The following is a 115343-nucleotide window of genomic DNA, read 5'->3' as shown; positions in this document are numbered from 1 at the left end:
ATGGCCAAGATTTTTATAAATTTTGCCAAGAGCAATCATACCCAATTGAGGAGTCATTCCCTCATGATCAAGCTGTTGTTAACAAAGTCACGAAATATTCAGGATACGGTAATGGTATCAGCTTAAGTTTTGAGCGCAGCCATTTGGGTCAAGATGTAGTTTATAACCAAGCTAACGAAAGTATTACTATATTTAAAGTACCACCAAACTTAAAAGCCCAGTTACTTGCCTTATTAGAAAACAACGCGAAACAAAATCAGCCAGCAACAATGGCAGTAGAGTCTAGTAACGAAGACTCAGAAAATGACTTTTAGCACTAAGCTAATATGCTAGCGCAGTAAAACACAAATATACGGCCTGAAAATGGCTGTAGAACGCAAAGAATTAATAGGAAATAAAATGACGACTATCACAATCACACGTCCAGACGATTGGCATGTACATTTGCGCGATGGCGCCGCTTTAACTAACACCGTAGCTGATATTAGCCGCTATTTTGGCCGTGCGATTGTCATGCCAAATTTAGTGCCGCCAGTAACCAATGCTGAACTTGCAATGCAATATCACCAACGCATTATGGCCGCTAAGCCAAGCGCTCAATTCCAGCCGTTAATGGTGTTGTACTTAACAGACCAAACAACAGCTGAAGATATTAAAGCGGCAAAAGCATCAGGTATAGTTTATGCCGCAAAGCTATATCCAGCAGGTGCAACAACCAATTCATCTTCTGGTGTTACCAATGTAGATAACATTGCCTCAGTATTAGCAGCAATGGAAGAAGTGAATATGCCACTGTTGGTACACGGTGAAGTCACTGATCACGATATCGACATATTCGATCGTGAAGCGGTGTTTATCGATAGTATATTACGTCCATTAGTTGCAAAGTATCCAACACTGAAAATAGTGTTAGAGCATATCACCACTAAAAATGCCGTTGATTTCGTTAAAGCAGCAGGTGATAACGTTGCAGCAACAATTACTGTTCATCATTTATTATTCAACCGTAACCACATGTTGGTTGGCGGTATACGCCCACATTTTTATTGCTTGCCAATACTCAAGCGTAATATTCATCAACATGCACTTATTGAAGCTGCTACAAGTGGTAGTGCTAAGTTTTTCTTAGGTACAGATTCCGCACCACATCCACAAAATGCCAAAGAATCAGCTTGTGGCTGCGCGGGTGCTTATACTGCACATGCGGCAATTGAACTCTATGCCGAAGCCTTTGAACAAGCCGGTGCGCTTGATAAATTAGAAGCATTTGCAAGCTTAAATGGTCCTAATTTTTATAACTTACCCATTAACGACGATAAAATTACTTTAGAAAAAGTGTCATGGCCTGTACCTGCTACTATGGCATTTGGTGACGATGTTGTTGTGCCTATTCGAGCAAGCGAAAGCATTGCTTGGCAAGTAAAGTTGTAGGAGATTATAAATGCAGTTATTTGTAAATGACTTGACCGTTATCGACTTTTCTTATTGTTGTACTGAGCGCGGTATTGTTGGTGAAAGCTGGATAGTTGATGTGTTGCTTGATGGTAGTTTAAATGAAATGAGCATGGTGCTTGATTTCGCTGTCGTTAAAAAGCAAATCAAGGCCATTATTGATGATGCCGTTGATCATAAGTTATTGCTACCTATGTTAGATAAAGCCATAACCGTTAGCGATTCAACTTATCGTGAAGGTCATGAATTTGTTGATTTTAAATCCAAGCAGGGCAGTTACAATTTACAGTCACCTCGCTGTGCATTTGCTAAAATTTCATCTGATAAAATTGATATAGCATCGGTAACAAGCTACTTAACCGAAATTATTCTTGAGCAATTACCAAAAAATGTTCAAGGGTTAACCTTAAATTTACGTGCTGAAAACATTGATGGCGCTTTTTATCATTACACGCATGGGTTAAAACTTCATGATGGTAATTGTCAACGTATAGCTCATGGTCATCGTTCAAAAATTCATATTTATCAAAATGGTCAACGCTCAGCAGATCTAGAGGCAGCATGGAGCTTACGTTGGAACGATATTTATTTAGCGAGCGAGGCTGATCGCATCGCTTTAGCTGATATTGAATTGTCTGCTAACGCCACTGAAAACTTAAGTGCTGATCAGCAATTGTTTTCTTATTTTGCGCCACAAGGTCGATTTGATATTGCCGTACCGAGTAATGTTTTAGATGTTGTTGATTGCGATTCTACGGTGGAATTATTAGCTGACTTCATTCTACGACAGCTAAAACAGCAATCACCAGATAACGAATTCAAAGTGGTTGCCTTTGAAGGTGTAGCAAAAGGAGCTATTGCTAATGGCTAAGTTACCTGCGCTATTCATTGTATTTACCTTGATGTTGGGGCTAACTAAAACGCATGTTGCCAGTGCAAAAACACAATTAACGGAGCAATTTTTTCAAGGTGCATTAATTGTTGGTAAAACAGCGCCTGAAAATAGAGTGATGTTAAATGGTAAAGCCATCAAAGTATCTGCTTCAGGTGACTATGCATTAGGTTTTAGCCGTGATGAAAAAAATAATAGCGTACTAACGATTACTAGCCCAAGCGGTGAAATTGAAAAGCGTACTTTAAAACCCTTAAAGCGTGAGTACAATATTCAACGAATTGAAGGCATTGCAAAGAAAATTATGAATCCCAACAAAAAAGCGAATATTCGTGTTGGCGAAGATAATAAAAAGATCAAAGCAGCGCGTACCATAGATAGTAACTTAACGGCTTTTGCACAAGGGTTTATTGCCCCCATTGAAGGCACTATTACTGGCGTTTATGGCAGTCAACGTTACTATAATGGCGTGCCTAAGTGGCCACATTACGGCTTAGATTATGCCGGTAATACCGGTGACCCTGTGAAAGCACCTGCTGATGGTGTTGTACTTATGTATGTGCCTGATATGTTTTATTCTGGTGGCACGATGATCATAGATCACGGCCATGGCGTCAGTTCAACATTTTTGCATTTGAGTGATGCTTATGTAAACGTTGGCGATAAAGTGGTCAAGGGACAACTTGTTGCTGCGGTTGGCTCAAGTGGTAGAGCCACAGGTCCACACTTAGATTGGCGGATAAATTGGTTTGATGTCAGATTAGATCCGGCATTGGTTTTAAAACTAACGCCTTTAAAATAAAAGTTATTTAAATTTACCAAGGCGATAAAAGGAAATGATGTAAACCATAGATGAAAAATATCCTCATCGCCTTTTGTTTAATGCTTAACTTCACCAGCCACGCGAAGGAAATATGACATTATTATTGTAGCGACACATTGATGGTTATCTTGTTGAAACTACATTGATTTTAGCGTGTATCTGACTACGCTTATTTGTTAATTTAAAGCTGAATGTATATTAAGTATTTAAATATTAAATTTTTTTGTGATAAATCAAGACGAATAATTAATTAATCTCAAACAGCTCCAAGCTGCTAAAAAATAAGAACAAGGATAGTTAAATGCAACCCGTAAAAGTTAATGGTTTTCAATTAACCGGTTACTCAGTTCGAACCTCCAACCTAGATGAAATGCAGCCGGAAACAGCTAAAATTGGTGATCTATGGGCACAGTTTTATAGTCAACAAGGTAGCAAGTTAACCGAGCGATCAAATGTTTATGGTGTGTACACTGATTACGACTCAGATTTTAGTGGCGATTATCGTGTTTTTGCCGCTACAGATACATCAATCAATGATGATCAATTAAGCTCGTTAAGCATAGCGGCTGGCTTATATTATGTCTTTTCAGCACAAGGCGAACTACCAAACGCTATCATCGAGTTGTGGGGACATATTTGGGAGTATTTCAGTAATGAAGATACTCATTACCAACGTGCTTATACCGCAGATTTTGAGCATTTTAAAAGCCCATCTTCATTTGATATCTATATCGCAGTAAAAGAAAAGTAGTACGGTAATTAACGTTATTCTTAGTGCTGATATTTTTCAACATATATTTACTATCACTAGAGCTGAGTAATAAAAAGACATTTATGGTAGGCCAATATTCAAATCAAATTAAAACTGGCCAGTGGTATCATGGGCCCAATAATGTCGAGCACAGCGCTAAGTTTGAACAAGCAACCGATGAAATTGAAATATGGTTTCATTGTGATGAATAACCTAATCGCATGTGTATTAAATCGAAATAAGTCATGAACATTACAGCACAAACTGCTTGGTAAGAAAGATAACGGTCATGATATTAATCCATCAAAAGTAACAGTAATGCTATGTTTTTATTTATTTTTACCTTATATTTCATTATCGAAAATAATATATTGTCGGTTTAGCGTTAATCACATGCAGACATATTTGACTAATAAAAAGGGCATAGCATGAGTACAACAGTTTTTTGCCGTTATTGTGGTGATCACATCATTGATAGCGCTAAAGATTGCCAACATTGTGGCGCAGAGCAACACTTACCCAGTGCTTTTGGCGGTGTTGCCAGTAAAAACGCACAAGGCTTGTTCGCCTTTATCTATTGTTTATTACTCGGTGTATTTGGCGTTCATCGTTTCGTTTATGGTAAAAAGCGGAGCGGGGTTTTTATGTTATTTACCTTGGGCGGTTTGGGGGTTTGGTGGGTTGCAGATTTAATTACCATACTCGCTGGACGCTTTGAAGATGCGGATGGCAACATCTTAAGTCCAATATTTTAATCTTATTGAAGCTATAACACATGATAAGCGTTAATGAATTTAACTAAACAAGCAGCAAAGACTGCGAAGGGAACATTATGAAAAAATTATCATTAGTACTATTCACCGTATTGTTAACAACAGCTTGTGCGCCAGAAGTAGGTAGTGACGATTGGTGCAAACAATTAAAAGACAAACCAAAAGGTGATTGGACAGCAACAGAAGCCAAAGATTTTACTAAACATTGTATTTTTTAATTTGCTGTCATCGGTTAAACCATACCTAACCGATATAAGCTTACTTAAACCGATAACATGCTAGCTGTGTTATCGGTTTTTTTGTAATTTGTGTAGCTAAATTTAGTGTCATAAATATAATATGTCGTTAAATATTGCTACTTTGTTGTCGAGACTTTCCGTGTACCCATTAAATTATATCGAACCTGTATTTCGCCCGCCCAGTGAGTGGAAAAGCTTAATATTACAAGTGACTAACGGTTGTTCGTGGAATCAATGCACCTTCTGTGACATGTATACCAACGACAATAAAAAATTTAAACCCAAGAAGCCCGAGATTATTGAGCAAGAATTATTAACCATAGTGGCATCTAAGTTGCCAGTGGGCAGGGTATTTTTGGCTGATGGTGATGCAATGATGCTACCCTTTAAGCGCTTAAAAGATATTCTTTTATTGATCAAAAAGCATTTACCTCAAGTAACCCGTGTATCGAGTTATTGTTTACCACGTAATTTAGGTAACAAAACGGTTGAACAATTAGCTGAGTTGAAATCTTTAGGCTTAACACTCATGTATATCGGTTGTGAAAGTGGCGACGATGAAGTGCTAACGTTAATTGAAAAGGGTGAGAGTTTTGACAGCTCTTTAGCCGCACTGACTAAAATAAAACAAGCCGGTATTAAATCATCGGTAATGATTTTAAACGGTCTGGGTGGCCCCGAACTTTTGCAACAACATGCGATAAATTCAGCCAAATTAATGAATGCTGCGCAGCCTGATTTTTTATCCACTTTAGTGGTATCTTTTCCCTTAGGTGAAGAGCGTTTTGCCAAAAATTTTAACGGCCGTTTCAGACAGTTAAATCAACAAGAATTATTTCAAGAAATGGCAACCTTATTAACGACTTTAACCTTAGATAAAACCATTTTCCGCTCTGATCACGCATCTAATTACTTGGTGCTAAAAGGTATTTTAGGTAAAGACAAGCAAGCCTTACTCGATAAAGTAAATATGGCAATTACTCAACCGCAAGCAATTCCGCTCAGACAAGAGTGGCAAAGGGGTTTGTAGAAATTAGTGACGCTGTCAGTACATAATAAAAACGATTACGCGTTACTTTTTGTAGTGATAATTTGCTGTATTTTAGGCTTAGATAACAATAAGAAAATCACCGTAGACAATATTGCAGAGCCAAATATCATACACATTACAATTATTTGATATCTGGCCGCAATTAATGGTGAAACACCAGATAAAATTTGCCCTGTCATCATGCCAGGAATTGACACTAAACCAACAGCAAATAAAGAATTTATAACCGGAATAGTTGCTGCATTTAGCGCATGTTTTCGGGCTAATGAATACGGGGTTTTATTGTCAATTTCAGAAAACATTCGCTCAGCACTTAAACTGATACTGTTCATCGCTGTAGCAAATATCATCCCCGCCAATGGAATAATTACTTGCGGTTGATACCAAGGCGTTATTGATAATGCTCCTTGGCTGATCACAACTAAAGTAAAGCCACCACCACATAAAATGGCAACAAATCCCTGTTTGAATAACAACATGCGGTATTCATTTAATGTTCGTAATGCTATCCAACATGAAATAGTCACCATCGCAAATAAAATAGCGACAATTAGCCCAGCATTATCAGAATAAAAAATATAGCTCAGCACATAACCTATCAGCAATAACTGCACTAGCATACGCGAAAGGGCATAACTGGCTTGTTTTACATCTAATGACCATAGATACAAAAAAATAATCGCGATCAGCACCGGGATAAAAGCAATAGAAAGATCAAGTAAACTGATCACTTGCAGTGTGTCATTCATCAGCAAAAGTAATAATTAGATAAGGGTAAACTATTATTTATTATTTTTATGACAGGAGATAGAGCTTCGCGCATCACTTTTGCTAAAAAAGGTAATTATATTCCCATTACAGCCAAGCATAGTGTATAAACGTTGGCTGAACAGCCTTGATAATTTGCTATTTCAAATAAGGACACATGCGTGTACAAAATCGTTAAAAACATACTGCCTTGGCTATTGCCGCTTATCGCTATGATGAGTTCCTTATCGGTATCGGCACATGGTGTAGATGAAGTAACTCGACAATTTTTAGAAGCAAATCAAGGTGTTGCCATCATACCATTTATGTATATTGGTGCTAAACATATGCTAACAGGCTATGATCACTTATTGTTTCTTGTTGGTGTGATATTTTTTCTGTTTCGCGGCCGAGATATTTTGCTTTATGTAAGCTTATTTACCCTTGGACACAGCTTAACTTTACTCTTTGGCGTACTTAGCCATATTAACATTAACCCTTATATCATCGACGCTATCATTGGCCTGTCAGTGGTTTATAAAGGTTTTGATAACTTAGGTGGCTTTCAGCGCGTATTTCACTACCAACCCAATACAAAAATTGCCGTGATTGTTTTCGGTTTGTTCCACGGCTTTGGCTTAGCCACTAAAATACAAGAGTTTCAATTACCGAGTAATGGTTTAGTCAGTAACATTATTTCATTCAATATAGGTGTTGAACTAGGCCAGTTTATAGCGCTAGCCATAGTGTTAATAATATTAAGTTTTTGGCGCAGGCATAAAAGCTATTTACACTTTGCAACGCTAACAAATACCGCATTAATGAGTGCCGGTTTTATGCTAATAGGCCTACAGCTTACTGGCTACTTAATCACTTAGCGCAGCAATAAGTAAAATAATTCTGATAAATTCGGCAAAACTAAAACTTGCCCCAACATATGAAGTAAATTTGGATAGAAAATGAATGAATTTAAAGTTCCTGTACATAGCACACGCACGTTAACCAAAGCAGGCATGATGGCAATTATTGTTGCTATTGTTTTACTTATTACCTGTATTTTACCGGCAGAATATAACATTGACCCAACAGGTATTGGCAAAGCGCTAGGCTTAACGGCTATTGCTCAAGCCTCTGAAAAGTCGCCAAGCTTAGTGGTTGATCACGGTCAGCAAATTCATGTATTACGTAACGACAGTATTGATATTGTGATCCCCGCAGATAAGGGCTTAGAATATAAATTCTATATGGAAAAATATGCTCATTTAGAATATGAGTGGAAAACCGATGGCGAAGTGCTTTATTTTGATTTTCACGGCGAGCCAGAAGGCGACACCACAGGCTATTTTGAAAGTTACTCCATTACAACTTCAAACAACATGAAAGGTTCATTAACCACACCTTTCAAAGGCGTGCATGGTTGGTATTGGAAAAACCGCAGCCAGCAACCAATAACCGTATCGTTAACAACGAAAGGTTACTACCTTATTAAAGGCTAATTGCCAAAATACTAGCAACAAAAAGCCGCTAACAGTATGTTTAGCGGCTTTGTTCATTCTGATGGTTAATTAGCTTTGCCTAGGTTGATAAATTATGGCGACAAACTATAGCTTTAGCTTTTATCATTTGTTGGTTTTTCAGGTTCTTGGTTAAAAACATTACGACAATCATTAGCTTCCTGGCAATCAACGCGCTCATTTAAGCTTGGATCATGTACTGGTACTTCTTCAGCATATACGCCTTTGCTGCGCCATTTACCGCTATTCCAACGTTTAAAAGCAATAATGCCGCGTATACATTCATCTAAACTTGTTGCTATCCAAATTCCTACCAGGCCATAAGCATAATGTAGCCCTAATAGCCAAGCTAACGGCAGGGCAATAAACCACATTAAAACAAAGCCAACAATTGACACGTAACGCGCATCACCTGAAGCACGTAAAGACGAACCAACAATTAAATTAAAACTTCTACCAAACTCGCCCATAATGGCCACTAGCAGTATTAACTTACCTAACGCCCAAATATCAACATTCTCGGTAAATAGCGCAAATAGCTGATCTGAGAAAGCTAATAAAGTGAAGACAAAAAAACATCGCGCCAACAACGCCAAGTTTTAACCCCAGTATTAGCTGCTTGTGCGCATCATCAAAACGTTTAGCGCCAATATAATGCGCCACTTTTATTTGCACACCCGCACTAACGGCAAAACCGTAAAGAATAGCGGTAAAAAGCAAGTTAAAGCTATAAATGCGCGTTGCTAATGCTAGCTCACCCATAGTGACGATCATCACAGTCATTAAAATTTGCGTTAATTGCCACGACATTGGCTCTAGCACTGACGGCATGGATATTTTTAAAATAGGCGCACTGTCTTTCTTAAATAAACTCCAGCTTTTAGGAAGCGCAACGTTGATTTTTAAATGCCTGATAATAATCACTAAGGTGAAACATAAGCTTACCGCCCACGCGATAACTGACGCATAAGCAACACCTTGTACACCTAAAGCAGGAAAACCAAACTTGCCATCAATTAATAAATAGTTAAAAACAATATTTACTACGGTCATAACGAACGTTGACCACATGTTCCAATGCGTTTTACCTTGCGACGTTAAAATGGCAGCGGCAGCGAACCTAATGGCTAATATCCATGTTCCCATACCAATGGTTTTTAAATAGATACTAGCCATATCAGCCATACTGTCATTTAACCCCATCCACTGTGCAAAAGTAGGGGCAAATGAAAACATCATTACGGTTAAGAACATACCGCCAAATAGAAGAATAACAAACAAAGCGCCATAGGTAGTGGCTAGCTTTTTATGATCACCAGCGCCAATTCGTTGCGAAGCAACACTACTGCCACCTTGATGCAATGTACTATAAAGTGCGAAGGCAATACCTAATATCGGCATAACAGCACCCACAGATGCGGCAGCCGAATCAGAAATACGACTTAAAAACCAAGCATCAGTAACATTGATCATGAAAATGAAAAATAAATCGATAAAAATAGGCCAAGTTAAACTCAGCAGACTACGATCAGCAACAGATTGGTTAGTTTTTGGCACAACACCTCCTAGTAAATATGCAGTAGCATAGTATACCAGTTGCCGTGATAAATACGGATCGTTACGATTGTTACAAATCGTACGTTTTAAAAATGAACAAATAAACATCGAAAGGGCAGTTAAAATCTGATATTTGATGAATTATTCAGCACTTGGCACAAAAAATTAAATAAAATGCAAAATAAGCGCAATTAGCACTTTACAAAAGCGCCTCAGGTATTTAATATTCGCCTCGTTCTGAAGCAGCAATGCTTTAGAGTTCAGGTGAGATGGCTGAGTGGTCGAAAGCACCGGTCTTGAAAACCGGCAAGGGTTTGTAGCCCTTCTAGAGTTCAAATCTCTATCTCACCGCCACATTAAGAGAAGCCCGTTAATCGCAAGATTGACGGGCTTTTTGCTATCTGAACGTTTATTTTAGTAATGGGTTTGTAGCGCTAGACCTTCGCGTAGAGTTCAAAGCTCTATCTCATCGCCAAATTAAGAGAAGGCGCTAATCGAAAGGTTAGCGCCTTTTTGCTATTTGAATGCAAATAAAGCTACGAGGGTTTGTAGCGCTAAACCTTCGAGAAGAGTTTAAAGCTCTATCTCATCGCCAGATTAAGAGAAGCCCTTTATTCGTAAGATTGACGGTCTTTTTATTGTGTAAAATCAAAGTAATTAGCATTAGGTCGCGTGTTGATTTACTTACGTTTTTTAAACTGATAACTTTGATAACAGGATTTACAAAGGACATTATCGTTAGGTTAAGGCTCTGCTGAGCAATCTGACAATTTATCAAATATAAGGGAAGGTATGATCCAGTCTGAATATCAACGTTTTCTTCAAACTTTACTATCATCTCCATCTAGTGAGTCAGTTCATAAATTCGCTAACTTGGTACTAAAGAACCTAGATAAAATTGTTCCTCTAGGTACGTATCAGGGACAAAGGGTTAAAAATGTCGCAAAGCTTGCTCAAAAATATTGGGCTAATTTAGATGCGGATATCCCAACTGATCTTGAAGATATAACATCAGATGTTGCATCTTTTACTCTACTCAAAGAATTGACTGTTGATTCATTTCGGGGATTTAGCCGTGAAGAAACTTTTGATCTAAAAAGTATATTAGTTCTTATCTTTGGGCCAAATGGTACAGGTAAGTCAAGTTTCTGTGAAGCATTGGAATATGCGTTATTAGGTTCTGTGGCAGAAGCTGAAAGTAAACGTTTTAGAGATGTTGAAGCTTATTTGAAAAATGCCCATACCAATAAATTCGTACCTCCCAAATTGATCGGAATTGATGCTCAAGGCAGTGATGTCAATATCAAACCTAATGATGCTCTTTATCGATTTTGCTTTGTTGAGAAAAATCGAATAGATAGCTTTTCGCGTATTGCTGCACAAGCTCCAGCCAAACAGTCAGAACTAATATCAACACTATTTGGCCTTGATGCGTTTAATGAGTTTGTTAAAAACTTCTCTCCTGAAATGGATGGAAAACACATTGATGTAGAAGGTGTCAAAGCAAAGAAGCTTTCTCAAAAACGGCTTCAACTCCAAGGCGCTGAACAGCAAATAAAGCTTAATAAAGGCATTGTTGAACAGGTGAAGGGTGAAGAAACTTCACTAGCAACACGCTATAGAGAAGGCTGTACTTTACTGAAAATGATGTTTGAGCTTAATGGGTCTGAGGAAAGGCAAGGGCAAATACCTTTATTAGAAGCAGAGCTGCAAAAGCCTGCTCCGCAAAAAAGTAACCTAACCGCTGCTAACTTAGCCTTAATCAAACAAACGTTAGCAAGTAGTCTAAATGACCATAAACAAAAAAAGAAGAATTAGCGAATGCAAGCCAACAAGTATCTTTCCAACGGCTATTTGAATCGGTAACTCAAGTTCAGCAAATTAGTCCTGATAAATGCCCAGCATGTTTAACCCCATTAACGGAAGTAACCGTTAATCCTTTCACTCATGCAGGAGAGGAGCTAGTCAAACTTCAACACTTAGCTGAATTGCAAACTAAAATAAAACAACTTGAGCAAACAGTGCTTCAAAAGCTTCAAGAATTGCATCAGATATTATCCACTTGCTTAAATTTTTATTCCATTGATAACAAGTTAGCACCATTCAAGCTAGCTGATATGTCTCAATTAAATGTGACATGGTGGAATAGTTTGAATGTTGTGTTAGGTGATGGCACATCAGCCATTCAGCATATTGATACACAAGTAAACTCCCTAGAAAAACAGGATACTGAAAGTGTTCAAATTGAACAGAATAAGAAAGCTCAGCAACTAGAATTAAACCGATTAAAAGTTTTTTTAAATGACGCTCAAAAGCTAGCTGCTTCGAAGAGTGCAGCAATCAAAGCAATTGAAGGTGCTCAAAAGCTAATTAGTGAATTTGACGAAGAAAATAAATCACTCATCGGTGAAGTCGAGCAGGAAAAGCCTATTGTGGAGCAGAATATTGAAATCAGAGAGTCCTACCAGCAGTTTGTAGCTTTACTTAATACCTATCGTAAGAAGCTGCCTGCACTGCTAGTCGAAAACTTAGGTGATGAAGTTGTTAAATTATATAATGCATTCAACCGTAACGATGCGCCAACAGAGTTATTGGCATCAATTCAGCTACCGCTAGCACAAAACCAGAAGCTAAAAATTTCTTATCAAAACGAGCCTGAAAAGTATTTTGATGCTCTCCATGTATTAAGTGAAGGGCATATTCGTTGCATTGGTTTGGCAATACTATTGGCGAAAAACATAAAAGAAGGTTGCCCTCTTCTTATCTTTGATGACCCGGTTAATGCTATTGATGATGACCACCGAGAGTCCATCAGGCGCACTCTATTTGAAGATGATTACTTTGATGGAAAGCAGATTATCTTGACATGTCATGGAGAGGAACTCTTTAAAGATATCCAAAACATGTTATCAGTAGAGCAAGCCAGAAGTAGCCAGCGGTTGGCGTTTTTACCTCGTATTGATGAGCCGCATATACAAGTTGATTTCAATTGCGCCCCACGAAACTATATAGAAGGAGCATTAGAACATATTCGTAAAAATGAAATACGATTTGCATTGGGTAAATCTCGCCAAGCGTTAGAATTATTAACTAAAGGAAAAGTATGGCGATATGTCAGTAAGCATGGAGATGGCAATTTAAGTATCAAATTACGTACCGCAAATGCGCCAATTGAGTTGCGTCAGTTAACAGATCAACTTAAAACTAAGATTAACAAAGGTGACTTCACTGATCCCAATAAACATAATGTTTTATCACCCATAGATCAGTTATTAGGTGTTAATGGTGATTCTCGCGAATGGCGGTATCTGAACAAAGGTACTCATGAAGAAGTAGATCGAGCAGAGTTTGACAGAAACTCTGTTCATACAATTGTAGCTGCAATCGAGTCATTGGATCTGGCGCTATAGTTTAACATCTTGTTAAGCCAGCTTTTGCTTTCAGAAGCTGGTTTTTCTTTATCTGTCGGTTGCTAACAAAACTGTAGTCGCATTAGTGGACTTTTAGTTTTGAGGAGGCACGTAAAGCGATTATTTGAGCGAGGATAAAGTCTAGACGAATAGCTCATGTTCTTCCATATATTAAAGAAAATAACTCTTACACAAAGGGCCATACGAAAAATGCGCCTAATGACGGTAAAGCTTTACTCACCATCACATGATTAAACTTATAACAGTAACCAAGTGCGTTTTTTCACGCTAATTCTCTGCTTTAAATGGTAACGCTAACAGGAAGACGTTAATATATAACCTTTGGCATTTGCCTCTTATAATTAATGATTTAACGCGGAATTTACATGAATCTAGCAGAAATTTTACTGGCACTGGGTAATTCAAACGACAATGAGCTACCGATAGAAGCCCTTGAAGCGGCTAAAACACATTGGCCAGTATTTTACCCAGAATTAGAACGGCTAATAGATCAATTTATCGCGGATGATACATCATTAACTGAAGAGCAACAGGGCGTTTTATTTTTCGGTACTTTATTATTAGCCGAATTAAAATATGCGCCAGCCTTGGCAAAATGTTTGCAGCTATTTTCGCGCAGTGACACCTTTTTAACCCCCATTGAGGCGGTATTTGGCGATGCACTTACCGAGTTAACCCCAAGCGTGTTTTATAATGTTGCTGATGGTAATACTCAAGCTTTGTCTGATTATATTGTTGATGGTCATCAAGCTATGTATTGCAAAGCATCGGCTATTGAAGCGGTATTTGCTCAATACGAGGTTGGGGTGATTACTAAAGTTCAGTTAACAGCACATATTAATCGATGGTTATCGGCATTTTTAGCTTTACCGGGTATCAGCAATTGTTTTTTACTTAGTGCATTAGCGGATGCTTGTATTACTTATCAACTTGATGATTTTAAAGCTCAATTTATTGCGCTATGCGATAAAGGTGTTGGTGATAACAGTTTATTTGATGAAAATCGCTTTAGTCATGATGAAATTAAAGCATGGGCCAGTACTGAAACATACAAGTTGATTGAATTTGGTACAATTCAAACCGAGTTCAAAGTTGTTGATACATTGCAGTCTTGGGCTGATGATGATTTAACCGACGAACAGCTTGAGAATGAAAATCATGATGTATTTGATTCGTTGATGGAAGACGGTGGTTTATTGTCTTCTATTTTATACGATGAACAAACGATTATAGACAACAGTGTGCCGGTTAGCTCGTTATCAGCTGCTGGCAGAAATGATCCTTGTCCGTGTGGCAGTGGTAAAAAATATAAGAAGTGTTGTTTGCATTAACAGCAAACAATGAAAATTTTTCTGCTAACTCATGAACGTGAATTGCGCCGAGTAACCAATACCGGCGCTATTGCACTGCAACATGCGGGTGAAATTGTTGAACGTATACTTTGGCAACGGCTAAATCCGCCAGCACTGCTGACTCGTTTAATAGCGAATAATGCCGCGATATTATTGTATTCAAACACCAAATCTAGCGCGATAATATCATCGGTTGAGCCATTACCTGAGCACACAATAGCCGATTCGATGAGTCTTGATACTTACGATAATATCATTATTATTGACAGCACATGGCAAGAAGCTCAAAAGATTTTTAATCAAAGCCCTTATTTAAAACAAGCTGCTCAATTTACGGTAAAAACTGAAAATAGCTCATCTTATAAGCTAAGAGCTAACCAGCCAGAAGGCGGATTGTGTACCATTGAATGCATAATTGAAGTGCTAAAATTAAAGGGGGAATATGAAGTAGCGGCTAACTTGGCGATAAAATTCGCTGATTTTAATCGCTAACTTTAATCACTAACTTCAGAGTATAAATGTTTTGCGCTTGCTTGTTTTTCTCATGAAATCTATTTATAAAAAATTTTACAAACAGAAACTTAAAATAAACTCGTTACAACAATGAATCGTTCATCATTAACCGAAAAGAAATAAACAATGTCTTATCCTGCTTGTCCAAACTGTCAAAGTGAATACGTATATCAAGAGCAACAATTACTTATTTGTCCTGAGTGTGCATTTGAATGGGATCCTAAAGAAGTTGCAGAAAATAGCATTATTGCTGTTAAAGACGCTAATGGCGCTTTACTGTGTGAAGGCGATAAAGTTACCGTTATTAAAGATTTAAAAATTAAAGCCAGTTCGCAAGTTATAAAAATTGGTACTAAAGCGCTGATCAGGCGGGTGTTTGATAAGAAAGATCATCAGCTTGATTGTAAAGTCGACGGTGCTGGCGAAATGATGGTAACAGCCAAGTTTGTTAAAAAAGCCTAAAAACGAAGTACATTTATATCGAATACGCTCGGCAACTTTTGACCTAGCAATGGCAAAAATGACCGAGTAACCCCAAAGAGTTGCCGCTGAGGTTATTAAAAATACCTTTTTAAGCTAATGATTTACAATTATTTATAGTTATATGGCCTTTTATAGTTAACTTTTTGTTGGCGCAAATTTTGCTGTCTACATGCATGATGTTTGCAGGTATGTTCGCTGCAAATAAAAGCAAACGTATAAGGAAATATCATCGTTATGTCTATTTCAATTAATAATCAAAGCCATATGCAAGCGTTGTTCAAAACCAACACCGCAAGCGGTGTTAACCAAGTAAAACAACCACTGCCCGCCATTGATAATGTCGCAGCACCCAAGCCTAGTGCTATGACTGATATTAAAAACCTTCGTTATATTTCAAATATAAAACCTGAAGAAGTCGCAGCTCATTATGAGTCAATAAAGACTGCTGCCAGCAAAGAGCTTGATGAAACTAATTTTGAAAATAAACTGTTAGCGCCCAATGATTATCACAATGCCACCATAGATAAAATTATGGCGGTACCGATTGAGGTTAAAATTGATCGCGACGAAGTTAACACGGCTATTTTATATAATCGATTGGGTATTAGTTTTTTGGATATAAAAAGAGTTGAAGTAAGAATGGAAATTCTAAATCTTGCTCAAACTGAAGTCGATAATGACGCAGACAAAGGCTTGATCAGAAAAGACCAACAATTAGCGCTGACTAAAAAGATTGACGAAAATCTGGAAAAATTAACCGCACAAAGACAAAGCTTACTCGACAGAAATAATGGCGACGAAAGTGAAGACGTTTTTCTTGTGCAACTTGAGCAACAAAGAAGTATCAAGTTATAAGCCTATGCGTTAATTACACATTGTTAAGCTACTTAAATAAATGCCCAAAAAACCAACCAATAATGGTAATAAACAGCACAGGTAACACAAACCAAAGCATGATCGGCAATACCACCACAACAACTAATGCCACAAAGGAGGAAATAAAAATACCAATTAGTGGCAGTAACACTAACAAAATTAAGGAAATAACGACGCCAACAAATGTTAAAGCAAATAAAACCATGGCAATAGCAGCTAGTGGGTTTTCAACTTTACGGTTATTAATCATTAATTGCATAATGCTTCCTTTTCCTGATTGTTTTCTTGGTCACACTATATACTAAATAACAATGTTAAGATGAATAAAGCAAAAACAAAAAATATAAAGCCATTAATGTAGCCTTTGTTACGAGATTTTTGCCAAAATACTTTTTGAGCTGTTTGCTCTGTTTGGTTTAAATGATAACTACAGTGCGGGCACTTGTTCCCAAGATACATAATTAAGCGACAGCGAGGGCACTTAGCTGATGGCTCAAATTCAGCCATTCCCATAATTGTTGGCTTTTTGTTTTTCATTTCTTCCCTAAAAATCCCACAATACTAATAACGTCTTAAATATACACAGTTTTATTAATAAGGTTAATGTTATTAATAAATAGCTTGTTAATTTAGTGTTTTTTATTTTATTTCAGTTGCTTGTCAGTAGTTCAGCAGCACGTTACAAACAAAAAACAGTTACTATTTTTGTATAAAGTCCTAAAACACAGGTTAACTGTATAAATAAACAGTTCCGTTAGGCGTGTCACTTAGTTAATGTTACTGAATTAATGTTACTGAAAAATCCCGCTAATCACCGTATAATTGCCGCCATAGTATTAAAGGCATTTAAGACATCTCATGGCAGCGCAACAAAATCCCCCAGAGTTAGCAGTTAGACAAATTCATATTACTGAAGGTCATTCTGATAACAAAGTACTCAATAATTCACCCAACAAAACAGCTGACAAGAACTTGCATAACCAGAAAATTATAGATAAATCTGCCCCTAAAATTGTGCTCGCAACACTGAATGCTCGTTACTTTCATACCAGTTTTGGCTTGCGTTACCTATACGCGAATATGCAAGAGTTACAGCCGTTTTGTGAAATCAAAGAATTTATTATTCAAACCCGTGCTATTGATATTGTTGAACAAATTTTAGCGTCTAAGCCTGATATTGTCGGCTTTGGGGTTTATATTTGGAACATTGTTGAAACTACTGATGTGGTGAGTTTGTTAAAAGTAATCGCACCAGAAATTAAAATAGTATTAGGCGGGCCAGAGGTAAGTTATGAAACAGAGCAGCAAGCCATAGTGGCCAGTGCTGATTATGTGTTAACCGGGCCGGCGGATCTTAGTTTCTATCAATTGTGTAAAAATATTATCGCTGATGCACCATTAGAGAGAAAAATTTTCAATTCAAAGCCGGTTGAATTAAAAGATCTTGCCTCGCCATATCAATATTATACCGATGAAGATTTAGCTAACCGTTTGCTGTATGTTGAAGCATCGCGCGGTTGCCCATTTAAATGTGAATTTTGTTTATCATCATTAGATAAAAACTCAGTACCTTTTGAAATAGTGCTGTTTCTTGAGCAAATGGAAATTCTGTATAACCGTGGCGCACGTAACTTTAAGTTTATTGATAGAACCTTTAACTTAAACATTAATACCACCATGGAAATCATGCAGTTTTTCTTAGACCGCATGACAGACGATCTTTATTTGCACTTTGAAGTGGTACCTGATCACCTACCTAGAAAATTAAAGGCCTTGTTAGCACAATTTCCTGAGGGCAGTTTACAGTTCGAAATAGGCATACAAACTTTTAATACTGAGGTGCAAGCCAATATTAGTCGTAAACAAAACAATGCTAAGTCAAAAGAAAACTTACTGTGGTTAAGAGATAATACTCACGCCCATATTCATGCTGATCTAATTTTTGGTTTGCCCGGTGAAACCTTTGATAGTTTTAAAGATAGCTTCAATCAACTTTATCATTGTCGACCACATGAAATTCAAATGGGGATATTAAAGCGCTTGAAGGGCAGCCCGATCATTCGCCACACAGAAAGCTTTGACCTTCGTTTTAACCCGTTACCACCGTTTAACATTTTAAGTACTGACCGAGTTAGCTTTGCTACTATGCAACGTATCAATCGCTTTGCACGCTACTGGGATATGATCGGTAACTCTGGCCGTTTTAAATACGCACTACCGTATATGTTATCTGATGAGCCGTTTGATGATTTTATGGCGATCACTGAGTGGATATTTAATAAAACGGGTCAAATTCATAATTTTAATCTGAAAAAGCTGTTTGAGTTACTTTCGCAAGCAGTTGAGGCTGTTTTTCCAGATAAACATCAAAAGGTTATTGAAGTTATAGAACAAGATTTTCAGGCAGCGAAATTAAAAAGCCTGTTTAGTAGCTTGCAGCTTTATGCAACCGACCAACCACAGTTAGTCATTAAAAATAAATCGTTAAAGCGCCAGCAGCAACATATGAGCTAAATACATTAACAGCCTTATCAGATACCGCAGTTACTGTACAAATAGCTTACGCGTTTAATAAAAATAAGCCGATGGTTGACACTATCGGCTTATAATATTGTACTAAACTTAAACTTAAACCAAACTAAACTTAAACTAAACAGCTAGCAAGCTAAAAAACTAGCAGTAATGTAATGGTTTACGCTGAAAGTAGCGAGATAAAAAAGCTCATTTCTAGGGCTTTGTCGTTCAGGCTTTTAAAGCGCCCTGAGGCACCACCATGGCCAGCATCCATATCGGTTTTAAACAGTAATAAATTATCATCGGTTTTAAATTCTCGCATTTTTGCGACCCATTTCATCGGTTCAAAGTACTGTACTTGTGAGTCATGTAACCCCGTGGTAACTAAAATATTAGGATAGGGCTGTGCGCTAATATTATCGTATGGCGAATATGCTAATATATTTTGATAAGCGTGTGGCTCGTTCGGGTTACCCCATTCGTCATATTCATTGGTAGTTAACGGTATGCTTTCATCAAGCATGGTGGTTAAAACATCCAAAAAGGGCACATGTACACCCACACCGAGATAAAGTTCAGGTGCTTGATTAACGACTGCGCCCATTAATAAGCCACCAGCGCTACCGCCAGAAGCAAAAATTTTATCCTTAGCGCCGTAACCTTGTTCAATAAGGGCTTTAGTCACATCAATAAAGTCATTAAAACTATTTTGCTTATTTGCCATTTTACCGTTTTCGTACCATTGGCGGCCAAGCATTTCTGAGCCACGTACATGGGCAATAACGTAAACAAAACCTCGATCGAGTAGGCTAAAAATTTCACTGGAAAAATTAGGATCTATAGTAATACCGTAAGCCCCATAGCCATATTGTAATAGCGGGTTAGTGCCATCTTTTTTGAAGCTATCTTGGCGGTAAACTAACGATACAGGCACTTCAATGCCATCGCGAGCAGTAATAAATATGCGTTCTGACTGATAATGTTCTTTATCAAAAGCCCCTAATACTTTTTGTTGTTTAAGTAACTTTCGTTGACCCGTTGCCAGGTCAAATTCAAATAATGATCCTGGTGTGGTTAAGCTTGAATAATATAAACGCGCCATTGTGCTGTTTGGCTCGGGGTTATCGTCTAGGCAAGCGAAATAACAAGGGTCGTCAAATAGTAATGGGTATTGTTGACCAGCATTTTCACCATGTGTTGTATGAACAATAAAGCGAATTTGCCCATGCTCACGCTCAGTAATAACAATAAAACGCTTAAATAGTTCGATACCTTCAAGTAGCACATTGTTTCGATGGGCTATTACTTCTTGCCAACTATCAATATCGCCAAGTTGCTTGGCAGTTGCTTTCATTAAACGAAAATTTTTCGCCTTATAATTAGTAACAAGGTAATAATGCTCGCCCATTTTATCGGCATGAAATTCATGTTGCTCTTGATAAGGAAATAGATCGATAAACTCGCCATCAGGTTGATCAGCATCTAACACTAAATAATGTGTCGATTCTGTAGCATGTAAACAAATATACAGTTGTGATTCATCTCGGCTTTTGTCTAAGCTCATGTAAAAGCTATGATCATCTTCTTGATAAACCAATACGTCGTCAGCTTGTGCTGTGCCTAATTTATGACGATAAACTTGCGTGCCTAACAGGGTATCTAGATCTTTTTTAACATAAAATACGGTCTTATTGTCGTTAGCCCAAACAACTTGTCCTTCAGTTTCAAGCAGAATATCGGTTAAATACTCATCTTCGGTGTCAATTGAGCTTTTTCTAGCTGTTGTTTTAGCTAAGTTTTTAAAACTAATACTATAAATACGACGACTATCCGTGTCTTCAGATATCGACATAATTTCATCGTTCGGGCTGATTGAGATATCGGCTAAATCATAAAAGTCATGGCCTTTAGCTCGCTCATTAACATCTAACAGCAGCATTTTGTTGTCACCGGCAAAACTTGTTGCGCGATAATAGCGAGAAAACTCTTGATCGCCATTAATTTCGCTGTGATACCAGTATTTACCATCTTTAGCGGGAACCGTATTGTCGTCTTTTACAATGCGTGCTTTTAACTCGTTAAACAGTAATGTTTGCAAAGGCTTCTGCTCAGCTAGCATGGCATCTGCATAGCTATTTTCCTCATTAAGGTGGGCAATTACCTTTTCATCATTACGTTGGTCATCACGCATCCAATAATAATTGTCTACACGTTGGTGTTGATGTATGACCATTTCATGTGGAATTTTTTCGGCTATGGGTGCGGTAATAGTGTTATTTGACGTGGGTAAAGATGTTGGCACTAAGTGCTCCTATTAAAATAATGAAGTTTTGTAAAATATAAATTTTGCCGAGCAAGTTTATCGGGCTTTGAGCATTTACGTTAGTTAATTGTTTCAAAACTTACCAAAGTAAGCACAATAGCAAGGATTATAGCTGAATGAATAAGCCATGTTTTAGATCAAACTGTTCGGCTCTACAACATGCTACAAAAGTGTAAGCAGATTAAAGCCAACTTAAAGGAGAGTATGATGAGTTCAACATTTTATATGCCATCTTTAAACGTTATGGGTAGTGGTAGCTTAGCTGAGGCCATTAACTATATAAAAGAACAAGGGTTTAAAAAGGGATTAATTGTTAGCGACCATGTTTTGAATAAAATAGGCGTGGTTAAAAGCTTTACTGATTTATTAGATCAACAGCAAATCGCGAGCATTGTATTTGACCGAGCGCAGCCAAACCCAACCGTGAGTAATGTTAATGATGGCTTAGCGGTACTTAAGCAACACGATTGTGATTTTGTTGTTTCTTTAGGTGGTGGCTCTCCACATGATTGTGCTAAAGGCATTGCATTAGTGGCGAGTAATGGTGGCGAAATAGCCGATTATGAAGGCGTTGATCAATCTAAAAAACCTCAACTGCCGTTAATTGCCATTAATACCACAGCCGGCACTGCATCAGAAATGACACGCTTTGCCATTATTACCGATGAAGAGCGTCATGTAAAAATGGCCATTGTGGATAAAAATACCACGCCGGTATTATCAGTTAACGATCCTTCACTTATGGTTGGTATGCCAGCAACGTTGACAGCAGCAACCGGTATGGATGCGTTAACCCATGCTGTTGAAGCCTATGTTTCTACTGCTGCTACACCGATCACTGATGCTGTGGCATTAAAAGCGGTTGAGCTTATCCAAGCTAATTTACCTACTGCGGTTGCAGATGGTGGAAATATTGTTGCCAGAGAGCAAATGGCTTATGCGCAATTTATGGCCGGTATGGCATTTAACAATGCCTCATTAGGTTATGTTCATGCCATGGCCCATCAGTTAGGTGGTTTTTACGACTTACCACATGGTGTTTGTAATGCAGTATTATTGCCCCATGTTCAGCGTTATAACGCGCAAGTATGCTCGGAGCGTTTAAAAGATATTGCGAATAGTATGGGGGTTGATGTAACAGCCATGACAGCTGAGCAAGGGGCCAATGCTGCCATTAGTGCTATTGAAGATTTGGCAAGCCAAGTGGGTATTCCAACCGGATTAGAAATACTCGGCGTTAAGGCCAGCGATATCTCCTTGTTAGCTGACAACGCACTAAAAGATGTTTGCAGTTTAACTAACCCTAAACAAGCAAGCCACGAAGAAATATGTCAAATATTCCGCTCGGCTATGTAATAAATAGCATAAAACCAAACGATAAGTAAATGCTCATTTGGTTATTTCACCTAGATAAAATCCAGTTGTGTAAGTCACTGGATTTTATCATTTAACAACCTCTTACTTTGTTGATGAGCATTATTACTGCCATGTTAAACGACTGGCAGGGCAAGAACTTAAACAATATTATGTTAGCAAAATAGATTTTTACTAACTTATAGCGTCATAAATACGCTAAAATAGCGGTAATTATTTTTGTTTTGAGCCCTTTATATTAATGACGCCTGCTATCAATACTGACACACCAACAATAACTACCTCATCTAGCTTTGCAACACTAGGCCTTATTCCACCACTATTAGCTCGCTTATCTGAATTGGAATATCAACAGCCAACGCCTATTCAAGCACAAGCAATCCCGAGTGTGTTAGCCGGGCGTGATTTGATTGCGGGAGCCAATACTGGCTCAGGTAAAACCGCAACTTTTGCTTTACCGCTATTACATCACTTGAGTGAAGCAAAAAATAAAAGCAAAGTAAAACCTTGTACCGATAAAGGTAACTATGTTGCAGGCTTAATACTCGTGCCAACGAGAGAGTTAGCAAAACAGGTTGCCGATAGTATTAAATCGTATGCGGCCCATTTTAACGGAGAGATAAAAACTGTAGCCGTTTTTGGTGGTGTATCAGCTAATACCCAAATGTTAGCCTTACGCGGTGGTACTGATATTTTGGTAGCTACGCCAGGTCGATTATTGGATTTAATTTCTAGTAATGCCATTAAGCTCGATAAAGTACAAACCTTAGTGCTGGATGAAGCTGACAGAATGTTAAGTTTAGGCTTCACCGAAGAGCTTTCGGCCTTATTAGCGTTATTGCCAAAGCGTAAGCAAACCTTGTTATTTTCTGCTACCTTTCCTGAGCAAGTAAAAGCTTTAACGCAAGAGTTGCTTAATAACCCAATTGAAATACAGTTACAAAGTAGCGAAGCAAGTACCTTAGTGCAGCGAGTTTTTACCGTCAATAAGGGCGAGAAAACTGCGGTATTAGCTCATTTGATCATCCAACATTCATGGCGACAAGCACTAATATTTGTTAATGCTAAAAACAGCTGTGATCACTTAGCTGAGAAACTGGCTAAACGCGGCATAAGCGCAGAAGTATTTCATGGTGACAAAGGTCAGGGTGCTCGTAGTCGTGTGCTTGATGGCTTTAAAAATGGCGAAATTGAAGTATTAATTGCCACAGATATTGCTGCTCGTGGTCTTGATATTGAAAAATTACCTGTGGTGATAAATTTTGATTTGCCTAGAAGTCCGTCCGACTACATGCACCGTATTGGTCGCAGTGGCCGTGCTGGAGAAGTAGGCTTAGCAATATCACTTATCGATCATGAAGATTATCACCACTTTAGCGTTATCGAAAAAAAGCACAAAATTTGGCTAGACCGAGAACACGTAGAAGGTTTTGAAGTTGATGAAGATGCTATTGCAGCATTATTAGCTGAAGACAAGGCGATGCTAAAACCTATGGCGGCACCTGAAGGTACCGGCAAGAAAAAACGTAAAAAGAAGCAACCCCAAATAAATGCCGATATCTGGTTAAATAGCCCTGACGATTAATATTCGCTGTCCAACAAACCCTAACAATTGTCTATTTGGCCCACAAAATATACTGAGAACTTTTAAAATTAGCGTTTAAGTATCCAATATCAGTGAGGAGTTGTCTCGGTAAGTTATTTCGACAAGTCAATAACCGTAACCTCACACGTTACGGTTTTTTTATCTCTCATTTCATTTTCACAACATAATGATTATCAATTATTCACCAAGTTATAGTCTTAAAATCACGGCTCTGTAAAAAACTATTTTAATAAAATTGGCATTACCTATGCCGTTACACTTAAATAATGCTCAATAAAATTGCTATAGGCTATGCTTGTAGCATATTGTAATGTTAAACATTTAAGAGATATATTAAGTTTTAGCTATTTGCATATATTTTTATATAAATGCTACATTTTTTAATGGCTGAGTACGGGGAAGTATTACAAGGTTTTGGGAGTTAATAATGACAAAAATAACAATTAATCTAGGTCAGCAGTTAGCAATATTCAGTAAAAATTCATTATGTTATGCCATGTTAGCCTTGTGGCTCTTGATAGTCACAGGCTGTTCATCTTCAGCTATTCAAGCAGAAACAAAGGAAAAGCCGGTCAATAGTGAACAAGCTGTAAAAGGCCCTTATGAAATTGCCGCAGAGCAAAATATTCCTAGTGTCGTGAGTTATCAAGCTCCGACAGATTCATTGCGTTTTATTAATGAGCCCATTTTTAACTTTAACGATACGATTTATCGCAACATTTTAAGCCCATTAGCCACGGGTTATGAAAAAGTGGTACCTGAGCCGGTGAATAACAGCATAAGCAATTTCTTTTATAATTTACGTGAACCACTTTATGCCGTGAATCACTTATTACAGGGGGAGGTTTCAAAGTCTGGGAAAAGTCTTATTCGTGTTGTTATCAATTCAACCATTGGGCTCCTCGGTTTGTTTGACCCTGCAAGTGGTTTAATGGAATTGACACGTGATAAAACCACTTTTGGTGACACTTTAGCATCCTATGGTGTTGGACACGGTACTTATCTTGTATTACCGCTACTAGGCCCTTCTGATTTACGTGATACAGCATCATTAACTTTTAACTATTTCGCTCATCCACTAAATTATATCAATGATGATACGGTAGCAGCTCAGTTATTATTAGCCGATGGTGTACAGGCACAAATTCCTATTTTGGCACAATATCCACGGGTATTATCCGATGTTGAAAACCGATATGAGTTTGTGCGTAATTTATATATGCAAAATTTACAACGTGACGGCCAAGCACGTAGAAACGAGATATTTAAAACTGAAAAACAAAAACAATCAACAACCTCTGCTAGTGTGGATTAATTATGCTTAATAAAAATTCAACCCTATGGCCTTATATTATCTGTTTTATTTTTGTCGCGCTGACGAGTGTATTAGCTTGGCAAGCCAAATATTTTGAAATAGATGCATCTGCAGATACATTATTGGTTGATAACAATAAACATTATATTTTAAGCCAGCTTGCTGATCAGCGTTATGGCTCAGAAGAGTTTATTTTAATTGCCTTTAAACCTAATAACAGCCCATTATTTTCTACCTCAAATCTTAATACATTGGTCGACATTGGCAAAAAAATTGAACAGTTATCTCGAGTAAAGCAAGTCAAAAGTATTGCTAATATGCCTATTTTTACTGCCGCGGATAGCGTTTCTGCTGATGTGGCAAACTTAACTTGGGAAAAACAAAAATTTGATGAACAAACTTTATCGCTGAGCTTAAAAAAGCATCCGTTGTATGAAGGTTTACTGATTAACAAGGCACAAACCGCACTTTCACTTCAGGTGGTTTTTAATTCACAAGCTAACATTGAAGCCATTAACGACGATATTATTGCCATAAAACAGCACTTATTAAGCCGAGATCTCACGGAGCAAGAACTAAAGTCACTTGAACAATTAAAACAGCAACAACAAAAACTTAATAAACAATTGGAACAAACACGCATTACTGAAATCGAAGAAATTAGGGCGATCTTAGTGCCGTTTAAAAAAGTAGGGGGCTTTTATTTAGGCGGTAACAATTTACTGTCTTATGAACTCATTCAAATAATTCAGAGCGATTTAGTACTTTTTGGCTCACTGATATTTATCGTGATCATTCTCCTGTTATGGTTTTTATTTCGGCAAGTAAGCTGGGTGCTATTGCCAATTGTTTGTTGTGCCACCAGCGTTGTGATGACCGTAGGTTTATTAGCCGCACTTGATTTTAAAGTCACGGTTATTTCTGCCAACGTTTTTGCACTACAAATTATTTTATCACTTGCCATGATCATTCACCTTATTGTGCATTATCAAGAATTAGTCCTCAAACACACAAGTTGGTCACATCAACAGCTGGTATTATCAACCATCAAAGAAAAAATAAAGCCGTGCTTTTATGCCGGATTAACCACCACTATCGGTTTTGGCTCGTTGATATTTAGTGGTGTTCAGCCTGTTATTAGCTTCGGTTGGATGATGGTTGTTGCTATGCTGGTTAGCTTTACTGTCAGCTTAGTTTTTTTCCCTGCCTTGCTACTTGCGATATTTAGTAAGCAAGCCTTTGTCAAACAGCATCAGCAAATTGAAAATGGCATGAGTGCAACGGCAAGTTTTGTTAAAGCTCAACCTAAAAGTATTATATTTATTTCATTACTGCTAACGGTTGTTGGCGTACTGGGATGTTTAAAATTAACCGCTGAAAATAGCTTTTTAAATTACTTTAGTGAAGCTACCGACGTTAGAAAAGAATTAACTTTTATTGACCAAGAATTTGGCGGTTCAACACCATTTGATTTGTTATTGGATATCCCTGATGAGCAAATAAAGTCCGGCTTAGTGATCTCGGCAAGTACCGTACAAACGATAACAGCCATTCAAAACATGTTAGCAAAACAACAAGCCATTGGCGCTATTACCTCAATTGCTGATTTTACTAAAATTGCTCAAGTGGTGAACGCAAAACCGCTGACAGAATATGAATTAACTGCGCTTTATAAAAGTTTAGATACAGAATTACAGCAAGCGTTATTTGGTGCTTATTTTTCAGAAAAACAACAACAAATAAGAATTTCTATGCGAGTACAAGACAGTACTCAAGATCTTAATAGAGCTGATCTATTAGCAAAAATTCATCAAGAACTGGCAAACATCGGCATTAAACCGCAGCAATACACTTTGACAGGCTTATTTATTCTTTATCAAGATGTGTTGTCTCGTTTAGTTGACTCACAAGTACTAACAATTCTTATTGTTTATGGCGCTATGGCAATAACCTTAATGATTATTTTCTCATCAATTAAGGTGGCCTGGATTGCCTTAGTGCCCAATATAATTACTACCTCGGTAATTATGGGAATATTAGGTATATTCGCAATTCCGTTAGATTTAATGACCATTACTATTGCTGCTGTTGCTATGGGCATTTCTATGGATGATACCATTCATTATATTCATCGCTATTTAGCTGAGCTGAAACGCGAGCCAAAGAGTGCTGAAGCTTGGGTTAAGCGTACAAATTTATCGGTAGGCTATGCCTTAATATATACCACCACCGTGATCGTTATTGGTTTTGGCAGCTTAGTATTTTCTAATTTTGTACCGAGTATGTTGTTTGGTTTATTAACCAGTATTGCTATGATTTTTGCTTTGCTGACCGATATAACAACATTACCGGTATTATTAAAAAAACACCTCAAAAGCAGTGATGTTAAATAACCGACTAAGGGTTATGTTATAAACGCAGTAGGTAAAAACTAAGAGTGTTAAGCTTATGCGCTACCTATAACTGATATTGGCAACATTGATAAGCAAAGTAGATAATAGAAAAAATAAGCTAATTAATTTTAATTTTCTTAGCGGAAACAAGCTCACAAATAGATTTATCTAGGTATAATCCCCGCAATAACGTGTAATGCTTAGCCATTACACCATGTAAATTGCTATTAATTATCTGGAATATATCTATCATGCGAGTCGCCGTTGCTCAATTTGCCACCTCATTCGACACTGCAGAAAACCTAACAACTTGCCTGAGAATGATCGATGAAGTCGCGGCTTGCAACCCTGGTATTGTTGTGCTGCCAGAGTTTTGTAATACACAGCCTTGTTACTCGGATCATAATCAAGTCTGGCAACAAGCTTTGGCGATAGAGAGTGACTTTTTACATCAAATAGCACAGCAAGCTAAAAAGTATGCTTGTTATATTGTGCTTAATGTAACATTACGCCGAGACTTAAACCGCGATCAGCAAGATGCTTCAGTGCAATCAAATATTAGTATCACCTCATGCTTATTTTCACCGAGTGGCGAACTTGTTCAACAAGTCGATAAACAAAAATTAACAGAGCAAGAAAGGCAATTCTTTATTAGCGAAAAACAAGCTGCAAGCGTTATTTCTAGCGACTTTGGCAAGTTTGGGCTTATGTCAGGCGCTGATAGTTATACTTTTCAAGCGTCACGTGCATTGGCAATAAATGGTGCGCAACTCATATGCAACTCAGAGCATTCGTTTGCTTTAGATACCAGTACCTTACATGATATTACTCATGCAGTTGAAAATAACGTATTTATTGCCAGTGCAAATAAAGTAGGTGCATTGCGTCCCAAAAAGAGTGCTGATGCACTAGCCGAAACAACTGAAACCCTTTTAAGTATTTCAAACACCAGTGTTACTGAGCAAGCATATGGTGTAGGGCAAAGCCAAATTATAGCGCCTGATGGTAAGCTATTGGCAAAGATAGAGCACAATAAAGCCGGCTATACTTTTGCTGATATTGAGATGTTACCGGCAGGGCTTATCAATAAAGCTCGCCCTGATGGTACTGAGTTTAAGCAACAGCAACGTCCTGAATTCAAGATAGAAAAAATAACAGCCAAACAGCCAACAATAACAGACCACGAATACAGTGATAATGTACCAGAAACTATTAATGTCGCTATTTTCGCTACTTATAAATCTACCCAGCAAGCTATTGAAGATGTTTGTCATTATATTGAAAACAACCTCAGTGATATCATTCAATTACCTGAACTATTTTTTATTGCCGATAAAACTGTCACTGATAATCAAGATGAATTAAAACATATAGAGTGCTTGAGTCATGAACTTATTCAACAAATCAGTGCGGTCCTTAGGCCTTTTCAGTATGTTTGTACCAGTGTAGTGCTTAACGGAAATCATCAGGCAGTATTAATAAACCAGCAGGGCATAGTTGCCAGACAGCAACAGTTGCATTTTTGTCAACGATATCAATGGACTGAATTAACAGACACGATAAATATTATTTCACTACCTTTAGAGCAAGGTATTATCAAACTTGCGATGTTAACCGCTGACGATGCCAATATTGCTGAAACAGTAAACATAGCGGCTTTACATAATATTCACTTATTACTCATGCCTTTCGACATACAAGAACCGTTAGAGGTTAACTAACCTCAGCTCGGGATAAGAATTAATTAAATTGAACTAAGTGCCCGTTCCACGATCCGATCTTTCGACCAAGAAAAAACAGAAAGATAATAAGGAACGGGCATGAATAAACTAGTTGAAATATTCTGTGATGTCGATGATTTTTGTCGCGTATTTATCCCACAATGGGAGAAACAATTAATTGCTGATGGAAGTATCAAGCGAAATCGTCCATGCCGTATGGCTATGAGTGAGATAATCACTATATTAATTGCTTTTCATACATCAAATCATCGCGACTTTAAAAATTATTATAAAGGTTATATTGCTAAGTTTTATCGTTCACATTTCCCTAGCTTATTGAGCTACACTCGATTTTTAGAAGTGATGCCTAAAGCGGTCGTTCCACTTTCTAGCTACTTTTCAATACTTAAAGGTGAGTCTACAGGTATTGAGTTTATTGACTCTACAAGCATAAAAGTATGCCATAACTTAAGAATTCCTAGACATAAAACATTTGACGGTATAGCCGAACGGGGCAAAGGAACAATGGGTTGGTTTTATGGGTTCAAACTACATTTAGTCACTAACTTTAGAGGTGAAATAGTTGAGGCTAAATTAACTACTGGCAATGTTCACGACACAAAGCCCGTATTAGCCTTAGCTAAAAACTTAAAAGGGAAGTTATATGCAGATAAAGGCTATATAAGCAAAAAATTAACAGTTGGTTTGAAGGAAAAAGGAGTTGATTTGATAACAACCGTGCGCCGTAATATGAAAGCCAAAGCTATGTCGTTATGGGATAGAGCAATGTTATCTAGACGGTTTATTATTGAAACGATAAATGATCAATTGAAGAATATATCTCAAATAGAGCATTCGCGTCATCGTAGCCCTAATAGTTTTATGTTGAATTTACTGGCAGGTTTAGTGGCTTATTGCCTTAAAGAAAATAAGCCAACCCTTAATATTAGTGACGTAGAGAAGAATGCTATGGTTAGGGCTTAACCCGATCTGAGGTTAACTATAGTTTATTAGCGCGAGCGGCTGAAAACAGGATCTGCATCGTAGCGGCAACGAGAGAAAAAAGCTTTTATATTCAGCAATCTATAGATGAAAAAAGTCTTGGCACTAAGCAAAACAATAAGAAAGTGAAGTCACAAAAATCGACTGGCTTTATTGCCAATTTAAGCAATAACTCAGCTTTATTAGCGCAATGGCAGTCTGGTAAATTTAACGGCTATATAAATAAGCCTATCATTAAGCATCAGCATGGAAAAATCACTAAAGCGTTGATTTACCCCAATGCGAGCACTGATAAAAATAGCATAGAATTTAATTAATATGGCTGTAAATAAACGATAAAATCAATAAGATAGCAGCGCGGTTAGCACTGCTATTCATCTGATTATGTTATTTTTTTACTTTATTTGCCGCTAACTGAACAAAATAATATCGACCAAGAATTACCATTAAAATACCACCTAGTACTAGCCCGGATGATTCAATTAAGCGTAATGTAACCAACTCGCTAGTAAACATTACCCCGCCAATAGCTGCAATGATCGGGACAAATAATTGCACTACAGCACCTTGTGTAACCGATAAACCGGTTAACGCAATATACCAAATAAAATATCCGATGCCTGAAGCTATAGCACCTGATAACACCGCCAGAATAATACCGGTTGAGGTGAAATGTGCACTGCTAAAACCAAAAATTATCAGCACTAATATAAAAGGACTAGTACGTAAAAAGTTATAGCTGGTATCACTTAATGGATTTTTAGAGCCTCGTCCTAATAAAGTATAAAATGCCCATGCCACACCTGAAATACTCATCAATATAAAGCCCATAAGTGAAGGCGTGGTTAAATTTGGAATAATTAAATATACAAAGCCAGTAAAAGCGAGAGTTAAACCCAACCATTCTGATATGTGAAGTTTATTACCGGAAATAACACTGGCGAGGATCATTGTTATTTGCACAGCACCAAATAAAATTAACGCACCCGTGCCGGTATCTAAAGAAATATAACCAAATGAAAATGCCACGGCATAAATAAACAACATACAGGCCGCTAACCAACTGCCTTTCGAGGCATTGTCAGTTTTAGATTTATCTTTTGGTTTTACTTTTGGATTGAGTTTATTGGTCAGGGCGACTAATGCTAACAAAATCACAATCCCTGAAAACAAGCGTATAACAGTAAAACTGCTGGCATCAATGGTATTTTCACCAAGTGCCATTCGACACAATACCGAATTTGCCGCAAATGCTAATAATGCAAAAATAGTGCTAGTGGTAATTTTAAGCTGATGTAAATTCAAAATATTCCTAATATAAAGCGCATGGCTATCGCGGTTATGATCATGAGTTAGCTATAGATATAATAGCCTTGAAAGTTAAGTCGCTGTTAGCCTTATTAGCGAGTCAGGTAATAAATCAATGACACCAGAAATGATAAACTAAGCATTAGAAATTATATTTACTAGCATAAACGCAGTAACTGATTTCATTTAAACATATTTTACAAGAATGAATAACAATGACTACAAGTTATCAAGATTAGATCAGCCTTAGTTATTACAAATTTATGTTAAGTATCTTAAGGGCTGTTAAGTGTTGTAAATAATTGTTCTAAAGGTCATTGCGTAAATATAAACAAGACGGTCAAATTTATTTAGTAAAGCGTCAGCATTAACTCATGCACACTATTTGATGATCGGGTATAGCATCAAGCAATTTGCTGATAGCATTGAAGATCAGACGATAATTGGATAATACAAGTATAACACTGCATCTGCCTTGATTGATTTTAAAAGGCTTACAGGCCGCGTTACTGTTCGATAAGGGAATAACCCATTATCTTTAATCAATGTCTTACCTATATGGATGTACTTAGGTTCAGCCTGGAACTGTGAACCTGTGCTTCTAAAGCTTTTAAACTTCACTGAGTGGTATAATTGGTATGAAGTCTTTTGTATTACTAAGATTAGATTATCATTAGTACTACATAAGTTACTGTAATTATGCGATATTAGATTTATAGACTAATAATATACACTTGAAATAGCATCAACAATGGAACCGTGATGTATAAAGGACAACTTAAGAGCTGGAATGATAAAAAAGGATTTGGTTTTATTCAATCAAATGGCCTTAGCCAAGACACATTTATCCATATATCGACATTAAAAGCTATGAGTAGAAAACCCAAACAGGGTGACTTCATCTATTTTGAAATAGCAAAACAAGCGAATGGAAAAACAAGAGCGGTTAACTGCCGTATTGAAGGAGTGATAGCAAAGACTTCCACAAAATATACCCCACGTGTACATAAAAATACATCAGCACCAAAAAGTAAAAAAATTGTGCTATTGGTTATCATCGCTATTGGAGCTTTTGCCTATCAACGATTAGACATTTCGCCTGTATCATCACCGGCACAGCATCCAACGACAACGCCAATCACTGAATTACCAAGCAAAGCTAATACACAGTTTACGTGTGATGGTAGGCAGCATTGCAGTCAAATGACATCTCGCGCTGAAGCTGATTTTTTTACTAGACATTGTCCTAATACTAAAATGGATGGTGATAGTGATGGAGTTCCTTGTGAAAATGACTCCCGCTTCTAACAGTTATATTTAATAAGAATAAATATAACTGTTACTTGCATTTACGTAGATAAATTACACCGCATTAGGCCTAACAGGTTTTGGAGGAGAGCAAGCTTAACAAGGTCTGCATGATATTTCCTGTAATATAACAAGGTAACGATGCAGATAGTCCATTTCACTATTTCACTATTTAATTATTTGATTTATTCAGTTTTGATAGAAGAAATCTATTAAAATATTAAGCATATGTAAAGCTGGAGGTTACATGTCTAAATTAACTCGATTTATTGCTATTGATAATATCAGCCGTGAGCAAATTGTAGAAATCGCAACGAGCGATCATACAAATTTCAATGGCGTAATCCGTGCAGGTAAAACCACAACGCTTAGGGCTATGTTGTTGTTTTATGGTGCACGACCCGGTGATATTGCAAAAGCTAAAGGCGGTGCATTTGAAAGTTTTGCTAATTTTTACTTTCCTAATCCTAGCAGTTTTCTTGTTTATGAATATGAAAAAGGCGATAAAATTTACTGTGTGATAGTTTCAGGAAAAATGGGACAAGTCAGGTATCAATTCTTAGACACGGCGTTTGATAAAACTTTTTTCTTACATCAAGAAGATGGCCAAACTAAGCTGGCAGATATTCAACAGTTACGAGTAGCAGTGGAAGCTAAAAATCATGAATTAACCAGTCTTATAGGCTCTGATACTTACACTAACGTTATTCAATCGAATAAAATGTATCGCGGCAAAGGCGCGAATGCCGAACAAATAAGACGTCTGCGACCGAAGTATTCCTTGCCTGTAAATGGCGGAAGTATTGAAAATATTGAAAGAGTATTATCGAACATCTTTGCGAGTAAGGCATCGGTAGCCAATATCCGCAATGCTTTAACAAACGTGCTAATTCAAGAAGGCGCTATCGCTGGGCGTATATTAAAATTAGATGATCAGGCATCAGAAGTTAGTGAGTGGGTCGATGACCGCCAAGCTTGGATTGATTTGGAAAAACGCAGAGAAACTGTGCTAGCACTCAAGCAAACATCGGCTGATTATACTGCCGTCGGAAATAAATTGTCTGGTCTTAAGGCTAGATGTGATGAGGTCAATCAAAAAACGAGTGACAGCATTATAAAGTCGAATGAGATGGCAACACATTATGAAGGCCAATTAAATGCCATTGGAAATGAACGTCGTGATTATTTGGAAAAGACCAATGAAACAGAAACAGAACTATACAAACAAAAAAATAACTTATCTCATCAAATTGCAATAATTGTCCAACAAAAATCAGATTTTGAAGAAGGTTCAGCTGATGATCGTAATTTTAGGCCAATAGTCGATTTGATTGCACTTCATAACTCAGTTGGTTCGTTAGGAAAAGCAGAACAGGATGCCAAAAGCTTTTACGAAAAAGTGTCGCAAGGCAATCAAAATATTACTCATCTTTATGAGCAGCATCGGGCGTACTTAGACACCCAAAAAATGAGTTTAGTTTCTGATGTTAATAATTTAAAAGCGAATTCATTGATTCAACTCGATCAGGATAAAGCTGATGCGAGTGTATTGTTTGAAGATAGACGAAAAAATCTAGAAAGGCTGTGGGAATCTAGGATCAAATCAGCTGACAAGCAAGTCAAAACAACGATGATGCAACATACAAAATTGGAAGTTGAGCTTTACAATATTAAGGCAACGGAAAAAACTGAAGTTGAATTAACTGAACTTTATAATGAGCTTAACCAGGGACAGCGAGATTATGGTGAAGCAGTACTTGAGTTTTCAAAGTTCACAACAGCTCAAATGGAAACTCAAAAGCTTTATGATCGCAATTTAGCGGCAAGTGTAACTCTACGTGAAAAAAGAGCTAAGCTGAAAGAAGAACAAAAAGACCTGCAATCAAGAATAGGCTCGGGTACCTTATTTGATTTCTTATCTGAAAATGTTGAAAGCTTCGAAAAAAATATTGGCAAAGTGATTAGCCCGACACTTTTATCTATGAAAGGCTTATCGCCTACTTTTGAAGAAGGGGGGCAGACTGTCTTTGGATTGGGTTTAAACCTTGAAGCAATACCAAACCTTGAAATCAAAGACGAGTCTAGTATTACCAACCGTATCGTTATTCTTGATGAAGAGTTAGCTAAAATTGAAAGTAAATTAGGCTCATTGGAACAAGAACTGCAAAAATCTCATACGCAAGTAAAACAATTAACGGTGGATCTTAGGCGCGCACAGTTTAACAAGAGAACAATTGAAGATTTTATTAAAGAGACTGACGTAGCGCTTAAAGAGCTAAATCTTAAAAAAAATGATGAGATAGAGCGGTTCACCGAAGAAACGAAAGCAGCACACCGTAAAGCTGGTGAAGCGTATGCTAAAGCTAATGCAGAACTAAAGACTTTGCGCCAAGATGCTGTAAAAGAATTTCAAACACTCAATAGTGAGCACCAGTCGAATATTGAAACTATCAATATTGCACATCAAACATTAATGACCTCATATGAAAAGCTGATGGTTGATGGTCAAATAGCGATAGATGAAAAACGTAGTAAGTTTGATTCTCAGGAAAAAGTAGACTTAGAAGCTCAGGGCTGTAACCCTCAGACGATCATTAATGCTAGAACCATGATGGAAAAAGCAGAAAAAGCACATAGAGATGGACGAAATGCAGGAGAACGAGTTGGTCGTTACAACAAGTTCATGACAAAAGAGTGGATAAAACATTCGCCGTTAACTCGAGAACTTGAAACTGTACAAGTTAGGCTAAAGACTCACTTAGATGAAGTTAAAAAGAAAAAACAAAATCTAGCTGAAATAAAATCTATCATTGAAGATAAAAAGAAGGTTAATGAGCAACAGATAGAAGCACTTCTATCACAACTTCACATTATGCAAGGATTAGAGCGAGAGTTCACCAAGATTAATTTAGAAGCAGATAGCAGTCGTGGCCATTTATTTAAATCAGCGGATGCTCAAGAATGTCGTATGAAGTTCAATTCATTAACGAAAGATCATGCAGACTATGCGCTTGAAGGACGTTCCAAGTTTAACATTATTAAACAAACATTTAATCGTAAAGCTGGTACGCAAACGTTCAAGTTTTTTGACCGACTTATGGCAGAACAAGCAAGCATATATTCAACTAATGACATGTGGTGGGGCTGCGCACCATTACTGCAAGAGTATCTGGATGGTGAGCATCTAGTTCAATCAGATTTACTGAGAACACGGTACTTACTTGTTGCTCAGGGTATTGTAGATTTTAGTAGTCAAATTAAAGCTGCACATGAGGCGCTAAATAGTTTAGGACGTAAACTGACGTCTGCAATGAAAGGTGTCGCAGAACCGTTTGAAGCAATTGGTGAATTAGATATTTCTGTTGCAAGCAACCTGCGATCATTGTCCTATTACTCAGTATTAGAACGTTATTCTCTAGAACATGACAGCTGGAAAATTCATAGTGGCACAGAAATGCCAGACGATCATTTAATAGCGAAGTTAGCAAACCTAATCGATATGCTTGGTAGCAAAACATTAAGTGTGGATGTTGAGAAAAGCTTTCAATTCGAAATTATTCTTAATGAAGATGGTAAAGAGAAGATCGCTAAGACGGATGATGAAATCGAAAATATCAGCTCCAATGGCACCTCCTATTTAGTTATTTTGTCTCTGTATATTGGCCTTATTAACATGATGCGTACGGACAATGGTGTTCAGCTTCACTTCTGTATCGATGAGTTAGGGCGAATTGATACTGACTCGTCTGGTAAGCTGATCGAAATATTAGATAAGCAAAATATCAAAATGTTTAGTGCGCTACCTGTTGAAAGTGCAGAGTTACTTCAGCACTACCCTAATTGTTATATGATTGAATCGGTTGGTGCTAACAAACGCCGTTACAGTTTGTATGGCCCTGACTCTAAAGTAACGATCCACGACAAATTAGCTAGTGTATTAGAGGAGTAAGTCAATGGATATTCGTAATATTCTTGAAAAACTATATAACCAAAATATGTTTATCTGCCCCTATACAAATGAGCCGATATATTCCTTTTTAGAAACACCAGAAGGTGAGATGGCAATTAACAAAGCTTTAGAGCCCTTTGGTCGAAACCTTTGTCGTGTTGATGGAACAGGGGCATTTTTTATTGATTCGATAGATAATGGCAATAATAAAGACTTAACAGAGCGTAGAAAGCAGTTCGAAAAAATTCGTGACGATTTAGAACCAATTGTCGAGTTCTTTGTTTTTATCTCACGAGTTAAACCAGAGATAGGCATGATGGTGGCCGGACATACCATGCGTTTTTCGCAGATTTTGAATGTAATAACTGAAAGCGAATCTAGTGTTCGTCAACTTAATCAATTGATGACTTATAAGATATTTAAAACCTCTAAACAAGGCACGTTAGAAAAGTTACAAGTCGTATTCGAACGAATGGTCAAAGAAGGCTTATTGATTAGTAAAAATGCCGATGAATTAGTGTACCAAGTTACAGGCAAGTATGATTATGTTCAAGCCGTGATGCAGTTCATTATTGATAGAGAAAACATAGTCATTGATGAAGAAAATAACGAAGAGCAGGGAACCTTCGTGATATGAGTAACGTTGAAGAGCAATTTAAAAAACTTGGTAAGGCGATTTCAGCCAATGCCGAACGTTTGGCTGAACTTATTTCTTATGCCGGCGAAGAAGTTTACTTTGACAAAGTTCCTGGTAGCTTTTCTGAGTTGTCCCATTTGGATATTGTATTGGGTAATGTAGCTGAAGGTTTTTCTGCTTCTAGTTTATTGATGCAGTTATCACACCGCATTGGACGTGGTGATGCTAATAGAAGATTGGCGCCAGGTGTTGAAGAGTGGCTTAGTACGGTTCAATTAAAAATAGATCAGTACAATAATGCAATCGTTGATGGCTCTGAAGAAAACCGCTTACGAAGACTTCACGATATTCGCGAGCTTGTATTTCAAATGCGAGAGGGATTGTTCAATGAAGTTCGATCAATGGAAATGGCACTTAACACACGCTTTGGTCATGTAGAGTCAATCAAAGATAAGTACATTGAAAATAAGTATTTAATTGATTATCTCGGTCGCTTAACGGGAAAAATCGCCGTTTTAGACTATCAAAAACTGAACTCATTAGCAGGATCAAATCCTGATTTACGTCGGTTATTAGCACAGCGTTTATACGATACTGTAACTGACTGTCGTGAAAATATCATGCTAGCTTTACCTAGGTTACGTCATTTACTTTGGGAAATCGAAAAACAGAACCTGCAAGCTAAACGGATCTGGGCAATGCACAATTATTTTAAAGCCGGTTCGTCGACATTAACATATGAACCCAGTGACGAAGAATTAATCGAGCTTAGAATAGGGTGTCCAGTTACCAGTGGTGATAATTCGCTCAGTCCCAACATTTATGATGAACAAAATATTGATACGCTTGCTGAAGTAGTCTCAACATTAAAACCAAGAAAAGACATTACAGGTCTTGTCGTAGCTTTGGGCAATACATCAGCGTTTGAAGGTTCAGCTGTTAGTGATGAATCAGTAGAGGCAGAAGATGAAGTAAAACAACATTTATCTAACTTACTTAGAGAAACTAAGCATGGTCATGTTTCAGTACTTGACTATTGGGAGCGTGAAATGTCCCACCAAAAATATCCGTCAGGCTTTATGATGTTAGCGCACCTTAGTTATACAAAAATCCCTCAACTTAAGTTAACAGAGTCTTACGCCCCAGCAACTAAATTTGATGCTACAAAACGGTTAAAAGACTTCACTGTTGAGAGGTTTTAATGCTTGATATTAATGCAAAAAATTATATCTCCATGGCAAGTGTCGTGCTCAAAGCAAAGTCGGAGGTGCCAGTTAATAGGCTTTGGGAGATGCTTCACGATAATTATGGTATAGGTATCCGGGGGATTGGCGTATTTTGTTTAACTCCTGGACATCGGGTTCAATTGCTTGAGTTAGTCAAAAAAGAAATGGGTTTAAATCTTAAAACAGATAAATACCAAGATTTAAAATCACTGTCTCAAACTGAATTAAGCGCCAAATCAAATCGCGCTAAATCTTTGTCTGCTAAACCAAGAGCGCCATTTATTGAGTTAAGGTACTGTGATGGCAAAACCATAGAACGTGGTTACCGTGGCCTTAAAGTATCCCATATTTTAACATTAAAAATTGACGTGGTATTAAGTGTAGAGAACTTTGATACATTTGTTTCACTATCCGCTGAACAGTTAGCTAACTTCGGCTTTAAAATAACTGAAAAGGTGCTCATTGTATTTAGAGGCGATAGTAGAGCATCACCTAAAGCGGTTCAGTCATTTAGACAAACATACAAAGGGCGTTGGGCACATTTTGGTGATTTTGATCCAAAAGGTTTGCATATTGGAGCTGTTGAATTGAACGCACAAACATTATTACTCCCAACGTTAGATTTTTTAAATCACAGTAAACCCACATTTAATCAAACCGATTTATACAATAAGCAGCGTGCATTTATCGATATTATTCCTATCCAAAATAAACAAATGAGAGAGTTAATAACGATTATGAAGGCAGATGAATTGGCACTTGAACAAGAACACCTGATAGCACGTGCAGTTCCGTTAACATTAGTGAACGTTACTTAATATATCTGAGAGCAATGATTTTTGTAGCAGACACAAACAAATTTTCATTGCCTGGAGCAAAGTAGTTGGCATTTTAGTAGAATAGATTTAAGAATTACGCAGATAACAAAAAACCTGATAAACGGTTTTATATAGCAATTTCAGAATTTAAAATCTGACGGTAATCACAAGACAGAGGCCCACATCATGAACACACCCTACTATGTCCGATACTCTTCAGTATTGGACATAGAAGTTATAATCAATTAAACTAGCTTCTTATGAATCTTCAGATAGAATTCAAATAAAAATGTTATTAACTAAGCCTGTACCTTTATATCCACCATACCTAGATCTATGTGATTTTGATTTAGAAGATTATCCAGAGTTGGAGAAAATATTTTCATCAAACGAACCTTGGTGGCTTGAGCAATTTAATTGGGGAAAACTTTTTCTTACTTATATTGGACGAAATAAATCTGAACATACTTACGATAGATTTAGAAATGACGTTGAACGTTTTCTTTTATGGTCATTTATTGCAAAGAAAAAACCAATCGATCAATTACGTAAATCAGACTTTCTAGAATATGCTGACTTTTGTTGGCAGCCACCAGTAACTTGGATCGGCACATCAAATCAAGAGCGTTTTAAAATAACCAATGGGTTTTCATCAGCAAATGAACTTTGGTTTCCATTTAAAATTCAATCGCCCAAAAGTCAAAAAGCGCAATACATTCTTGATAAGAAAAAATATCGTCCATCACAACAAACGCTGACATCGATGTTTACCGCGATTATCGCTTTTTATAATTACTTAATGTCTGAAGATTTTTGCGTTGGTAACCCAGCACAAATTGCTAAAAAAGACTGTCGTCACTTTATAATTGACTCACAAGTTAAAGAAATTAAACGCTTAACTGCTAGTCAATGGCAGTATGTTTTAGATACTGCAGTAGAAATGGCTGATGAAAACCCTATTTTTGAACGCAATTTATTTGTTATTGCCGCTTTAAAGACCCTGTTTTTAAGAATTTCAGAATTATCTGAGCGACCTAATTGGTCTCCTGTTATGAGCCACTTTTGGCAAGATGAAGATGAAAATTGGTGGCTAAAAGTTTTTGGAAAAAGCAGAAAACTCCGCGATATTACCGTTCCTCTTGATTTTCTGCCATTTTTAGAGCGTTATCGTGCTTCCCGTGGCTTGTTAGGTTTACCTTCTAGTAATGAAAACTCGATCTTAGTTGAAAAAGTACGTGGCCAAGGAGGTATGACTTCTCGACATTTAAGGCGCTTAGTACAAAGTGTTTTCGACCAAGCTTATGAAAATATGCGCGTATCTGAAAGTGCTAATAAAGCCCTAAAACTAAAAGAAGCATCATCACATTGGTTAAGGCATACTGGCGCAAGTATGGAAATTGAGCGTGGACGCCCTCTTAAAGATATTTCAGAGGATCTAGGCCATGCAAGCATGGCAACAACGGATACGGTTTATGTGCAAAGTGAAAATAAAAAGCGTGCTGAAAGTGGTAAACGTCGTAAAGTTGATTAATAGCTTTTGGTTATTTTCATTAAAACATAAATAAAAACAACACACTAGATCAAGATTGATAAGTTTATTTGTCATATTTTTATTCGTGAGTCGCCATAATAACTTGTAAGCCTTATTTTATATAGCGGCTTACAAGTTGTTTATCATCTTAGGACAAGTTGATGTAGCCACCCTGCTGTCACAAAGATACATTCCTTTAAAACGATTTTGCCAAGCTATTATTTCTTGTGCATTAAAACTATCCTGCCAAATTTTTTGAATATGATAAAAGCTATCTTGCCCTTGTAGCATAAGGTGTAATATTTTTGCTTCATTACCGTTTTTCTTTTGGCAATGGGTTTGCCATATTTCACTTGGGTAAACACTGCTCGGTGAAGACAGTACTGTTAACGTTGTAAACTTTATGCAAGAGCTATATCCAGGTTGATCAATAACTTGGCGAAAATATCTTATGTCTTTTTGTGCAGGTAAAGTAACACTGACCATATAAGCATCTTTCAAACCATCAGTCGGATGTTGCCAGATACTGGTATGATAGTTTTCTTTATTTTCAATAGTAATATGCCAACCAGCCAACAATTTAGCGTGTGGGGCAATAAGGTTTTCACCTTTTAGCGCCGTTGTTTTATGCTCATTTATATTTACGCATCCCGTTACAGCAATCAATATTGCACTAAACAAGAAGTGTTTTTGCATTGCTTTTATTTTCACACTATTTCTACCATTTACACAGACAATCAATTTTATTCATTCAATATAATATAGGCTTTTTGAGTGGTTTTTTATATAGCAGTAGTTTAATCAAATGTAATAAGTTATTAAAAATTCTAGGGAAATATTAGCATTTACTGAAGTTTACGCATAACGTATTACTTAGCTAGTTTTTTCAACAATTGGAGATAACATGAGTGAGAAAAAATCATCCATACCATCGAAAATATGGCAGTGGAACACTACCAATGACGGTAACTGGGCAAAGATTAATCGTCCAACCTCTGGAGCAACGCATGATAAAGTATTAGTAAAAGGTAAGCACCCTTTTCAACTTTATTCCTTGGCAACGCTAAATGGCGTGAAAGTTACCATTATGTTTGAAGAGTTACTGGCACTTGGCATAAAAGAAGCGGAATACGATGCTTTTTTAATTGATATTAGCCAAGGAGAACAATTTGGCAGTGGTTTTGTTGAAATTAATCTGAACTCAAAAATACCGGCTTTACTCGATCAAACCAATGAGCAAGCCATTCATCTATTCGAGTCAGGTGCTATTTTATTTTACCTAGCTGAAAAATTTAATGCTTTTCTGCCCAGTCAAGAAAAGCGTGCTGACTGTATGTCTTGGTTATTCTAGCAAATGGGTAGTGCACCTTATCTGGGTGGTGGTTTTGGGCATTTTTATGCCTATGCACCTGAAAAGTTTGAGTATTGTATTGATAGGTTTTCGATGGAAGTTAAACGTCAACTGGATGTTCTAGATAAACATATTGAGAGCAATCATTACTTATGTGGTGAAGAATACAGCATAGCTGATATTACTATTTGGCCTTGGTATGGTGCCTTGGCATTAAATCGTTTATATGATGCAGCAAAATTTTTAGACCTTAGATCATATAAAAATGTCATGCGTTGGGCGAAAGAAATAGACCAACGGCCGGCAGTTAAACGTGGTGTTATATAAAACTTGGGGAGAGCTGTCAACACAGCTACATGAACACCATGACGCGAATGATTTTTTAGAGTGTACTCAAGACAAACTTACCCGAGATTAATAATCTTGAATATCCAGTTATAAAAGTAAAAAAGCGTATTAAAAATACGCTTTATATAACGCATAACAGCTCAGCTAAATATCTAAGGATTTACACCAATTACTGGCACTGACAAATTCTTTATGAATAAAGTTGCCATCCAGTCCATAAAACTCGGTCAATTGTTGGATATTATCACCATTACCAGTAATATAATTTGTCGTTAGCTCTAATAAAGTACCCAATAAACCACTGTGGTTTACTAGGGCGTCTTCAATAGGTTTTGCTAGCGGCATAGTTTTCAATATTTCATCTATTGGCATGCTCAAAATCACTTCAATTGCACTTAATAAGCCAGTGATAAAGGCAAAGTCGCTAATTTCAACAAAGGCACTTTCATTTGCAAGGTTTGACATTAATTTTGCAGTTATCAACGATTGTTTCGAAACCTCACTGGTTTTATCTGAGGTGAGTTTCGATAACGCTAAAACGGTGACAAATTGCTTTAACTTATCTTCACCTAAATATGCAGCAGCCTGTTTTAATGAAGTAATTTCAACGCGCGTGCCGGTTGACACGTTATTGACTAATTTAAGTAGTCCAACAGTTAAATTAACATCATGTCCTATGATTTCTGCTATATGATCAAAATCTAATGGCTTGTTAAACGTTTCGCTGATCAAATGCAGCATTTGAGATTTAATCGGAGCTAACGTTTGCCCTTCGACAATTTCCGGTTCATGATAAAAGAAACCTTGGTAATAATTAAAACCAACTTCAGCTAATGACTGTAGCTGAAAATTAGTTTCAACTTTTTCTGCAATTAATTTAATATCAAAAGGTTTAAGTCGTTCTAGAACTGGCCGTAAGCGTTTAGCGTTAGTGATTTCGGTATCAATTTTTATCATCGCGATATAGGGAAATAAAATGTCCCACTTTTCATCTAAATCATATTCAGTTAAGGCAATTTTATAGCCTTTATCAAAATAATATTTGACGATATTTAACAAACGTGGCGTTGCTGATTGATGGCCAACAAGCTCAATAACAATTGAGCTTTTATCAAACATCAAAGGATATTTGTTGATTAAGCACCTTTCGGTAAAGTTAATAAAAGCCAATTTACCTAGGCTTACCGATTGTATATCACTTTGAAAGTGATTCTGGATGATCAGTTTAGAGCTTGCAATATCCTGATCAATTTCAGGGAATTTATTTTCAGGACTATCTCTAAATAATAGTTCATAACCAATTGTTTGATTATTTCTGTCCAGTATAGCCTGACGGGCAATATAGCTTATTTGCATAGGATTATTATTTAAAGAATTATGATAGTTAAAACATACCCTATTATGGCGGTTATTGAAAAGTTATTTTAGTTAAATGTCACTTGTAAACAATATTTATAATATCGCGGCAATATAAGTGGAGTTTGACTCACAAAAATTAAAAATTAATTAGAGTCAGCGTAGCATTAGGGGCCTTTAAGCTTAAGACATCACCATAATTAATATTTGTAATAAATGGTGCTAGGATTTCTAAGTGATTTTTTGGCTGAAAGTGCTCTGTTTTGGTGTTAACCAAAGGCTGATAGATTATGCCAGGATATAATCTATCAGCGCTTAAAACATGACAACGACAGAAACGAAAGTCTTCTGCTGGCATATCTGGATGCCATTTCACTTGTTCAAAGTGATAGTCAATATGATTTAAAACAACTTCTTTACAGTCGAACTGAGCATTCAATGTTGCTCGATGATAATTATCAAGATTTAACCCTAAGGCTTGGAAAAATGGTAATTGCGTAGCAATAGTTCCGGTAAAAAAACGAGGATCGTTTGCCAAGCCCGAGGCTACTTGATGCCCTTTTACTAATACAAAATCAAAGCTGGCCATTTTATCGTGCTTTTACTTAACTATTTGCTCAGCAATTTGATAGTTACCATCAATGTTTTGAACATCTTTTAGTCCTAATGCCCGAGTAACAATGGGCAAAACATTAACATTATCAAAAGCAGCAATTTTTTTGTTTTTGCTAAATGATGGTCCAACGGCAATAAATATAGCATCAAGATCACGTTCTAATTTCGGATCATAGCCATGAGTTTCGGGTGAGCTATGTGAACCACCTTGGTTAAAAATATAAGACGGCAACGCGTCAACTATCACATTTGGAACAACAGAGGTCATACGATTTAAATGCCAATGGGCTGGGTAATTGGGATATTGATAGACACGGTAATGGACATCGTGATCGTATTGTTCACTTTTAAACAATCTAACAGTTTGTGCTAATTTGGTTTCGTTATCACTATATAAATAAAGTTGAGTAGAGCCATTAACCACATTTACCCCTTCAACAATATTTTGTTGCCAATCAATTACGGGGGCTTCATTAATTTTAGTCATACCGTGATCAGAGACAATCACCACATTAACTTGACCTGAAAATTCCTGATTAATTTGTTGCATAAAATCTGCAATTAATTGATCAAGATTTTTAATTGCGTTGATCAGCTCGGGTGAATTCTCACCAAAACCGTGACCTTTATCATCAACGGTGGCAAAATAGCCGGCAATAAAATTTGGTCGCTCAGCTTCAGGTAAACGTAACCATGCTAGTATTTGATTTAACCTTTCTTTATTAGGCGTAGAATGTTTATAGGGGTAATAATAACTGGCTTTTTTGTTTGCAACTGCCGTTTCAGACTCTGGCCAAAAATAGACCGCTGACTTGTTACCTTGCATTTCATTAATGTGCCAAATGGGCTCTGCTGTTAACCAACGCGCATCATTCTTCCCATCTCCGAGCTTATATTTTTTATTAATATCTCGATGGAAAAAACTATTATGTACTATGCCATGATTTATCGGATAACGACCAGTAATAATACTTAAATGATTAGGAAAGGTTTTACTCGGATAAACAGGTAATAATGCTTGTGCACTAGTGCCCTGCTCAATAAGTGAAATTAAGCCCTTTGGTTGATATTGCTCAATGTAGCGTTGGGCAAAGCCATCAATTGATAATAATACCAGCGGTGTTTTAGCCCAAATAGCTGTTGAAAAGAAGCAGCTAAATAAGATGATTGTTTTTATATTCATGGGTTATGACCAGGTAAAGTACGCTTATAGCAAATAACATAATGCATTCACTATTTTTGTACAAGTAAGTAGCTTCTCTCGGTATGTTTTTTTGATAAAAAAATAACGCACGTAATACGTGCGTTAAATTATCTAACCTTTAAAGATAAGCTATTCAAATAGCTCTAAAATATTAACTAGGTCTTTTTTACCGTGAGCTATTTCATCCGGTGTTAATCCCGATAATTCATGTGGAAAAACTAACCATTCTGTAGATTCATGGACATAGTAGTCAGGGACCAAATCAACTTTAGAATTCTGAGGTTTGTACCAAGGACAAGCAATTCTGACATCTTTTGGCATATTATTACGGGTTAATTTCTTCATTTGAGCTATTAACGCTTCGATACTGCGCCCTGAATCAAAAACATCATCAACGATCAGTAAACCATCATCTGCATTGGCATTTTCAATAATATAGTGCAAGCCATGTACTTTAATTTCTTTACTTTGCTGATTAATACCGTAATAAGAAGAAGTACGCACTGCAATGTGGTCTGTTTCCACTTTTTTAAAATCAAAATATTCTTGTACGGCAATACCAATTGGTGCGCCACCACGCCATATCCCAACAATAAATTGTGGTCTGAAACCGTCTTCGAAAACTTTCGCAGCTACACGAAATGAATCTTCAAGCAATTCTTGCGCTGTTATAAATCGCTTTTCCATTGATGAGATAACCCCATTTAATTAATTTTTAAAGTAAACAGCATTATAACGCGTTTTTTATCAACCTGAGTAGTCCCGTTGAATAATTTATAGATTTTTATCAATAAAGCTAATTTGCTGGTAAATAGTGGCTACTGCCGCCAAGAAAAATTGTTGGTTTATATTTTCATAACTGTCGCTCGTTTGATGGTAATTTTGATGGTTACCAACACCATAATATATAAAGGGAATTTTTTGCTGATAAAATACCGCGTGATCACTGGCTATTTCCCAACGAATACGCGGCTTTTTACTGCGCCCGTGCTGCTTAAAACCTTGTTTTAATTCGATAGCGTAATTTTGTGTCGTTAATGTTTGTATCACATCTCTGGTTAATATCTCATCAAGCCGTCGACTAATATAGCGTAACTTTTTAGTCGACCGAGTACCTGCAATCATGTCTATGTTAATGTTCAGTGCAATATCAGCTAGTAAGTGCGAATTTTGCTTGATAAAAGCCCGCGCGCCCATTAAGTTAGCTTCTTCGCCATCAGTAAATAGAAATATCACACTATGGCGTAATGGTGACTGTTGTATCCGTTTTGCATAATGTAATAAGGCTGACGTACCTGAAGCGTTATCATCTGCACCATGATATATATTTCGGCCTCGGCTACCAAGGTGATCAAAGTGTGCTGACAGCACAATAAACTTATTTGGCCATATTGTACCTGGCGTAAAACCAACAATATTGTTGCCTTGAGTTGTTTTAAAAAAATTAGTACTGGAGAAACTCGCTTTGTAAGCTGTCGTTAAGGGCATAACTTGATACTGTTGAAGTTGCTTAATAATGTAGTCTTGCGCTAATAGCCCTCCTTTCGTACCAACTTGACGACCCGCTAAGCTATCAGACGACAAGTAGTGTAAATGCTGTAATACTATTTCATCCGGCATTATAGGAATGCTTGGCTTAGCTGTATCAATACTACATGCTGAGCATAAAATAATGCTCATGAGCAGAAAAAAATATTTTAACAAGCCATACACAAATAAATGTCTAATCAAGTTGCTTTAATAGGTTTAACTTGACCAAATATTGTTTATCAAGTTGAGAAATACGATTATGCCTCATCGCCTTTTTTATATAGCTTTCGGCTTTTGTTATTTCATCTAACATAAAATAGGTTTTAGCTAAACCAAAATAAAACTCATGGATATTATCATCTAGCTTGATCGCTTTTTTATAGTGGTTTATCGCTTCACTATAATTTCCCTGATGCAATCTTTCATCCCCAAGCAGTGCATAATAATAAGGATTATTTGCCCGTTTGCGCATTATTTGACTATCAAGTTGTTTCGCTTCGTCATATTTACCATTAATGTGTAACAACAGGCTTAAATTCGACATCGCAGTTAAATTATCGCGGTTTAATTTTATCGCATATCGGTAGGTGTTAATGGCAGGTTGTTGAAAACCTTTGAAACGATATAAAATACCGAGGTTACCCCAAGCAGGAGAAAAAAGTGAGTCCGTGTCGATCGCTGCTTTAAAATAAGCATAAGCGCTTAAATAGTTACCATTTATCATGGCATTGGCGCCTTTATTATTATAAAACATGGCAAGTACAGTATTTTTATTAATTCTATGTTTTGGGAAAGACTTTTTAAGCACAAAAGGATCAAAATCAATCTCAATTTCACTACGCTCCCAAAAGACTAATTTTTGTGGGAGTGGCCCTTCAAATACAGTTAAATTAATATGGCCAGTCAACATGTTAACATTGCCATTACGTACCCAATACTCTGGTATATCAACACGTTGAAAAGCAACATCTAATTTTGCTGCTTTTGCAATTGCGTATGCCATAATTGTTAGCGACAAACAATTTGCGGTTTTATCTTTAAATGCTTGCGCAGCAATTACATTAGCACCCGATTGATAGGCTAAGTTGATCTTGTCAGGGCTGAAAAAAGTCCTCAGTAACTTATTGGTTTTCTTACGCGTATCTCGCTCTGAGCTAATGCTTTTTACCATCTGTTGCATATCTTCACTTAAGGCAAATATTTCCGCCTCTGTTTCAACAACTATATCCTGATGGCCCTTAAATTTATTATCCAGAAAAAGGCTCATGCCTGCTTCTTCAGTTTGATAATTTATCAATGAGCTTGTTGACTGACAAGCCATCAGTAAGATTAATACTGTGCTTATAAGTGAGTAATTGATGAACTTTTTCATATTCACTCCGAGAAAACAACGAACCTACTTTAAGCATAAGTGTTAATTCGATAATGAGGTGTTTTTTAAGTCCGTATTAATAAAAATTTACAATTTATTGCAGATATCCCAAAATAAACACTTATACAATTTGAAACATGTAATCTATAAAGTTCCTTGTTATGCTGCGCGCCAGGTAATTTATACACTTAATTGGTTTCTAAATTTATGAAAAAAACAATCGCCGGATTTTTTACTGGAAGTGCTATTGCCGTTAGTATCATTGTCGCTGTAACAAGCTATCAGCTATATAAAAATAAATATGCCACTATCGATGCACAGTTAAAGGAAATATCAGGCATAGAGTTTGATAAAAATAATAAACTTTGGGCTATTAATGACGGTGGTGATCAAGCAAAACTATATCAAATTAATAAAACTGGCGGTATCGATCGAGAAATAACCATCACTAACGCAAAGAATATTGATTGGGAAGACATGACCCAAGACGACTTTGGCCATTTCTTTTTAGGTGACTTTGGTAATAATGATAATTTACGTAAATGGTTAACAATATATAAAATTGAAAACCCTATTGATATAAAGTCAGTAACAACTCAAGCAGAGATCATCAAGTTTACCTATCCTGAACATACCAGCTTTCCACCTAAAGCACACGAAATGGAATTCGATGTTGAAGCATTCGTCTTCTATAAAAAACATCTTTATTTATTTACTAAAAATCGCACGGTCCCCTTCAATGGCATAACAAGCTTATATAAAATTGGCGATCATGCGGCCAACTATGATGCCAAAAAAATAAGTAAATTTAAAACCTGCACCATCGCGGAAAAATTATGTTGGATAACTTCAGCAGCATTGAGTCCGAGCAGAAAGAGGCTTGCACTGTTAGACTCTCAACGAATTTGGTTATTTGAAAATTGGCATGGTGATGATTTTTTCTCTGGTGATAAGTACCGCATTGATTTGGGTATTGTGACCCAAAAAGAAGCGATTACTTTTCGCGATGAAAATATTATCATTTTTACTGATGAGGAGTTCCATGGTATTGGTGGCAATGCATATTCAATTAATCTTAATGATGTTGAAAAACATAAACTGTCCAATTAAATAGTTACGTGTTACCTTTGTCGGGTCTGTATTTAAAATAAATCATTATTTATCTCATTAAATATCAACAACATAAAAATATAGCTTTATTTATGATATAAAAGCGATGCCAAACTAGATAAATTATAGCTATGATTAAAATACTGACTTATGGTTTAAAAAAAGCACCGCTTTATAGCTAGTTACCCGTGCTAAAGTTAACGCTATAGGAATACAGTTTATGGGAGAATGTGATGACAACAATGCTCACCGGTTTTGTTCAAGGTAAAGTCATAGACTATAAACAGTGGACTAACAATGAATTCTCTATCACGGTTAAAGCCAATATTGCTCCTTACCTCGCAGGACAATTTACTAAACTTGCATTAAAAGGTAATAATGGTGATTGGCACAGACGCGCCTATTCTTTTGTTAACTCGCCTAACCATCGTCTTGGTAAAAACTGTTTGGAGTTTCTTATTATAGATGTTTCTAGTGGTGATTTAAGTCCTAAACTTGCTCAACTTCAGCTTGGTGATGAGGTTTATGTTGGTGAAAAGCCTAGTGGCTTTATGACCTTAAATGAAATTCCTGAAACTGCCACAGAACTTTGGTTGCTTTCAACTGGTACAGCCATTGGGCCTTTTCTTTCACTTCTGTCTGAGCATGAAAGTAAGATACGTTTTAAAAAACTTGTTTTAGTTCATGCAGTTCGCACATCCCAAGAATTAGTTTACCAAGAGCTTATCGCTAATTTACAGCAAGAATACCGCGGGAAACTGACTTATATTCCAATAGTTTCTCGGGAAAAACATCAGCATATACTTTCAGGTAGAATTCCAGCACTATTGCGTGATGGTCGTTTAATGCAAGCAGCGAACTTATTTCCTGATAAACACAATAGCTTTTTTTACTTATGTGGAAACCCTGCCATGGTACATGACACCCGAGATGTATTGTTAGCCCTTGGCTTTGCAAAACATTTAAGGCGCTCCAAAGGACATTTTAGTTTTGAAAACTATTGGTAAGTACAAGCTTAACTTATAATAGAAAATTTGTTAGCGTCAGTTTTAACAATGAAAACGCTAACAAATTTATTGATTTCAATACTAAAAAATATTCATTAACATAAGTTCTGTTTGCTTAAGCTCTGACAGTTCAATTAAATAATTATCAACAGCCCCTAATTAGCCCTCATAAAATAAGCACAAATCTACGCCACTAAATACAGGTATTACTGTGCTTAAATTATCCGCAATCACAGCAATATTTCATGGAATTATTTCGATGCTAAACTGAAATTTTTTATAAAAAGTTTATTTCAACGATTTGATACAGGCTTAATAATAACAATAGAGCATTGATAAATAGTTTAGAAAAAGCAAACAAAGCCATTCAATAACCCTACAAGTATCAATGCTTAACCATTCACACCGATTATCGAGTTTAATAAAGTAATTAACCTCCGTAAAAATTAATTACCATAAATAATTAGCTAGACCCGAAGTGAACATTTACCAACTAAACACAATAGAGTTGCTGGAGTTGTTTTTAATACTTGACAGGGAGTTACTGGGGTTGCGATAAATGCGTATTGATAACTCTCAGGGTTATCAATATGTTTACATATGAGGTTATTGGGGTTATAGTTTCAAGTTAACAAATAAAGGACGAAATTATGAAATATCCAGTTTTGGTGTTACGTAATAACGAAGAAAAAAATTATCTGTTTTCAATTGTTGATTTGCCTGGTTGTAAGGTGAAAGCAATAACGATAGATGAGGGACTTCTATTGCTAAATGAAGCAATGGCAGCACACTTAAAAATTCTGGTGGAATATGGCGAACAAGTGCCACAAGCGAAAACGATTGAACATCATATGTTGATGTCTACAGCTATCTCACCTATTTGGGCGGTACTTGATTTTGATATTGTTCCTTACATGGGCAAAAGTCATAAGATAAACGTGACCCTGCCTGAATTATTAATAAAACAAATTGATGATCGGGTGGCTAAATCTTCAGATCACAAAACACGCTCTGGTTTTATTGCTATGGCTTGCATTGCTGAGTTATGTCACTAGAAATAGTTTTATTGCTTTGTAACTGCACGTTATATTTTAAATAGCCAGCAAGAATTAATAAACTTCGAGGCCTAAATCAGGTAAAATGAGCGCTCTTTAAAATAAATAAAAGGTTAAAAAATTGACCATTGAAAATGCAAACTTATTGCTGCTAAGTAGCTCTCGTGTTGGTGATACAAAATATTTGCAACATGCTTTGTCGCTGATAAAGGCAAAATTAAATGGTGTTAGCGAGCTATTATTTATTCCCTATGCTGGCGTTACTGTAAACTATGATGACTACACGGCTATGGTACAAAGTGCCCTCATTGATAGCGGTATTACCGTAAAAGGTATTCATAAGTTTGACGATCCAGTTAAGGCAATTAATACCGCCAAAGCGATAGCAGTTGGCGGTGGTAATACTTTTCATTTATTACATCAGTTGTATCAACACAATCTTATCAAAGCCATTCAAGATAAAGTTACTCAAGGTATACCTTATATTGGCTGGAGTGCAGGCTCTAATGTCGCTGGCCTTTCAATACGTACAACCAATGATATGCCAATAATTGAACCGAAAAGTTTTGATGCTTTACAGCTTGTTAATTTTCAGCTCAATCCTCATTATACTGATCATAATCCACCGGGTCATAATGGTGAGACACGTGCCCAACGCTTAGCAGAATTTATGGTGCTCAATGAAACCACACCGATTGTGGCCATTGTTGAAGGTACGGGATTAGATATTAAAGACAACACCATGGCATTAGTGTCTGGTTTATCTGATACTGACAAAGATGCTGATGGTTTTTTGTTTAAAGGCAACAATAAATCAGTCATTACCACTGACTCTAACTTAGACAGTTTGCTTAAGTAAAATTGATTTTTGTTTAAAATATAAACGCTTGTAATAACGATATATTACAAGCGTTAAAACTATTTATAACTATTGGTAAGATTCACTTGTGTAACAGAGGTTAAATTAAATTGCTCTGTTATTAGGGAAATATTAATTTTCTTTGCGGCTTGTTTGATATCTTGTTCAAAAGCTAGTTCTGCTAGTTTTGGCACCGGTAAAAGCTCAGTTAATTCAGCAATATTTTCTGTTAAATATGGCATGCTTTCTGGACAATTGGCGATCCAGCCCAAACAATTAAGACCATCGGCCACAATGGCTTGATAGGTTAATATTGCATGATTTAAGCAACCAAGTTTCATATTAACGATAAGTATTACATTTTGCTGAGTTGCTTGTACAAATTCTGAAAGATAGTTACCATGCCCCAAAGGTAAACGCCATCCCCCTGCGCCTTCACAAATAATAATTTCGGGCTCTAAGGCAATGATATCGTCATAGCCTTGTTTTATGTCAGTTAAATTTATTGTTTGCTGTAATTGAATTGCGGCAATATGAGGTGCAATGGCTGGTTCAAAAGCAATAGGGTTAATTTGTAAAACTGTCTGTTGGCAATTAGCTTGTTTGAGTAATAACAAAGCATCTTCATTAACGAGTTCATTATTGACATACTGACAGCCTGCAGATATTGGCTTATATACGGCAACTTTTATATTGTTTACCACAAAGGCATTTACCAAAGCTTGTGCTGCATAAGTTTTACCGGCGTCGGTATCAGTGGCTGTAATGAATATTTTCAACATATTGGAAACTCTTAAAGGTGTATTGCAATTAGTGAGTTAAGACTGAGTTATTTAGCTCAGCTTAACCACTAAGCCCGAAAAAACTTTATAAGTAGCTGGATAAATATTATTTGGCTCTAAAAAATCTTGATAACTTTTAGTCATTTTTTGCCATTTATCTTTACCCGCTAAGCCCTTACCTTGTTTCTTAGGAACATGATTAGCACCAAGACTTTTTAATTCATGAGCAAGATGCAAAACATTTTCATATTCTAAAATAATATCTTGTTGTTTAGCTTCCAATAATTTGCGGTCTGGCCCATTCAACAATGCTCTAACTTCACGCTCTGCTTTAAAATCGATCACGTGTTGATCATCATCAACTTGTGCCCACGCTGACTTTAACTCAAATAATGTGCCATTAACCAGAGTACTAAAGATGAAAAGTCCGCCAGGCTTCAAAACTCTCATCACTTCGTTTAAAACTAAATCTAATGGATCACACCACTGGATCATCAAGTTAGAATAAATAAAATCAATGCTATTATCTTGTAACGGTATCTTATAGGCATCGGCCTCTAACCAACAAATAGCTTGATTGCGATTTTCTTGAGCAAATATCAGCATATCTTTTGATATATCTAAGCCCATAACTTGCTGATAGCTGCTGGCTAAAAGGTCAGTAAAAAAACCAGTTCCTGAGCCCAAATCTAACACCGTTAAGTCATTGCGATTAGGTAACCATGGCATTAAATGTTTGCCACTATAACGTTGTAAACGTGCTGATATATCATAAGATGCGCTGGCAGAACCAAAAGATTTCGCTATTTTATAACGACTAGTCATTTTGGGCATTATTGTATAACCTCATTGATACAATTAGCTAAGTAATTGATATCTTTAACTTCATGGCTCGCAGTTATAGTAACACGTAACCTTGAGCTATTTTGTGGAACGGTCGGAGGGCGAATAGCACTGAGCCAAATGCCTTTATTTCGTAATTGCTGACAAACATCCAGTGTGGTGATCTCATCACCAATGACAATGGCATGAATTGATGATGAGTTCTCAATTAACTTTATTTTTTTATCAAGCTTTTCAGTAAGCAATTTACTCAGTTCAATAATTTTTTCACGACGCCAATGCTCAGTTTGAATAATTTCAATACTCTTTTTTGTCGCCCAAGCTAAGGCCGGAGATATCGCCGTTGAATAAATATAATGCCGAGAAAAATTTATCAAATATTCGGCTAAGTTATTATCGCAGGCGACAAAGGCACCACTGGTTGCGATACTTTTACCAAATGTTGCCATAACAACATCGATATCCGCTAAACTGGAACTGCCTTGGCCTTTATTGCCAATAACACCGATACTGTGGGCATCGTCTAAATATAGCAAAGCTTGATGTTGTTGTGCTATTTTTGCTAAATTAGCCACGTCAGCCTGATCGCCATCCATACTAAAAACACCTTCAGAAACAATGACCTGATTTAATTCATTATCTTGATTTTCAGTTTGCTGGTTTTTTGCTAAAAAGCGTTGTAGTTGCTCAATATCATTATGCAAAAAGCGTTTTACTTTCGCAGCACTCGACCGTGCCCCATCGATCAATGAAGCATGACTCAACTTATCTAAATAAAGTTGGCTGCTTTCATGCCCTAATGCCTGCATTAAAGCACTATTTGCAGAAAATCCGCTCGCAAAGAGTAAACATTTTGGCTTATTTAACCAATCACAAATATCGTGTTCTAATGCTTGGTGTGCATAAGAGTAACCGGTAATTAAACTTGAGCCACTAGCACAAGTGCCAAACCTTTCGGCGCCAACGGATAATGCTTGGTTTATTTCTCGATGATGATTTAAGCCAAGATAGTCATTTGATGAAAAGTTTAAATAGCTTTTATCATTAATCTTGACATAACGACCATTTTGCTCAGCAACGCACTGACGTGCGCGATATCGCGCACATTGTTTTTGTTGTTCAACATCGGCAGTTAAAAAATTAAACGCCATAACACTTAATTGACAGCGTTATAGAATAAGTCACTATTTTGTTGATCAATGACTGCGGTTTTAAGTTTTTCATCATCAACGTCTGAGCTAGCTATCGTTTCAGTATTGATACCTAAGCGCTCAAATAACATCATGTCTTTATTTGCTTCTGGGTTGCCTGTAGTCAATAATTTACAACCGTAAAATATTGAATTTGCTCCGGCTAGAAAGCACATGGCTTGCATTTGTTCATTCATGGCATCGCGTCCAGCTGACAAGCGAACATGGCTTTTAGGCATCATGATACGTGCCACAGCTATACAACGAATAAATTCAAAGTGATCTAAGTCAGCAACATCAGATAACGGCGTACCTTCAATCTTAACTAACATATTAATAGGTACACTTTCTGGTTGCGGTGAAAGGTTTGCTAGCTGCGCAAGTAATGACGCTCGGTCTTTGCTTTCTTCCCCTAAGCCAACAATACCGCCACTACAAACTTTCATACCTGAACTTCTGACATTGGTTAAAGTATCTAAACGGTCTTGATAAGTACGTGTGGTAATAATTTGATTATAATGCTCTGGTGAGGTATCTAAATTATGATTGTAATAGTCTAAACCTGCGCCTTGCAATTCATCGGCTTGGTCAGCAGATAACATACCTAATGTCATACAGGTTTCAAGCCCGAGTGCTTTTACGCCCTTCACCATTTCTACCACTAATGGCATATCTCTTGCTTTTGGATTACGCCAACCTGCGCCCATGCAGAAACGCGTTGAACCTTGATCTTTTGCCACTTGTGCAGCTTCAAGCACTTTTTCAACTGCCATTAAGCGTTCTTTATCGATATCGGTTTTGTATCGTGAACTTTGTGAGCAATATTTGCAATCTTCTGGACAGGCACCCGTTTTAATCGACAATAAGGTACTGACCTGCACTTCATTAGGATTAAAGTTTGCACGGTGAATAACTTGTGCTTTAAACATCAAGTCATTAAATGGCATATCAAACAGGGCTTTAACTTCATGTGCTTGCCAATTATGGCGAATTTCGCTGCTAGCTTGATTGCTATTATTGCCGATGGTATCAGACATAGATTGGCTTACCGCTGATGTTTGCTGTGTCATAGTTATTCACTCGTGTTGAAATTGCATCTCGTAATATTAACGGGTAGTCTATGCGTCAACATCAATATGTCAACTAATTTACTTAGCCAAGCTTTACATATGAACAATAAACAAGCAGAAATACTCGAATTCGATAAAAATCATGTCTGGCACCCTTATACTTCTATGTCAAAGCCTCTACCGTCTTACCTGGTAAAGTCTGCTCAGGGGGTATACATTTATTTAGCTAGTGGCGAAAAAGTGATTGATGGCATGTCATCATGGTGGTCTGTGTTACATGGCTATAATCACCCAGAATTGAACCAAGCACTAATTAAACAAAGTGAAAAATTTTCCCATGTTATGTTTGGTGGTCTAACGCATGAACCTGCGGTCGAGTTAGCAAAAAACTTGATCGCCATGACACCGGGTGGTTTAAATAAAGTGTTTCTTAGTGATAGTGGCTCAGTATCTGTAGAAGTGGCACTTAAAATGGCCATTCAATATTGGCATAGCAAAGATAAGCCTGAAAAGCATAAAATATTGACGGTAAAGAATGGTTATCACGGTGATACCTTTGCCGCTATGTCAGTATGCGATCCCGTTAACGGTATGCATCAACTGTTTGAGACTGTGCTCATGAAAAACTTGTTTGCACCCGCGCCAAAAATAGGCTTTGAACAAGTTTGGCAAGCGGATGATGCATTAGCACTAGCCGCTATGTTTGAACAACATCACCATGAGATAGCGGCATTTATTATTGAACCCATCGTGCAAGGCGCTGGTGGTATGCGCATATACCACCCAAATTATTTAAAAACCTGTCGAGCATTATGCGATCAATACCATGTCTTGATGATTGCCGATGAAATTGCCACAGGTTTAGGCCGAACAGGTAAGTTATTTGCTTGTGAATGGGCTGATATCAGCCCTGATATTATCTGCTTAGGTAAAACCTTAACTGGTGGCTATATGACATTAGCAGCTACCTTATGTACCGACGAAATTGCCAATAGCATCAGTAATGGCGAAGCCGGTTGCTTTATGCATGGCCCTACTTTTATGGGCAATCCACTAGCTTGTGCTGTCGCTAATGCTAGCCTTAATATTCTAAAACGTAATGAATGGCAGCAGCAAGTCGCCAATATCGAGGCGATATTCAAACAACAGTTGTTACCATTAAAAACCCATCCAAGAGTACATAATGTTAGAGTTTTAGGTGCGATAGGTGTTGTTGAAGCAACGGAAAATGTTGATATGGCTGAAATACAAAAGCGTTTTGTTGAATTGGGCGTATGGATACGCCCTTTTGGTAAACTTATTTATGTTATGCCACCCTTTGTCATTGATATAGAACAATTAACTTTATTGCTTAAGGCCATTAGTACAGTATTAAACGAAGATTCATGCTTTATACAGCAGTAAAGTAAATAGCAATATTCAATTAACCGATATTGGCTTCTGAAATTTGTACTAAGATAAAGCTTACCCAGGCGATGGTGATAGTCAGTAACAATAAGATATTGAAATGTTTACCATCGCTTTTACGCCGACTACGATACTTGTCGAGTATTAAGCAAAAATAGCTACACAAAGCACTTAACCACAAAACAATATATAAATAACCCGTTAAAGGGGTTAACCAAAATTTTCTGATTTCAATATTATGATAGCGCAATAGACCATAATCGGAATCAGGTGCTGCGTAGTATGAAACAATTAAGGCAAAAACAAATAATCCCCAACCAATAATGGCTAAGGCTCTGACAATATAAGTCCATATATCAACCGCACTCCTGCGCTCTTTTTTTGATATTTTCATCGTAGCTACCGCCTTTTCTGACTAATTCTTAATTTTTATTTTTATATAGACCGGATTTAACAACTTTTACTTGTTAAACCTTATAAGCAAGGTAACATATCAATCCTTAAAATTTGAGTATATTTTGACAGAAAAGAGGTTTGTAAATGTCAGTCATTGCAATTACTGATATCTTGACAGGTAAATACCCTGTTAATGAATCAATTACTATCCATGGTTGGATCCGCACACGTCGTGATTCCAAAGCAGGTATTTCATTTTTAGCGATACATGACGGCTCATGTTTTGACGCTATTCAGGCAATTGCTCCGAGTAATTTGGATAATTATCAGACTGATGTATTAAAACTAACGACTGGTGCGGCTGTAAAAGTTACCGGTACTTTGGTGGAATCTCCTGGTAAAGGTCAATCGTTTGAACTACAAGCAGAGCAAGTTGAAGTATTAGGTTTAGTTGAAGACCCTGATACTTATCCAATGGCAGCAAAACGCCACAGTATTGAATTTTTACGTGAGCAAGCACATTTACGTCCGCGTACTAATATTGGCGGCGCAGTAACGCGTGTTCGTAATACTTTGGCACAAGCAGTACATCGTTTCTTACATAGTAAAGGTTACTTTTGGATCAGCACGCCATTAATTACCGGTAGCGACTGTGAAGGCGCAGGCGAAATGTTCCGCGTGAGTACCCTTGATATGGAAAACTTACCTTTAAATGATCAAGGTAAAGTTGATTACGACCAAGATTTTTTCGGTAAAGAAACATTTTTAACGGTTTCAGGTCAGTTGAATGTTGAAACCTATTGTTGTGCCCTTTCTAAAGTGTATACTTTTGGCCCAACATTCCGTGCTGAAAATTCAAATACAACTCGTCATTTGGCAGAATTTTGGATGATAGAGCCAGAAATCGCTTTTGCTGATTTATCAGACGCCGCTGATTTAGCTGAAGAAATGTTGAAGTATGTTTTCCAAGCCGTGCTTGATGAGCGTGCTGATGATATGGCTTTCTTTGAACAACGCGTCGATAAAACAGTTGTCGATCGTTTAAATTCAGTGATCAACAACGACTTTGTGCGTTTAGATTATACTGATGCGATTACAATCTTAGAAAACTGTGATAAAAAGTTTGAAAACAAAGTGGCTTGGGGCGTAGATTTAAACTCAGAGCACGAACGTTACTTAGCTGAAGAGCACTTTAATGGTCCAGTAGTTTTACAAAACTACCCGAAAGATATTAAATCTTTCTACATGCGCTTAAATGATGATGGTAAAACGGTTGCTGCCATGGATATTCTTGCACCTGGCATTGGCGAAATTATTGGTGGTAGTCAACGTGAAGAGCGTTTAGATGTTTTAGATAAACGTTTAGCTGAAATGAATTTAGATCCGGCTGATTACAGCTGGTATCGTGATTTACGTCGCTACGGTACTGTACCTCATTCTGGTTTTGGTTTAGGTTTTGAACGTTTAGTAGCTTATGCTACGGGTATGCAAAACGTTCGTGACGTGATCCCTTTCCCTAGAACACCAAACAACGCATCATTCTAAACTAGAGATACAATCTTGTACTAAAAACCCTCAATTGAGGGTTTTTTTATTTGCTTACTTTCAAGCACCATCGGCAACAAGAGCTAAATGATGCATGCCTAAAAGTAATGCACGTAGTCATCAAGATTTCGACTGTTTTTCAAAGGTAATTCTTTGCTCTTATCACCAATATAAACAAAACCGACAATCTCCTCATGCAACTCTATACCTAAACGTTCTTTTACCAACGGATGATAGCTCATTTCTCCTGTGCGCCACATGGCGCCAAAACCTAAACTTGTTGCAGCCATTTGTACTGCATGTGCCGCACAACCTGCGGCAATAAGTTGCTCTTGCTTTGGTACTTTTACGTGCTGATGAAACTTAGTGCTAACAACAATAATTAAAGGCGCACGAAATGGCATTTTACTGGCCTTATCTATTTTGGCTTCATCGCCATTATCACTGGTAATAGCCGACTTGAACGCTTTACTTAACTTGCTCAGGCCTTCATCTTTCACTACAGTGAAGCGCCATGGGGTTAAACCGGCATGATCAGGAACCCGCATTCCGGCTTTAAGGATACTATTAATAACGTCCTCATCAGGTGCATTGCCTTGCAAATGTGGATTAGACTGACGAGTATGTAAAAACTCCAAAACATTCATAAAACTGTAAATTCCTTTGATTAATCCTTTAGGGTTTAATAATTGACATTTTTATCTTCATGTCAGATTAATAAATTCAAAGCATAATAATGATAAAACTAAACGCTATCTTATTGTTAACATATACATTAACATTTATTTGTCATTAAAATCATCCAACTAATTAGCTTTTTTTCAACTGACTTCAACGAGCTCGTCCCAACATTAGGTTATAAATAGTAGAACGTGCTTAGCTGTTAATCATTTCATTTAAGCAATTGACAAAAATATTTACACTTTCGACTACTTAAATCAACGAATTTTCAGTAGCATATAGCTATCTAATATAAATAACCTATAGACAGGTCATATGAAAGAAAACAAAAGTACATTGGCAAGAATAACCTTAGGGTTATTTAGTTTGCTCAATACTTCACGAAAAATTATTATTAACTTAGTGTTTTTTACCGTGTTACTGCTGCTATTTATTGCAATTAGTACAGGTGAAGAGAATATTAAGGTAGAACCAGGATCGGCACTTATCTTGAACATCCGTGGTGATATTGTTGAGCAAAAGCATAATATAGATCCAATGGATACTTTTATCAGTGAAGCGCTAGAGCAACCTGACACAGCACCAGAAGTATTGCTAGCTGACATTTTAGCCGTGATAAAAAATGCTGAAACTGATGACCGCATTAGTATGCTGGTATTAGATTTAAAAAATATGCAAGGCTCGGGCATTACTAAATTAAATGATGTCGCCAAAGCAGTACAGCAATTTAAAAGCAGTGGTAAACAAGTCATTGCTGTTGGTGAACAGTACAGCCAAAATCAGTATTACCTTGCAAGTTATGCCGATGAAATTTGGCTTAATCCAAAAGGTTGGATGCTATTAGACGGCTATGGACGTTATCAACTCTACTTTAAATCAGCCTTGGAAAAACTTGCTATTAGTCAACACGTTTTTCGCGTCGGTACTTATAAGTCAGCTATAGAGCCTTATATCAGAGACGATATGTCAGACGCTGCCAAAGAAGCTAACCAATTATGGTTAAACGATCTCTGGCAACAATATAAAACCGATGTGGCTACGCAACGTAACTTTTCAGTCAGCAATTTTGATGAAAATGTTGATGTTTTAGTTACTAAGTTAAAAGCAGCCAACGGTAATATTGCCGAATATGCTTTAGCTAATAAATGGGTTGATGCCCTAAAAACGCGAGAGCAAGTAACCCAAGATTTAATCAACATGGTTGGCAGTGATGGTGAGTCAGGTTATAAAAGTATAACTTTTAATGACTACTCAAAAGCCATTACCTCAAGTATTAACATGGAAAATTTTGATAGTGATAAAATTGCTGTCATTGTCGCCAAAGGCACCATTTTAGACGGTAATCAAAAGCCAGGTAAAATTGGCGGCGAGAGTACGGCGGCTTTATTACGTAAAGCACGTGAAAACAATCAAGTTAAAGCCGTTGTCTTGCGCGTCGATAGCCCAGGTGGCAGTGCATACGCTTCAGAAGTTATTCGCCAAGAAGTGGAATTACTTAAAGCAGCAGGTAAACCAGTTATTGCTTCTATGGGAACTTATGCCGCATCAGGTGGTTATTGGATCTCTGCTTCAGCTGATAAAATTTATGCCTCCCCGACGACTATTACCGGCTCTATTGGCATTTTTGGTTTCTTTATGACCTTTGAAAATACCTTAAGTAAATTAGGTATTCATACCGATGGCGTAGGTACCACAGATATTGCTGGCTTTGGCATCACCCGCGCATTAACACCGGGCATGGCAAATATTGTGCAACTTAATATTGAGCGCGGCTATCGTGATTTTATTGAGCTTGTTGCAACCAATCGCAATATGAGCACTGAGCAAGTTGATGCTATTGCGCAGGGTCGTGTATGGTCAGGTTCAAAAGCATTAGAGCTTGGTTTAGTCGATGCATTAGGGAATCTAGACAGTGCCATAGAAGCTGCAGCTGAACTTGCTAACCTAACAGATTATGAAACATTGTTAGTTGAGAAACAAAAAAGTTCACGCGCACTGTTCTTACAAAGTTTATTTGGCCAAGCTTCTGTTCTATTAGGTCAAACATCTGATAGAGATTATGACGAAAGTGCCTTAACTGAAATCATCAGTAAGTTATCGCTTGAATTAAAGCAATTAGCACAACTAAATGATCCTCAAGGTATCTACTCGTTTTGTTTGGCTTGTGAAGTTGACTAATTACAGTTAACTGACTTCATTAAGCCTCGAATTATCGAGGCTTTTTTATTTTAAGCCGTTAGTTTTCTCACCTGTATATCTTGGCATTATGTTATAGTCTCGAATAATTCCAGTAATTTTGGCATCAATCCGTAATGCCACTCTCTTATAAAGACCTGAGCTATGAGAAAACGCATATATATCGCTTATACCGGTGGTACCATCGGTATGAAACCAAGCGAAAATGGTTATATTCCACAGAAACAACATTTAACCGACGCGATAATGAAAATGCCCGATTTTCATCGGGAAGAAATGCCGGCATTTACCATCAATGAATATCAGCCTTTAATTGACTCATCTAATATGTCTCCAGCTGATTGGCAACGTATTGCTGATGATATTAAGCAACACTATGATGACTATGATGGTTTTGTTGTCTTGCATGGTACTGACACCATGGCTTATACCAGCTCAGCATTATCGTTTATGTTAGAAAACTTAAGTAAACCGGTGATTGTAACCGGATCTCAAATCCCTTTAAGTCAACTGCGTTCAGACGGACAAGAAAATCTACTAAATTCTCTTTATATCGCGGCCAACTATCCTATCAACGAAGTGGGGTTGTATTTTAGTAACAAACTTTTTCGTGGCAACCGCAGTATAAAAGCTTATGCGGATGGTTTTGATGCCTTTGACTCGCCAAATTTACCACCTTTACTTGAAGCTGGAATTAATATTAAGTTGATCCAAGGAAAAATTTCAGAGCCGGTAGCATTACCTTTGGCGTTGGCACAAATTACGCCACAACCTATAGGTGTGGTGCATTTATATCCTGGAATATCAGTAGAATTAATAAAAAACATTATTAAACAGCCGGTTAAAGCATTAATAATTAGAAGTTACGGTGTCGGAAATGCCCCACAAGATCAAGCATTATTAGATTGTTTAGCACAAGCAAATAATAGCGGTATTGTTATTGTTAATTGTAGTCAATGTATTAAAGGTACAGTCAATATGAAAGGTTATGCTACCGGTAATGCGTTGAGCAAAATTGGGGTTATTAGTGGTCATGATATGACTTTAGAAGCCACATTAACAAAATTACATTACTTGCTAAGCAAAAATTACAGCCACGCGAAAATTTGCCAACTGCTTGAAGTCAATTTACGGGGTGAATTAAGCTAACGCTTTCGAAAATAAAGGCATAGAAAACAACAAAAAAGTCAGCATTATAATGCTGACTTTTTTACTATTAATAGAAACTATCTTATTGAAAAATAGGTTTAATACGTGCCAAGTACTCAACATCTTGCACAGTAAATTGGCCTAACATTAACCACTGGGTAAACTTAGCGGGTAAGTCAATGGCTATCCCTGAAGACATTTGGGCTTGCATTAAATTTACCTGCACAGTCATCCGATGCTGTTGCAATTCACTTGGCGAAGGTCGACCCGATAAGATTTCAAGCTCTAATGTAGCTTCTGCTCGATTTACAGTCTTAGTATTGGTCGCTAAATCTTTCAGTTTTTTCTGCCAAAAACTACTTAACTGCTGATAATCAGTTTGCTCAGTAAAGCTTTGCGATTGTTCCAGCGCTTGTTCTAGCGTAGAAAATAAATAACCCCACTGCCTTTTTTCATCCGCAAGCTTTAAATCAACAATTTTCTGCTCTACTGATTTTGCTTTAGCATTAATTTGCTTTTCAAGCGTTAGCATTTTTGGCTTTTGCTGGCTAACTTCTTGATATAAGCTTTGCAGTGCTTGTGAAAATTGTTGCAGCGTTGATAATTGCGTTAAGTTAACAAATTGCCCTTCTAGTGCTGCTAAAGCATTAAGCAACTCAGTCGTTTTAGCGCTTGTTGCTGACTTTTCCAAAGCACTTTGTTGCTCTCGCTTAGCAAAAATATCATCATTAATTTTTCTAAAATTTTGCCAAAGTTTATTTTCTACTTTTGGACCAGCATAACCTATGTTGCGCCATTGAGTTTGTAGATCTTTGACTTGCGCTACAGCAGCAAAAACATCTTCTTCAGTAAGTAACTTTTCAGCTGACTTAATTAAGTTTTGTTTTGCGAACTTATTTTGTTGATGAAAATCTTTAATCGCTGACTTAACAGGCTGTAGTGCTAAATTAAATTGATTATTAACCTCTTGGTACACTGAGCGATCAATTTGACCCGCACTTTGCCATTGTTTAATTAACTGATTTAATTCTACTTCTACACCTTTGTAATCACTGATGTTATCTGCTTCTGTTGTCGTGTTTATTTTTTCTGCCAGTAAGTTTGCTTGCTCGACATAGGATTGACGGGTGATCAGGTGTTGTGCACGTAATTTTTCTTGTTCGGCAAAATATAATCGACAAGGCGCAAATGCGCTTTCACATAATTGGTTAAATTCAGTATTTAAACTCTGTTCGGCATCATCGTCTGCATGACCCAAGCTGTTCCATGTTTTCCTGTATTGCTTTACTTTTTCCGCTTGTTCATTAGGATTATCAAGCGGGGTTTCAACAATCGCTTTAATTTCAGCTAAAAGCTTTTGCTTTCGTGGCGTGGCAATATAGTGTTCCCAATCGGCTAATTCAGCAATTTTTTCATTGATTGCATCATAATCTTTTTGGATACGATGCTGCTGTTGTTCAGATAAAGCATTAAATAGTTGTTTGGCCTTTTTAAAAACACCAAACGCTACATTGTACTTTCCAGCACCGATCAGTCGTTTAACATCATGTAATTTTTTCTGTGTGGCTGAGAACTCTTGCTTTTGCTGCTGTTGTAATGGTTTTAATGCTGCACGCCAATTTTTTTGAATTTCTTGTGCTGAAGATTTTATCGAATTAGGTAAACTACCAGAGGCTTTTTTCTCTGCTTTCTGCCAGTTTGTTAGCCACTGCTGATAAATTGCCTGTCGTTCATTCATCTCTACAACTGTTGTTGGTAATGCTAATTGAGAGATTTTTGAAATTAAATGTGTCGCATCACTAACCGATTGCGCAATTTCAGGTAATTGCTGTAACTTTTGCTGTTGCTGACAAATTTTAGTGATAAAGCTATTTTGTTCATTTTTGCTTAACGCTGAAGCAATTATTTCACTGGTTAACTTATCAAACAACGTTTGGTATTGCTGTTCATCAATCGCTTCATTTTCGAAAATACTGGTGCTCAGCGTTTGATCAATAATAGCCAGTGTTTTTTCAAAGTGTTGTCGTGCTTGTTGTTTTTTCTCATCAAGCTCTCGGGCTATTTCTGCTTGCGTATATTGCTCAGCCTTAACCGCAAACAACTTATCAAGCTGTGCCAAAATAGTTGCTTTTTTATCGGTGAAGTTGCTGATTTCAACGCTTTGAAAACAATCGAACTCGGTAGCTAAAACCTGCCATTCATCAACCAATTGTGTACGTTTGGTTAAATAGGCTTCATATTCATATTGATCTTTTAACGCTTGTAGTTTAGCTAAAACTAAATTGATTTTTTTACGTAATGCGATAGGTTGTTCGATAACAAACTGTAATCGGCTAATTTTGTCAGTTAACTGTTGCGTGACATCAGCATCAGTGGATTTTTTCTTTAATTTTTCTAATAGCTCTATATCATCTACGTTATCGATAATATATTGCTGAACTTGTACATTTTGCTTTTGATTAAACAAATTGAGCAATAGGTGAGGCTTTAATACTGCTTTACTGGTTGGATCGTTTGCTTTGGCTCTATTCGCTATTTTTTCAAATAAGGCAATAATCAAATTACCGTCTTCAGCTATTTTCAACCAATCTTCATACAAACTATAGTGATTATACCTCGCGATGTAAGCGAGTTTTTCTTGCTCAGAAACTTTGATTTCATCTTGCTCTGTGAGAATAGCGGCAACTTTTTTACCGGCATACTGCTTAATCTTGGCCATTGAATTTTCTTGACTATGCATTAACCAAGATTGATAACTGGCTAGTTTAATTAAAGCGGCACGTCGAACATTTTCATTTTCATCGGCAATGGCAAGTTGAGCAATAATTTCATGTTGTTCTGGTGCATCAATAGATAAACTACTATTGATGGCTTCGACACGCACACTACTATTTTTATGTTGCCATTTCTTTTTTAAAAACTTGGAAAAAATCATATATTTGAAAACCTAGCAATATCATTGCTATCTAACGCTGTGGGAAAGTCTGAACGTAGTTCACTTTTTGATTTAATAATCATCTCGCCTTTAGGGCCAATGGACAATGTTTGATCTGAATTTAAATGTTTAGATTGATAAGCCATGGTAATTTGTACAGCAGTCATCTGCTGCTCTTTATCAACAGACGTGCCTTCTGGCCATTTACCCGTTTCAGCGGCGCACTTTAAACGCAGGTACATTTCTTCTGACATAGTGTCAACTAACTGAATTATATCCATGAAAATCTCTTTAAATAAGGTTGATTACGCTTGGTTACGCTTGGTTAATATAAGTCTGACTCGCGTTACAATATAGAGTATAAAGCCTAGAATAGTACTAGCGATAGCACTAATATATTGCCAAGTACCTGGTTGAGCATCTTGCCAATACAGAAAAAGGAAACCACCACAAAATAACAGCATAGCGATAAAAGAATGATTCATTAATTGTTGCGATTTTTTTACCGCACTAACGCGTTTTAAGTTCGCTATTTTATCTGCATCCAATACGGTTAAATCAAGCTGACAATAATGACATGATTTGACTTTATCAGAAATTTTTTTCTTACAACTAGGGCAATTGATAACGGCCATTTTTTCACCTCTTTTTCGACACTATATTTTACCTAAAAAAAACACCCTTGCGGGCGTTTTTTTTCAGTAAATAACATTTATTTTTTATTTTGTTGTTCTAGACGCTTTTCCCAGAAATCAGCATTTTCAATTTCCAGGCTTTTTGGATCAAAAGTATAATTATCGACGCCCTCTTTTTGTTGTCTTTCATAATCTTTTAGCGCCTTAACTGCTGGTTTAGCCATAAAGAAAATAATAAGAATACCAATAATATTTAACCAAGCCATCATACCAACACCTACATCACCCATCCCCCATGCAACATCTGCGGCTTTAACGGTTCCGTAAAAGGTCGCTGTCATGATCAACACTTTTAGTAAAAAAGTTAATGCCGGTAGGTTATAGGTACGTTTAATGTATGAAACATTATTTTCCGCGATAAAGTAATACGCCAAAATAGTGGTAAAAGCAAAGAAAAACAATGCAATAGCAATAAATGGCTTACCAAAACCTGTTAGCATACTTTCAACAGCAATTTGAGTAAAAGCGGGGCTATTAGCGGCAATATCGCCAGCAATATTTTGTACGATAAAGCTTGCTTCACCTTCTAATCTGACATTATAAGACTGTGTGATCAAAATCATAAAGGCGGTCGCTGTACAAACAAATAACGTATCTATGTATACAGAAAATGCTTGCACCAAACCTTGTTGTGCCGGATGGTCAACTTCAGCAGCGGCTGCTGCATGTGGTCCTGTACCTTGTCCTGCTTCGTTAGAGTAAACACCACGTTTAACACCCCAACCGATTGCTGCGCCTACACCAGCCATTGGTGTAAATGCATCAGTAATGATCAACATAAATACGTCAGGTAAACGATCAATATGTAAGAAAATCATTACACAAGCAATAATGATATAAGCCAAGGCCATAAAAGGTACCACAACCTGAGTGAAGCTAGCGATACGTTTAACGCCACCAAAGATAATAAAACCTAGAATGAGGACAATAAATACTGCGGTATATAGCTTGGTCATAGCAATCGGTCCAAGCGCGGTATCAATAATATTACCACTACCAAAAACCATAGTAACTGCTTCACCAATACTATTAGATTGCACGGTTGGAAGCAGTGCACCACAAGCAATAATGGTTGCTATAGCAAATATCCAAGCATACCATTTTTGTCCCATGGCTTTTTCAATATAATATGCAGGGCCACCACGATACAAGCCGTCTTGCTCTTCTTTGTAAATTTGCGCATTGGTGGATTCGATATAGGCTGTTGCCGCACCAAAAAATGCTACTATCCACATCCAAAATACCGCACCGGGTCCACCAAAACCAATGGCTGCAGCAACGCCGGCAATATTACCTGTACCAACACGACCTGATAACGAGACTGCTAAGGCTTGGAAAGATGAAATCCCCTGCTTTGAACTTTTTCCTGATAGCAGTAGACGCCACATTTCACGAAAATGTCGGATCTGCACAAATCGCGTGATAACTGAGAAAAACAGTCCTGTACCCAAGCAAAGATAAATCAATGCTGGGCTCCAGATAATATTATTTAATGTATTTACAATTTCTTGCACTATAGACCCCTAGTTATTATTATTTTTGTAAAGTTAATTTTGCTTTGTAAAATATTGTTATCTACTTTATCGCGCTAGCGTAAGTCATCAACCACGTGATAAATTGCGGTCAGAAAATCTCGTCCAAATAAGCTACTACGCTCATCAGACCAACCGACACTAAAATCAGGAAGTAGATCATTGTCTTTAAACGGCATTTCAACAGTGTAAGCTAAACACTTAAATTGTTCACCCACCCAATTAGAGGCTACGGTTAAATTTGCTTGGCCTGGCTCGTCTTTATCGTAGCCTTTGTCATCTTGAAATTCAGGAGTAATAGCCAAAAGCACATTTTTAAATTTTTCTTCAAGTGCTTTGATACGATCGTCATAAGAAGGAATACCTTCACAACCGGCAACAAAATTAAAAGGTAGCGCTTCATCACCATGAATATCTAGATGCATATCCACGCCTGTTGCTAGCATTTTTTCACGCACAAGATAAACTTCTGGGCTGCTTTGCATAGACGGTGCTTGCCACTCACGGTTTAAGTTCACCCCTTTAGCATTAGTACGAAGATGGCCACGAGCAGATCCGTCTGGGTTCATATTTGGTACTAAATAAAATACCGCACTATTGAGTAACGAACGTGCAACACCGTCATCTTCATCTAACAAACGGTCGATAAAACCTTCCATAAACCACTCAGCCATACTTTCACCCGGGTGCTGGCGCGCTGTTAACCAAATAACTTTTTTACCTTCGCCCTCCTCACCGACTTTTAATACCGAGATATCGCGACCATCAAGTGTTTGGCCTAATACCTGTAACTGACAATCAATGTCTAATTGAGCGCTGTGAATTAAGTCTTGATGACGTTCGTAACTGTATGGCGCAAAATAAGCGAAATAAGTCGTATCAAATTCTGGCGTGAAAGTAATAGTAAGCTTTTCACCATCGAAAGTTGTTGGCACACGAAACCAGTGCTGGCGATCGTGTGAGGCTACCGCTTGATAGTTTTCCCAACCTTCGACATAAGCTGACTTGCCAGCATTGGTTAAATGCATAACATGTTCGACATGCTCATTGTTGTGAAGTTTAAAATGAAACCATTGATAAAAATCTGATTGGTGGTCTTTTTTAATCGCTAATTGAATATTGCTTGGATCTTGTGCTGAGATAACATCGATATTACCAGAGTCAAAATTTGCTGAAATTTGCATAAGGCTGATTGCTCATTATTTTTTGATTGTCTTAGTGTACACAAACCGGTAAAAGATCAGAAGTCTAAAAACTCCTTAAATACAGGCCTATTTCCGTAGAATAGCCGAGAGAACGTGAAATAATGGTATTTTCTTCATCTAAAACGTAATAACTGGGATAACCCATGACTTTATAATTAGCTTTCACCTGCTCATTACCTAAGGCAACAGGGAAAGTTAATTGATGATTGGTAGTAAACTTTTTTACTTCTTCAACATCGACAAAATCTAGTGCAACAGCAATAACATTTAAATCCGGCGTTTTCTGATAAACATTCTGTAAGTTCTCAATACTAAAGTTACATACTTGGCACCAGGGCGCAAAAAAATAAACAATAGTTTGCTTACCGTTTGCTTGTAAAAGAATGTCTTCATTAGTAATTGTTTTTAATTGCTGTGGTTTCGGTGTGACATGGTCACTCGTAGAGAGCATGCTCATTTCTCGCAACATAGCGACACCATTAAAAATAAGTAAAAATACAACGGCTTGTATTAATATGCTGCGCAACAAAATAAAGTGTCCTAATAAAATCAGCTGGTAGTTATTAAGACCCGATAAGTAATTTTATTGTTCATCATAATTATAAAAACATGATCTATTTAACTAATTTTGCCTAAAAAATGTCCCCTGCTGATTAATTTGGATTTTTATGTGTACAATCTAGTCCTTCTGGATGACATGCTTTTTGCACAATCAATGGCCCATTACGCTCAGTACCAATAAACTGTCTGCCACTTGGCTAAATTAAAGCTTAATAATAAACTGGCAAACCATGAGTTTTTAATGACTAGGTTCACTGACATTTTTGCTACTCTTGCGCTTAACGTATGTATAACAGCCCTGATATAAAACTAATCTACCTTTGACGCTGTAGGTATACTTTGCTTAACTAATAACATGGCAGTTTCATGTTGAGCGTGCACAAAGGAATTGATTTTAATATCTGACATAGCTGCTTTTTCTTCTAAGGTACTTACCTTAACAATTAAGTTAGCATCAGGATAATAGTCCAGCACAGCTTGACAAATAATTTGCTTATTTTTCAATGTATTAACAGTAACTATAATGCTGTTCGTTTGCTCTACTTTTAATGATTCAAGCACTGGTTGTTTATCCAGATGACCAAAATAGGCGTTATAACCACGCTTTCGCGCTAATAACACATGTTGTAAGTTATCGGAAATAATGAAGAAATTAATCCCTTGCTGAGTCAACTCTTTCGCAACAATTCTGCCAAGAATTGCAAAACCACAAACAATAGTGTGGTTGCTGGCATTTACTGTGGTTATCTTATCTGCTTCAAAGAATTCAACAACAAACAGTGCTGAGAGCTTATAGATATTAGCAACCATAAAGGGTGTTAATATCATTGATAGCACAGTGATCAATATCAGGAAGCTGGCAACATTTTCTGCCAGAAGGTTTTGGCTCAACGCTAGCGCAAAAATGGCAAAAGAAAATTCTCCAACTTGGCATAAAGCTAATGCTGATTTTATCGCTTCGCTTTTATTAGATTTTGCTCTCATCAGCATATAAATAATCAGCGCTTTTATCAACATGACTAAAACTAAGGTGCCTAATACCCAGTGCAGATTGCTGATAAAGTAAAACACGTCAATCTTGGTGCCGATGGAAAAGAAAAAAGCACCAAGTAATAGATCCTTATAAGAAGATATATCTGACTCTACTTTTATATGAAATTTAGTTTCTGCGATAATCATACCCGCGATAAATGCCCCTAACGAGTAGGTAAAACCAAGTTCATGAGCGATCAATGATGTGCCTAAAACGATGGTAAAGACTGAACTTAAGAACAGCTCTTCCATACGGGCATTTGACGAGAAATGTAGCAACCAACTGATAATTTTCTTACCAACGGTAAACATGAAAAGAATAATGATACTGGCATACAACAAGGTTTTTAAGAAAATATCTGTCAGTGACAGCTCATTATTCGATAAAAAGCTCATTAATAGTAAAATCGGGATCACAGCTAAGTCTTGAAACACTAAGATAGCTACAGATTTTTTGCCGTATGGGGTAACAATATCCTTAGACTTTTTTAAATAAGGTAATACGATGGCGGTCGAAGATAAGCTAAATGACAGCGCAACAATTAATGCCGTAATCGCTTCAATACTGAAAATATAGAACGCCATAAGAAAAATAACACTGGCACTAGCAGCAACCTGCATAAAACCGTTGAAAAATATCAACTCCTTCATTTTGCCCAATTTAGCAAAAGACATTTCTAAACCAATGGTAAACATTAGAAAAACGATGCCAAATTCACCAATTAAATCAAGAGAATGCAGACTTGTACTACCATTAAAGTCAAAGAAATTACTGACGATGGTGCCGGTAATAATATAACCGATAATATGCGAAATAGAGAATTTGGCTAAGACGATATTTATCACACTCGCAAGTGCTAATGATACTGCAATTATAATCAGTATAGAGTCCATACAATCCCTTAAGTCAACCTTATGATTTACATCAGTAATTAAAAATTCATTTACTTAATTCAATGCATATTACAGACCACTAAATCATACAATCAACTAAAAATAAACACCTAAAATTCAATGAGTTACACAACCAATTCAATTAACTCCCTCATCAGTGCCGCTTAAGCCCCCTATATTAAGGCAAAAGCACCATTATGGTGCAAATAATCCGCTAACTTTATGCCCAGCTTAGCTCTATTAATAGCAAGGTAATGACGGTTAAGATAGGAAACTAGTGATAGCTATTAGCATGAATTACATAATCGGCAATGCAGCTAAGATAAATGTAATAAAATTAAATCAACAGTTTATATATTCATTGCATGGATGTATAAAATAAGGCAAATTAATATATAAACGCTATCACTAGTGAAATTTATGAAAAAAAATCCAATACCTAAATATTGGATTTTAATATAAAAATAGCAGTTAACAGTTTAACTGATATTAGTACAACCTTTCATGTAAGGTTGTAACACTGTTGGTACGTTAATGCTGCCATCGGCTTGTTGATAGTTTTCTAACACCGCAACTAAGGTACGACCTACTGCTAACCCTGAGCCATTTAAGGTATGCACTAGTTCAGGTTTATTCGTTTCACTGCTGCGGTATCTTGCTTGCATTCTACGCGCTTGGAAGTCACCCATATTTGAACAAGATGAAATTTCACGGTAAGTGTTTTGTGCTGGTAACCAAACTTCGATATCGAAAGTTTTAGTGGCACTAAAACCAATATCACCAGTACATAAAACCACCGTGCGGTAAGGTAACTCTAATTTTTCAAGAATTTTTTCTGCGTGGCCGGTTAAATCTTCTAGTGCTTGAAAAGACTCTTCTGGTTTAACAATCTGTACCATTTCAACTTTATCAAACTGATGCTGACGAATTAGACCGCGAATGTCACGACCGTATGAACCGGCTTCACTGCGAAAACATGGCGTGTGAGCACACATTTTGATCGGTAAGTCTTGCTCATCAACAATTTCATCACGCACTAAATTTGTTAATGGCACTTCAGCGGTTGGGATCAAGGATAATTTTTTGTTGTTTAATTCAGTATGGAATAAGTCTTCACCAAATTTTGGTAACTGACCGGTACCATATAATGAATCATGGTTAACTAAGTACGGTACATACATTTCTTGATAGCCATGTTCTTCACTATGTACATCAAGCATAAATTGCGCTAATGCACGGTGTAACTTGGCAATTTGTCCACGCATGACGGCAAAACGAGTACCAGCAAGCTTAGCGCCGCTTTCAAAATCTAAGCCTTTGTCTAAAGCTGTAGCGACATCAACATGATCTTTTATTTCAAAATCAAATACTCGCGGCGTCCCCCAACGTTTAATTTCAACGTTATCATCTTCACTAGCACCAGCAGGAACCGACTCATGAATTAAGTTTGGAATTGCAGAGGCGATATTATCAATTTGAGCAAGCACTTGCGTTTGCGCTTCTTTCGCTGCTTCTAGCTCGTCACCTAACTTACTAACTTCCGCCAACAAAGGCTGAATGTCTTCGCCACGAGCCTTGGCTTGTCCTATCGACTTAGAGCGAGTGTTACGCTGATTTTGTAAATCTTGCGTTTTCATTTGAATAGCTTTACGTTGCTCTTCCAACTCAACTAATTGAGCGGTATCTAGCGTGTAGCCACGTTTGGCGAGTTCAGTTGCGGTGTTTTCTATATCTGTTCTAAGTAATTTTGGATCAAGCATGATATGTCACGTGTTTTCTTTGTTATTTACTTGTTAAAAATAGATACAATAAACATACCTAATGCCGCTGCAGAAATACACAAACTGACATTGAGTAAAATATTTATTGTCGCTTTTAATACATCACCTTGTTGAATTAATAACAAAGTGTCTAATGAGAAGGTTGAAAAAGTAGTAAATGCGCCTAAAAAGCCGATACCGATCAATGTTCGATAAACACTAACCTCAATTACATTCTGTTCAATTAACCCATAAAGTGCTCCCATGATCAGGGAGCCGGAAATATTAACCGCCAACGTCGCAAAAGGGAATCCTTTTCCGAGCCAATTCAAAATTAATTGTGAAATATAAAAGCGAAAGCTTGCACCAAATGCGCCACCTAAAGCGACAAATAAGTACAAACTGAGATTGCTTATGTTATTAGTCATATCGACGTTGGTCACTTTTTTGATCTAGCTGGTTTAAATAATTTAACTTATCACGCAGTTGTTTTTCTAGCCCGCGGTCGGTGGGTTGATAAAACGTTGTGTGCGCGATTTCTTCTGGAAAATAATTTTCACCCGCAGCAAAACCACCCACTTCATCATGCGCGTAGCGATATTCACTACCGTGACCTAACTCTTTGGTAAGCGCACTGGTTGAGTTTTTTAAGTGCAAAGGCACATCGAGGTCACTGGTCTCTTTTGCTAGCGCTTTGGCCTGTGAAAATGCCATATAAACGGCATTACTTTTCGGTGCTAATGCCATATAAACGGCAGCTTGTGCTATCGCACGCTCGCCTTCACTGGGTCCAACACGTTGAAAAGTATCCCAAGCGTTAATCGCCAACTGCATAGCCCTTGGATCGGCATTACCAATATCTTCACTAGCAATGGCTAACAAGCGTCGAGCAACGTAAAGTGCATCACCACCACCGGTTAAAATACGGGCATACCAATAAAGTGCCGCATCAGGATCTGAACCCCTGACCGATTTATGAAAAGCACTAATGAGATCATAAAAAGCATCGCCGCCTTTATCATAAAGCGCTATTTTATTGCCAGCGACTTGAATTAACTGCGCTTTGCTAAGTGTTTGTTGATTATTTTCAACATCAGTAATCTCTAAACAATTCTCCAACAAGTTAAGTAATCTTCTCGCGTCACCATTAGCTAACGCGATCAGTTGCTTTTTGGTTTCGTCATTAATAATGATTTCAAACTGTGTGCTTTGTTGTTGGTAACTTATGGCGCGCTGTAAAACATTATTTAAATTCCCAGCACTGAGTTTTTTCAAGGTATAAACACGAGCTCGCGACAAAATAGCTTGATTGAGCTCAAAGGCTGGATTTTCAGTGGTCGCGCCAATAAAGATAATGGTGCCATCTTCAATATGCGGTAAAAAAGCATCTTGTTGGCTTTTGTTAAAGCGATGTACTTCATCAACAAACAGTACCGTTCTACGCTGTTGGTGTATAGCACGGTCTTTGGCATTTTCTATCGCTTGACGTATGTCTTTAATACCTGAAGTTACCGCAGAAACACGTTCTATATCGGCATTGGCATGATTAGCAATAATTTCTGCAATCGTGGTTTTTCCGGTGCCAGGTGGTCCCCAAAATATTAGCGAATGGACTTTACCTTGCTCAATAGCTAAAGGCAGAGGCATACCCTTAGCTAAAATATGTTCTTGTCCTTCATATTCTGCCAACGTTTTCGGCCGCAGCTTTGCCGCTAACGGTTTAAAACTGTCATCTTCAGCAAAGGCTAAATCAAGTGAGCCATTAGCGTTGGTCATCTAAATAAACACCTTCAGGAACAGTAAACGTAAATAAGCTCATATCAGGCTTATCATCATGATTTGCCAGTGTGATCACACTGAGTTGCCCCGTAGCATCAAGAATGTTAAAAGCAGACAGTTCAACGTTGTCAACATTCTCAGCAAACGTTAGCTCTAAGCTTTTAACACGGGCATTGTCATTGTTGGCACTGATCAAATAACGATTATCCGCTAATTGGCTAACATTATAATCCCGCCATAATCTAGCATCATTACTAGTGATCAATAAAATAGGTGTATTGGCTATCGCATTGGCCAACGAATATACACTGACCTGTTCAACAAACGGGTCATAAAACCATAAATTGCTGCCATCAGAAACAATCAAGGATTCATCTGGCGATGTCGTTTGCCAGTTAACTAAATTAGGTTTACTGACTGATAATAAGCCATTGCCTTGCTGTAATTCATTGCCCGTTTCATCAAATATTTTTTGAGTAAATTCTGCACTGAAAAATTCAATTTTTGCCAACTTGGCCATTAGCTTAACTTTACTACTATCGGCTTCTTGCGTGACAGCATTGGCTTTAATCGCTGTAGCTTGAGTTTTTCCGCTCGTTGCCGCTAAACTATTGGTTGATAATACTGTACTCAATAATGTTGCCATAACAGCAGCATTTTTTATCAATTTCATTTTTTTTAACATCTTAAGATTCCTTAATCGGCGGTGGCGCTAATACTTCTCGAGCACCATTATTGCCTGGTCGACTTACAACACCATTTTGCTCCATTTGTTCGACAATACGAGCTGAACGGTTGTAACCGATCCTAAATTTACGTTGAATACTAGAAATTGAAACACGACGTGTTTCGCTAATAAATGCTAAGGCCTCGTCATATAATGTATCGATTTCTTCATCGCCATTGCCATCAGCTTGTTCACCTGGCAATAAAATTTCTTGTTCTGTATCACCTGAAAGAATTTCTTCAATATAGTTTGGCTCGGCTCTTGATTTCCAATCATTAACCACGGCATGTACTTCATGGTCATCAACGAAAGCGCCATGCACCCGAATGGGGACTGCTTCACCAGGCGGTAAATAAAACATATCCCCCATGCCCAAGAGTTGATCTGCGCCTTGTTGATCTAAAATGATGCGCGATTCTATTCGAGATTGTACCCTGAGCGCCATACGTGTTGGTATATTGGCCTTAATTAAACCCGTAATAACATCGGCAGATGGACGTTGGGTGGCTAAAATTAAATGAATACCGGCAGCACGTGCTTTTTGCGCAATACGGGCAATAAGTTCTTCCACTTTTTTACCCACGATCATCATCATGTCAGCAAATTCATCAACAATAATGACAATTGACGGTAATTTTGTTAATAAAGGCGGTGTTTGAGTAAATGCATCACTTGGTTGCCATAAAGGGTCAATCAAAGGTTCTCCCGCGGCAATTGCCTTAGCAACTTTGTCGTTATAACCTTTAAGGTTTCTGACACCAAGCTTCGACATTAATTGATATCGTCGTTCCATTTCTCCGACACACCAACGCAGTGCATTAGCTGCCTCTTTCATATCAGTTACTACCTCAGATAATAAATGAGGAATACCATCATAAACTGAAAGCTCTACTTGTTTAGGGTCAATCATGATCATACGGACATCTTCTGGCGAAGACTTATATAAAATACTGACAATCATGGTATTAACCGCAACTGACTTACCAGAGCCGGTGGTACCTGCAACTAATAAATGCGGCATTTTTGCCAGATCGGCAATAACCGGTTCACCTGATATATCGCTACCTATAGCCATCGCCAAATTAGATTTAGACTGGGAAAACTTCTCACAAGAAATCACATCAGCAAAAAAGACCGTTTCTCGATGTTTATTCGGCAGTTCAATACCGATCACCGATTTTCCTTCAATAACCTCCACAACGCGAACACTTTTTGCTGATAAAGAACGGGCTAAATCTTTCGATAAATTGGTAATTTTACTGGCTTTTACACCTGGCGCTAGATTCAATTCAAAGCGGGTAATAACCGGGCCGGGGAAAACACCAACCACTTCCGCTTTTATGCCAAATTCCATTAGTTTAGCTTCAACCAAACGTGATACACGTTCGAGTTGTTCTTGATCAATAGGATGCTTGGCACGGTCGGGACGGTCTAATAAATCTAATGAGGGCATATCACTATAATTAGGCTCAGCTGCCTTTTCATTATCTAGTTGCTGGTAAATTTTATCATGTAATGTTGTTGGCTCTTCAACCGTTATTTTTTCTACCGGCTCAAATGCTGCCGCTATTTCATCATCACTAACATGTTCTTGAACATTCATTGCTAGTGGCTCACCCATTAATTCGTCGATATCGACGTAGGGTTCATGTTCACGGGTGTTATAAGCACTGTCATCAACACTTTTAGCAAATATACTTTCGTGTTCAATATCACTGATGGTTTCTAAGGCTTGTTTAACTTCATCCGACTCTTTTTCAAAGGCAATGTAATGTTCAGGAACATTATCAACATCGTTATCATCTGCAGTGTTATTTTCAATATTGACGCTTGCTAACCTTTGTTCTTTGCTATTCGCTACAGTTGTTTTTTCGGGACCAGTACCTAAATGATGCTTAATTAATGCTGGTACGGTTAATAGATATTCGATAACTCGAATAGCGTATTCCCCTACCCTGTCTATGGCATTGAGCAATGATACTCCCGTCAACAAGACAAAGCCTGAGCCACAAAAAGTGACAAATAATAAGGTACTGCCGACAAAAGAAAAATACGGTAATAAAGAATTACTTAATACATCACCTAAAATGCCACCGGCAGAAAAATAAAACACATCATCAAAGTTCATACTGGCGATAGAGGTAATACCAATATAAAACAAAATAAAGCCGATGAATTTTAAGCCCAGCGTCAGGTAATCAAGACGAATTAATTGATGATATTTTTGAAACAATAACCAACCGGTAACAGCGATAACGAAAGGAAGACTATAAGCAACTAAACCAAAAAGATTTAGCAACAAGTCTGACAAATATGCTCCGACAGCACCCCCCATATTACGCACGGGGGTTTGATAGCCGGTTTGCGACCAGCCGGGATCTGCGGGATCAAAACTAAACAGCGCTAACATAATAAACATGGCAAAAACGCAAGAGACTAATAGCCCTGCTTCGAGAAGGCGTTGAACGCCATTTAACTTAGGAGATGGTGAAGACAAATGCACACTCTTGAGAAAATTATCATTATAATGTTGCTAAAATACCAAACATTAGCAGCGAATTAAATCTTTTAGCGTTTTATTGGTAACAAATTAGAGGATTTAACCTCTTCCATCACCACATAAGTTCTACTTTCACTAACCGCAGGCAGACGTAACAAAGTATTACCAAGCAGTTCACGATAAGCAGCCATATCGGCAACACGGGTTTTTAACAGAAAATCAAAATCACCTGAGACTAAGTGACACTCTTGGATAACATCAAGTTCATGTACCGCTTTAGAAAAATCATCAAAAACATCAGGACTGGTTTTAGTTAAGGTAATTTCAACAATAACTAACAAAGCAGCTTCTAATTTATGTGGATTTAAAATGGCTTGATAACCAGTGATAAAATTGTCATTTTCTAAGCGTTTTACTCTCTCTAAGCATGGCGTTGCACTTAAGCCAACACGCTTTGAAAGTTCGATATTAGATAAACGACCATTTTTTTGTAGTTCAACTAAAATATTTTTATCAATGCGATCGATTTTTTTAACTGTGGCAGAACTCATATATAATTCACTGCAAAATAATTATTTATCAGGATTATATCCTACTTTGTCGGAAATAACGATAGGTTAATCCGCTATAAAGCCACTATACTAGTCGCATATTTTACAAGAGAGATATAACTATGATTATTGGTGTACCTAAAGAAATAAAGAACCACGAATACCGAATTGGCTTAACTCCTGCTGGCGTTAAAGAATTAATTGTTAATGGCCATGACGTTATCGTTGAGAATAATGGCGGTGCAGCAATCGGCTTTGATAATGAACAATACATCACCGCCGGTGCAAAAATTATTGATTCAGCAGCAGAGATTTTTGCTAGCGCTGATATGATCATCAAAGTAAAAGAGCCACAACCCAACGAGTGCAAAATGCTTCGTCCAGGCCAAGTGCTATTTACTTACTTACATTTAGCTCCAGATCCAAAGCAAACTGAATTACTTGTTGCTTCTGGCGCTACCTGTATTGCTTATGAAACTGTTACTCAACATGGCGGTGGTTTACCATTATTAGCACCTATGTCTGAAGTTGCAGGTCGTATGTCTATTCAAGCGGGTGCGCATGCATTAGAGAAAGCACAAGGCGGCTTAGGTGCATTGTTAGGTGGCGTACCGGGCGTTGCGCCAGCTAAAGTGCTTATTATCGGTGGTGGTGTAGTTGGCACTCAAGCAGCACGTATGGCTGTTGGTATGGGTGCAGATGTAACTATTTTAGATCGCTCTTTACCTCGTCTTCGTCAATTAGACACCGAGTTTGATGGTCGTTTAAAAACGGTTTACTCAACAGCCGATGCAATGGATCAATTGATTGTTGAAGCAGATTTAGTGATCGGTGCAGTATTAATACCAGGTGCAGCAGCACCTAAATTAGTCACAGCACAGCATATTAAAATGATGAAGAAAGGTGCGGTAGTCGTCGATGTTGCCATTGATCAAGGTGGTTGTTTTGAAACTTCTAAAGCAACAACACATCAAGATCCAACTTATATGGTTGATGATGTTGTTCATTACTGTGTGGCAAATATGCCAGGTGGTGTTGCAAGAACATCAACAATGGCATTAACTAATGCTACTATGCCATTTACTGTTACTTTAGCTAACAAAGGTGCTAAGCAAGCCATGCTTGATGATGTACATTTAATGGCAGGCTTAAACGTTTTAGGTGGCAAAATTACTTATAAGCCGGTTGCAGATGTATTAGGTTATGAGTATGTTACACCAGAAGATGCGATTGCAACGCTATAAAAATTTTTAAATGACTTATAAGCCGCTATCTGTAGCGGCTTTTTTATTGCGCTAAAATTGCACCAGAATGACGAGCATAGTCGCTAACACCATAAGTGAGACTCGGTAATTTTACGATTATCGGCTTCACATTCTATAAAGCTCAATTGTTCGCCATAGTGTTTTTTGCTAGTTCTTAAGAGAGCGTTAAACACTGAATTTGTAAAATTAAGCTTGCAGTTTTATACAATAAGTTATGATTTATAATTATTTCTTTGTTGCTCTCTTGAGATAATCACTTAGAATCCCAACCATTAAGACATTAACGTATTTATTTTTTGGAGTAGTTCATGAGCGAAGCAAGACATTGCCCGTTACTCATTTTAGGATCAGGCCCTGCAGGCTATACCGCAGCTGTGTATGCTGCACGAGCAAACTTAAAACCTGTCATGATCACAGGTATGCAACAAGGTGGTCAACTAACCACCACCACTGAAGTAGAAAACTGGCCTGGTGATGCCGACGACCTAACCGGTCCGGCATTAATGGATCGTATGCAAAAACATGCTGAAAAGTTTGATACTGAAATTATTTTTGATCATATTAATGACGTAGATTTTAGTGAAAAACCTTATAAATTAACTGGTGACTCTGGTACCTATACCTGTGACGCACTTATTATTTGTACTGGCGCTTCAGCACAATACTTAGGCCTACCTTCTGAAGAAGCTTTTATGGGTAAAGGTGTTTCTGCTTGTGCAACATGTGATGGATTTTTCTATAAAAATCAAAAAGTCGCTGTTGTAGGTGGTGGTAATACTGCGGTAGAAGAAGCTTTATATTTATCAAATATTGCCTCAGAAGTTCACTTAATACACCGTCGTGATACTTTCCGCTCAGAAAAGATTTTAACTAAGCGTTTAATGGACAAAGTGGCGAACGGTAATATTGTTTTACACTTAGACCGTACCTTAGATGAAGTGCTTGGCGATAATATGGGTGTTACCGGTGTACGCATTAAAGACATGAATTCTGATGCTACAGAAGAGTTTGATGTTATGGGTGTGTTTATCGCTATTGGCCACAAACCAAATACCGATATTTTCAAAGATCAATTAGCGATGAAAGATGGCTATTTAACCATTCAAAGTGGTACTAATGGCAATGCAACTCAAACCAGTGTAGAAGGTATTTATGCTGCCGGTGATGTTGCAGATCATATCTACCGTCAAGCTATCACATCAGCTGGTGCTGGTTGTATGGCTGCTTTAGATGCCGAGCGTTACCTCGACGCAAAAGGCAGTCACTAGTCAATGACACGAGCTATTCCTTGGTTATCTTCGAGTAGCTCGACTTTCCCCGATTTATCTACTGCATTAGTAGAGCCAAATGGTTTACTGGCTTTTGGTGATGATTTATCACCCCCACGAATAATTCAAGCCTATCAACTCGGTATATTCCCTTGGTTTAGCGATGGTGAACCTGTGATGTGGTGGAGCCCTGATCCACGCGCGATCATTAATATTGCCGAACTTAAAATTAATAAAACCTTACACAAAGTACTAAAACGTCAAACGTTTACCGTAACGTTAAATAAAAGCTTCAAACAAGTCATAGAATTGTGCGCTGATGCCCCCTTTCGTGTCGAAGAAACTTGGATTGTTAGTCCGATGCTAACCGCTTATAAAAAATTACATCAGCAAGGCCAAGCACACTCTATTGAGGTTTGGCAAAATGAAGAACTCGTTGGTGGACTGTACGGTATTGCGGTTAACGGCTATTTTTCTGGTGAGTCTATGTTCTATAAGCAGAGCAACGCATCAAAAGTCGCCTTGGTGTATCTAGCTGAATTACTGAAATCAATCAAGGTTGAACTGATTGATTGTCAAATGTTAAATCCTTTTTTAGCTTCCATGGGCTGTATTGAAGTAAATAGAGAACAATTTATTGCTCAACAATTAGCAGCAAAAACTATCATCCCGCCTGCAGACTTTTGGCAACCCCGATTGTTGACCCTACCATGATAGCAAAAACACTATTTGCTAGCTTTTCCATACAAATGTTTAAGGTTGGTTTAAAGCCTTAGCGTCTTAAGTAGTCGTCTACCAAGTACTTTGCCTTACTATCGTTTCATGGCAGAATAATTACGTCAGCGACAACAACTCACATATTTAATATTAATAGCCGCAGAAGTTTGATATAAATTTTAAAATAAATAGCATTATCATCTGAACAACACTTAGAAAAGGCAGAGTACGTGACAAAGACATTTTTTGGACTATATATTTTTCTCACCGCTTTTTACGCTAACTTAGCTTTTGCTTTTAACACGAGTGAACTAGAAAAAGAGCTTAATCATCAAGTATATATAAACCCAGAAGAAGTATTTTATAAAATTGAAACGTTATTAGAAGATAATGAATTATCGCTAGCTTTAAAAGCAAAACTTATGGTGATGCAATCCGATATTGCTTACTTTATTGACCAACCTGAAGATATTCTTAAATACTCAAAATTAGCTTTGGCGACAGGATTATTAACTGAGCCTTGGGATACAAGAGTACTTATTTGCCAATCTAGAGGATACTTTCAACGCGGGCAATTTAAAGAATTTTTTGCCACAGTAAATATGGCATTTATTAAAGCGGAACGGTCTAATTTATCAAATTACAAAGTCTCTGCGCTCGTAGAAAGAGCTTTCGCCTCCCACTTACTTGACAATAATAATAAAGCCAATGAAGACTTAAAACTTGCTATTAAATATCTTGATTTACTGCCTAATAATTTTGATAAAGCGATTATGCTTGAAGGGGTTTTGTGCCCATCCCCTCGAAATGAACCTTAAGGTTATTTATTGACCATTCATAAGTTATGATGGTGTAAAATAACTATAAAGGTCAAATATCATCACTAGCCCAACCACTAAACGTATTCAAATACTTACATCGTCTGAAATAAACGAACTTTACACTCTTCCTAACTTTAGTCATACAGACAGAGAAGACTATTTTTCATTGGATAGTGAAACCCAAAAACTCGTTAATGAGCTAAGGCGATTAGAAACCCGAGTATATTTTATCCTGCTATTAGGCTACTTTAGATCACGCCCTATTATTTTTAACTTTTCATTTGAATGACGTTGTTGTTGACCTTGATTATGTCAAAACTAAATATTTCAATGGCAAAGATATGATGTTGGCTGACTTACCTCGAACAACAAAAACAAAGTTGTTCAAAAAGCTACTTAACTATACTGGCTTTTCAAATTATCATAGTAAAGTAGATAAAGAACTACTTCTTAAAAGACTTAATAATGTCGTAAAAATAAACTTAGAGCCTAGGTATGTTTTCGATGAATGTATTGCTTATTTTGGTCAAAACAGAATAGCGCTTGCTGGTTATACAACACTACAAGACACTATCTCAACCGTTTTATCAAATGAACGAAGCCGTATTGAGCATATTCTCAATGAAAATTTAACTCAATCCACAAAAGCCATATTACTTAAATTACTTGAATCAAATAGTACCTTTACTGACCTAGCTAAATTGAAAAGAATGGCTAAAGATTTTTCGGCTAGTCAAATAGCACAAGAGTTGAAGACACATAAAACTATACGTTTACTTTACCCTGAAATTAAAGTGCTATTGCTGAACTCAAATTATCCCCCAAAAACCTTGAATACTACGCGTCATTAGTTAAACACAAGACAGTTTATAAACTCAGAAGACATGCAGACAGCCAAACTATTTTATACCTCGTTTGCTATTTGTTTTTCAGGTACCGAGAAACTAACGATAACCTTGTAGCCGCTTTTATTTACTTAGTGAGAAAGCTAACCGAATCAGCTAAAGTTTATGCCAAACAACGTATTGTCGAAGATGTAAATATTGTTAGAACTAAATTAAAATCTGCGGGTAGTTTATTAAAGTATTTCATCGATACCGATATGGATGATAATTTAAGCTTTGGAGATGTCCGTAAAAAAGCTTTTGAGCTTATTCCAGCCAATAGCATTAAACTGTTAAGTGATCATTTAGATAATAACGACTTTGATGGCCGTCAGTACGAATGGCAATTCATCGATAAACAATCCAGTAAAATTAAAAAGCTTATCCGATCACTTTTTATGTCTATTGATATTGAATTCATTCATCTTAAAGACGAATTGCGTGAACAATACATCAAGGCTCACGAAGAATTAACCGCATTCAAAACAATAAAAACAATTAATCTCGATGTGGTATCTAAAAGTAAACGTGAATATATTGAAGGTGATAATACCAAGTTAATTGCTAATCGCTTTGAGTATTTCCTTTACCGTAAAGCCGAGCAGCTATTTCATAGCAATAACTTAACAGTTAGAGAAAGCGTTAATAATCGTAGTTTAACGTCAGATTTAATTCAACCTAAAGAATGGAAGCACAAGGCTGAAATCATTGAAAATACTGGCCTTGATAAGTTAATTACGCCCATTAATCAAACGCTAGCCGATAAGAGCCAACAATTAGAAATTAAGCTGAAGAAAGCAAGTGAACATATTTTTAGTGGCGATAATAAGTACGTTGAGTTTATTCCTGGTAAGGCCGAACTTAAGTGGTCAATTCCTAACAGCCGTTGGCAACAAACCATTGAAAATCCGCTTTATAATCAAATTCAACATATGGGTATTGTTGAACTAATGCTATTTGTCGATCAAAAAACAGATTACTTAAATTCGTTTACCCATATATCAGCATCAAAAGAAAAGTCACCGGTAGATAAAGAAGATCTCATTGCTTGTATTTTGGCAAACGGCACGAATTACGGCTTATATAAAATGGCGAATATCTCTGACCGTTCAATGGGGAAATTACGCAGTGTAGATGATAGTTACATTCGATATGAAACGCTGACTCAATCGAATGATAATATTTCTAATGCTATCGCAACGTTGCCTATATTTGCTTGCTACCATGTTGATGATAATCAATTATTTTCAAGTATCGACGGACAAAAGTTTGAGTGCCGTATTAATACGTTTAAGGCGCGTTATTCATCTAAATATTTTTCTAAAGGCAAAGGAGTTTCTGCGCTCACATTGGTTTCAAACCATGTACCAGTGAGTACGCAAGTGATTGGTGCAAATGAGTACGAAGGTCATTTTGCTTTCGATTTACTTTACAACAATTCATCAGACATACAGCCAAATACTTTGAGTACAGATACGCATGTACTGTATATATAACTGTCATATTTCACAGATGTATATATATTGAAATACGGACATTTTTTCCTGTAAAAACATTCGTTTTGAGTTACCTTAGCTTTCTATTTATTTAAATCACTATTCATAATCCAAATTTTAATTTTTTCATTTACATCTAAAAATGGAGAACTAAATGCCTAAAGCAAAGTTTGAAGTTATAACTCACTTAAAATTATTTGAGCCTACTAGTCATGTTATTGATGGTGACGTGATTTCTAATACTTGCCTCAAAACTAAAGAACCGTTTAAGTATCAAATTCAGCAAGATGATGATTTTAGTTTAGATCATTATAATCACTTCCCTATGATACTTAACTTAGATGGAAGCCTTTGGGAGCAAGCTAATTTATTTTTACTCGATAGTTTAAAATCGGTGAAACGTGTTTCGCGAAAAACTCTAGAGTCTAAATCTGTTGATCTAGTTATGTTCAGAAGATGGCTAGACACTGAAGAAGTTGATTATTTAGCTGTCCCAAAGCGAATAATGGCAAGACCAACCTATCGATTCTGTGCATACCTTCATGAATTAATCAGAAATGGTCAAATAAAATCTAGTACAGCTAAACGTCGAATGGGTACAGTACAAACATTCTACCGGTGGTTAAAGAGTTGCGGAGGCGTAACTTTTGAGTATCCATTATGGAGAGAAAAAGAAATTTTTATTAGTTTTAAAGACCATAAAGGTTTCTCACAGAGTAAAAAACAAATATCCACTGATTTGTCTTTTAAACAAATTAATAACAACTCTGATTTCGGTGAGTACATACAAGATGGGGGAAATTAAGGCCACTTTCCACAGATGAGCAATATCAGTTAGTTGAGGCATTAAGAAATATTGCTAATTCAGAAATGACTTTATCATTTATGCTTGCTTTAACGACCGGTGCAAGGCTTCAAACGGTTTTCACATTAAGATATTGTCATTTTGAAGCTAAAATACCTGATAGTTTAGAGAACATGAGAATAAATACTGGAAACGGTACCTTAATTGATACGAAATACGGAAAGAATATTGTTCTGCATATCCCTTCGTGGCTATATCGGCGTATTCAGTTATATCTTGGCTCAAGTCGTGCCATAACAAGGAAGAAGATATCAAAATTGGTTTATGAATTTGATAATCATCAATACGCATTTTTGACTAAAAGCGGACGATCTTATTATATGGCTAATACAGATCCATTTTTATCTCTGTATCGTCATCCCCCTCGAGGAATATCTGTAAACGCATTTATACGACAGCAACTTTTACCCGAACTCATTAGCAAAGGTCACATATTTAGCATTAGATTTCATGATCTCAGAGCCACTTTTGGTATGAATTTGCTTGAAGATAAAATTAAATCTACTAGTAATAATTCTATTATGGGGAGAGAGTTATTGAGTGGAGATGCTTTGTGGTCAGCTCTAATGGTCGTTCAAAAAGATTGGGCCATTCAAGTATTACCACAACTGAACGATATCTGACATTTCGAAAAGACTTCTCAATTGCACTTACCGTTCAATCTGAGTTTGAAAAATACCTTATGCAAGTGGGTGACAATTATGGAGGAAAATAATACCTGCTGGAAAGAACGTAAAACTATCGTATTCGAACTCGAAAATATCCCACTTAATTTTGATGATAATACTTATCCCGCTGACTATTCACAGTTACAGATAAAGGTACCTTGGCAAGTAAAATACTTAGATGTCGGTTCCTGGTGTTTTACGAAGAGAAAGCCAAAACATACTAATTCAAATCATGCGGACCATGCTATAAGCCTAGTTGATGTCAGTTCATTCAATAAGTGCCGTATTAAAGCGATTAAAGGCTTTGTCGAATATTTACATAGCCGATATAGCACAGGTATAAGTCCACAAACCTTATCGCGTCATACAAGTAGCTTTAACCAATTTTTAGTTTGGTGTGATTTAAATCAACAAGAAAATGTATTGAACTCAATAATGAGAGCTAGGGAAAGTTTGTCTGAATATATTCTTGCTCTTTTTCACTTAGTACGAAGTAGTCAACTCAACGTAAACACCGCAGGTCGTTATCAGAACCATGTAATAGAAATACTAAAGTTTATTTTTGATGACGATGAAGGGAGTATTAGTGCAGGATTGCGTCTTGTCAGAAAAAGTGAGGCGGCATCAAACGCAACCCCCGTCCCTGTTTATTCAGAAGCTCGTCAGTCTATTGAACTATATTTGAGTATTTTTAACCAAATAACTGATTTTGTTCTTAGTTTTGGGAAATACCCATTTCAATTAACTTTACCTAAAGAAAATCTGTGGGTATTTCCAATAGTCCGTCCAATGGCCACTGCATCTAAATTAAGAATGCGTAGTGAATGGACCAGAGGTTTTTGGTCATGGGATTATGAAAATGGTTGTCTATCTAAAGTAGAAAACATTATAAAGCACTACAGTGGGGATAAAAAACAAAAAAAAGATGCTGCTAGATATATTATGAAATCATCTCAAAAAGTTCTAGCTGAAGCTAATGAACACAACAATCATTACTATCGAAGACGCCTAGCTTCCCTTGCAAGTGAAGCTTTTACCATGTTATTCATATCTAATACGGCGATGAATTTAGCACAATTGATAATGTTAGATTGGTCTGACGATTATAATGTTGGAAAAGAACATCAAGGATATCGCACGATCAAACTTCGAGCGGGAAAAAAAACACAACATTTTATTGTTACCAGCTCATTTTTACCACTCTTTAGAAAGTATTTGAAACTCCGAGAATACTTACTTGTGGAAGATAGCTCACTCCTATTCTTTGGTTTTGATGCTTCAATTTTAAATCACAAGCCACTATCAAAAGGATTCTCTACCAATTTCAATAAAAAATTAAGAAATAATATAGGTATCGAAATACCGACAATAACTGCGCGAGAATGGAGAGCTCACAAAGCCGACTGGTTAGTCACTAATACAGATCCTAAAACCACGGCTATGATGTTACAAAATAGCGAGCGTACAGTGTTAAAGCATTACACAACAGGGTCAGAAATTGAAAGCGCAGACGAAATGTCAAAATTCTACGATAGCCTTTCTACCATTCAATTTAATACTTCTAGCGCTAAAAAAGCTCAGTATACAGCTGTTCCCGTAGGTCATTGTCAACGATACCAATCCCCACAGCCCATTAGCGCTAAAAATAATATTTTACCTGACTGTTCAACACCTCCTGGTTGCTTACATTGTTCCCACTATAGAATAATTGCAGATGAAGAAGACATAAGGAAATTAGTTAGCTTTCGCTTTATCTCTATTGAGTCTCGTCAACTTGCAAGCAGTGAAACACATTTTGAAAACTATTTTGGCGAAATACTTGTCCGTATTGATGAAATATTAATGCTTCTCAGAAATCAAAGTGAAAAACTAAAATGGCTTGTTGATAGAGTATGCTCTGAAGTGTCTGAGCAAGAAATACTCTCTCCTTATTGGGGTAGAAAATATCAATTTCTCATTAATCTGGAGCTAATCAAATGAATGAATCTTATCAATTAATTTATGAATCGAGATTTGAAACTGCCATTGATCAAACTAAACCGGACGATTTCCAACTTAACTCTGGGAATATAACTTACCCCTCTAAAAAATTTGTGATATCACGAAGTAGTGGCGGGCTAGTGTTATCAACCTATGGTGACGCAACACATTGGGATTTAACCCCTTACCGTACCGCTGCGTCACAAGATACAAAATTGTTTTGGAATAACATCCCATATCAAACGGTAGATGAAGCAAAATGGCTTACTTTTATAATGATATATCTTGTTTCAACGGGGCGTTCAGGAGCTCTTACAGTTGGAACTATATATAATTATCACAAGGTAATTAAAAAACTGTGTCATTACGCCAATGAAAAAAGTATTAGTATCACTGAGGTTTTAGCATCAGAACAAAATGTCACCAAATTTATAAACTCTAAAGTTAACAGCAGCAGTATATTGATTTACTTTACCGCTTTTTTAGGGCATTTATTAGAACTAGGTGAAACGCAAACAGGTGTTCCTACATTAGGGTTAAAAGCAATCACTGATATTCGAGCGCTACGAGAATCTATTCAAGATTCAAAACAACACCCCGTCATACCTCCTCGTATATTTAGCGGTTTTTTATCTGAGCTTTGGTCATTGATATTTTCCTTTAAAAAAATCCAAGTATCACTAATATCACTTGTTGAAAAGTGTGTTGAGAATAAAAGATATGGACGGAGGCAAGTCCTCAAAAATATTGACATATACGGCATTGAACTCAATTTTGCAGAAGCCGTCGAATTTCATGGATTAACCAGTGAACTTGATAGTTTGGGGATCACAAGGGTTACTAATCTTCATGGTTATATTTTAGCAATTCAAGATGCAGGCAGGTATTTATTACATACTTATTCAGGCATGAGATATAGTGAATTGCTTAGCTTAATGTTGAATTGTTTATCCATAGAGAAATCAAAACATGGAAAAATAGTTCGACTGTTAGGAAAAACAAGTAAACTTGTTGGTCAAAGGAAAACAGCAGCTTGGATCACATCAAAAGAAAGTGAAACCATTGTTGAAGTACTGCAATCTATCGCAAAACTTGTAACCTTCGGTCATGACTTTACTGCCGAAGAGCTAATTCTATTTCCATCTCCAAGCTATTTAGGGTTTGTTGGTTCAAAAAGAAATTCAACAGCTTGTTTGCCACACGGACATTCAAGTTCAACGTTATGGCGTTTTATTAATATTAAAGAAATTGAAATTAATAATGATGACCTTAACTTCCTTGAAATAGTTGATGACTCTCGAGCGTGGAGAATGGAAGAACAATTTAAAATTGGAGAAAGGTGGTCTTTTTCTTCTCACCAATTTAGGCGAACGCTTGCGTACTATTGCCGCCAAAGTGGACTAGTAAAACTCTCAACATTAAAAAGACAACTCAAGCATATCACTCGTGAAATGTCTTTATATTATGCTCAAGGAAACGAATATAGTGAGCTTTTTGATACCAATGAACACTTTTACAAAGAATATGATAGAAGCCGACCTGAAGTAGATACGCTTGCGTACGTGTTGGAATTATTATTATCTGAAGAAACTTTATACGGGAGTCATGGTAATCATATTGAAAGATTTAATAAACCAAAGAGTGAACAGGAAAAAATAAAAATTTTGAGCAATCGAGGCGATATCGTTAAAAAATTTAAAAATGGTGAAATAGCTTATCAAGAGACAGCGTTAGGGGCATGTACCACTACTTCTCCTTGCAACAAGAAACTACTTGGTCATATATCAGCTTGCATAAAGTGTACTGATGCTGTTTTAAAACCATCAAAAGTACAAAACGTAATGAACTATCAAAGTAAATTCGTAGAGTCATTAGATCAAAATAGCATTGAATACAGAACTGAAAAAATGGAACTAGAAGCACTATTATTACAACAAAATAAAATGGTTAAAAGAGGATGACTTAATGGGAGCCCTAGAAAACTATATATCAGCTTTAGAGCGATTAAAGAATAATACACCGGTCATTTTACCCAAAGGAACTCGTATATCCAAAGATACAGTTGCATTGGAAGCTGGGCGTAAACGTAGTTCAATCAAGAAATCTCGTCCTCAGTTTGAAAACTTAATAGCAGAAATTGAATTAGCCTCGTCAATTCAAAGTAAACCTACAGAGCATTCCAAGGATAACTTAGATAAAATAAAGTCCGAAAAAGCTCATTATCGAGCACTTTACCATGAATCATTAAATCGAGAACTAATGTTGGTAAAACGACTGGCTGAATTGGAAAAACAACTAAGGTTGATGCCTGTTAACCAGTTTCAACTTTGACGCATGTGATAAATTATCAATTACTGACCAATATCACTTGGATTCGTTATAGAAATGTGATTACCAAGGGATTGTGTCGGTCTAATTACCGAGCGACTTTGTCGTAAATAGCATATCAGCCAGTTGTTAAACTGGCTATGATTTATGCCTATTCTTACAACGCTTGCGACCTTGCAACTCTCAGTGCAGTGGTATTCAAATTGTTTCTTAACCACATGCTACGCACACCGCCTGCGCTAATATCAATACCGAGGGCTTCAGTCAGCTTGATGGCCACTTTCTGTTGACCAAGGTGGGGATGCTCAACGGAGAATTTTACGACTGCATCTTCGATGGCTTTATCTACACAGTTTTTATGTCTTATATCGGGAGTTTCTTGGCGTTTTAAGGCATCAGGACCGCCTTGCTTAACCAGTCTTAAGTGTCGGTGAATAGTGTCTCGTGAGACGCCACTTTGTCGTGAAGCTGCACTGATACTTCCAAGCTTTTCGATTAATGCCAACACCTCTAGTTTCTTTTGTACTGTTAAGTCTTCTGATTCAAGCTTACTTGGCTCATTTACTTCAGATACCTTGAGTTGCCGCCCTGCGAAGTGTGCGGTGAAGCCTTTCTTGCTGGTGTTTCGGATCTCAATTTTCTGATTAGCTATGGAATGTTTTAGCGGTGAATCAATCAAATAGAACTTGTTACCGTAGCTGAAGGTGTGGTCATTGCGGATCTTACGATGGTCTTTAATGACGCAGATATCATCAAGGTTGGTGTGTTTCGATAATGGTGTAAATTCAGGCGCTTGCTTTGATTTCACTTGAATTCTAGACTGCCAGAATTGTGGGATGAATACATGTTTCAGGTATGCATTAGCACTGGCTATATCTTTAATATTGTTAAGCCTTAGCTCAGGTACAAGGCGGTCTTGAAATGTATCAAAGGCACGTTCAACACGGCCTTTACCTTGAGGCGAATTGGCGAAGATAATCTCAATACCCAATTCTTCACATGCACGCTGCATTTGTGAGAAGTTGCAACGCTTAGGGCCGCCGAAGATACCCGCTCTATCCACGTACAGCGTTTTAAACACGCCCTTAGTTTCGATGCAATCTCGCATGACTTTCATACAACCAGCGGTGGTTTCAGATGGGAAGAACTCTGCATGTACTTCACTGGTGGCATCATCAATCATCGCAATCAAACAATGCTTCTTATCGCCAAACCAACGATGGGGACTACCATCCATCTGCATCATTAAGCCCGGCGCTGCCATACGCTCTCTGCGTTTTCGAACATTGCTACGTCTTCGTTTGGCTCGTTTAACGTGATGAATATCATGTGCCCAACCGCGAAGGGTTTCACGCTTAATAACAATGTTCTCATTCGTAGCTAATTGTTCAGCCAAGTGCAACAGATTCAAATCGTAATATTTTTCCTGAATCAATTTTTGAACCGCTTTTTTTATTGATACCGGCGTTTTGTTGGGTGGGGCTTTGCCACTGTTACCATGCACAACAAACTGAATACCGACTTTCTGATATCTCTTCACATAGCGTTCTATTGAACGTCTAGACTTACTGAGTAACTTAGCAGCATTGGCAATTGTTATTCTGCCTTCAACCACTTTGGCAATTATATCAACGGTTAGTTGAGCTTTAGAATCCATCACAATCATCCTCAACATGCCTTCTAGTATTCAAAAACAAGAACACTAACAAACATGTAAAAAAGAGACCGACAGTTTCCCTTGGTAATTAGCAATTACGACAGAATTGCTTGGTAATTAAGATACGACAAAGTCGCTTGGTGTTAACATGGATTCGTTATAGAAACTTAAACGCGATCTGACACTTAAGGGTTAGAGGTTCAAATCTAACCTGACAGTCGCAAAAGCCACCAAAGCAGTCATAGACACTTTAAATAAAAGAGGCTGTTGAGACGATCAAATAGTCATACCATTCTTATGCAGCAGGCTAACTTTTGATAATAATCTTCATTCATACTTATTGATACCTAAAGGTTACCATTGACAACTTAGGGTATCACAAGTAACCTACAGGTATCATTTTTGTGTTAATGGAATAAATCAATGAATACTCAAATCATATCGACAGCAATAAACGAACAGATTTTCTTAAAAAGAAATTCACTATTAGGGATATTTGTAGGGTTAATGTTTATATCTTCTCCCTTATACAAATTACTTGAGCCTTTTATTACTCTATATGATTGGTTATACATAACCTTAGGTCTATTAAGTATAGTTTTAGGTATATCTATTGTTTTTACATTATTTAAAACAATAAAATCAATGGGAAATATGGATAGATATACAATATGGTATAGTCATTTTAATGATGAGTATTTTAATCATATTAACAATAAAGGGTTTAAATATTCATTCAATACTTCCTGTGCTTTCCTTGTGTTTTTTTTCTGTTTTCGGTCATCACTTTCAAAGCTTTTTAGTTAATCTATCCTTTAGTGACTTTGCTGAGTTTACACTTGGGCTGTCATTTATCAGTTATAGCTTACCAATATTACTTCTATTACGAGGCGAAGATGAATAGTCAATTAGATAATAATATTGCGAAATTACGGAGTAAAAGGAAGGTTTCTCAACAGCAACTTGCTGACTTAATTGGCGTGTCTAGAAAAACAATTAGTACAGTCGAAACAGGTCGTTTTACTCCATCAGTTGTTATTGCTCTAAAACTTGCTAGGTATTTCGAAGTTCCTGTAGAGTCAATATTCGCATTAGATGAATAAATAAAGTCCAATAATTTTATTTATGCTTTTAACTTGTAGTTATAAGTTGAAAAAGTAGATTTCAACACGATTCAGCTAACGACTGCTTTGAGCCCAGGCTGTGTGAAAACTCAGTTTTGATCACCTTTTGGACTAAGTAAACAATTGATATGATCAATCGGTCTTAGCAGGGGATCCAAGTCAACGAGTGGATTTAGTATAATAAAGCGGTAAGTCAAAGCAGGAGATTACCGCCAATGTCTCATCACATAAAAGGCCAATCCAGAACTCAATCTACCCTGTTCCCAGAGGCATTAGATGACTTTGTTACCGATGAAAACCCTGTCAGAGTCATTGATGCATTTGTTGATAGTGTAGACTTAGCTTCATTAGGGTTTAAAAAAGTCAAAACCAAAGCAACAGGCCGCCCATGTTATCATCCAGGTACGATGCTCAAACTCTATATTTATGGTTATTTGAATCGTATCCAATCATCTCGTCGATTAGAAAAAGAAACCCACCGCAATGTTGAATTAATGTGGCTACTAGGGCGCTTAACTCCCGATTTTAAAACCATTGCATATTCTCATGCATCGCGATCACCTAATACCATCTAAGCCGATCACTTAATACTATCCATCGCGATCACTCAATACCATCGATGCAGATCACTTTTTGGTCAAAATGGTATTGAGTGATCGGCTTGAATGGTATCGTTCAATTTATACTCATTTTTGTCTATCCAGTAGGTGTTTCTAACCGTTATTCTTTTCATTTTTGATGATGAGAATAACCATGCCAACGGCACCTATTTCAATGCGTAAACTTAAAGAGATTTTAAGACTAAAAATACGACTGTAAACTCAGTCATCGAAAGATAGCAAACAGCTTATCTATTTCACCTTCAATTGTTTCTAAATATGCCTGTAAATCAGCAGAGTTAGGTATCACTTGCTGGCCGCTTGATGAAAAATGGGATGATCATTCTCTGCAACGAGCATTCTTCAAAACAAAGCCCCGACTAAAAGGCTTTAGTATTCCTGACTGGTTGTTAGTTCAGCAGGAGCTGCGACCCAAAACCATGACGCTATTGCTGCTTTGGCAAGAATACAAAGAGCGACACGAGGAAGGATTTTACAGTTACACCCACTTCTGCCGACAGTACAAGGCATGGCTTAAATGTCAAAAACCGTCCATGCGACAAAACCATAAAGCAGGTGAAAAACTGTTTGTTGATTACTGCGGCCCAACTATGAATATTGTTGATGCTAGTACAGGTGAATACCGTACAGCTCAAGTGTTTGTCGCAGTTATGGGCGCATCTAATTATACGTATGCGGAGGCAACGTATAGCCAAAAGCTAGAAGATTGGGTGATGAGTCATGCTCGCTGTTTTGAGTTTCTTGGTGGTGTGCCAGAGCTGGTAATCCCTGACAACTTAAAAAGTGCGGTAACTAAACCTTGTCGATATGAGCCTGATTTAAATCCAACCTACCAACAATTGGCGACACATTATGATACGGTCATTGTGCCTGCTAGACCTTATAAGCCCAAGGATAAAGCCAAAGCAGAAGTGGGTGTGCAAATTGTCGAACGCTGGATAATGGCACGGCTTCGCAATGAAAGCTTCTTTAGCTTGCGCCAATTAAACCTAAAGATACAAAAACTGCTTGTCGACTTAAACCAGCGGAAAATGAAGAAGCACCCTGGTTCAAGGCTCAGTCAGTTTGAATCCATTGATAAACCTGCTCTCAAACCACTACCCACACAGGCTTACAGTTACACCTTAGTCAAACAAGTAAGCGTGCATATTGATTATCATGTCGAAGTTGAAAAACACTACTACTCAGTACCTCATACCTTGATCAAACAAAAGCTTGAAGCCCATGCCACAGGTCAACTGGTGACACTTTACCATCAGGGTGTTCAAGTAGCCGTTCACCCAAGATCACACCGAGAAGGTGCACACACCACGCTTGATCTACATATGCCAATAGCTCATCAAAAGCAGCAGCAATGGTCACCACAACGGTTCGAACGTTGGGCAGCTAAGTTCGGTGGTTCAACGGAGCAGTTTGTTATGCAATTGATGCAAGCTAAAAAGCATCCAGAGCAAAGCTACCGTGCTTGTATGGGGTTATTAAGCCTAGGTAAGAAGTTTACTGACCAACGTCTTGAAGCAGCCTGTCATCGCGCATTAGCCACAGGTGTTACTCGCGTAAAACAAGTAAAAAACATTTTAGAAAAGGGCTTGGATAAGCAACCCTTGCCACAAGCTCAAGGTGATTTACTACAAGATATTGATCATAAAAATATCCGCGGCAACAACTATTACCATTAATCAAAACTAACAAACCAAAGGAAATCTTATGCAAAATATCAATCAACAAGTCAATAACCAGTTAAGTAACTTAAAGCTAAGCGGTATACGTGATGCACTATTGCAGCAATATGAGCAACCCAATCTCTACGTTGAACAAAGCTTCGAAGAGCGACTAAGCTTATTGCTTGACCATGAAATAACTCAGCGTGATCAGCGTAAAATTGACCGCCTAACTCGACAAGCAAAGTTCAGAGTTGGCGGTACGCTTGCTCAACTCAACTATGGCGCAGCACGACAACTAGATAAAACTCAGATCCGTTCATTAGCACAAGGTGAATGGCTACGCCTTCACCAAAACATTTTGATCACGGGAGCAACGGGGTGTGGCAAAACTTACCTCGCTTGTGCTCTTGGTCAAAACCACTGCCAACAAGGGAGTAGCGTTTATTATTTTAGGCTTAAAGAGCTATTAGAAAAGATGTTCTTAGCGCAAGCCGATGGTAGTTATCGAAAACTGATCAACAAGCTTAGCTCTGCCAATTTACTGATCCTAGATGATTGGGGATTAGAGCCATTAACAGCTCAACAACGCAGTGATTTACTGGAATTAATTGATGCGAGATATGACACAAAATCGACCTTAATTGCCAGCCAATTACCGATAGAAAATTGGTATGAAATGATCGGAGAATCGACACATGCTGATGCGATCCTAGATCGGCTTGTTCACGGAGCAATAAAGTTGGAATTAAAAGGCGAATCGATGCGAAAAAAACTAAATTCCTTGACTGATGGCGATCACTCAAGTTAGATTTTACTAAGGTCTACTGGCAGACAAAAAAAGTGATCGGCTTGAATAGTATTGACCGATCGGCTTCATGATATTACGCAACCATCGCAGACTTTAGAAAAGACAACAGCACAGGCATTAAGAATACCTGTCGTCAGTTTATCCAGCTATGCCGTGAAATGAATATGTTTACCAATGTGATAGTTGCCATTGATGGTAGTAAGTTCAAAGCGGTGAACAGTAAAAAAAAGACCTACACGCCCAAAAAAGCAAAGGACTTAATTGCTCGATTCGACGCGAGTGTTGCTCACTATTTAGCGATTTTAGCGGATAAAGATAAGCAGGAATATTCTGATGAAGATGTCACTGTCATGCATGAGAAAGTGGTATGGATGAAGAAGAGGCTTGCTGAATTAGCCGATATTGAAAGAAAAGTGAATGAGCATCCTGACAAGCAATTATCACTTACCGACCCTGACTCAAGGCTCATGAAAACGAGCAACATGGTGCGACAAGTTTGCTACAACGTACAATCCGCCGTAGATAGCCAACATCACTTAATCATTAGCCATGAAGTTACGCAAACAACAGATAGAGGAAAACTCCATTTAGTCGCCAGTCAAGTACAAGAAGCGCTTGAAACCACTAATATTACCTTTGTGGCAGACAAAGGTTATTACAGCAGAGTTGATATTAAAAACGTGCTCGATACAGGCGCTGAAATGCTGGTACCTAAAGGAGACACGTCGGGCGCTGCAAAAGCCGGGATATTCAACAAAAATCTATTCAAGTATGACAAGGAAAAAGACGAATACACTTGCCCTGCGGGGAATATATTGCCTTATCGTCGTAATGCCATGGAAGATGGTTTAAAGCTAAGGGTTTATGTAAACCATATCGCTTGCCGAGATTGTGCAATTCGCGCTAAGTGTACTCGTTCACGTAAAGAGCCAAGGAAAATGCGACGTTGGGAGCATGAAAATGAAATTGATGCCATGCACCAACGGCTCAAGGAAGCGACCGACACACCGCTTATTCGCAAGCAAACGGTAGAGCATCCGTTTGGCACCATAAAGATGTGGATGGGCGCGACTCATTATTTAACGAAGCGTTTAAAAAATGTAAGTACAGAGACTAACCTACACGTACTTGCTTATAATTTGAAACGAATGATGTCTATTAAAGGCACTATTGGTTTGATGAAGTTAATCAGGCAATAGTTGGTCTAATTTGGTCTAAAAACTTCGCGATTAGTGACACAAACACGAATATAAACGTAATCACTCTAAAGGGTTCCCCATCACGTTAGTCATCGTAAATAACCTAAAATTCTTGTAAAAGTAGCTATTATTAACACCAGAACAAAGATCGTGCGCGAACAGCACAGTTTTTGATGAGTTTTCACACAGCCTGAGCCTGAAGCTGCCTGTCAGATTTAGTTAAAACCTGATACTTGGAATCGTAAGATAATATCTGAACTACTAATTATTAGATATGGACATTACACTCACTATAGTCCGTATTTTTTAGTCTAAATACGGACACATATCTATTTTGTAACTCTTTGATTTTATGAAAGTATGCATGTCCGTATTCCTAAATATTTACAGTACACACGGTACCAACAATGTAAACTTCGCTATTTTAGATTTTTTTGGCTATACGTTCGCCCCTCGATACGCAAAAATGAAAAAAGTGTTTTTTAATTTATTTGAAGTGTCTGAAGAGGACGGTAGCCGTATTCAATTGATAAAAGAAATTAACCATAAACTTATTACAGAAGAGTGGGACGAAATCCAACATATAGTGTGCTCATTGAGCCGAAAGACTACCACACAAAGCACTATCATTAGAAAGTTAAGTAATGGCAAGAGCCGTACATTGGCAGCCCTTCATGAGTACGACCGCTTGATAAAATCAATTTATGTTTTAGAGTACGTCGATAATTCCACGCTGCGCCATTATGTTCAGCAAGCTTTGAACCGAGGTGAAGCATACCATCAATTAAAACGGGCTATAACTTCCGTAAACGGTAATAAATTTCGAGGTGGTAATGATTATCAAGTATCGCAATGGAATGATTGTGCTCGCCTTATTTCCAATTGCATTATTTATTATAATTCAGCGCTATTATCAGCATTTTTACAAATTCAAGAAAATAATGGTAGGCAAGATATGGTAGACATTATTGCTAGGTTATCACCTGTTGCTTGGCAGCATATAAACTTGAATGGAGAATATGCTTTTAACAAAGATCGTAAAGAAATTGATTTACTCGGTTTACTAAATGGCATTGAAGCACTTGGTAGTGCCGATTAAAAAACCAAATAACCTTATCAAAAAGTATACTTTATGATAAGGTTATTTGACTATTATCAAAAGTGCTCTCATAATGTTTTTATCAAAATATCTTAAAGTATACGATAAAAAAATGTCAAAAATTGGATACGCAAGAGCTTCCACCCATAAAAATATTTTATGGACATAAGTCTATATAACGCTATTTTACTGAGTTCATGACTAATTAAGTGTCCATACACATTTGTCCATATAAACTAAAAGATAAATGTACAATTTAGCTCTAAATACAATAAAAATGTCCATATATTCATCATTGCTACCCAATGACATTTACCTAAACCAGCCAATTACATTTAATGATGTCACATCTAGTTTATAATTAATTCTGTCCTTATTAGGTCTGTAATATTGATCGTCATCTTGCGTAATACTCATGTATCATCGGTACTATCGTCGTTTCTAAGTTCATCAAATTTTGCTGCCATTGTGGGGTTTTTTTTAGTTAATTTCTTAACGGTTAAGTCATCGGCTTTGTTGTTGGCAAGCCTGAGATTGTTTTCAGAACCAAGCAGTGCATCCTTAGTCTTCTGAAGATGATCGATAGTTTTGTCAATCTCCTGAATGGCTGTTTTAAACTTCTTAGATGCCAGATCATAGTTCCGAGCAAAACCAGTCCTAAACGCATCAAGCTCGCTTTCAAAGTTTGTGACATCAACGTTCTGAGCTTTCACTATAGCAAGTTCATTTTTGTACTTCAGTGAGTTCTGGGCGGCGTTTCGCAACAACGTTATCATCGGAATAAAAAATTGAGGTCGGATGATATACATCTTTTGATACCTGTGGGATACATCTACAATACCTGAGTTGTAAAGTTCGCTATCTGGTTCGAGAAGAGATACAAGGACAGCGTATTCACACCGTTTTTCATTACGATCTTTATCGAGTTCCTTAAGAAAATCTTCGTTTTTCTTCTTGGTCCCTGTTTCGTCATTCTCATTTTTCATCTCGAACATGATCGAGACTATCTCTGTATTCTCTTCATCTGAATCTCGAAAAATATAGTCGCCCTTGCTTCCTGTCCGCGCGTCGTTATCCTTTTCAAAATATGCTTTGGGAAACGCTGTTGCTCTAATACGGTTGAACTCAGTCTCACAGTGTATCTCAAGGCTTTCTCCAACCATCTTAGTCGACAGGCGGGCTTTCATATCTCGGAGTCGATCGATTTCGTCGTTACGATCCTTAATCTGTGTCTCGTACTTATCTTGAAGTGACTTCTCACCGAGTTGTTTCTCTAGCGCAGCTCGCTCTAGATCACTTTTAAATTGATCGCGCTCTTTCTCAGCTTCATTAATTGCATCTTTGATTGCATGCTTCTGCGCAACTTCGTTATTACTAAGCTTTGACTGTAACTCTTGAATCTCTGCATCTTTTTTTGCAGATGTACCTTGCAGTTCGTTTGAGTGATTTGCCTTAGCTAATTCCGAAGAATTTTTGTTATCTTGTTTCGCCTGCTTTAGTTCGTTTCTAAGTGCGTCCCGTTCATTTTCAACGACTTTTAGGGCTTCGCTTACAGCAAGTTTCAGTGCAACTTCACCGGCGTCTAACTTAGACTGCAAATTTTGAATTTCAGTATCCTTGGCTACTACCGCCATTTGCATTTCACGGCCAGCTTTTTCCTTGGCAAGCTCAACCGCATTAGCTTTATCTTTCTCGGCCAGCTCAAGCCTCTCTTGCAACTGCTGATCAAATTCGCTATCGCGAACCTGTTTCAGAATATCTGCATATCCAGTCTCATCAATCTTGAATGCTTTATTACATTCAGGACAAGTAATTTCATGCATGATTATTTATCCCTTACGTTCGTAATTTTATTGAATAACGGCTATCACCCGGTTAATGGGGCACCCACCACAAAAAACTTAATTTATAAATAAATAACTTAAAAGCCACACTTAATTCGGTAACTCTTTCTTGAGAGCATTTGTAGCATTCAAGTATAAATTCTCTTGATTTATTACAACGTTTCAATTATTGAAAGTATAAGTTTAAACTTTAGAGTATCTATAATTCCCTTTTATTTGAGCGGCTAAATACCCTCCAACTGAGTCAGCATCGCGGACCCCTTCAAAAATATGCACCGGAACATCAAAGTATTGGTATGCAGTTCCATTATTAAATTCAACCTGCAAAGTTGAACTTTCTTCATCATAGCCCACTGCTCCTACATTGCTTGAAACCACTTGAATCATATCCATTTTTTACTCCTTTACTTTATCTATTTTAGGGTTTTGTGCTCTCCAAGTTTCAACTAACTCAGAATAATTTGGGTTTACTTCCATAGGAATACCCCAGCCGCCAGGATTTTGAGAATCTTCGTGTGATACTTCATCAAAAATAATAGGGTCTTGACTATCTGGTCTTCTATTTTTAGGTGGTGGCTCAATTGTTGTTCTCATTGGTAATTTTACGGCTTCACCTAATATTATTGCTTCACCTGTTCTTAATATTGGTAACATATTTGTTAAGCCATCAAGGTTATCAGATAAGGCTGATGTTATATGGCTTCTGTCAGATCCATTAGTTAACCTAAGAGCAAAGAAGGTTCCGCATTGTGAAAGAATTGTAGGATTAATTTCTGAAGGTCTTTGGCTTACTATCATTGCACCAATGCCATACTTACGCCCTTCTTTTACTATTCGTTGCACCACTTTTGAAGCCATCCCCTCCAATTTATCATTTAAATAAATATGCGCCTCTTCCATAACTAGCAATAACGGTCTATGTCTTCCACCTTGTGATAGGTTTCTTGACCAGAAAAGGGCTTCATATAACAATCTAAGTAGCGCGCCTATTGTCGTTTGTAATATATCGGCAGGTACACCAGATAAATCCAAAATCGTAACAGGCTTATCACTGCCTATCCAACCTTTTAATAACTTATCTAAATCAAAAGTAACTTTTCCGTCAATATCAGGTAACCATCCATGAACATCAGGTTTAAAAATAAAATTGTACCTTGGTATTCTTAATTTAGTGCCCAAAAGCAACAGTTGTTTACCAATATTCAAACTACCAGGCAAATAAAATATTTTTTCTTCATCTTTTTCAGTAACAGTGTTTTTGAAAATTGGTGGAATACCTTGCAATGGGTTCCCCTTCATTTCGTTTCCATCGCCATCTAATTCATATGCTAAGTTATCTAATGGTTTACCACCTCTTCCTTTGTAATAAGTACCAAAAGTTTCAATGAATAATTCATGCCATAAATGATGAATACTAAATGGAATCGGACTATCAACACTGAGAGTGTCTGATGTAGCGCCTTTTCTAGGTGTACATTTTAAAGACTCAAGTTTATATTTTTGAATCCTTTCCATAACAATATTTTTATCTTTTTCACTGGTAAACTCGCCAAAACTTATTTTGCATAGCTCATCAAAACTTAATGCCCAAAAAGGTATATAAAACTTTTTCTCTTTAAACTTGGAAGATGCATCACCATTTATTTTATAAATATGCGCTTTATCCTGTAAAGCTTGACCATATTCACCATGAAGATCTAACATAATAATTCGAGAAGATGGGTATTTTTCGGTATCAGACAGTGCATTCATTATGCTTGCTACCGTCGTTGATTTTCCTGAACCGGTTGTTCCAACAATAGCTGAATGCCTTGTAACTAATTTATTTACATCAATTAGTGCGGGAATTGAATCCGCATTAGATATATGACCTAATTTCACAAAATAGGGTTTGTCAGGCTCGCCATAAATATTTTTCAGTTCTTTTTCGGAAACTAAATGGACTTCATCTCCAATAGTTGGATATTGAGACAGGCCTCTTTGAAATCGCCCTCTTTTTGGCCCTTCACCTATCAACTGAATTGTCATCCACCGATTACCAATATCTGGATTATCGGCCTGACTGACTGGGATTGCACTTGCCCCTACTTGGCTAATGATTCCAAACAAATTATTAAAACCAATAGGAATTCGAACAAAGCTCCCTATTTGTCCTACTCGATAACCTTGTCCATCTATATAAACAAAGCCTGTTAAAGATTCCTTTGACAATGATATGCTAACTGATGTTCCACTAACATCTTGAACATCTCCAAGATAAGTTTCTTTACTTGTCATTCTACTACTCACTAGTCGGTCCTATAATTTTCTTGAGAAAATTTGTGAATACAGAAAAGTCACCTAATTTGACTAAATGTTTCTTCTCACTTGGTTCAGTATTTTCTTGAGACGTTTCAATAAATGTGAGTAAATCAATATCATCCTCATCTTCGATTTTATTCCATCGCCCTAAACTAGTACCGATAATAGCTTTGTCATCTGTCCACACATTAAGATTGTGTTGTTTTTTGGCAAGTTTGTATGCTTCTTCATATCTTTCTACGGATTGATCTTCATATGTCCCATACATTAAACCTAATACCATACCCGTAGGGTTAGATTTTAAAGCATTAATAATCGCGTCATTAAGGTGGTTATCATGAAATGAATAACCACATAGTACAAGTAATGATGATTTCTTTCGTATAAAGCGATTCAGTTGATCAATTAATGCCAAATAGGGCATTTTTCGACTTTCTTCATACTTTAGATGTGAAGGATAAATTAAATGTGATGCATCATGCTTTATTTCAGATGATCTATAGACTTTCTTTTCACCTGCTATATTTTCTTGATACCAATTTATGGAACCATGAATTTTCCATAGTCTTGACCAATGTTTTGGAATTAAATTATCCTCAACAGCTCTTAAATCAAAAAAAGATCTTCTTGAACCAACAAATCCATCAAAATATGGAACTTCTAAACTTTCTAAAGCCTGCTCTAGCAATAAATCATAATTAGTAGTAAATAATTCAACGGAAGACTTTCTGTCAATTGACCTGATCCAATTACAAAGACGGTGGTAAGGGGTTTCATCATGGGGCAATTCAACATCCAGCTTTTTTACTATCTCTGAGCAGATATCCTTTTCTAGTTGTAATAATTCACTTTCAACTAACCCCCTGACACTTCCCCCTTTAGATACAAGAATTAAACTCCTAAGAAAGCTTAAGATATCTTCTATATTTTCAGGACTTTTCCCTGTCTTTGCTAATTCACTTAATAACAATGTATGTTTTTCATTATCAACTAGTTGCTCATTGATAAAAATAGTAAGCTGTTTAACATCAGGAATTAACGGCCAATCTTCTTTGTTGGGTAACTCTACAGATAGTGGGCAACCTGCTGATATAAAAAAACCTATAGACTCATTATTTTGCGAAAGAGATTGCCTTAAGTACTTTAAATGCCTAGTTGGGCTGTGAAAATTGTTCATGAAAAACTCCGTTATAATCTTATTTAGACAAGAATAGGTTATGTAAATACGGAACATCGTGTAAATTACAATTTATCAACTGCCGTAAATTAATCCATTAATAATATATTTAAAATCTACCAGCAATCATGTGCTTATACTATATAAACTTTATCATTAACCACCTAAATCAGCTCTTTCTTGTTTTGTAATAATATTTACACGGTTAGTACAGTTATTTACATAACTCAAGGAATATTATAAATACAAAAGCTTCACCAATCCCCCCCGCGGGCAATAAACAATGACAAAAGTTAACATTTCGCTCTACTAATACGTCACAAGGAGTGACAACAAAGGTGCTAACATATCAATCATATAGGAAACTCAATCACACTTGATTTCAATTTAATAATTTCCTTTTCTAATTTTCGTAACTGTTCAACTAACATTACTTCAGTAAGCGTATGGGGAAAGGCGTCTAGTCTTGCTTGATGTTCCAAGGCAGTAGATGTTCTAGGCTCTCTGGCTTTTTAGCCAGTTCATTTAAACAGGTTTGCAAATAACTATCGACCAGCAAGCCATTGGCTTTAGCAGTTTCAACAAAACTGTAGAGTATTGCACTGGCATTAGCACCACGCGATGTATTTGAAAACAGCCAATTTTTACGACCAATTACAAACGGCTTTACTGCTCGCTCAGCACGGTTATTATCAATATTGATACGACCGTCTTTGAGGTAGGTTTCAAGTTTATGTGCTTGGTTATGCCAATAAGTTAAGGCTTCGCCTAGTTTACTTTTGGGCGGTATTTTTTCTCGGTTTTCAATGACCCAACGATGGATGGTATCAAACAGCGGTTTTGATTTTTCTTGTCTTGCTTGATATTTCTCATCGCTATTTTTTGTTTTGATATTTGCTTCAATGCCATAGAGTTTGCCAATTAAGCTCAATACCACATCGGCTTTACCTGTTTTGTTTTTACCTTGCGCGGTTTTCGCATCAATGAATTTGCGACGTGCATGCGCCATACAGCCGGCTAATATCGCATTCGTTTTTCCGTACGCAGCGTAACCATCAACTTGTAAATAATGACTATAACCGTCAAGAAACGTGATGGGGCATTGCGCTGCTCGGCTGTTGTGATAATCATACAAGACGATGTTTTTTGTCTTATTGTTATTCAACTTATCCTCACCACAGCAGTACATATATGGACGCTTCCTTGATGTCAACCCAAGTGAATACGAAAACATAACAAAACGGGCTTATGTTTTTGATTACTGAGCATTACTCTTTTCATACTTTTGTTCATGATGACAGGCGCTTTCGCTTGCTTAAAGCAAACTGTACTGACATATATTCGAGCTATGGTTTGTTATCCATGCTCCAGATAAGTTGCGAACTAGAAATACCTTAAAACATTGTTCACCCAAACGTGATAGATACACTTGTCCTCTCACAGGCTTTGTTCTAGTTGGCTAGTGCCTTTTTTTCTCATCTTATCAACAACAGTCTTGAAAAGTTTTCTGGATAAATTAAGTCCCCTCTAGCAGCCTAAACACCCACACAGACTCATGGCCTTTGTCCTGCACAGGCTTACTAGAGGGTAAAACGGGTCGTCAATCATGTGATTACCTTAACCGGTTGAGGCGTGTAATGGCATTGCTTTTGTAACAATGTCCACATGATGCGTGCTAACTTGTGCGCAGTGGCAACCGCGGTACAATTGAACGGTTTTCGTGCACTTAACTGGGTTATCCACACACTCAATGCATCGTGTTTCTTTCTGGCATGAACGATGATGGCACGCGCACCATGGATAAGCTGTTTACGCAGGTATTGGTCTCCACGTTTACTGATGCCGCCCATCACGCTTTTATTGCCTGAGGCAAATTGTTTGGGTGTAATGCCTAGCCAAACAGCAAAGTCGCGTGCACTGGTGAAGGCTTGTCCACTGCCTATTGAGGCAATAAAGGCAGAAGCATTGAGGTAACCAATGCCAGGGATACTCAATAGTATTTGCCCTAATGAATTGGCTTCAATGTCAGTTTTTAATTGTTTTTCAATCGCTTTAATACGTAGGTTTAAGGTTTTGAATTCTTGATAAACATCGTTAACTAGCCACTGAACTGATACCGATAACGTGGTATCAAGTGATAATGCTTGCATACTTTCATTAAAAGCAGGTATGCCTAACGGGAAAACAAGGCCAATGTCAGCTAATAAACCACGTAGTTGATTAGTGACCGCTGTACGTGTTTTTAAGTAACCTTTCTCGCAAGCGATGTAGCATTAACGTTTCTTGCTGAGTTTGGGTTTTGATGGGGACAAACCGAATGAAAGGTCGCCTACTTGCTTCGAATATGGCCAGTGTATCGTTACTGTCATTCTTGTTTCCTCGCACAAAAGGTGTCACGTGTTGCGCAGGAATTAAGTGCACAGTGTGACCGATGGATTCAAACAACCGGCCCCAATAATGAGAAGAATAACAGGCCTCCATCACAACACGACATGGGGGTTGCATTTGCATAAAATGCTTCAGTTGAGCGCGGTTCAAGCGCTTATTAAAAACGCCTTTATTAGCCTCAGTAAACCCCATGAGTTGAAAAACGTTTTTTGCTAAATCAATTGATATTGTGCTAACTTTCATGACGGACGTTCCTTAAATTAACTGATTGTTTTTAACCAGTTTGGCGCATTGACGCCGTAATTGGGAGCGTCCATCACATCACCCACATATAGCTGGTCGTCTTTTCTTCTCGAATAACCTTTAATGGGGTTTCGTCAGCATGGATAACCGCTTGCGCAAGTAACTGCCTTTTTAAGGCAACATATAGCGGCATCAACAACTCACTGCAACGTATTAACCAGTCTGACATCGTTTGGCGACTTAAACTTATGCCATAGTCGTTAAACAGCCTTTCTTGACGATAGAGCGGTAAGCCATATTGGTATTTAGCTGTGATGAGCTGGCTGAGTAAGCTTGCCGTGGCAATCCCTTTGGGGATTGGCGTTGAGGGCATTGGCGGTGTTTTAATGTGATTGGTGATACCTGTTTTCTCACACTGCTTACAGGCATATTTGGGACGAATAGTTTCAATTACCTTGATATGTGCAGGAACGAACTCGAGCTTTTCACTGCGTGACTCCCCGATTTTATGTAAGCTATTTTGACAGCAATTACAGATTTTCTCATCAACAGGTAAATCGATTGTCACGACTTGACGCGGTAAGTCTTTGGGAAGCGCTTTTCGTTTCGGTGTGTTTTTAATGGTTGCTGCTTGCTTGCCATCAACCTCGGCTAAGAGTATTTTATCGGCTTCATCCAAGGTTTCTTCGGCTTCATTGAAGGTTTCACCTTCGCCAGGATTTTTCTCTGAGCTTTTACCGAACGCTTTGCGTCTAGCGATTTCATAGCGCTCGATCAGACCATGAATAATTTCATTTTGTTTAGCTAACTCTTTATCTTTTTCTGCCAATGCTCGGGTTGTGTTAACTTGCAACTCAAGTAACATTTTCTTGAGTTGTTCTGGGTCGTTGGGCAGTGAGTTAACATCTATATTCATGCACACAGCTTAGCAAAATTTACATTGGCTATCTGCTTTGTACGTCAAATAATATAGGGTTTGCGTACACGATCATTGACTACCTTTTGATAGTCAATGTGATCCCCTCAAATCACCGATTCATAGTGTAATGGATCATGACCTACAACATCATAACCCGAGAGTAACCAAGCCAATTGCTGCTCCGTTAATTCAAACACTTGGTTTGATACTTTACTTGGCCATTTGAATTTCTGTTTTTCTAGGCGCTTATACCACAACGCAAAACCTGTTTTATCCCAATAGAGAATTTTAAGCTTGTCTCTGGCTTTGTTACAAAAGACGAACAATGCGCCAGTATAAGCGTCATGTTCAAGTTCACCTTCAACAATACCAACCAAGCCATTTATCGATTTACGAAAATCGACAACATCTCGGTGTAAAAAGACTTCAGGTACTTCACTAAACATTTTCATTAAACCAATGCTCGTAATACTTGGCCTAAGTAAGTGGCACAGGTATTTGAAGGAAGCTTTAATGTTGCTTTCCCTAACGTCAATTCAATGGGTGGTTGCTGCGTTATCAATTCAACTTGTTGGGTGACTTGGGTACGAACAAAGCTGCTGGTAGTGATCCCCAGCTTTTTACGAAAGACATAAAAACTAGAGGTTGCTAATTGATGTTTACGGCAATAATCAATGATGGTTAAGCCACTAGCTTGCTGTTCAGTAAGGATAGCTCGCCATTGTTCATGGCTTCGAGTTATTTTCATAAGTTACTCCAAATAATTGTTTGAAGTAACTTAACTTGAACTCGGCACATTGTTTAGATGCTCTTTGCCGGACGCTTACACTTGATCAAGCAGAATTAATGCGTGTACTCGCGGAAGCATATTATCAACTAGAATCATTTGAACAAGCATATTTAACATTAAAGGCAGCGAATAAAGTTAAGTTGCACTAATTTTAGAACTTATAACCTAGCAATAATCCAACTTGGCTATTAGCATACCTATGACCAAGAAGCACAAAGTATTTTTAGAATCATTCAGTACTCAGATTATATTCAAAAGCCTATTTCAAGATATGCTCGCCTTATCGAACCAATTCACTAATTTTTTTACATTCAAAATTACTAATCGTTAGTAATAGCCTTAATTAAAAACAAAACACACCGTAGGAAACTAATTTGACAATTAATTTACCATCAAATAAAGGTAACGTAATTAGAATAGCGTTATTATACTGCTTGGCTTTATAGTTAAATCACCAAATATTAAAAATGCAGTTAAAGGTAATCGTTAATGAGTTTAAAGTACAAGTTAGGTATTACTAAGCCGTTCCCCTGCAATTACTTGCCTGGGCAAGAAGAGCGCTTATTAGTGGCTGTTGATAGTAGCTTACATGATAGTGAACATTATGGTTGGTTGATGCAACAAGGCTTTAGGCGCAGCGGTAATGAAATCTATCGTCCCCATTGTATTGCATGTCAAGCATGCCAGTCACTTCGAGTATTAGTGAAGAACTTTATCCCCTCAAAAAGTCAAAAACGCTTATTAAAACGCAATCAGCTATTTACGGTAGTGATAAGTGAACAGATAAAACCCAGCTACTACCCACTATACGAGCAGTATATTAATATTATACATAGCGACGGTAGTATGTTTCCGGCATCAGAGCAGCAGTTTCAGAGTTTTACCCTCAACGATATTACTGAGCAATGCTACATTGAAATTTGGCACAATGAGCTTTTGATCAGTGTTGCGGTAACAGACAAAATTCCTGATGGCTTATCGGCGGTATATACTTTTTACCACCCAGATTATAGAAAATACGGCTTGGGCGTTTTTTCAATTTTAAAGCAAATTGAAATGGCTGCTGACCTTGAATATCAATTCCTCTATCTTGGTTATCAAATAGCACAATGCAATAAAATGAACTATAAAGATCGCTATAACCCACACCAAATATTAGTCGAAAATCAATGGCAAACCGTAAATAAATAACACTATAGCTTTACATTAGCGCTGTAATTCGGCATTATCTGCGCAGCTTTTTATTTACGCACTAATTTAGAGGTTTGGCGCCCAATGGCGAAAGAAGAAAATATTGAAATGCAAGGTACTGTTTTAGATACTTTGCCAAATACTATGTTCCGTGTTGAATTGGAAAATGGTCATGTTGTAACCGCTCATATTTCTGGGAAAATGCGCAAAAATTACATCCGTATTTTAACTGGCGATAAAGTCACTGTTGAACTAACACCATATGACTTATCTAAAGGTCGCATTATCTTCCGTGCTAGATAAAAATTAATTAATTCAGTTATGAATACGCTTTAGGTTTATGTAAATAAAGCGTTTTTTTATCATCAAAATTTAGTTAATTCCAATTTGATATAACAAAAAACCGAGCTTGCTCGGTTTTTTTATTTTCTATACAATATCAATGATATTAGCCGCTAATGTTCAACTAACTCTTTTTTTGATTCGTAATTTATCACCAATTTATCTTTCTTCACAGCAACCCGAGCGACACCACCTTGGGTTAGTTCACCAAAAAGTAGCTCATTAGCTAAGGGTTTTTTCAATTGCTCTTGAATCAACCTCGCCATCGGACGCGCTCCCATCGACTTGTCATAGCCATTAGTTGCCATCCATTTTTTAGCATCTTTGGTAATTTCTAAAGAAACAGCTTTTTCATCAAGTTGAACTTGTAACTCAACAATAAACTTGTCGACGACTTGTTGAATAATTTCATCACTTAAATGATTAAACCAAACAATGTTATCTAAGCGATTGCGAAACTCAGGTGAAAATACTTTATTAATTTCCTCCATGGCATCAATGCTATTGTCTTGTTGTTTAAAGCCAATAGATTGCTTCACCGTGTGCGCAATGCCCGCATTAGTTGTTAGCACTAATATAATGTTTCTAAAGTCAGCTTTACGGCCATTGTTGTCTGTTAACGTGCCATGATCCATAACCTGTAGGAGAATGTTGTAAACATCTTCGTGGGCTTTTTCTATTTCATCTAGCAAGACAACAGCGTGTGGATTTTTAATCACAGCATCAGTAAGTAAACCGCCTTGCTCATAGCCAACATAACCAGGAGGCGCACCAATTAAACGGCTAACAGCGTGTTTCTCCATGTATTCAGACATGTCATAACGTAATAGTTCAACACCCAGTACTTTAGCAAGCTGTTGAGTAACTTCTGTTTTACCTACTCCTGTTGGTCCAGCAAAGATAAATGATCCAATAGGTTTATTTTCATTGCCTAAACCTGCTCGTGATAAGCGAATAACAGACGATAGCTCATCAATGGCATGATCTTGGCCAAAAACAACCAGTTTTAAATTGCGATCAAGTGTTTTCAGACTATCAACCTCTGACGATGATACTGACTTTTCAGGAATACGAGCCATTTTAGCGACAATGTTTTCAATATCAGTATTGCTGATCACTTTTTTACGTTTAGACGCCGCTACTAACTGCTGACGTGCACCCGCTTCATCAATAACATCAATGGCTTTATCGGGTAAAAAGCGCTCATTAATATATTTAGCCGAAAGTTGTGCTGCGGCTCTTAACGCTTTGTTTGAATAACGTACACCATGATGCGCTTCATATTTATCTTTCAAACCATGTAAAATTTTTGTTGTGTCGTCAACGCTGGGCTCAATAACATCAATTTTTTGAAAACGACGAGCTAAAGCACGATCTTTTTCAAAAATACTTTGGTACTCTTGATAAGTTGTAGAGCCAATACAACGTAACTTTCCTGACGAAAGTAACGGTTTGATCAGATTCGACGCATCTAACATACCGCCAGAGGCTGCACCAGCTCCTATAATGGTGTGTATCTCATCAATAAAGAGTATCGCATTGCCATCTTGCTCAAGCTCTTTTAACAAGGCTTTAAAGCGCTTCTCAAAATCACCACGATATTTAGTCCCCGCCAACAACGCGCCCATATCTAAAGAGTATATTGTCGCGTCTGCCAGAAACTCAGGCACTTTATCTGAAATTAATAAATTGGCTAAACCTTCAGCTATGGCGGTTTTACCTACGCCGGCTTCACCGACGTATAACGGATTATTTTTACGACGACGACTTAACACTTGCAGCGTGCGCTCTAGCTCACTATCACGACCAATAAGCGGATCAATATTGCCTTTCAAAGCCTCTTCATTGAGGTTTGTAGAAAAGTTATCAATGGTACGAGGCTCTTCTTCACCTGCCGGTGCTTGTGCTGCATTAGTGTTAGCTTCTTGATCAATTTTAGCGATACCATGTGAGATATAATTAACAATATCGAGGCGACTGATATCAGATTTCTTTAAAAAATAAGCCGCTTGTGATTCTTGTTCGCTAAATATTGCCACTAAGACATTAGCGCCATTGACTTCACTTTTACCCGAAGATTGAACATGAAAAACAGCACGTTGTAACACGCGTTGAAAACCCAGTGTCGGTTGGGTTTCTCTTTCCTCTTCACCTGTGGGGATAACAGGCGTCGTATCGGCAATAAAGGCTAATAGTTCTTTTCTTAGATTGGTCATATTAGCACCACAAGCATTTAAAGCATCAATAGACGAAGGGTTATCTAACAACGCCAACAATAAATGTTCAACCGTCATAAATTCATGGCGAGACTCTTTAGCCTGACGAAAAGCCATATTTAACGATACTTCTAAATCTTTATTTAGCATAGGTTACTCCAATTTGCATCTTGCGTTATTACGCCTTTTCCATAGTACATTTAAGCGGATGTTCATTGCTTGTTGCGTAACTCAACACCTGATCAACCTTTGTTTCTGCCACTTCAGCAGTAAAGGTACCACAACGCCCTTTCCCTTTATAATGAATAGCTAGCATGACTTCTGTTGCTTGTTCTGAATTCATGTTAAAAAATTTGCACAATACATCAATGACAAAATCCATTGGAGTATAGTCATCATTCAATAGCACTACAGTATACATTGGGGGTTTCTGAAATTTTTCAATAACCTCCTCGTCAAGAACGCTTTGATCATCTATTAACTCTTTCCATTTACTCATAATTCTATATTAGTCTGTCAGTTAAATTTTTGCTTTAAGATTTGAAAAAATAATAACTAAAAAACATCAAAAAATATAATATTACACTTGACTATTTCTAATTATTATCTACGATTTATCTTGGTGGTTATTTTTTATCCACTTGAAATGAATATATGATGCTTTCAGGAAAGCATACCTAATTACCGATGATTTTAGAAGGATGTTGAAGTATGGCTCACGGTACAGTTAAATGGTTTAATAATGCAAAAGGT

The 115343-nt window shown here is 37.3% G+C and carries 101 protein-coding genes, 1 tRNA gene and 5 pseudogenes (2 of these 107 cut by a window edge); 62 read left to right on the top strand and 45 right to left on the bottom strand.

The annotated features are described in order from the left end of the window. The 9 genes from yejK to FGD67_RS02895 all read left to right on the top strand — a co-directional run. Window positions 1-314 carry the 3' portion of a nucleoid-associated protein YejK gene (gene yejK / locus FGD67_RS02935; RefSeq protein ID WP_257173619.1) on the top strand. 784 nt of this gene lie to the left of the window's left edge, so the window shows 314 of its 1098 coding nt (coding positions 785-1098); the start codon falls outside the window, past its left edge; it ends in the stop codon at window positions 312-314. Window positions 315-399: 85 nt separating this feature from the next. Beyond that, window positions 400-1431, top strand: coding sequence for a dihydroorotase (pyrC, locus tag FGD67_RS02930; RefSeq protein ID WP_257173618.1), 1032 nt, complete (start codon window positions 400-402; stop codon window positions 1429-1431). Window positions 1432-1441: 10 nt separating this feature from the next. Beyond that, window positions 1442-2323 carry a 6-carboxytetrahydropterin synthase gene (locus FGD67_RS02925; RefSeq protein WP_257173617.1) on the top strand — a complete coding sequence of 294 codons (882 nt, stop codon included), beginning with the start codon at window positions 1442-1444 and terminating at the stop codon, window positions 2321-2323. After that, window positions 2316-3146, top strand: coding sequence for a M23 family metallopeptidase (locus FGD67_RS02920; RefSeq protein ID WP_257173616.1), 831 nt, complete (start codon window positions 2316-2318; stop codon window positions 3144-3146). Before FGD67_RS02925 ends, FGD67_RS02920 begins: the two co-directional genes overlap by 8 nt. A 322-nt stretch (window positions 3147-3468) precedes the next feature. Further along, on the top strand, window positions 3469-3918 hold the full coding sequence (locus tag FGD67_RS02915; protein WP_257173615.1) for a GyrI-like domain-containing protein: 450 nt from the start codon (window positions 3469-3471) through the stop codon (window positions 3916-3918). A gap of 83 nt (window positions 3919-4001) precedes the next feature. Beyond that, window positions 4002-4130, top strand: a complete 129-nt coding sequence (locus FGD67_RS02910) for a hypothetical protein (RefSeq protein WP_257173614.1) — start codon at window positions 4002-4004, stop codon at window positions 4128-4130. Window positions 4131-4346: 216 nt separating this feature from the next. Next, window positions 4347-4673: a TM2 domain-containing protein gene (locus tag FGD67_RS02905; protein WP_143323511.1), complete on the top strand. Its 327-nt coding sequence runs from the start codon at window positions 4347-4349 to the stop codon at window positions 4671-4673. Window positions 4674-4750: 77 nt separating this feature from the next. Next, the gene (locus FGD67_RS02900; protein WP_077285903.1) at window positions 4751-4909 is read left to right on the top strand and encodes a DUF3012 domain-containing protein; all 159 of its coding nucleotides are present in this window, start codon (window positions 4751-4753) and stop codon (window positions 4907-4909) included. Window positions 4910-5030: 121 nt separating this feature from the next. Continuing rightward, window positions 5031-5960 carry a radical SAM protein gene (locus tag FGD67_RS02895; protein ID WP_257173613.1) on the top strand — a complete coding sequence of 310 codons (930 nt, stop codon included), beginning with the start codon at window positions 5031-5033 and terminating at the stop codon, window positions 5958-5960. A 35-nt stretch (window positions 5961-5995) separates the two neighbouring features. Here the strand turns inward: FGD67_RS02895 and FGD67_RS02890 are convergent, their stop codons facing one another. After that, complete coding sequence (locus tag FGD67_RS02890) at window positions 5996-6730, bottom strand: ABC transporter permease (RefSeq protein WP_257173612.1); 735 nt, start codon at window positions 6728-6730, stop codon at window positions 5996-5998. Between the two features lie 231 nt (window positions 6731-6961). Between FGD67_RS02890 and FGD67_RS02885 the strand changes: the two genes are divergently transcribed. After that, window positions 6962-7606 (top strand): HupE/UreJ family protein, encoded by a 645-nt coding sequence (locus tag FGD67_RS02885; protein ID WP_257175056.1) that lies wholly within the window; start codon window positions 6962-6964, stop codon window positions 7604-7606. Window positions 7607-7687: 81 nt separating this feature from the next. Next, window positions 7688-8224: a hypothetical protein gene (locus FGD67_RS02880; RefSeq protein ID WP_257173611.1), complete on the top strand. Its 537-nt coding sequence runs from the start codon at window positions 7688-7690 to the stop codon at window positions 8222-8224. 113 nt (window positions 8225-8337) lie between these two features. Here FGD67_RS02880 and FGD67_RS02875 read toward each other — a convergent pair whose 3' ends face one another. After that, window positions 8338-8829 carry an MATE family efflux transporter gene (locus FGD67_RS02875; RefSeq protein WP_257175055.1) on the bottom strand — a complete coding sequence of 164 codons (492 nt, stop codon included), beginning with the start codon at window positions 8827-8829 and terminating at the stop codon, window positions 8338-8340. Further along, entirely contained in the window at window positions 8753-9799 is a 1047-nt protein-coding gene (locus FGD67_RS02870; protein WP_257173610.1) for an MATE family efflux transporter, read from the bottom strand. Before FGD67_RS02870 ends, FGD67_RS02875 begins: the two co-directional genes overlap by 77 nt. A 263-nt stretch (window positions 9800-10062) precedes the next feature. Here FGD67_RS02870 and FGD67_RS02865 point away from each other — a divergent pair. The 7 genes from FGD67_RS02865 to FGD67_RS02835 all read left to right on the top strand — a co-directional run bounded on the left by FGD67_RS02865 (window position 10063) and on the right by FGD67_RS02835 (window position 16433). Then, a tRNA-Ser gene (locus FGD67_RS02865) sits at window positions 10063-10153 on the top strand. A 438-nt stretch (window positions 10154-10591) separates the two neighbouring features. After that, window positions 10592-11617, top strand: a complete 1026-nt coding sequence (locus FGD67_RS02860) for an AAA family ATPase (RefSeq protein ID WP_257173609.1) — start codon at window positions 10592-10594, stop codon at window positions 11615-11617. Window positions 11618-11916: 299 nt separating this feature from the next. Further along, window positions 11917-13209, top strand: a complete 1293-nt coding sequence (locus FGD67_RS02855; protein ID WP_257173608.1) for an AAA family ATPase — start codon at window positions 11917-11919, stop codon at window positions 13207-13209. Window positions 13210-13595: 386 nt separating this feature from the next. Beyond that, entirely contained in the window at window positions 13596-14561 is a 966-nt protein-coding gene (locus tag FGD67_RS02850; protein ID WP_257173607.1) for a DUF1186 domain-containing protein, read from the top strand. Window positions 14562-14570: 9 nt separating this feature from the next. Continuing rightward, window positions 14571-15074, top strand: coding sequence for a tRNA-uridine aminocarboxypropyltransferase (locus FGD67_RS02845; protein ID WP_257173606.1), 504 nt, complete (start codon window positions 14571-14573; stop codon window positions 15072-15074). A 147-nt stretch (window positions 15075-15221) separates the two neighbouring features. After that, entirely contained in the window at window positions 15222-15557 is a 336-nt protein-coding gene (locus FGD67_RS02840) for a zinc ribbon domain-containing protein YjdM (protein ID WP_257173605.1), read from the top strand. A gap of 255 nt (window positions 15558-15812) precedes the next feature. Next, window positions 15813-16433 carry a hypothetical protein gene (locus tag FGD67_RS02835; protein ID WP_257173604.1) on the top strand — a complete coding sequence of 207 codons (621 nt, stop codon included), beginning with the start codon at window positions 15813-15815 and terminating at the stop codon, window positions 16431-16433. A gap of 28 nt (window positions 16434-16461) precedes the next feature. On the opposite strand, the gene FGD67_RS02830 is transcribed toward FGD67_RS02835, so the two are convergent. Then, window positions 16462-16713, bottom strand: coding sequence for a hypothetical protein (locus tag FGD67_RS02830; protein WP_257173603.1), 252 nt, complete (start codon window positions 16711-16713; stop codon window positions 16462-16464). 35 nt (window positions 16714-16748) lie between these two features. Next, complete coding sequence (locus FGD67_RS02825) at window positions 16749-16991, bottom strand: hypothetical protein (protein ID WP_257173602.1); 243 nt, start codon at window positions 16989-16991, stop codon at window positions 16749-16751. Window positions 16992-17312: 321 nt separating this feature from the next. Here FGD67_RS02825 and FGD67_RS02820 point away from each other — a divergent pair, with 321 nt between their 5' ends. Further along, window positions 17313-18968 (top strand): B12-binding domain-containing radical SAM protein, encoded by a 1656-nt coding sequence (locus tag FGD67_RS02820; RefSeq protein ID WP_257173601.1) that lies wholly within the window; start codon window positions 17313-17315, stop codon window positions 18966-18968. Between the two features lie 178 nt (window positions 18969-19146). Here FGD67_RS02820 and FGD67_RS02815 read toward each other — a convergent pair whose 3' ends face one another. Then, window positions 19147-21270 (bottom strand): S9 family peptidase, encoded by a 2124-nt coding sequence (locus FGD67_RS02815; RefSeq protein WP_257173600.1) that lies wholly within the window; start codon window positions 21268-21270, stop codon window positions 19147-19149. 228 nt (window positions 21271-21498) lie between these two features. Here FGD67_RS02815 and yiaY point away from each other — a divergent pair, with 228 nt between their 5' ends. The 7 genes from yiaY to FGD67_RS02780 all read left to right on the top strand — a co-directional run bounded on the left by yiaY (window position 21499) and on the right by FGD67_RS02780 (window position 31019). Next, window positions 21499-22647 (top strand): L-threonine dehydrogenase, encoded by a 1149-nt coding sequence (yiaY, locus tag FGD67_RS02810; protein ID WP_257175054.1) that lies wholly within the window; start codon window positions 21499-21501, stop codon window positions 22645-22647. Window positions 22648-22906: 259 nt separating this feature from the next. Then, entirely contained in the window at window positions 22907-24250 is a 1344-nt protein-coding gene (locus FGD67_RS02805) for a DEAD/DEAH box helicase (RefSeq protein WP_257173599.1), read from the top strand. A gap of 448 nt (window positions 24251-24698) precedes the next feature. After that, entirely contained in the window at window positions 24699-25586 is an 888-nt protein-coding gene (locus FGD67_RS02800) for a VacJ family lipoprotein (RefSeq protein WP_257173598.1), read from the top strand. A 2-nt stretch (window positions 25587-25588) separates the two neighbouring features. Continuing rightward, window positions 25589-27979, top strand: coding sequence for an RND family transporter (locus FGD67_RS02795; RefSeq protein WP_257173597.1), 2391 nt, complete (start codon window positions 25589-25591; stop codon window positions 27977-27979). 251 nt (window positions 27980-28230) lie between these two features. Continuing rightward, window positions 28231-29700, top strand: coding sequence for a carbon-nitrogen hydrolase family protein (locus FGD67_RS02790; RefSeq protein ID WP_257173596.1), 1470 nt, complete (start codon window positions 28231-28233; stop codon window positions 29698-29700). A 99-nt stretch (window positions 29701-29799) separates the two neighbouring features. Then, on the top strand, window positions 29800-30684 hold the full coding sequence (locus tag FGD67_RS02785) for an IS982 family transposase (protein ID WP_257172124.1): 885 nt from the start codon (window positions 29800-29802) through the stop codon (window positions 30682-30684). A 143-nt stretch (window positions 30685-30827) separates the two neighbouring features. Continuing rightward, on the top strand, window positions 30828-31019 hold the full coding sequence (locus FGD67_RS02780) for a hypothetical protein (RefSeq protein ID WP_257173595.1): 192 nt from the start codon (window positions 30828-30830) through the stop codon (window positions 31017-31019). A gap of 70 nt (window positions 31020-31089) precedes the next feature. Here FGD67_RS02780 and FGD67_RS02775 read toward each other — a convergent pair whose 3' ends face one another. Further along, window positions 31090-32010, bottom strand: a complete 921-nt coding sequence (locus FGD67_RS02775; protein WP_257175053.1) for a DMT family transporter — start codon at window positions 32008-32010, stop codon at window positions 31090-31092. Window positions 32011-32772: 762 nt separating this feature from the next. On the opposite strand from FGD67_RS02775, the gene FGD67_RS02770 reads away from it, so the two are divergent. The 6 genes from FGD67_RS02770 to FGD67_RS02745 all read left to right on the top strand — a co-directional run bounded on the left by FGD67_RS02770 (window position 32773) and on the right by FGD67_RS02745 (window position 41479). Further along, entirely contained in the window at window positions 32773-33318 is a 546-nt protein-coding gene (locus tag FGD67_RS02770; protein ID WP_257173594.1) for a cold shock domain-containing protein, read from the top strand. A gap of 247 nt (window positions 33319-33565) precedes the next feature. Then, window positions 33566-37267 carry an ATP-binding protein gene (locus tag FGD67_RS02765; protein WP_257173593.1) on the top strand — a complete coding sequence of 1234 codons (3702 nt, stop codon included), beginning with the start codon at window positions 33566-33568 and terminating at the stop codon, window positions 37265-37267. A 4-nt stretch (window positions 37268-37271) separates the two neighbouring features. After that, window positions 37272-37904, top strand: coding sequence for a hypothetical protein (locus tag FGD67_RS02760; protein WP_257173592.1), 633 nt, complete (start codon window positions 37272-37274; stop codon window positions 37902-37904). Next, window positions 37901-39106 carry a hypothetical protein gene (locus tag FGD67_RS02755; protein ID WP_257173591.1) on the top strand — a complete coding sequence of 402 codons (1206 nt, stop codon included), beginning with the start codon at window positions 37901-37903 and terminating at the stop codon, window positions 39104-39106. Before FGD67_RS02760 ends, FGD67_RS02755 begins: the two co-directional genes overlap by 4 nt. Beyond that, window positions 39106-39948 carry a hypothetical protein gene (locus FGD67_RS02750; RefSeq protein WP_257173590.1) on the top strand — a complete coding sequence of 281 codons (843 nt, stop codon included), beginning with the start codon at window positions 39106-39108 and terminating at the stop codon, window positions 39946-39948. Before FGD67_RS02755 ends, FGD67_RS02750 begins: the two co-directional genes overlap by 1 nt. A gap of 289 nt (window positions 39949-40237) precedes the next feature. After that, window positions 40238-41479, top strand: coding sequence for a tyrosine-type recombinase/integrase (locus tag FGD67_RS02745; protein ID WP_257173589.1), 1242 nt, complete (start codon window positions 40238-40240; stop codon window positions 41477-41479). Between the two features lie 129 nt (window positions 41480-41608). Here FGD67_RS02745 and FGD67_RS02740 read toward each other — a convergent pair whose 3' ends face one another. Further along, window positions 41609-42190, bottom strand: coding sequence for a hypothetical protein (locus FGD67_RS02740; RefSeq protein WP_257173588.1), 582 nt, complete (start codon window positions 42188-42190; stop codon window positions 41609-41611). Window positions 42191-42383: 193 nt separating this feature from the next. Here FGD67_RS02740 and yghU point away from each other — a divergent pair. Further along, window positions 42384-43248 (top strand): annotated as a pseudogene (gene yghU / locus FGD67_RS02735) (glutathione-dependent disulfide-bond oxidoreductase). A gap of 74 nt (window positions 43249-43322) precedes the next feature. Here yghU and FGD67_RS02730 read toward each other — a convergent pair. From FGD67_RS02730 to FGD67_RS02705, 6 genes are all read right to left on the bottom strand, one after another. Next, complete coding sequence (locus FGD67_RS02730) at window positions 43323-44534, bottom strand: EAL and HDOD domain-containing protein (protein ID WP_257173587.1); 1212 nt, start codon at window positions 44532-44534, stop codon at window positions 43323-43325. A 139-nt stretch (window positions 44535-44673) separates the two neighbouring features. Beyond that, complete coding sequence (locus FGD67_RS02725; protein WP_257173586.1) at window positions 44674-45123, bottom strand: hypothetical protein; 450 nt, start codon at window positions 45121-45123, stop codon at window positions 44674-44676. A 12-nt stretch (window positions 45124-45135) separates the two neighbouring features. Next, on the bottom strand, window positions 45136-46332 hold the full coding sequence (locus FGD67_RS02720; RefSeq protein ID WP_257173585.1) for an ectonucleotide pyrophosphatase/phosphodiesterase: 1197 nt from the start codon (window positions 46330-46332) through the stop codon (window positions 45136-45138). Window positions 46333-46482: 150 nt separating this feature from the next. After that, a complete protein-coding gene (locus FGD67_RS02715; protein ID WP_257173584.1) occupies window positions 46483-47040 on the bottom strand; it encodes a phosphoribosyltransferase in 558 nt (185 codons plus the stop codon). Between the two features lie 87 nt (window positions 47041-47127). After that, window positions 47128-47973, bottom strand: a complete 846-nt coding sequence (locus tag FGD67_RS02710; RefSeq protein ID WP_257173583.1) for a M20/M25/M40 family metallo-hydrolase — start codon at window positions 47971-47973, stop codon at window positions 47128-47130. A gap of 103 nt (window positions 47974-48076) precedes the next feature. Then, window positions 48077-49255, bottom strand: coding sequence for a tetratricopeptide repeat protein (locus FGD67_RS02705; RefSeq protein ID WP_257173582.1), 1179 nt, complete (start codon window positions 49253-49255; stop codon window positions 48077-48079). Between the two features lie 207 nt (window positions 49256-49462). On the opposite strand from FGD67_RS02705, the gene FGD67_RS02700 reads away from it, so the two are divergent. From FGD67_RS02700 to pepE, 4 genes are all read left to right on the top strand, one after another. Next, on the top strand, window positions 49463-50365 hold the full coding sequence (locus FGD67_RS02700; protein ID WP_257173581.1) for a hypothetical protein: 903 nt from the start codon (window positions 49463-49465) through the stop codon (window positions 50363-50365). A gap of 233 nt (window positions 50366-50598) precedes the next feature. Then, window positions 50599-51372 carry a ferredoxin--NADP reductase gene (locus FGD67_RS02695; protein ID WP_257173580.1) on the top strand — a complete coding sequence of 258 codons (774 nt, stop codon included), beginning with the start codon at window positions 50599-50601 and terminating at the stop codon, window positions 51370-51372. A gap of 650 nt (window positions 51373-52022) precedes the next feature. Beyond that, a complete protein-coding gene (locus tag FGD67_RS02690) occupies window positions 52023-52427 on the top strand; it encodes a type II toxin-antitoxin system HicB family antitoxin (protein WP_257173579.1) in 405 nt (134 codons plus the stop codon). Window positions 52428-52548: 121 nt separating this feature from the next. Then, window positions 52549-53286, top strand: a complete 738-nt coding sequence (gene pepE, locus FGD67_RS02685; RefSeq protein WP_257173578.1) for a dipeptidase PepE — start codon at window positions 52549-52551, stop codon at window positions 53284-53286. 59 nt (window positions 53287-53345) lie between these two features. Here pepE and bioD read toward each other — a convergent pair whose 3' ends face one another. Genes bioD through bioB form a run of 4 tightly spaced genes read right to left on the bottom strand, consistent with a single transcriptional unit; the run spans window position 53346 to window position 57048 of the window. Further along, on the bottom strand, window positions 53346-54068 hold the full coding sequence (bioD, locus tag FGD67_RS02680; protein ID WP_257173577.1) for a dethiobiotin synthase: 723 nt from the start codon (window positions 54066-54068) through the stop codon (window positions 53346-53348). A gap of 51 nt (window positions 54069-54119) precedes the next feature. Continuing rightward, complete coding sequence (gene bioC / locus FGD67_RS02675; RefSeq protein ID WP_257173576.1) at window positions 54120-54902, bottom strand: malonyl-ACP O-methyltransferase BioC; 783 nt, start codon at window positions 54900-54902, stop codon at window positions 54120-54122. After that, on the bottom strand, window positions 54902-56062 hold the full coding sequence (locus tag FGD67_RS02670; RefSeq protein WP_257173575.1) for an 8-amino-7-oxononanoate synthase: 1161 nt from the start codon (window positions 56060-56062) through the stop codon (window positions 54902-54904). Before FGD67_RS02670 ends, bioC begins: the two co-directional genes overlap by 1 nt. A gap of 5 nt (window positions 56063-56067) precedes the next feature. Further along, on the bottom strand, window positions 56068-57048 hold the full coding sequence (gene bioB, locus FGD67_RS02665) for a biotin synthase BioB (RefSeq protein ID WP_373567871.1): 981 nt from the start codon (window positions 57046-57048) through the stop codon (window positions 56068-56070). A 222-nt stretch (window positions 57049-57270) separates the two neighbouring features. On the opposite strand from bioB, the gene bioA reads away from it, so the two are divergent. Continuing rightward, on the top strand, window positions 57271-58575 hold the full coding sequence (gene bioA, locus FGD67_RS02660) for an adenosylmethionine--8-amino-7-oxononanoate transaminase (protein ID WP_257173574.1): 1305 nt from the start codon (window positions 57271-57273) through the stop codon (window positions 58573-58575). Between the two features lie 19 nt (window positions 58576-58594). Here bioA and FGD67_RS02655 read toward each other — a convergent pair whose 3' ends face one another. Further along, window positions 58595-58972: a hypothetical protein gene (locus tag FGD67_RS02655; RefSeq protein WP_257173573.1), complete on the bottom strand. Its 378-nt coding sequence runs from the start codon at window positions 58970-58972 to the stop codon at window positions 58595-58597. Window positions 58973-59118: 146 nt separating this feature from the next. Here FGD67_RS02655 and asnS point away from each other — a divergent pair, with 146 nt between their 5' ends. Continuing rightward, entirely contained in the window at window positions 59119-60519 is a 1401-nt protein-coding gene (asnS, locus tag FGD67_RS02650) for an asparagine--tRNA ligase (protein WP_257173572.1), read from the top strand. Between the two features lie 98 nt (window positions 60520-60617). On the opposite strand, the gene FGD67_RS02645 is transcribed toward asnS, so the two are convergent. Next, complete coding sequence (locus FGD67_RS02645) at window positions 60618-61166, bottom strand: nitroreductase family protein (protein ID WP_257173571.1); 549 nt, start codon at window positions 61164-61166, stop codon at window positions 60618-60620. Between the two features lie 349 nt (window positions 61167-61515). Here FGD67_RS02645 and sppA point away from each other — a divergent pair, with 349 nt between their 5' ends. Both sppA and ansA read left to right on the top strand, forming a co-directional pair. After that, the gene (sppA, locus tag FGD67_RS02640; protein WP_257173570.1) at window positions 61516-63378 is read left to right on the top strand and encodes a signal peptide peptidase SppA; all 1863 of its coding nucleotides are present in this window, start codon (window positions 61516-61518) and stop codon (window positions 63376-63378) included. Window positions 63379-63540: 162 nt separating this feature from the next. After that, window positions 63541-64545 carry an asparaginase gene (gene ansA, locus FGD67_RS02635; protein ID WP_257173569.1) on the top strand — a complete coding sequence of 335 codons (1005 nt, stop codon included), beginning with the start codon at window positions 63541-63543 and terminating at the stop codon, window positions 64543-64545. Between the two features lie 82 nt (window positions 64546-64627). Here ansA and FGD67_RS02630 read toward each other — a convergent pair whose 3' ends face one another. The 13 genes from FGD67_RS02630 to lrp all read right to left on the bottom strand — a co-directional run bounded on the left by FGD67_RS02630 (window position 64628) and on the right by lrp (window position 80716). Next, the gene (locus tag FGD67_RS02630) at window positions 64628-67480 is read right to left on the bottom strand and encodes a DUF349 domain-containing protein (protein ID WP_257173568.1); all 2853 of its coding nucleotides are present in this window, start codon (window positions 67478-67480) and stop codon (window positions 64628-64630) included. Then, the gene (locus tag FGD67_RS02625) at window positions 67477-67761 is read right to left on the bottom strand and encodes a YeaC family protein (RefSeq protein WP_257173567.1); all 285 of its coding nucleotides are present in this window, start codon (window positions 67759-67761) and stop codon (window positions 67477-67479) included. The genes FGD67_RS02630 and FGD67_RS02625 overlap by 4 nt, the downstream gene beginning before the upstream one ends. A gap of 24 nt (window positions 67762-67785) precedes the next feature. Further along, entirely contained in the window at window positions 67786-68115 is a 330-nt protein-coding gene (locus FGD67_RS02620; RefSeq protein ID WP_257173566.1) for a hypothetical protein, read from the bottom strand. Between the two features lie 77 nt (window positions 68116-68192). Beyond that, window positions 68193-69689, bottom strand: coding sequence for a sodium:alanine symporter family protein (locus FGD67_RS02615; protein WP_257173565.1), 1497 nt, complete (start codon window positions 69687-69689; stop codon window positions 68193-68195). A 74-nt stretch (window positions 69690-69763) separates the two neighbouring features. Beyond that, complete coding sequence (locus FGD67_RS02610) at window positions 69764-70891, bottom strand: M14-type cytosolic carboxypeptidase (RefSeq protein ID WP_257173564.1); 1128 nt, start codon at window positions 70889-70891, stop codon at window positions 69764-69766. Window positions 70892-70955: 64 nt separating this feature from the next. Further along, window positions 70956-71438, bottom strand: coding sequence for a redoxin domain-containing protein (locus FGD67_RS02605; RefSeq protein WP_257173563.1), 483 nt, complete (start codon window positions 71436-71438; stop codon window positions 70956-70958). Window positions 71439-71782: 344 nt separating this feature from the next. Continuing rightward, window positions 71783-73399 carry a cation:proton antiporter gene (locus tag FGD67_RS02600; protein WP_257173562.1) on the bottom strand — a complete coding sequence of 539 codons (1617 nt, stop codon included), beginning with the start codon at window positions 73397-73399 and terminating at the stop codon, window positions 71783-71785. Window positions 73400-73878: 479 nt separating this feature from the next. Then, window positions 73879-75159 carry a serine--tRNA ligase gene (serS, locus tag FGD67_RS02595; RefSeq protein ID WP_257173561.1) on the bottom strand — a complete coding sequence of 427 codons (1281 nt, stop codon included), beginning with the start codon at window positions 75157-75159 and terminating at the stop codon, window positions 73879-73881. Between the two features lie 26 nt (window positions 75160-75185). Then, entirely contained in the window at window positions 75186-75587 is a 402-nt protein-coding gene (gene crcB / locus FGD67_RS02590) for a fluoride efflux transporter CrcB (RefSeq protein WP_257173560.1), read from the bottom strand. Then, entirely contained in the window at window positions 75580-76935 is a 1356-nt protein-coding gene (locus FGD67_RS02585) for a replication-associated recombination protein A (RefSeq protein ID WP_257173559.1), read from the bottom strand. The genes crcB and FGD67_RS02585 overlap by 8 nt, the downstream gene beginning before the upstream one ends. Continuing rightward, complete coding sequence (gene lolA / locus FGD67_RS02580; protein ID WP_257173558.1) at window positions 76922-77623, bottom strand: outer membrane lipoprotein chaperone LolA; 702 nt, start codon at window positions 77621-77623, stop codon at window positions 76922-76924. The genes FGD67_RS02585 and lolA overlap by 14 nt, the downstream gene beginning before the upstream one ends. A 1-nt stretch (window position 77624) precedes the next feature. Continuing rightward, window positions 77625-80168, bottom strand: a complete 2544-nt coding sequence (locus FGD67_RS02575) for a DNA translocase FtsK (protein WP_373567828.1) — start codon at window positions 80166-80168, stop codon at window positions 77625-77627. A gap of 65 nt (window positions 80169-80233) precedes the next feature. After that, a complete protein-coding gene (gene lrp / locus FGD67_RS02570; protein WP_257173556.1) occupies window positions 80234-80716 on the bottom strand; it encodes a leucine-responsive transcriptional regulator Lrp in 483 nt (160 codons plus the stop codon). Between the two features lie 122 nt (window positions 80717-80838). Here lrp and ald point away from each other — a divergent pair, with 122 nt between their 5' ends. From ald to FGD67_RS02515, 12 genes are all read left to right on the top strand, one after another. Next, on the top strand, window positions 80839-81960 hold the full coding sequence (gene ald, locus FGD67_RS02565; RefSeq protein WP_257173555.1) for an alanine dehydrogenase: 1122 nt from the start codon (window positions 80839-80841) through the stop codon (window positions 81958-81960). A 329-nt stretch (window positions 81961-82289) separates the two neighbouring features. Further along, entirely contained in the window at window positions 82290-83249 is a 960-nt protein-coding gene (gene trxB / locus FGD67_RS02560) for a thioredoxin-disulfide reductase (protein WP_257173554.1), read from the top strand. 3 nt (window positions 83250-83252) lie between these two features. After that, window positions 83253-83963, top strand: coding sequence for a leucyl/phenylalanyl-tRNA--protein transferase (gene aat / locus FGD67_RS02555; protein ID WP_257173553.1), 711 nt, complete (start codon window positions 83253-83255; stop codon window positions 83961-83963). A gap of 233 nt (window positions 83964-84196) precedes the next feature. Next, window positions 84197-84784, top strand: coding sequence for a hypothetical protein (locus FGD67_RS02550; RefSeq protein WP_257173552.1), 588 nt, complete (start codon window positions 84197-84199; stop codon window positions 84782-84784). 58 nt (window positions 84785-84842) lie between these two features. Then, window positions 84843-85076: a DUF4158 domain-containing protein gene (locus FGD67_RS21875; RefSeq protein WP_373567870.1), complete on the top strand. Its 234-nt coding sequence runs from the start codon at window positions 84843-84845 to the stop codon at window positions 85074-85076. Then, on the top strand, window positions 85069-85638 hold the full coding sequence (locus FGD67_RS02545) for a DUF4158 domain-containing protein (RefSeq protein WP_257172021.1): 570 nt from the start codon (window positions 85069-85071) through the stop codon (window positions 85636-85638). The genes FGD67_RS21875 and FGD67_RS02545 overlap by 8 nt, the downstream gene beginning before the upstream one ends. Window positions 85639-85766: 128 nt before the next feature. Next, window positions 85767-87167, top strand: a complete 1401-nt coding sequence (locus FGD67_RS02540; RefSeq protein ID WP_257173551.1) for a Tn3 family transposase — start codon at window positions 85767-85769, stop codon at window positions 87165-87167. Window positions 87168-87321: 154 nt separating this feature from the next. After that, on the top strand, window positions 87322-87972 hold the full coding sequence (locus FGD67_RS02535; RefSeq protein WP_257173550.1) for a site-specific integrase: 651 nt from the start codon (window positions 87322-87324) through the stop codon (window positions 87970-87972). Between the two features lie 65 nt (window positions 87973-88037). Next, entirely contained in the window at window positions 88038-88655 is a 618-nt protein-coding gene (locus FGD67_RS02530) for a hypothetical protein (protein WP_257173549.1), read from the top strand. Between the two features lie 78 nt (window positions 88656-88733). After that, entirely contained in the window at window positions 88734-90680 is a 1947-nt protein-coding gene (locus FGD67_RS02525; protein WP_257173548.1) for a hypothetical protein, read from the top strand. Next, window positions 90677-92641 (top strand): hypothetical protein, encoded by a 1965-nt coding sequence (locus FGD67_RS02520; RefSeq protein ID WP_257173547.1) that lies wholly within the window; start codon window positions 90677-90679, stop codon window positions 92639-92641. The genes FGD67_RS02525 and FGD67_RS02520 overlap by 4 nt, the downstream gene beginning before the upstream one ends. A gap of 4 nt (window positions 92642-92645) precedes the next feature. Then, window positions 92646-93011 carry a hypothetical protein gene (locus FGD67_RS02515; RefSeq protein WP_257172027.1) on the top strand — a complete coding sequence of 122 codons (366 nt, stop codon included), beginning with the start codon at window positions 92646-92648 and terminating at the stop codon, window positions 93009-93011. Window positions 93012-93165: 154 nt separating this feature from the next. On the opposite strand, the gene FGD67_RS02510 is transcribed toward FGD67_RS02515, so the two are convergent. After that, on the bottom strand, window positions 93166-94674 hold the full coding sequence (locus FGD67_RS02510; RefSeq protein WP_257173546.1) for an ISNCY family transposase: 1509 nt from the start codon (window positions 94672-94674) through the stop codon (window positions 93166-93168). A gap of 887 nt (window positions 94675-95561) precedes the next feature. Between FGD67_RS02510 and FGD67_RS02505 the strand changes: the two genes are divergently transcribed. The 6 genes and pseudogenes from FGD67_RS02505 (at window position 95562) to FGD67_RS02480 (ending at window position 101179) form a co-directional block, all read left to right on the top strand. Then, complete coding sequence (locus FGD67_RS02505; RefSeq protein WP_257172028.1) at window positions 95562-95768, top strand: helix-turn-helix transcriptional regulator; 207 nt, start codon at window positions 95562-95564, stop codon at window positions 95766-95768. 236 nt (window positions 95769-96004) lie between these two features. Next, window positions 96005-96328: pseudogene (locus FGD67_RS02500) on the top strand (transposase); the annotation flags it as partial. Between the two features lie 214 nt (window positions 96329-96542). Further along, window positions 96543-98088, top strand: a pseudogene (istA, locus tag FGD67_RS02495) (IS21 family transposase). A gap of 28 nt (window positions 98089-98116) precedes the next feature. Further along, the gene (gene istB, locus FGD67_RS02490) at window positions 98117-98881 is read left to right on the top strand and encodes an IS21-like element ISShfr5 family helper ATPase IstB (protein WP_257172029.1); all 765 of its coding nucleotides are present in this window, start codon (window positions 98117-98119) and stop codon (window positions 98879-98881) included. Between the two features lie 74 nt (window positions 98882-98955). Then, a pseudogene (locus FGD67_RS02485) lies at window positions 98956-100080 on the top strand (IS1182 family transposase); the annotation flags it as partial. A 364-nt stretch (window positions 100081-100444) separates the two neighbouring features. Next, window positions 100445-101179 carry a transposase gene (locus tag FGD67_RS02480; RefSeq protein ID WP_257173545.1) on the top strand — a complete coding sequence of 245 codons (735 nt, stop codon included), beginning with the start codon at window positions 100445-100447 and terminating at the stop codon, window positions 101177-101179. 413 nt (window positions 101180-101592) lie between these two features. On the opposite strand, the gene FGD67_RS02475 is transcribed toward FGD67_RS02480, so the two are convergent. The 9 genes and pseudogenes from FGD67_RS02475 to FGD67_RS02435 all read right to left on the bottom strand — a co-directional run bounded on the left by FGD67_RS02475 (window position 101593) and on the right by FGD67_RS02435 (window position 110799). Then, the gene (locus FGD67_RS02475; protein WP_257173544.1) at window positions 101593-103002 is read right to left on the bottom strand and encodes a DUF2130 domain-containing protein; all 1410 of its coding nucleotides are present in this window, start codon (window positions 103000-103002) and stop codon (window positions 101593-101595) included. 204 nt (window positions 103003-103206) lie between these two features. Then, window positions 103207-103416, bottom strand: a complete 210-nt coding sequence (locus tag FGD67_RS02470) for a KTSC domain-containing protein (protein WP_257173543.1) — start codon at window positions 103414-103416, stop codon at window positions 103207-103209. Window positions 103417-103419: 3 nt separating this feature from the next. Next, complete coding sequence (locus FGD67_RS02465) at window positions 103420-105300, bottom strand: ATP-binding protein (RefSeq protein ID WP_257173542.1); 1881 nt, start codon at window positions 105298-105300, stop codon at window positions 103420-103422. Window positions 105301-105304: 4 nt separating this feature from the next. After that, on the bottom strand, window positions 105305-106501 hold the full coding sequence (locus FGD67_RS02460) for an SIR2 family protein (protein WP_257173541.1): 1197 nt from the start codon (window positions 106499-106501) through the stop codon (window positions 105305-105307). 460 nt (window positions 106502-106961) lie between these two features. Further along, window positions 106962-107690: an IS66 family transposase gene (locus tag FGD67_RS02455; RefSeq protein WP_373567827.1), complete on the bottom strand. Its 729-nt coding sequence runs from the start codon at window positions 107688-107690 to the stop codon at window positions 106962-106964. Window positions 107691-108105: 415 nt separating this feature from the next. Then, window positions 108106-109132, bottom strand: a pseudogene (locus FGD67_RS02450) (IS110 family transposase). A gap of 73 nt (window positions 109133-109205) precedes the next feature. Further along, a complete protein-coding gene (locus FGD67_RS02445) occupies window positions 109206-110048 on the bottom strand; it encodes an IS66 family transposase (RefSeq protein ID WP_257173540.1) in 843 nt (280 codons plus the stop codon). A gap of 107 nt (window positions 110049-110155) precedes the next feature. Next, window positions 110156-110503, bottom strand: coding sequence for an IS66 family insertion sequence element accessory protein TnpB (gene tnpB, locus FGD67_RS02440; RefSeq protein WP_257173539.1), 348 nt, complete (start codon window positions 110501-110503; stop codon window positions 110156-110158). Beyond that, window positions 110503-110799 carry an IS66 family insertion sequence element accessory protein TnpB gene (locus FGD67_RS02435; protein WP_257173538.1) on the bottom strand — a complete coding sequence of 99 codons (297 nt, stop codon included), beginning with the start codon at window positions 110797-110799 and terminating at the stop codon, window positions 110503-110505. The genes tnpB and FGD67_RS02435 overlap by 1 nt, the downstream gene beginning before the upstream one ends. Window positions 110800-111330: 531 nt before the next feature. On the opposite strand from FGD67_RS02435, the gene FGD67_RS02430 reads away from it, so the two are divergent. Then, window positions 111331-112032: an arginyltransferase gene (locus tag FGD67_RS02430; RefSeq protein WP_257173537.1), complete on the top strand. Its 702-nt coding sequence runs from the start codon at window positions 111331-111333 to the stop codon at window positions 112030-112032. A gap of 84 nt (window positions 112033-112116) precedes the next feature. Then, complete coding sequence (gene infA / locus FGD67_RS02425) at window positions 112117-112335, top strand: translation initiation factor IF-1 (protein WP_011043571.1); 219 nt, start codon at window positions 112117-112119, stop codon at window positions 112333-112335. 152 nt (window positions 112336-112487) lie between these two features. Here infA and clpA read toward each other — a convergent pair whose 3' ends face one another. Beyond that, window positions 112488-114740: an ATP-dependent Clp protease ATP-binding subunit ClpA gene (clpA, locus tag FGD67_RS02420; RefSeq protein ID WP_257173536.1), complete on the bottom strand. Its 2253-nt coding sequence runs from the start codon at window positions 114738-114740 to the stop codon at window positions 112488-112490. A gap of 28 nt (window positions 114741-114768) precedes the next feature. Further along, window positions 114769-115089 carry an ATP-dependent Clp protease adapter ClpS gene (clpS, locus tag FGD67_RS02415; RefSeq protein ID WP_257173535.1) on the bottom strand — a complete coding sequence of 107 codons (321 nt, stop codon included), beginning with the start codon at window positions 115087-115089 and terminating at the stop codon, window positions 114769-114771. A gap of 212 nt (window positions 115090-115301) precedes the next feature. Between clpS and cspD the strand changes: the two genes are divergently transcribed. Beyond that, on the top strand, window positions 115302-115343 hold the beginning of the coding sequence (gene cspD, locus FGD67_RS02410; protein WP_077285985.1) for a cold shock domain-containing protein CspD. Its footprint extends 180 nt past the window's final position; 42 of the gene's 222 nt are visible here — the first part of the coding sequence; the start codon lies at window positions 115302-115304; its stop codon lies beyond the right edge, outside the window.

It is taken from the genome of Colwellia sp. M166, assembly GCF_024585285.1.
Lineage (GTDB): Bacteria > Pseudomonadota > Gammaproteobacteria > Enterobacterales > Alteromonadaceae > Cognaticolwellia.
This window is presented reverse-complemented; position numbering and strand designations above follow the sequence as displayed.

What these genes read in the sequence shown, in the direction of transcription:
- pyrC (WP_257173618.1), top strand. Translation starts at nt 400, where the DNA reads ATGACGACTATCACAATCACACGTCCAGACGATTGGCATGTACATTTG.
- FGD67_RS02925 (WP_257173617.1), top strand. Translation starts at nt 1,442, where the DNA reads ATGCAGTTATTTGTAAATGACTTGACCGTTATCGACTTTTCTTATTGT.
- FGD67_RS02920 (WP_257173616.1), top strand. Translation starts at nt 2,316, where the DNA reads ATGGCTAAGTTACCTGCGCTATTCATTGTATTTACCTTGATGTTGGGG.
- FGD67_RS02915 (WP_257173615.1), top strand. Translation starts at nt 3,469, where the DNA reads ATGCAACCCGTAAAAGTTAATGGTTTTCAATTAACCGGTTACTCAGTT.
- FGD67_RS02910 (WP_257173614.1), top strand. Translation starts at nt 4,002, where the DNA reads ATGGTAGGCCAATATTCAAATCAAATTAAAACTGGCCAGTGGTATCAT.
- FGD67_RS02905 (WP_143323511.1), top strand. Translation starts at nt 4,347, where the DNA reads ATGAGTACAACAGTTTTTTGCCGTTATTGTGGTGATCACATCATTGAT.
- FGD67_RS02900 (WP_077285903.1), top strand. Translation starts at nt 4,751, where the DNA reads ATGAAAAAATTATCATTAGTACTATTCACCGTATTGTTAACAACAGCT.
- FGD67_RS02895 (WP_257173613.1), top strand. Translation starts at nt 5,031, where the DNA reads ATGTCGTTAAATATTGCTACTTTGTTGTCGAGACTTTCCGTGTACCCA.
- FGD67_RS02890 (WP_257173612.1), bottom strand. Translation starts at nt 6,730, where the DNA reads ATGAATGACACACTGCAAGTGATCAGTTTACTTGATCTTTCTATTGCT.
- FGD67_RS02885 (WP_257175056.1), top strand. Translation starts at nt 6,962, where the DNA reads ATGATGAGTTCCTTATCGGTATCGGCACATGGTGTAGATGAAGTAACT.
- FGD67_RS02880 (WP_257173611.1), top strand. Translation starts at nt 7,688, where the DNA reads ATGAATGAATTTAAAGTTCCTGTACATAGCACACGCACGTTAACCAAA.
- FGD67_RS02860 (WP_257173609.1), top strand. Translation starts at nt 10,592, where the DNA reads ATGATCCAGTCTGAATATCAACGTTTTCTTCAAACTTTACTATCATCT.
- FGD67_RS02855 (WP_257173608.1), top strand. Translation starts at nt 11,917, where the DNA reads ATGTCTCAATTAAATGTGACATGGTGGAATAGTTTGAATGTTGTGTTA.
- FGD67_RS02850 (WP_257173607.1), top strand. Translation starts at nt 13,596, where the DNA reads ATGAATCTAGCAGAAATTTTACTGGCACTGGGTAATTCAAACGACAAT.
- FGD67_RS02845 (WP_257173606.1), top strand. Translation starts at nt 14,571, where the DNA reads ATGAAAATTTTTCTGCTAACTCATGAACGTGAATTGCGCCGAGTAACC.
- FGD67_RS02840 (WP_257173605.1), top strand. Translation starts at nt 15,222, where the DNA reads ATGTCTTATCCTGCTTGTCCAAACTGTCAAAGTGAATACGTATATCAA.
- FGD67_RS02835 (WP_257173604.1), top strand. Translation starts at nt 15,813, where the DNA reads ATGTCTATTTCAATTAATAATCAAAGCCATATGCAAGCGTTGTTCAAA.
- FGD67_RS02830 (WP_257173603.1), bottom strand. Translation starts at nt 16,713, where the DNA reads ATGCAATTAATGATTAATAACCGTAAAGTTGAAAACCCACTAGCTGCT.
- FGD67_RS02825 (WP_257173602.1), bottom strand. Translation starts at nt 16,991, where the DNA reads ATGAAAAACAAAAAGCCAACAATTATGGGAATGGCTGAATTTGAGCCA.
- FGD67_RS02820 (WP_257173601.1), top strand. Translation starts at nt 17,313, where the DNA reads ATGGCAGCGCAACAAAATCCCCCAGAGTTAGCAGTTAGACAAATTCAT.
- yiaY (WP_257175054.1), top strand. Translation starts at nt 21,499, where the DNA reads ATGAGTTCAACATTTTATATGCCATCTTTAAACGTTATGGGTAGTGGT.
- FGD67_RS02805 (WP_257173599.1), top strand. Translation starts at nt 22,907, where the DNA reads ATGACGCCTGCTATCAATACTGACACACCAACAATAACTACCTCATCT.
- FGD67_RS02800 (WP_257173598.1), top strand. Translation starts at nt 24,699, where the DNA reads ATGACAAAAATAACAATTAATCTAGGTCAGCAGTTAGCAATATTCAGT.
- FGD67_RS02795 (WP_257173597.1), top strand. Translation starts at nt 25,589, where the DNA reads ATGCTTAATAAAAATTCAACCCTATGGCCTTATATTATCTGTTTTATT.
- FGD67_RS02790 (WP_257173596.1), top strand. Translation starts at nt 28,231, where the DNA reads ATGCGAGTCGCCGTTGCTCAATTTGCCACCTCATTCGACACTGCAGAA.
- FGD67_RS02785 (WP_257172124.1), top strand. Translation starts at nt 29,800, where the DNA reads ATGAATAAACTAGTTGAAATATTCTGTGATGTCGATGATTTTTGTCGC.
- FGD67_RS02770 (WP_257173594.1), top strand. Translation starts at nt 32,773, where the DNA reads ATGTATAAAGGACAACTTAAGAGCTGGAATGATAAAAAAGGATTTGGT.
- FGD67_RS02765 (WP_257173593.1), top strand. Translation starts at nt 33,566, where the DNA reads ATGTCTAAATTAACTCGATTTATTGCTATTGATAATATCAGCCGTGAG.
- FGD67_RS02760 (WP_257173592.1), top strand. Translation starts at nt 37,272, where the DNA reads ATGGATATTCGTAATATTCTTGAAAAACTATATAACCAAAATATGTTT.
- FGD67_RS02755 (WP_257173591.1), top strand. Translation starts at nt 37,901, where the DNA reads ATGAGTAACGTTGAAGAGCAATTTAAAAAACTTGGTAAGGCGATTTCA.
- FGD67_RS02750 (WP_257173590.1), top strand. Translation starts at nt 39,106, where the DNA reads ATGCTTGATATTAATGCAAAAAATTATATCTCCATGGCAAGTGTCGTG.
- FGD67_RS02745 (WP_257173589.1), top strand. Translation starts at nt 40,238, where the DNA reads ATGTTATTAACTAAGCCTGTACCTTTATATCCACCATACCTAGATCTA.
- FGD67_RS02730 (WP_257173587.1), bottom strand. Translation starts at nt 44,534, where the DNA reads ATGCAAATAAGCTATATTGCCCGTCAGGCTATACTGGACAGAAATAAT.
- FGD67_RS02725 (WP_257173586.1), bottom strand. Translation starts at nt 45,123, where the DNA reads ATGGCCAGCTTTGATTTTGTATTAGTAAAAGGGCATCAAGTAGCCTCG.
- FGD67_RS02720 (WP_257173585.1), bottom strand. Translation starts at nt 46,332, where the DNA reads ATGAATATAAAAACAATCATCTTATTTAGCTGCTTCTTTTCAACAGCT.
- FGD67_RS02715 (WP_257173584.1), bottom strand. Translation starts at nt 47,040, where the DNA reads ATGGAAAAGCGATTTATAACAGCGCAAGAATTGCTTGAAGATTCATTT.
- FGD67_RS02710 (WP_257173583.1), bottom strand. Translation starts at nt 47,973, where the DNA reads ATGCCGGATGAAATAGTATTACAGCATTTACACTACTTGTCGTCTGAT.
- FGD67_RS02705 (WP_257173582.1), bottom strand. Translation starts at nt 49,255, where the DNA reads ATGAAAAAGTTCATCAATTACTCACTTATAAGCACAGTATTAATCTTA.
- FGD67_RS02700 (WP_257173581.1), top strand. Translation starts at nt 49,463, where the DNA reads ATGAAAAAAACAATCGCCGGATTTTTTACTGGAAGTGCTATTGCCGTT.
- FGD67_RS02695 (WP_257173580.1), top strand. Translation starts at nt 50,599, where the DNA reads ATGACAACAATGCTCACCGGTTTTGTTCAAGGTAAAGTCATAGACTAT.
- FGD67_RS02690 (WP_257173579.1), top strand. Translation starts at nt 52,023, where the DNA reads ATGAAATATCCAGTTTTGGTGTTACGTAATAACGAAGAAAAAAATTAT.
- bioD (WP_257173577.1), bottom strand. Translation starts at nt 54,068, where the DNA reads ATGTTGAAAATATTCATTACAGCCACTGATACCGACGCCGGTAAAACT.
- bioC (WP_257173576.1), bottom strand. Translation starts at nt 54,902, where the DNA reads ATGCCCAAAATGACTAGTCGTTATAAAATAGCGAAATCTTTTGGTTCT.
- FGD67_RS02670 (WP_257173575.1), bottom strand. Translation starts at nt 56,062, where the DNA reads ATGGCGTTTAATTTTTTAACTGCCGATGTTGAACAACAAAAACAATGT.
- bioB (WP_373567871.1), bottom strand. Translation starts at nt 57,048, where the DNA reads ATGCCATTTAATGACTTGATGTTTAAAGCACAAGTTATTCACCGTGCA.
- bioA (WP_257173574.1), top strand. Translation starts at nt 57,271, where the DNA reads ATGAACAATAAACAAGCAGAAATACTCGAATTCGATAAAAATCATGTC.
- FGD67_RS02655 (WP_257173573.1), bottom strand. Translation starts at nt 58,972, where the DNA reads ATGAAAATATCAAAAAAAGAGCGCAGGAGTGCGGTTGATATATGGACT.
- asnS (WP_257173572.1), top strand. Translation starts at nt 59,119, where the DNA reads ATGTCAGTCATTGCAATTACTGATATCTTGACAGGTAAATACCCTGTT.
- FGD67_RS02645 (WP_257173571.1), bottom strand. Translation starts at nt 61,166, where the DNA reads ATGAATGTTTTGGAGTTTTTACATACTCGTCAGTCTAATCCACATTTG.
- sppA (WP_257173570.1), top strand. Translation starts at nt 61,516, where the DNA reads ATGAAAGAAAACAAAAGTACATTGGCAAGAATAACCTTAGGGTTATTT.
- ansA (WP_257173569.1), top strand. Translation starts at nt 63,541, where the DNA reads ATGAGAAAACGCATATATATCGCTTATACCGGTGGTACCATCGGTATG.
- FGD67_RS02630 (WP_257173568.1), bottom strand. Translation starts at nt 67,480, where the DNA reads ATGATTTTTTCCAAGTTTTTAAAAAAGAAATGGCAACATAAAAATAGT.
- FGD67_RS02625 (WP_257173567.1), bottom strand. Translation starts at nt 67,761, where the DNA reads ATGGATATAATTCAGTTAGTTGACACTATGTCAGAAGAAATGTACCTG.
- FGD67_RS02620 (WP_257173566.1), bottom strand. Translation starts at nt 68,115, where the DNA reads ATGGCCGTTATCAATTGCCCTAGTTGTAAGAAAAAAATTTCTGATAAA.
- FGD67_RS02610 (WP_257173564.1), bottom strand. Translation starts at nt 70,891, where the DNA reads ATGCAAATTTCAGCAAATTTTGACTCTGGTAATATCGATGTTATCTCA.
- FGD67_RS02600 (WP_257173562.1), bottom strand. Translation starts at nt 73,399, where the DNA reads ATGGACTCTATACTGATTATAATTGCAGTATCATTAGCACTTGCGAGT.
- serS (WP_257173561.1), bottom strand. Translation starts at nt 75,159, where the DNA reads ATGCTTGATCCAAAATTACTTAGAACAGATATAGAAAACACCGCAACT.
- crcB (WP_257173560.1), bottom strand. Translation starts at nt 75,587, where the DNA reads ATGACTAATAACATAAGCAATCTCAGTTTGTACTTATTTGTCGCTTTA.
- FGD67_RS02585 (WP_257173559.1), bottom strand. Translation starts at nt 76,935, where the DNA reads ATGACCAACGCTAATGGCTCACTTGATTTAGCCTTTGCTGAAGATGAC.
- lolA (WP_257173558.1), bottom strand. Translation starts at nt 77,623, where the DNA reads ATGTTAAAAAAAATGAAATTGATAAAAAATGCTGCTGTTATGGCAACA.
- lrp (WP_257173556.1), bottom strand. Translation starts at nt 80,716, where the DNA reads ATGAGTTCTGCCACAGTTAAAAAAATCGATCGCATTGATAAAAATATT.
- ald (WP_257173555.1), top strand. Translation starts at nt 80,839, where the DNA reads ATGATTATTGGTGTACCTAAAGAAATAAAGAACCACGAATACCGAATT.
- trxB (WP_257173554.1), top strand. Translation starts at nt 82,290, where the DNA reads ATGAGCGAAGCAAGACATTGCCCGTTACTCATTTTAGGATCAGGCCCT.
- aat (WP_257173553.1), top strand. Translation starts at nt 83,253, where the DNA reads ATGACACGAGCTATTCCTTGGTTATCTTCGAGTAGCTCGACTTTCCCC.
- FGD67_RS02535 (WP_257173550.1), top strand. Translation starts at nt 87,322, where the DNA reads ATGCCTAAAGCAAAGTTTGAAGTTATAACTCACTTAAAATTATTTGAG.
- FGD67_RS02530 (WP_257173549.1), top strand. Translation starts at nt 88,038, where the DNA reads ATGACTTTATCATTTATGCTTGCTTTAACGACCGGTGCAAGGCTTCAA.
- FGD67_RS02525 (WP_257173548.1), top strand. Translation starts at nt 88,734, where the DNA reads ATGGAGGAAAATAATACCTGCTGGAAAGAACGTAAAACTATCGTATTC.
- FGD67_RS02520 (WP_257173547.1), top strand. Translation starts at nt 90,677, where the DNA reads ATGAATGAATCTTATCAATTAATTTATGAATCGAGATTTGAAACTGCC.
- FGD67_RS02515 (WP_257172027.1), top strand. Translation starts at nt 92,646, where the DNA reads ATGGGAGCCCTAGAAAACTATATATCAGCTTTAGAGCGATTAAAGAAT.
- FGD67_RS02510 (WP_257173546.1), bottom strand. Translation starts at nt 94,674, where the DNA reads ATGATTGTGATGGATTCTAAAGCTCAACTAACCGTTGATATAATTGCC.
- FGD67_RS02505 (WP_257172028.1), top strand. Translation starts at nt 95,562, where the DNA reads ATGAATAGTCAATTAGATAATAATATTGCGAAATTACGGAGTAAAAGG.
- istB (WP_257172029.1), top strand. Translation starts at nt 98,117, where the DNA reads ATGCAAAATATCAATCAACAAGTCAATAACCAGTTAAGTAACTTAAAG.
- FGD67_RS02480 (WP_257173545.1), top strand. Translation starts at nt 100,445, where the DNA reads ATGTCCGTATTCCTAAATATTTACAGTACACACGGTACCAACAATGTA.
- FGD67_RS02475 (WP_257173544.1), bottom strand. Translation starts at nt 103,002, where the DNA reads ATGCATGAAATTACTTGTCCTGAATGTAATAAAGCATTCAAGATTGAT.
- FGD67_RS02470 (WP_257173543.1), bottom strand. Translation starts at nt 103,416, where the DNA reads ATGGATATGATTCAAGTGGTTTCAAGCAATGTAGGAGCAGTGGGCTAT.
- FGD67_RS02465 (WP_257173542.1), bottom strand. Translation starts at nt 105,300, where the DNA reads ATGACAAGTAAAGAAACTTATCTTGGAGATGTTCAAGATGTTAGTGGA.
- FGD67_RS02460 (WP_257173541.1), bottom strand. Translation starts at nt 106,501, where the DNA reads ATGAACAATTTTCACAGCCCAACTAGGCATTTAAAGTACTTAAGGCAA.
- FGD67_RS02455 (WP_373567827.1), bottom strand. Translation starts at nt 107,690, where the DNA reads ATGTACTGCTGTGGTGAGGATAAGTTGAATAACAATAAGACAAAAAAC.
- FGD67_RS02445 (WP_257173540.1), bottom strand. Translation starts at nt 110,048, where the DNA reads ATGAATATAGATGTTAACTCACTGCCCAACGACCCAGAACAACTCAAG.
- tnpB (WP_257173539.1), bottom strand. Translation starts at nt 110,503, where the DNA reads ATGAAAATGTTTAGTGAAGTACCTGAAGTCTTTTTACACCGAGATGTT.
- FGD67_RS02435 (WP_257173538.1), bottom strand. Translation starts at nt 110,799, where the DNA reads ATGAAAATAACTCGAAGCCATGAACAATGGCGAGCTATCCTTACTGAA.
- FGD67_RS02430 (WP_257173537.1), top strand. Translation starts at nt 111,331, where the DNA reads ATGAGTTTAAAGTACAAGTTAGGTATTACTAAGCCGTTCCCCTGCAAT.
- infA (WP_011043571.1), top strand. Translation starts at nt 112,117, where the DNA reads ATGGCGAAAGAAGAAAATATTGAAATGCAAGGTACTGTTTTAGATACT.
- clpA (WP_257173536.1), bottom strand. Translation starts at nt 114,740, where the DNA reads ATGCTAAATAAAGATTTAGAAGTATCGTTAAATATGGCTTTTCGTCAG.
- clpS (WP_257173535.1), bottom strand. Translation starts at nt 115,089, where the DNA reads ATGAGTAAATGGAAAGAGTTAATAGATGATCAAAGCGTTCTTGACGAG.